The organism is Aeromonas sp. s5 (assembly GCF_040907865.1).
Classification (GTDB): domain Bacteria; phylum Pseudomonadota; class Gammaproteobacteria; order Enterobacterales; family Aeromonadaceae; genus Aeromonas; species Aeromonas dhakensis.
On the sequence record NZ_JBFOCO010000031.1, the window covers coordinates 1 to 110,445 of the forward strand.

General features: G+C 59.7%; 120 protein-coding genes, 1 other RNA gene and 1 riboswitch (1 of these 122 only partly in view). Of the genes, 84 read left to right on the forward strand and 37 right to left on the reverse strand.

Translation table 11 applies throughout. The features are described from left to right. The first annotated feature begins 344 nt into the window (after window positions 1-344). Both tmaR and AB5Y94_RS16770 read left to right on the forward strand, forming a co-directional pair. The gene (gene tmaR, locus AB5Y94_RS16765; RefSeq protein ID WP_005306016.1) at window positions 345-662 is read left to right on the forward strand and encodes a PTS system regulator TmaR; all 318 of its coding nucleotides are present in this window, start codon (window positions 345-347) and stop codon (window positions 660-662) included. 216 nt (window positions 663-878) lie between these two features. Beyond that, a complete protein-coding gene (locus AB5Y94_RS16770) occupies window positions 879-3,962 on the forward strand; it encodes a transglycosylase domain-containing protein (protein ID WP_095591562.1) in 3,084 nt (1,027 codons plus the stop codon). A gap of 85 nt (window positions 3,963-4,047) precedes the next feature. Here the strand turns inward: AB5Y94_RS16770 and yjgA are convergent, their stop codons facing one another. Continuing rightward, window positions 4,048-4,572 carry a ribosome biogenesis factor YjgA gene (yjgA, locus tag AB5Y94_RS16775; RefSeq protein ID WP_010635921.1) on the reverse strand — a complete coding sequence of 175 codons (525 nt, stop codon included), beginning with the start codon at window positions 4,570-4,572 and terminating at the stop codon, window positions 4,048-4,050. 113 nt (window positions 4,573-4,685) lie between these two features. On the opposite strand from yjgA, the gene pmbA reads away from it, so the two are divergent. Further along, window positions 4,686-6,029: a metalloprotease PmbA gene (gene pmbA / locus AB5Y94_RS16780; protein WP_017779766.1), complete on the forward strand. Its 1,344-nt coding sequence runs from the start codon at window positions 4,686-4,688 to the stop codon at window positions 6,027-6,029. Between the two features lie 88 nt (window positions 6,030-6,117). On the opposite strand, the gene murA is transcribed toward pmbA, so the two are convergent. Genes murA through mlaF form a run of 7 tightly spaced genes read right to left on the reverse strand, consistent with a single transcriptional unit; the run spans window position 6,118 to window position 10,638 of the window. Beyond that, entirely contained in the window at window positions 6,118-7,374 is a 1,257-nt protein-coding gene (gene murA / locus AB5Y94_RS16785; protein WP_368206200.1) for a UDP-N-acetylglucosamine 1-carboxyvinyltransferase, read from the reverse strand. A gap of 17 nt (window positions 7,375-7,391) precedes the next feature. Beyond that, on the reverse strand, window positions 7,392-7,649 hold the full coding sequence (gene ibaG, locus AB5Y94_RS16790; RefSeq protein ID WP_005306001.1) for a BolA family iron metabolism protein IbaG: 258 nt from the start codon (window positions 7,647-7,649) through the stop codon (window positions 7,392-7,394). After that, entirely contained in the window at window positions 7,649-7,921 is a 273-nt protein-coding gene (locus AB5Y94_RS16795; RefSeq protein ID WP_005305991.1) for a lipid asymmetry maintenance protein MlaB, read from the reverse strand. The genes ibaG and AB5Y94_RS16795 overlap by 1 nt, the downstream gene beginning before the upstream one ends. Next, the gene (gene mlaC, locus AB5Y94_RS16800; RefSeq protein ID WP_005305988.1) at window positions 7,918-8,550 is read right to left on the reverse strand and encodes a phospholipid-binding protein MlaC; all 633 of its coding nucleotides are present in this window, start codon (window positions 8,548-8,550) and stop codon (window positions 7,918-7,920) included. The genes AB5Y94_RS16795 and mlaC overlap by 4 nt, the downstream gene beginning before the upstream one ends. 9 nt (window positions 8,551-8,559) lie before the next feature. Next, the gene (gene mlaD / locus AB5Y94_RS16805) at window positions 8,560-9,051 is read right to left on the reverse strand and encodes an outer membrane lipid asymmetry maintenance protein MlaD (RefSeq protein ID WP_005305985.1); all 492 of its coding nucleotides are present in this window, start codon (window positions 9,049-9,051) and stop codon (window positions 8,560-8,562) included. A 7-nt stretch (window positions 9,052-9,058) separates the two neighbouring features. After that, window positions 9,059-9,838 (reverse strand): lipid asymmetry maintenance ABC transporter permease subunit MlaE, encoded by a 780-nt coding sequence (gene mlaE, locus AB5Y94_RS16810; RefSeq protein ID WP_005305981.1) that lies wholly within the window; start codon window positions 9,836-9,838, stop codon window positions 9,059-9,061. Continuing rightward, window positions 9,838-10,638 (reverse strand): phospholipid ABC transporter ATP-binding protein MlaF, encoded by an 801-nt coding sequence (gene mlaF / locus AB5Y94_RS16815; protein WP_005305979.1) that lies wholly within the window; start codon window positions 10,636-10,638, stop codon window positions 9,838-9,840. The genes mlaE and mlaF overlap by 1 nt, the downstream gene beginning before the upstream one ends. Window positions 10,639-10,845: 207 nt before the next feature. Here mlaF and AB5Y94_RS16820 point away from each other — a divergent pair, with 207 nt between their 5' ends. From AB5Y94_RS16820 to npr, 10 genes are all read left to right on the forward strand, one after another. Then, entirely contained in the window at window positions 10,846-11,841 is a 996-nt protein-coding gene (locus AB5Y94_RS16820) for a KpsF/GutQ family sugar-phosphate isomerase (RefSeq protein ID WP_139397670.1), read from the forward strand. Further along, window positions 11,841-12,395, forward strand: a complete 555-nt coding sequence (gene kdsC / locus AB5Y94_RS16825) for a 3-deoxy-manno-octulosonate-8-phosphatase KdsC (protein ID WP_017766397.1) — start codon at window positions 11,841-11,843, stop codon at window positions 12,393-12,395. The genes AB5Y94_RS16820 and kdsC overlap by 1 nt, the downstream gene beginning before the upstream one ends. Next, window positions 12,392-12,952, forward strand: coding sequence for an LPS export ABC transporter periplasmic protein LptC (gene lptC / locus AB5Y94_RS16830; protein ID WP_010635927.1), 561 nt, complete (start codon window positions 12,392-12,394; stop codon window positions 12,950-12,952). The genes kdsC and lptC overlap by 4 nt, the downstream gene beginning before the upstream one ends. Next, on the forward strand, window positions 12,939-13,466 hold the full coding sequence (gene lptA, locus AB5Y94_RS16835; RefSeq protein ID WP_099359776.1) for a lipopolysaccharide transport periplasmic protein LptA: 528 nt from the start codon (window positions 12,939-12,941) through the stop codon (window positions 13,464-13,466). The genes lptC and lptA overlap by 14 nt, the downstream gene beginning before the upstream one ends. Before the next feature lie 3 nt (window positions 13,467-13,469). Then, window positions 13,470-14,195: an LPS export ABC transporter ATP-binding protein gene (gene lptB, locus AB5Y94_RS16840; RefSeq protein ID WP_005305964.1), complete on the forward strand. Its 726-nt coding sequence runs from the start codon at window positions 13,470-13,472 to the stop codon at window positions 14,193-14,195. A 65-nt stretch (window positions 14,196-14,260) separates the two neighbouring features. Next, window positions 14,261-15,700 carry an RNA polymerase factor sigma-54 gene (locus tag AB5Y94_RS16845; RefSeq protein ID WP_094697654.1) on the forward strand — a complete coding sequence of 480 codons (1,440 nt, stop codon included), beginning with the start codon at window positions 14,261-14,263 and terminating at the stop codon, window positions 15,698-15,700. Between the two features lie 21 nt (window positions 15,701-15,721). Next, window positions 15,722-16,009, forward strand: a complete 288-nt coding sequence (gene hpf / locus AB5Y94_RS16850; protein WP_005305957.1) for a ribosome hibernation promoting factor — start codon at window positions 15,722-15,724, stop codon at window positions 16,007-16,009. Window positions 16,010-16,011: 2 nt separating this feature from the next. Next, window positions 16,012-16,458, forward strand: a complete 447-nt coding sequence (ptsN, locus tag AB5Y94_RS16855; RefSeq protein ID WP_005305951.1) for a PTS IIA-like nitrogen regulatory protein PtsN — start codon at window positions 16,012-16,014, stop codon at window positions 16,456-16,458. A 42-nt stretch (window positions 16,459-16,500) separates the two neighbouring features. After that, the gene (gene rapZ, locus AB5Y94_RS16860) at window positions 16,501-17,367 is read left to right on the forward strand and encodes an RNase adapter RapZ (protein ID WP_005305946.1); all 867 of its coding nucleotides are present in this window, start codon (window positions 16,501-16,503) and stop codon (window positions 17,365-17,367) included. 20 nt (window positions 17,368-17,387) lie between these two features. Further along, window positions 17,388-17,660 (forward strand): PTS phosphocarrier protein NPr, encoded by a 273-nt coding sequence (npr, locus tag AB5Y94_RS16865; RefSeq protein WP_005305943.1) that lies wholly within the window; start codon window positions 17,388-17,390, stop codon window positions 17,658-17,660. 15 nt (window positions 17,661-17,675) lie between these two features. Here the strand turns inward: npr and AB5Y94_RS16870 are convergent, their stop codons facing one another. From AB5Y94_RS16870 to AB5Y94_RS16925, 12 genes are all read right to left on the reverse strand, one after another. Continuing rightward, a complete protein-coding gene (locus AB5Y94_RS16870) occupies window positions 17,676-19,580 on the reverse strand; it encodes a transcription antiterminator (RefSeq protein ID WP_368206201.1) in 1,905 nt (634 codons plus the stop codon). Window positions 19,581-19,684: 104 nt separating this feature from the next. Continuing rightward, window positions 19,685-20,425 (reverse strand): KDGP aldolase family protein, encoded by a 741-nt coding sequence (locus AB5Y94_RS16875; protein ID WP_368206202.1) that lies wholly within the window; start codon window positions 20,423-20,425, stop codon window positions 19,685-19,687. Continuing rightward, entirely contained in the window at window positions 20,425-21,540 is a 1,116-nt protein-coding gene (locus AB5Y94_RS16880) for a DgaE family pyridoxal phosphate-dependent ammonia lyase (protein WP_368206203.1), read from the reverse strand. Before AB5Y94_RS16880 ends, AB5Y94_RS16875 begins: the two co-directional genes overlap by 1 nt. Continuing rightward, window positions 21,524-22,663 (reverse strand): amidohydrolase/deacetylase family metallohydrolase, encoded by a 1,140-nt coding sequence (locus tag AB5Y94_RS16885; RefSeq protein ID WP_368206204.1) that lies wholly within the window; start codon window positions 22,661-22,663, stop codon window positions 21,524-21,526. The genes AB5Y94_RS16880 and AB5Y94_RS16885 overlap by 17 nt, the downstream gene beginning before the upstream one ends. A gap of 42 nt (window positions 22,664-22,705) precedes the next feature. Then, a complete protein-coding gene (locus AB5Y94_RS16890; protein ID WP_368206205.1) occupies window positions 22,706-23,356 on the reverse strand; it encodes a DUF4310 family protein in 651 nt (216 codons plus the stop codon). An 11-nt stretch (window positions 23,357-23,367) separates the two neighbouring features. After that, on the reverse strand, window positions 23,368-24,144 hold the full coding sequence (locus AB5Y94_RS16895) for a DUF4311 domain-containing protein (protein WP_005305923.1): 777 nt from the start codon (window positions 24,142-24,144) through the stop codon (window positions 23,368-23,370). A gap of 40 nt (window positions 24,145-24,184) precedes the next feature. Further along, entirely contained in the window at window positions 24,185-24,481 is a 297-nt protein-coding gene (locus AB5Y94_RS16900; RefSeq protein ID WP_017784946.1) for a DUF4312 family protein, read from the reverse strand. Beyond that, entirely contained in the window at window positions 24,481-24,846 is a 366-nt protein-coding gene (locus AB5Y94_RS16905; protein WP_005305917.1) for an SFCGS family glycine-rich protein, read from the reverse strand. The genes AB5Y94_RS16900 and AB5Y94_RS16905 overlap by 1 nt, the downstream gene beginning before the upstream one ends. Beyond that, entirely contained in the window at window positions 24,847-25,209 is a 363-nt protein-coding gene (locus tag AB5Y94_RS16910) for a transcriptional regulator (protein ID WP_279485208.1), read from the reverse strand. Window positions 25,210-25,508: 299 nt separating this feature from the next. Continuing rightward, a complete protein-coding gene (gene degS / locus AB5Y94_RS16915; RefSeq protein ID WP_017788267.1) occupies window positions 25,509-26,630 on the reverse strand; it encodes an outer membrane-stress sensor serine endopeptidase DegS in 1,122 nt (373 codons plus the stop codon). 89 nt (window positions 26,631-26,719) lie between these two features. Beyond that, entirely contained in the window at window positions 26,720-28,081 is a 1,362-nt protein-coding gene (locus tag AB5Y94_RS16920; RefSeq protein ID WP_005305907.1) for a Do family serine endopeptidase, read from the reverse strand. Between the two features lie 81 nt (window positions 28,082-28,162). Then, the gene (locus tag AB5Y94_RS16925) at window positions 28,163-28,543 is read right to left on the reverse strand and encodes a YhcB family protein (protein WP_005305902.1); all 381 of its coding nucleotides are present in this window, start codon (window positions 28,541-28,543) and stop codon (window positions 28,163-28,165) included. Window positions 28,544-28,683: 140 nt separating this feature from the next. Between AB5Y94_RS16925 and zapE the strand changes: the two genes are divergently transcribed. From zapE to AB5Y94_RS16965, 8 genes are all read left to right on the forward strand, one after another. Beyond that, window positions 28,684-29,778 (forward strand): cell division protein ZapE, encoded by a 1,095-nt coding sequence (gene zapE, locus AB5Y94_RS16930; protein ID WP_005305898.1) that lies wholly within the window; start codon window positions 28,684-28,686, stop codon window positions 29,776-29,778. A gap of 266 nt (window positions 29,779-30,044) precedes the next feature. After that, window positions 30,045-30,473, forward strand: coding sequence for a 50S ribosomal protein L13 (rplM, locus tag AB5Y94_RS16935; protein WP_005305895.1), 429 nt, complete (start codon window positions 30,045-30,047; stop codon window positions 30,471-30,473). 15 nt (window positions 30,474-30,488) lie between these two features. After that, entirely contained in the window at window positions 30,489-30,881 is a 393-nt protein-coding gene (rpsI, locus tag AB5Y94_RS16940; RefSeq protein ID WP_005305893.1) for a 30S ribosomal protein S9, read from the forward strand. A gap of 295 nt (window positions 30,882-31,176) precedes the next feature. Then, complete coding sequence (gene petA, locus AB5Y94_RS16945) at window positions 31,177-31,767, forward strand: ubiquinol-cytochrome c reductase iron-sulfur subunit (protein WP_005305890.1); 591 nt, start codon at window positions 31,177-31,179, stop codon at window positions 31,765-31,767. 2 nt (window positions 31,768-31,769) lie between these two features. Beyond that, the gene (locus tag AB5Y94_RS16950) at window positions 31,770-32,987 is read left to right on the forward strand and encodes a cytochrome bc complex cytochrome b subunit (RefSeq protein WP_005305888.1); all 1,218 of its coding nucleotides are present in this window, start codon (window positions 31,770-31,772) and stop codon (window positions 32,985-32,987) included. Beyond that, the gene (locus AB5Y94_RS16955) at window positions 32,984-33,718 is read left to right on the forward strand and encodes a cytochrome c1 (protein WP_010635938.1); all 735 of its coding nucleotides are present in this window, start codon (window positions 32,984-32,986) and stop codon (window positions 33,716-33,718) included. Before AB5Y94_RS16950 ends, AB5Y94_RS16955 begins: the two co-directional genes overlap by 4 nt. An 87-nt stretch (window positions 33,719-33,805) precedes the next feature. Then, entirely contained in the window at window positions 33,806-34,435 is a 630-nt protein-coding gene (sspA, locus tag AB5Y94_RS16960) for a stringent starvation protein SspA (RefSeq protein ID WP_010635939.1), read from the forward strand. Further along, complete coding sequence (locus AB5Y94_RS16965) at window positions 34,432-34,857, forward strand: ClpXP protease specificity-enhancing factor (RefSeq protein WP_260751279.1); 426 nt, start codon at window positions 34,432-34,434, stop codon at window positions 34,855-34,857. Before sspA ends, AB5Y94_RS16965 begins: the two co-directional genes overlap by 4 nt. A 46-nt stretch (window positions 34,858-34,903) precedes the next feature. Here AB5Y94_RS16965 and dolP read toward each other — a convergent pair whose 3' ends face one another. Genes dolP through AB5Y94_RS16985 form a run of 4 tightly spaced genes read right to left on the reverse strand, consistent with a single transcriptional unit; the run spans window position 34,904 to window position 38,307 of the window. Next, on the reverse strand, window positions 34,904-35,482 hold the full coding sequence (gene dolP / locus AB5Y94_RS16970; RefSeq protein WP_010635941.1) for a division/outer membrane stress-associated lipid-binding lipoprotein: 579 nt from the start codon (window positions 35,480-35,482) through the stop codon (window positions 34,904-34,906). A gap of 4 nt (window positions 35,483-35,486) precedes the next feature. After that, window positions 35,487-36,077, reverse strand: a complete 591-nt coding sequence (locus AB5Y94_RS16975) for an SIS domain-containing protein (RefSeq protein ID WP_005305871.1) — start codon at window positions 36,075-36,077, stop codon at window positions 35,487-35,489. Window positions 36,078-36,086: 9 nt separating this feature from the next. After that, complete coding sequence (locus AB5Y94_RS16980; RefSeq protein WP_080629143.1) at window positions 36,087-36,479, reverse strand: YraN family protein; 393 nt, start codon at window positions 36,477-36,479, stop codon at window positions 36,087-36,089. Beyond that, window positions 36,400-38,307, reverse strand: coding sequence for a penicillin-binding protein activator (locus AB5Y94_RS16985; RefSeq protein WP_368206206.1), 1,908 nt, complete (start codon window positions 38,305-38,307; stop codon window positions 36,400-36,402). Before AB5Y94_RS16985 ends, AB5Y94_RS16980 begins: the two co-directional genes overlap by 80 nt. Before the next feature lie 79 nt (window positions 38,308-38,386). Here AB5Y94_RS16985 and rsmI point away from each other — a divergent pair, with 79 nt between their 5' ends. The 16 genes from rsmI (at window position 38,387) to lfiJ (ending at window position 53,520) form a co-directional block, all read left to right on the forward strand. After that, a complete protein-coding gene (rsmI, locus tag AB5Y94_RS16990; protein ID WP_017779751.1) occupies window positions 38,387-39,220 on the forward strand; it encodes a 16S rRNA (cytidine(1402)-2'-O)-methyltransferase in 834 nt (277 codons plus the stop codon). 62 nt (window positions 39,221-39,282) lie between these two features. Then, window positions 39,283-39,669: RNase P RNA component class A (gene rnpB, locus AB5Y94_RS16995), an RNA gene on the forward strand. A gap of 228 nt (window positions 39,670-39,897) precedes the next feature. Continuing rightward, a complete protein-coding gene (gene lfiM / locus AB5Y94_RS17000; protein WP_192897008.1) occupies window positions 39,898-40,773 on the forward strand; it encodes a lateral flagellar motor switch protein LfiM in 876 nt (291 codons plus the stop codon). 7 nt (window positions 40,774-40,780) lie between these two features. After that, a complete protein-coding gene (gene lfiN / locus AB5Y94_RS17005) occupies window positions 40,781-41,158 on the forward strand; it encodes a lateral flagellar motor switch protein LfiN (RefSeq protein ID WP_244364933.1) in 378 nt (125 codons plus the stop codon). Further along, window positions 41,158-41,892 carry a flagellar type III secretion system pore protein FliP gene (fliP, locus tag AB5Y94_RS17010; protein WP_005305852.1) on the forward strand — a complete coding sequence of 245 codons (735 nt, stop codon included), beginning with the start codon at window positions 41,158-41,160 and terminating at the stop codon, window positions 41,890-41,892. The genes lfiN and fliP overlap by 1 nt, the downstream gene beginning before the upstream one ends. A gap of 1 nt (window position 41,893) precedes the next feature. After that, a complete protein-coding gene (gene lfiQ, locus AB5Y94_RS17015; RefSeq protein ID WP_126880635.1) occupies window positions 41,894-42,163 on the forward strand; it encodes a lateral flagellar biosynthetic protein LfiQ in 270 nt (89 codons plus the stop codon). Further along, on the forward strand, window positions 42,160-42,942 hold the full coding sequence (gene lfiR, locus AB5Y94_RS17020; protein ID WP_005305847.1) for a lateral flagellar biosynthetic protein LfiR: 783 nt from the start codon (window positions 42,160-42,162) through the stop codon (window positions 42,940-42,942). The genes lfiQ and lfiR overlap by 4 nt, the downstream gene beginning before the upstream one ends. Then, complete coding sequence (gene flhB / locus AB5Y94_RS17025; protein ID WP_005305844.1) at window positions 42,939-44,075, forward strand: flagellar biosynthesis protein FlhB; 1,137 nt, start codon at window positions 42,939-42,941, stop codon at window positions 44,073-44,075. The genes lfiR and flhB overlap by 4 nt, the downstream gene beginning before the upstream one ends. 3 nt (window positions 44,076-44,078) lie before the next feature. Continuing rightward, a complete protein-coding gene (gene lfhA / locus AB5Y94_RS17030; RefSeq protein WP_244364935.1) occupies window positions 44,079-46,154 on the forward strand; it encodes a lateral flagellar biosynthesis protein LfhA in 2,076 nt (691 codons plus the stop codon). Window positions 46,155-46,349: 195 nt separating this feature from the next. Beyond that, a riboswitch (cyclic di-GMP riboswitch) is annotated at window positions 46,350-46,437 on the forward strand. Between the two features lie 137 nt (window positions 46,438-46,574). Further along, a complete protein-coding gene (gene lafK / locus AB5Y94_RS17035; RefSeq protein ID WP_244364936.1) occupies window positions 46,575-47,951 on the forward strand; it encodes a lateral flagellar response regulator transcription factor LafK in 1,377 nt (458 codons plus the stop codon). 12 nt (window positions 47,952-47,963) lie between these two features. Further along, on the forward strand, window positions 47,964-48,290 hold the full coding sequence (gene lfiE / locus AB5Y94_RS17040; RefSeq protein ID WP_017409393.1) for a lateral flagellar hook-basal body complex protein LfiE: 327 nt from the start codon (window positions 47,964-47,966) through the stop codon (window positions 48,288-48,290). A gap of 17 nt (window positions 48,291-48,307) precedes the next feature. Further along, on the forward strand, window positions 48,308-50,050 hold the full coding sequence (fliFL, locus tag AB5Y94_RS17045) for a lateral flagellar M-ring protein FliFL (RefSeq protein ID WP_139430702.1): 1,743 nt from the start codon (window positions 48,308-48,310) through the stop codon (window positions 50,048-50,050). Continuing rightward, a complete protein-coding gene (fliGL, locus tag AB5Y94_RS17050) occupies window positions 50,037-51,065 on the forward strand; it encodes a lateral flagellar motor switch protein FliGL (RefSeq protein ID WP_139430595.1) in 1,029 nt (342 codons plus the stop codon). Before fliFL ends, fliGL begins: the two co-directional genes overlap by 14 nt. 12 nt (window positions 51,066-51,077) lie before the next feature. Further along, window positions 51,078-51,770 (forward strand): lateral flagellar assembly protein FliH, encoded by a 693-nt coding sequence (gene lfiH / locus AB5Y94_RS17055; RefSeq protein ID WP_017788256.1) that lies wholly within the window; start codon window positions 51,078-51,080, stop codon window positions 51,768-51,770. Continuing rightward, on the forward strand, window positions 51,763-53,094 hold the full coding sequence (gene lfiI, locus AB5Y94_RS17060; RefSeq protein WP_005305819.1) for a lateral flagellar FliI-like assembly ATPase LfiI: 1,332 nt from the start codon (window positions 51,763-51,765) through the stop codon (window positions 53,092-53,094). Before lfiH ends, lfiI begins: the two co-directional genes overlap by 8 nt. A gap of 9 nt (window positions 53,095-53,103) precedes the next feature. After that, complete coding sequence (gene lfiJ / locus AB5Y94_RS17065; protein WP_029304689.1) at window positions 53,104-53,520, forward strand: lateral flagellar protein LfiJ; 417 nt, start codon at window positions 53,104-53,106, stop codon at window positions 53,518-53,520. Window positions 53,521-53,523: 3 nt separating this feature from the next. On the opposite strand, the gene lfgN is transcribed toward lfiJ, so the two are convergent. The 3 genes from lfgN to lfgA form a co-directional block, all read right to left on the reverse strand. Next, a complete protein-coding gene (gene lfgN, locus AB5Y94_RS17070; protein ID WP_368206207.1) occupies window positions 53,524-53,961 on the reverse strand; it encodes a lateral flagellar protein LfgN in 438 nt (145 codons plus the stop codon). A 2-nt stretch (window positions 53,962-53,963) separates the two neighbouring features. After that, the gene (gene flgM / locus AB5Y94_RS17075) at window positions 53,964-54,239 is read right to left on the reverse strand and encodes a flagellar biosynthesis anti-sigma factor FlgM (RefSeq protein ID WP_017788254.1); all 276 of its coding nucleotides are present in this window, start codon (window positions 54,237-54,239) and stop codon (window positions 53,964-53,966) included. A gap of 76 nt (window positions 54,240-54,315) precedes the next feature. After that, window positions 54,316-55,116, reverse strand: a complete 801-nt coding sequence (gene lfgA, locus AB5Y94_RS17080; RefSeq protein ID WP_368206208.1) for a lateral flagellar basal body P-ring formation protein LfgA — start codon at window positions 55,114-55,116, stop codon at window positions 54,316-54,318. 51 nt (window positions 55,117-55,167) lie between these two features. On the opposite strand from lfgA, the gene lfgB reads away from it, so the two are divergent. The 23 genes from lfgB to lafU all read left to right on the forward strand — a co-directional run bounded on the left by lfgB (window position 55,168) and on the right by lafU (window position 74,050). Beyond that, window positions 55,168-55,557, forward strand: coding sequence for a lateral flagellar basal body rod protein LfgB (gene lfgB, locus AB5Y94_RS17085; protein ID WP_336289832.1), 390 nt, complete (start codon window positions 55,168-55,170; stop codon window positions 55,555-55,557). Between the two features lie 2 nt (window positions 55,558-55,559). Beyond that, entirely contained in the window at window positions 55,560-55,985 is a 426-nt protein-coding gene (gene flgCL, locus AB5Y94_RS17090; RefSeq protein WP_017409402.1) for a lateral flagellar basal body rod protein FlgCL, read from the forward strand. Window positions 55,986-55,988: 3 nt separating this feature from the next. Then, window positions 55,989-56,684 (forward strand): flagellar hook assembly protein FlgD, encoded by a 696-nt coding sequence (locus tag AB5Y94_RS17095; protein ID WP_368206209.1) that lies wholly within the window; start codon window positions 55,989-55,991, stop codon window positions 56,682-56,684. Window positions 56,685-56,702: 18 nt separating this feature from the next. Continuing rightward, window positions 56,703-57,896, forward strand: a complete 1,194-nt coding sequence (gene flgEL, locus AB5Y94_RS17100) for a lateral flagellar hook protein FlgEL (protein ID WP_005305795.1) — start codon at window positions 56,703-56,705, stop codon at window positions 57,894-57,896. 10 nt (window positions 57,897-57,906) lie between these two features. Further along, a complete protein-coding gene (lfgF, locus tag AB5Y94_RS17105; protein WP_017409405.1) occupies window positions 57,907-58,641 on the forward strand; it encodes a lateral flagellar basal-body rod protein LfgF in 735 nt (244 codons plus the stop codon). Window positions 58,642-58,724: 83 nt separating this feature from the next. After that, window positions 58,725-59,510, forward strand: coding sequence for a lateral flagellar basal-body rod protein LfgG (gene lfgG, locus AB5Y94_RS17110; protein WP_005305789.1), 786 nt, complete (start codon window positions 58,725-58,727; stop codon window positions 59,508-59,510). After that, window positions 59,510-60,181: a flagellar basal body L-ring protein FlgH gene (gene flgH / locus AB5Y94_RS17115; protein WP_017788249.1), complete on the forward strand. Its 672-nt coding sequence runs from the start codon at window positions 59,510-59,512 to the stop codon at window positions 60,179-60,181. Before lfgG ends, flgH begins: the two co-directional genes overlap by 1 nt. A gap of 8 nt (window positions 60,182-60,189) precedes the next feature. Further along, on the forward strand, window positions 60,190-61,296 hold the full coding sequence (fgIL, locus tag AB5Y94_RS17120) for a lateral flagellar basal body P-ring FlgIL (protein WP_005305784.1): 1,107 nt from the start codon (window positions 60,190-60,192) through the stop codon (window positions 61,294-61,296). 8 nt (window positions 61,297-61,304) lie between these two features. Beyond that, window positions 61,305-61,703, forward strand: coding sequence for a rod-binding protein (locus AB5Y94_RS17125; protein WP_005305782.1), 399 nt, complete (start codon window positions 61,305-61,307; stop codon window positions 61,701-61,703). Next, the gene (gene lfgK, locus AB5Y94_RS17130) at window positions 61,703-63,022 is read left to right on the forward strand and encodes a lateral flagellar hook-associated protein LfgK (RefSeq protein ID WP_017409410.1); all 1,320 of its coding nucleotides are present in this window, start codon (window positions 61,703-61,705) and stop codon (window positions 63,020-63,022) included. The genes AB5Y94_RS17125 and lfgK overlap by 1 nt, the downstream gene beginning before the upstream one ends. 10 nt (window positions 63,023-63,032) lie before the next feature. Beyond that, entirely contained in the window at window positions 63,033-63,932 is a 900-nt protein-coding gene (lfgL, locus tag AB5Y94_RS17135; RefSeq protein WP_368206210.1) for a lateral flagellar hook-associated protein LfgL, read from the forward strand. Between the two features lie 21 nt (window positions 63,933-63,953). Next, the gene (locus AB5Y94_RS17140; RefSeq protein ID WP_368206211.1) at window positions 63,954-64,955 is read left to right on the forward strand and encodes a hypothetical protein; all 1,002 of its coding nucleotides are present in this window, start codon (window positions 63,954-63,956) and stop codon (window positions 64,953-64,955) included. 51 nt (window positions 64,956-65,006) lie between these two features. Then, complete coding sequence (locus AB5Y94_RS17145) at window positions 65,007-66,293, forward strand: motility associated factor glycosyltransferase family protein (RefSeq protein WP_368206212.1); 1,287 nt, start codon at window positions 65,007-65,009, stop codon at window positions 66,291-66,293. Next, entirely contained in the window at window positions 66,290-66,565 is a 276-nt protein-coding gene (locus AB5Y94_RS17150; RefSeq protein ID WP_244364949.1) for a hypothetical protein, read from the forward strand. The genes AB5Y94_RS17145 and AB5Y94_RS17150 overlap by 4 nt, the downstream gene beginning before the upstream one ends. A 187-nt stretch (window positions 66,566-66,752) precedes the next feature. Continuing rightward, the gene (gene lafA, locus AB5Y94_RS17155) at window positions 66,753-67,592 is read left to right on the forward strand and encodes a lateral flagellin LafA (protein WP_244364951.1); all 840 of its coding nucleotides are present in this window, start codon (window positions 66,753-66,755) and stop codon (window positions 67,590-67,592) included. A 118-nt stretch (window positions 67,593-67,710) separates the two neighbouring features. Further along, entirely contained in the window at window positions 67,711-68,994 is a 1,284-nt protein-coding gene (gene lafB, locus AB5Y94_RS17160) for a lateral flagellar capping protein LafB (protein WP_368206213.1), read from the forward strand. Window positions 68,995-69,048: 54 nt separating this feature from the next. After that, window positions 69,049-69,441, forward strand: coding sequence for a lateral flagellar export chaperone LafC (lafC, locus tag AB5Y94_RS17165; protein WP_026141638.1), 393 nt, complete (start codon window positions 69,049-69,051; stop codon window positions 69,439-69,441). 123 nt (window positions 69,442-69,564) lie between these two features. Then, window positions 69,565-69,903: a hypothetical protein gene (locus AB5Y94_RS17170; RefSeq protein WP_041203701.1), complete on the forward strand. Its 339-nt coding sequence runs from the start codon at window positions 69,565-69,567 to the stop codon at window positions 69,901-69,903. After that, on the forward strand, window positions 69,900-70,982 hold the full coding sequence (gene lafE / locus AB5Y94_RS17175) for a lateral flagellar hook-length control protein LafE (protein WP_368206214.1): 1,083 nt from the start codon (window positions 69,900-69,902) through the stop codon (window positions 70,980-70,982). The genes AB5Y94_RS17170 and lafE overlap by 4 nt, the downstream gene beginning before the upstream one ends. 36 nt (window positions 70,983-71,018) lie before the next feature. Continuing rightward, window positions 71,019-71,477 (forward strand): lateral flagellar basal body-associated protein LafF, encoded by a 459-nt coding sequence (gene lafF / locus AB5Y94_RS17180; RefSeq protein ID WP_368206215.1) that lies wholly within the window; start codon window positions 71,019-71,021, stop codon window positions 71,475-71,477. Between the two features lie 7 nt (window positions 71,478-71,484). Beyond that, window positions 71,485-72,198, forward strand: coding sequence for a lateral flagellar system RNA polymerase sigma factor LafS (lafS, locus tag AB5Y94_RS17185; RefSeq protein ID WP_005305744.1), 714 nt, complete (start codon window positions 71,485-71,487; stop codon window positions 72,196-72,198). A gap of 47 nt (window positions 72,199-72,245) precedes the next feature. Further along, a complete protein-coding gene (lafT, locus tag AB5Y94_RS17190) occupies window positions 72,246-73,103 on the forward strand; it encodes a lateral flagellar motor stator protein LafT (protein ID WP_005305741.1) in 858 nt (285 codons plus the stop codon). Further along, complete coding sequence (lafU, locus tag AB5Y94_RS17195) at window positions 73,103-74,050, forward strand: lateral flagellar motor protein LafU (RefSeq protein ID WP_368206216.1); 948 nt, start codon at window positions 73,103-73,105, stop codon at window positions 74,048-74,050. Before lafT ends, lafU begins: the two co-directional genes overlap by 1 nt. 380 nt (window positions 74,051-74,430) lie before the next feature. Here the strand turns inward: lafU and AB5Y94_RS17200 are convergent, their stop codons facing one another. Continuing rightward, window positions 74,431-75,285 (reverse strand): lytic transglycosylase domain-containing protein, encoded by an 855-nt coding sequence (locus tag AB5Y94_RS17200; RefSeq protein ID WP_042049848.1) that lies wholly within the window; start codon window positions 75,283-75,285, stop codon window positions 74,431-74,433. A 257-nt stretch (window positions 75,286-75,542) separates the two neighbouring features. On the opposite strand from AB5Y94_RS17200, the gene AB5Y94_RS17205 reads away from it, so the two are divergent. From AB5Y94_RS17205 to AB5Y94_RS17305, 21 genes are all read left to right on the forward strand, one after another. Further along, complete coding sequence (locus tag AB5Y94_RS17205; RefSeq protein ID WP_005305733.1) at window positions 75,543-75,839, forward strand: hypothetical protein; 297 nt, start codon at window positions 75,543-75,545, stop codon at window positions 75,837-75,839. Window positions 75,840-76,079: 240 nt separating this feature from the next. Continuing rightward, window positions 76,080-76,538: a division/cell wall cluster transcriptional repressor MraZ gene (mraZ, locus tag AB5Y94_RS17210; RefSeq protein WP_005305730.1), complete on the forward strand. Its 459-nt coding sequence runs from the start codon at window positions 76,080-76,082 to the stop codon at window positions 76,536-76,538. Continuing rightward, a complete protein-coding gene (gene rsmH, locus AB5Y94_RS17215) occupies window positions 76,539-77,477 on the forward strand; it encodes a 16S rRNA (cytosine(1402)-N(4))-methyltransferase RsmH (RefSeq protein WP_010635944.1) in 939 nt (312 codons plus the stop codon). 3 nt (window positions 77,478-77,480) lie between these two features. Further along, entirely contained in the window at window positions 77,481-77,795 is a 315-nt protein-coding gene (gene ftsL, locus AB5Y94_RS17220; protein WP_005305726.1) for a cell division protein FtsL, read from the forward strand. Continuing rightward, entirely contained in the window at window positions 77,792-79,546 is a 1,755-nt protein-coding gene (locus AB5Y94_RS17225) for a peptidoglycan glycosyltransferase FtsI (protein WP_005305719.1), read from the forward strand. Before ftsL ends, AB5Y94_RS17225 begins: the two co-directional genes overlap by 4 nt. Continuing rightward, on the forward strand, window positions 79,527-81,011 hold the full coding sequence (gene murE, locus AB5Y94_RS17230; protein ID WP_368206217.1) for a UDP-N-acetylmuramoyl-L-alanyl-D-glutamate--2,6-diaminopimelate ligase: 1,485 nt from the start codon (window positions 79,527-79,529) through the stop codon (window positions 81,009-81,011). The genes AB5Y94_RS17225 and murE overlap by 20 nt, the downstream gene beginning before the upstream one ends. After that, the gene (gene murF / locus AB5Y94_RS17235) at window positions 81,008-82,363 is read left to right on the forward strand and encodes a UDP-N-acetylmuramoyl-tripeptide--D-alanyl-D-alanine ligase (protein ID WP_211030445.1); all 1,356 of its coding nucleotides are present in this window, start codon (window positions 81,008-81,010) and stop codon (window positions 82,361-82,363) included. The genes murE and murF overlap by 4 nt, the downstream gene beginning before the upstream one ends. Then, on the forward strand, window positions 82,357-83,439 hold the full coding sequence (gene mraY / locus AB5Y94_RS17240) for a phospho-N-acetylmuramoyl-pentapeptide-transferase (protein ID WP_005305710.1): 1,083 nt from the start codon (window positions 82,357-82,359) through the stop codon (window positions 83,437-83,439). The genes murF and mraY overlap by 7 nt, the downstream gene beginning before the upstream one ends. 3 nt (window positions 83,440-83,442) lie before the next feature. Beyond that, window positions 83,443-84,726 carry a UDP-N-acetylmuramoyl-L-alanine--D-glutamate ligase gene (gene murD, locus AB5Y94_RS17245; protein WP_368206218.1) on the forward strand — a complete coding sequence of 428 codons (1,284 nt, stop codon included), beginning with the start codon at window positions 83,443-83,445 and terminating at the stop codon, window positions 84,724-84,726. Further along, a complete protein-coding gene (ftsW, locus tag AB5Y94_RS17250) occupies window positions 84,723-85,904 on the forward strand; it encodes a cell division protein FtsW (RefSeq protein WP_010635948.1) in 1,182 nt (393 codons plus the stop codon). Before murD ends, ftsW begins: the two co-directional genes overlap by 4 nt. Then, a complete protein-coding gene (murG, locus tag AB5Y94_RS17255; RefSeq protein WP_279485216.1) occupies window positions 85,904-86,983 on the forward strand; it encodes an undecaprenyldiphospho-muramoylpentapeptide beta-N-acetylglucosaminyltransferase in 1,080 nt (359 codons plus the stop codon). The genes ftsW and murG overlap by 1 nt, the downstream gene beginning before the upstream one ends. A 2-nt stretch (window positions 86,984-86,985) precedes the next feature. Beyond that, window positions 86,986-88,440 (forward strand): UDP-N-acetylmuramate--L-alanine ligase, encoded by a 1,455-nt coding sequence (murC, locus tag AB5Y94_RS17260; protein WP_099359803.1) that lies wholly within the window; start codon window positions 86,986-86,988, stop codon window positions 88,438-88,440. A gap of 97 nt (window positions 88,441-88,537) precedes the next feature. Further along, window positions 88,538-89,290 carry a cell division protein FtsQ/DivIB gene (locus AB5Y94_RS17265; protein WP_005305694.1) on the forward strand — a complete coding sequence of 251 codons (753 nt, stop codon included), beginning with the start codon at window positions 88,538-88,540 and terminating at the stop codon, window positions 89,288-89,290. After that, window positions 89,271-90,530, forward strand: coding sequence for a cell division protein FtsA (gene ftsA, locus AB5Y94_RS17270; protein ID WP_005305690.1), 1,260 nt, complete (start codon window positions 89,271-89,273; stop codon window positions 90,528-90,530). The genes AB5Y94_RS17265 and ftsA overlap by 20 nt, the downstream gene beginning before the upstream one ends. Before the next feature lie 40 nt (window positions 90,531-90,570). Continuing rightward, window positions 90,571-91,722 (forward strand): cell division protein FtsZ, encoded by a 1,152-nt coding sequence (ftsZ, locus tag AB5Y94_RS17275; RefSeq protein WP_005305686.1) that lies wholly within the window; start codon window positions 90,571-90,573, stop codon window positions 91,720-91,722. A gap of 101 nt (window positions 91,723-91,823) precedes the next feature. Then, the gene (gene lpxC / locus AB5Y94_RS17280) at window positions 91,824-92,747 is read left to right on the forward strand and encodes a UDP-3-O-acyl-N-acetylglucosamine deacetylase (protein ID WP_011707578.1); all 924 of its coding nucleotides are present in this window, start codon (window positions 91,824-91,826) and stop codon (window positions 92,745-92,747) included. A 140-nt stretch (window positions 92,748-92,887) separates the two neighbouring features. Beyond that, window positions 92,888-93,793 (forward strand): M23 family metallopeptidase, encoded by a 906-nt coding sequence (locus AB5Y94_RS17285; protein WP_005305673.1) that lies wholly within the window; start codon window positions 92,888-92,890, stop codon window positions 93,791-93,793. A 59-nt stretch (window positions 93,794-93,852) separates the two neighbouring features. After that, complete coding sequence (gene secA, locus AB5Y94_RS17290) at window positions 93,853-96,570, forward strand: preprotein translocase subunit SecA (RefSeq protein ID WP_010635954.1); 2,718 nt, start codon at window positions 93,853-93,855, stop codon at window positions 96,568-96,570. Window positions 96,571-96,638: 68 nt separating this feature from the next. After that, the gene (locus AB5Y94_RS17295) at window positions 96,639-97,817 is read left to right on the forward strand and encodes a tetratricopeptide repeat protein (RefSeq protein ID WP_010635955.1); all 1,179 of its coding nucleotides are present in this window, start codon (window positions 96,639-96,641) and stop codon (window positions 97,815-97,817) included. A gap of 8 nt (window positions 97,818-97,825) precedes the next feature. Beyond that, a complete protein-coding gene (gene mutT / locus AB5Y94_RS17300) occupies window positions 97,826-98,239 on the forward strand; it encodes an 8-oxo-dGTP diphosphatase MutT (protein WP_010635956.1) in 414 nt (137 codons plus the stop codon). Window positions 98,240-98,335: 96 nt separating this feature from the next. Continuing rightward, window positions 98,336-99,298, forward strand: a complete 963-nt coding sequence (locus AB5Y94_RS17305; RefSeq protein ID WP_043169796.1) for an IS1595 family transposase — start codon at window positions 98,336-98,338, stop codon at window positions 99,296-99,298. Window positions 99,299-99,339: 41 nt separating this feature from the next. Here the strand turns inward: AB5Y94_RS17305 and yacG are convergent, their stop codons facing one another. The 9 genes from yacG to AB5Y94_RS17350 form a co-directional block, all read right to left on the reverse strand. Next, complete coding sequence (gene yacG, locus AB5Y94_RS17310; protein WP_005305661.1) at window positions 99,340-99,534, reverse strand: DNA gyrase inhibitor YacG; 195 nt, start codon at window positions 99,532-99,534, stop codon at window positions 99,340-99,342. A gap of 9 nt (window positions 99,535-99,543) precedes the next feature. Then, a complete protein-coding gene (zapD, locus tag AB5Y94_RS17315; protein ID WP_005305658.1) occupies window positions 99,544-100,266 on the reverse strand; it encodes a cell division protein ZapD in 723 nt (240 codons plus the stop codon). Between the two features lie 37 nt (window positions 100,267-100,303). Further along, window positions 100,304-100,918, reverse strand: coding sequence for a dephospho-CoA kinase (coaE, locus tag AB5Y94_RS17320; protein WP_054543575.1), 615 nt, complete (start codon window positions 100,916-100,918; stop codon window positions 100,304-100,306). Window positions 100,919-100,937: 19 nt separating this feature from the next. Beyond that, entirely contained in the window at window positions 100,938-101,810 is an 873-nt protein-coding gene (locus AB5Y94_RS17325) for an A24 family peptidase (RefSeq protein ID WP_368206219.1), read from the reverse strand. A gap of 22 nt (window positions 101,811-101,832) precedes the next feature. Continuing rightward, window positions 101,833-103,074: a type II secretion system F family protein gene (locus AB5Y94_RS17330; protein WP_005305649.1), complete on the reverse strand. Its 1,242-nt coding sequence runs from the start codon at window positions 103,072-103,074 to the stop codon at window positions 101,833-101,835. Between the two features lie 115 nt (window positions 103,075-103,189). Then, window positions 103,190-104,896, reverse strand: a complete 1,707-nt coding sequence (tapB, locus tag AB5Y94_RS17335) for a PilB family type IVa pilus assembly ATPase TapB (protein ID WP_017766420.1) — start codon at window positions 104,894-104,896, stop codon at window positions 103,190-103,192. Between the two features lie 4 nt (window positions 104,897-104,900). After that, on the reverse strand, window positions 104,901-105,329 hold the full coding sequence (locus AB5Y94_RS17340; protein WP_268037597.1) for a prepilin-type N-terminal cleavage/methylation domain-containing protein: 429 nt from the start codon (window positions 105,327-105,329) through the stop codon (window positions 104,901-104,903). Window positions 105,330-105,650: 321 nt separating this feature from the next. Further along, a complete protein-coding gene (gene nadC / locus AB5Y94_RS17345; protein WP_368206220.1) occupies window positions 105,651-106,508 on the reverse strand; it encodes a carboxylating nicotinate-nucleotide diphosphorylase in 858 nt (285 codons plus the stop codon). A 4-nt stretch (window positions 106,509-106,512) separates the two neighbouring features. Beyond that, window positions 106,513-106,983 (reverse strand): TIGR02281 family clan AA aspartic protease, encoded by a 471-nt coding sequence (locus AB5Y94_RS17350; RefSeq protein WP_010635963.1) that lies wholly within the window; start codon window positions 106,981-106,983, stop codon window positions 106,513-106,515. Window positions 106,984-107,106: 123 nt separating this feature from the next. On the opposite strand from AB5Y94_RS17350, the gene ampD reads away from it, so the two are divergent. From ampD to aceE, 3 genes are all read left to right on the forward strand, one after another. Then, the gene (ampD, locus tag AB5Y94_RS17355; RefSeq protein WP_324054759.1) at window positions 107,107-107,679 is read left to right on the forward strand and encodes a 1,6-anhydro-N-acetylmuramyl-L-alanine amidase AmpD; all 573 of its coding nucleotides are present in this window, start codon (window positions 107,107-107,109) and stop codon (window positions 107,677-107,679) included. A gap of 275 nt (window positions 107,680-107,954) precedes the next feature. Next, on the forward strand, window positions 107,955-108,719 hold the full coding sequence (gene pdhR / locus AB5Y94_RS17360; RefSeq protein ID WP_005305630.1) for a pyruvate dehydrogenase complex transcriptional repressor PdhR: 765 nt from the start codon (window positions 107,955-107,957) through the stop codon (window positions 108,717-108,719). A gap of 79 nt (window positions 108,720-108,798) precedes the next feature. Continuing rightward, a protein-coding gene (gene aceE, locus AB5Y94_RS17365) for a pyruvate dehydrogenase (acetyl-transferring), homodimeric type (protein WP_005305627.1) crosses the window boundary here: on the forward strand, window positions 108,799-110,445 show its 5' portion. It continues 1,014 nt past the right edge of the window; only the first 1,647 of its 2,661 coding nucleotides appear in the window; the start codon lies at window positions 108,799-108,801; its stop codon lies beyond the right edge, outside the window.

Sequence of the window (110,445 nt, forward strand, 5' to 3'; positions counted from 1 at the left end):
AGCGCCGATGGTAGTGTGGCATTCGCCATGCGAGAGTAGGACACTGCCAGGCACCCAATTGAAGAAGCCCGCTCATCTGAGCGGGCTTTTTTATTGCCTGAAATTCAGCTTGATTCGTATTTGACAGCTGTTCTTCGATGCATGAGCAGTGCCTGCCTCACACCTTATTCCCCACTCGGCTCTCCTCTGCCGAAACCCGGCGCCAGAGCTGCAATTAGGGTTGTATCTGCTTCATAACTCGGTAGAGTAAAGGGCATCTTGGGTTGGCCCGTACTCTCATGCTCGTTTCTCTGTACGGATGCAACTTGGCCTGCTTTTATCAACCTTACGTCAGTGGTATCGATATGGAACAAGTAAACAAGTCCACCTTCAGCGATGTACTGGAATATGTGCGTATGTCTCGTCGTCAGAACAAGCTCAAGCGTGAAATTGCAGACAATGAGAAGAAGATCCGTGACAACCAGAAGCGGGTGTTGCTGCTCGACAACCTGAGCGATTACATCAAGCCGGGCATGAGCATCGATGAGGTTCAGGCCATTATCGCCAACATGCGTGCCGACTATGAAGAGCGGGTGGATGATCACATCATCAAAAACGCCGAGCTTTCCAAGGAGCGTAAAGACTTGAGCTCCAAGCTCAAGGCGATGAGCTCCAGCAAGTAAGCTCGCTCATTATTCTCCCAAAACACCGGCCCATGGCCGGTGTTTTGCTTTCTGTCATCAGCTCGGATCTCTCGCCGCTCTGCAACAATCGGCTCCCCTTTTCATGATCGCCCTGTTACCATCACTACAAAGCGGTCAATAGATTTCAAGCCATTGACTTGAAACGACTAAGCTTGAGTGAAACACAATAAATTGCGCAACCATGGTGGGGCTGATATGGGCGCATCAGAACAGACGGATTTGAACAAAGTGGCATATCAGGATTCATCTGTCCCAAGCGCGGACGGGAAGTACAAGCGCAAGCGTCGTCCCTGGTGGCGCTGGCTGTTCTGCTTTCTCTTTTTACTGTGCCTGGCCGCCGTGATTGCTCTGGTGGGCTATGAGATGCAGACATCGCGCCTGCAGTCGCAGGAGATCTCCCGCTATGCCGCCAAGCTGACCTATCAGGTCGAGCCCGGTCTTAGCAAGCAGATTGCCTTCCCCGAGGATGGCCCCTTCGACAAGCGGCTGGGTTATGTGCTGCTGCCCATGATGCAGGAGCGTCTGCTGCAGCGTGGCTATCAGGTCAGCGAGCAGGTGCATTTCTCCGATGCCTTGTATGACTACGCCAGCCGCGGCTTCTTCGTCCCCTATACCGAGAAGGTCCAGGCCGGTCTGACCCTGCATGATTGCCGGGCAGAGCCCTTCTATCAGTTCAAGTATCCGACCCACTATTATCCGGACTTTGCCTCCATCCCGCCGCTGGTGATCCAGTCGCTGCTGTTCATCGAGAACCGCGATCTGCTCAGCAATGAACATCCGCTGGCCAACCCGGCCGTGGACTGGCCCCGTTTTGCCAAGGCGGCCATGTCCCAGGTGGGCAAGGCGCTGGATATGCAGGATCAGTCGGCCGGCGGCAGTACCCTGGCGACCCAGGTCGAGAAGTACCGCCACTCGCCGGATGGCCTGACGCTCTCCCCCACCGAGAAGATCCGCCAAATGGCGTCCGCCAGCGTGCGGGCTTACCGGCTTGGGCCGGAGACCCTGGAGGCACGCAAGCTGGTTGCCTGGGCCTACCTCAACTCGGTGCCACTCTCGGCGGCCCCCGGTTATGGCGAGGTGCACGGTCTGGGTGATGGCCTCTGGGTCTGGTTCGGTGCAAATGTTGACGAGGTGAACCGGCTGCTGGATCCCGCTCGCAACCAGGATGCCTCGTTGGCGGAGCAGGGGCTGGCACTGCGTCAGGTGGTTTCATTGATGATTGCCCATCGCCGTCCCTCCTATTACCTGGCTCAGGGACGTGAGGCACTGGCCACACTGACCGACAGCTATCTGCGTTTGTTCGTGCAGGAAGGGATGATTACGCCCCCGCTGATGGAGGCTGCGCTGAAGGCCAAGATCACCTTCCGTGACTTCCTGCAGTCCCCGGCGGTGACCAAGGTCAACAACAACAAGGGGTTGCAGGTTGCCCGTACCCGTCTCAGCCGTCAGCTCGGGGTGCAGCTCTACGATCTGGACCGGCTCGATCTGACGGCCGACACCAGCCTCAACATGCCGCTGCAAAACGAGGTTTCCCATTACCTGCAACAGTTGGCTGATCCGACGTTTGCCGCTCAGGTCGGCCTGTTTGGTGAGCGCCTGCTCTCGCCGGAGAAGACGGGGGATGTGAAGTACAGCTTCACCCTGTTCGAGAAATCGCCGCAGGGCTTCAAGGTGCGGGTGCAGACCGACAACACGGATCAGCCGTTTGACATCAACGAGGGCAGCAAGCTGGAGCTGGGCTCTACCGCCAAGCTGCGGGTGCTGACCACCTATCTGGAGATCGTCTCCGAGCTGCACGACAGTTATGCCGGCATGTCGCCCGAGAGCTTGCGCAAGATTGAGGTGTCGGATCAGGACAACATCAGCCGCTGGGCCGTCTCTTACCTGATGACCGCCAAGGACAAGAGCCTGCCCCTGATGCTGGAGGCTGCGCTGGATCGCAAGTATTCCGCCAGCCCGAACGAAGGGTTCTTCACCGGTGGCGGCATGCACACCTTCAACAACTTCCGGCGCGAAGACAACGGCCGCATTCCGGCCATTCGCGATGCCCTGCGTGAGTCCATCAACCTGCCGTTCGTGCGCTTGATGCGCGATATCGTTCGCTACAGCCTCTATCGGGAGGGCAACCGCGCCCAGTTGCTCAAGGATGACAAGGATCCGCGCCGCACCGAATATCTGGCCAAGTTTGCAGACAAGGAGGGACAGACCTATCTGCTGCGCTTCTGGCGCAAATACCGTGGCAAGACTCCAGAGGAGCAGCTCGACACCTTCCTGGATGGCCTCAAACCCAGCGCGGTGCGCCTTGCCGCCGTACACCGCTACCTGATGCCGGATGCCTCGCAGGAGACCTTCGCGGCCTTCCTGGCCAAACGTCTGCCGCGGGAGAAGCTGAGTGAGCGGCGCATCGAACAGCTCTACACCAGCTATGGTCCCGGCAAGTATTCGCTGCCGGATCAGGGCTATATCGCCCGGGTACACCCGCTGGAGCTGTGGTTGCTCTCCTATCTCAAGGAGTTTGACAAGGCGACCTTTGCCGATGCCGTCGAGGCGAGCCGGGACGAGCGGCAGGAGGTCTACAGCTGGCTGTTCAAGACCCGTCACCGCAGCGCCCGGGACAGCCGGATCCGCACCATGCTGGAGGTCGAGGCCTTCCTCGATATCCATCAGCGCTGGGCCAGACTGGGCTATCCGTTCGATCACCTGGTGCCGTCGCTGGCGACCGCGCTGGGCAGCTCGGGCGACCGCCCTGCCGCGTTGGCCGAGCTGATGGGGATCATCCAGAATGGCGGCATCCGCGCGCCGACCCTGCGTATCGAGCACCTCTCGTTTGCCAAGGGCACGCCGTTCGAGACAGAGTTCACGCCGGCGCAGACCGAGGGGACCCGGGTATTGCCGGTCGAGGTGGCCACCGCCCTGCGCAACGCGTTGTCGAAGGTGGTAGAAGGGGGCACCGCCAGGCGCATCGCCGGTGCCTTCGCCCTGCCGGACGGCACAGTGTTGCAGATGGGGGGCAAGACGGGGACCGGTGACAACCGGATCGAGACGGTGGGCCGCTACGGCAACGTGACCAGCTCGCTGGCCCGCAACCGGACCGCGACCTTCGTCTTCTACATCGGGGATGATCACTTCGGCACCCTGACGGCCTATGTGCCCGGCAGCCAGTCCGACAAGTTCCGCTTCACCTCGGCCCTGCCGGTACAGGTGCTCAAGGGGATGGCGCCGCTGCTGATGCCCTATCTGCAACCGGAAACCCACACCCAGTGCGTAGCGAGTAACTGACGCGTCACGTCATGAAAAATGGGGCCGTATAGGCCCCGTTTCATTTTGTGTTGACCGCCGCCTGTCGGCGAACGTGAGTCATCACTTACAGCAAATCTTCTATCTCGCCGCGCAGATACTGGTACATCTCGCGATAGGCCACCGGCGGCTTGTTCAGCTCCCGCTCCTTGTTGGCGGTGCGGATCAGCTGGCGCAGCTTCTGGCGATCCAGCTCGTGGAACTGGGACATCAGCTCGTTGAGGGCGCTGTCGCCTTCGTTGATCAGCCGCTCGCGCCACTGCTCCAGCCGGTGCAGGCGGGCGTTGACGGTGGAGTGGCGATTCTTGATGATGGAGAGCGCCTCGACGATGGGCTCCACATCGCGGCTGCGCATCAACCGGCCGATGAACTGCAGGTGACGGCGGAAAGACTCGTCCTTCTTCGGCTTGAGCTTGCGGCCCAGTTCGACCGCTTCGGCCAGCTCCTCATCCAGCGGGATCTTCTCCAGTTCGCTGTGGCTGAGGGAGACGATCTCTTCCCCCATCTTCTGCAGCGCCTCGGCATCACGCTTGAGCTGGCTCTTGCTGGGGCCCCAGTCTTCCCACTCGTTGTCGTCTTGATATTGACTCATCGGTCTCTTGATTCCTGTCATTCACGTTTGGCGGATATGTTACCAGCTTCTCCCGCTGGGCGCAGGGGTCTGATATGCTTAGCCCCTTTCCTTCCTTCATACAGATGTGAGTTATGGATCAGCAAGACCAAATCCGCCAGGATCAAGCCCATCTCGAGGCCGTGGTTGCCGAGGCCCTGGATATCGCCAAGGGACTGGGCGCCTCGCTGGCCGAAGTCTCCATCAGCAAACAGACCGGGCTGTCGGTCAACACCCGCGGTTGTGAACTGGAAAGCATCGAATTCAACAAGGATGGCGCGCTCGGCATCGCCGTCTATCGCGATGGCTGCAAGGGATCCTCGTCCACCACGGATCTGAGCCCGTCAGCCATTCGCGCCGCCGTGGAAGCGGCCATGGAGATTGCTCGCCATACCTCCCCTGATGAGTGCGCCGGTCTGGCAGATGCAGATCTGCTGGCCTGGAACGCCCCGGATCTGCAGCTGTGCCACCCGGTCGCGCTGGACCCCCAATATGGCATCGAGCTGGCCACCGAGTGCGAGCGGTTGGCGCTGGGGCGCGATGCCCGCATCAAGCACTCCGATGGCGCTGGTTTCTCCAGTCACCTCGGCATCAAGGTCTATGGCAACAGCCACGGCTTCGTCAAAGGCTATGCCGCCTCGCGCAACTCCCTGAGCTGCGTGCTGATCGGCGAGCAGGACGGCGACATGCAGCGCGATTACGGCTACTCCTCCAGCCGTACCCTGGAGGGGCTCTGGAGCCCGCAGCGCATTGCCGATGAGGCGGTGGAGCGCACCGTCTCCCGCCTCGGTGCCCGCAAGATCGCCACCCGCCATGCACCCGTGCTGTTCCATCCCGATACGGCGGCCGGGCTCTGGGGTCATCTGGTGATGGCCATCAGCGGTGGCAATCTCTATCGCAAGTCGAGCTTCCTGCTGGACAAACTGGGCAAGCAGATCCTGCCCGAGTGGCTCACCATCCAGGAATTCCCCCACCTGCTGGGAGGGCTCGCCAGCACCCCGTTTGATGGGGAAGGGGTGCTTACCCGCGACATGGACATAGTGCGCAATGGCGAGCTAATGAGCTGGCTGCTTACCTCCTACTCGGCCCGCAAGCTGGGGCTGACCAGCACAGGCCACGCCGGTGGCATCCATAACTGGCAGGTCTCCAGCACAGGTCAGGACTTCAATGGTATGCTCAAGGAGATGGGCACCGGCCTGCTGGTGACCGAGCTGATGGGGCAGGGGGTCAACATCGTCAATGGCGACTACTCCCGCGGCGCCGCCGGTTTCTGGGTCGAGAATGGCGAGATAGCCTATCCGGTCGAGGAGATCACCATCGCCGGCAACCTGGCAGAGATGTTCAGCCACATAGTGGCGGTGGGCAGCGATGAGGATGAGCGCTCCAGCCTCAAGACAGGCTCTGTGCTGGTCGAGAACATGAAGCTGGCGGGACACTGACCCCGCCATCCCGCCGATCCGCGCTCATGAAAAAGGCCCCTCGCTGTGCGAGGGGCCTTTTTGTATCGGCTTTGCTCAGGGGCGGCAATCAGCCCTTGATGCGCTCGATGCGGCCGCCGAGGCCTTGCAGCTTGTGCTCGATGTCTTCGTAGCCACGGTCGATGTGGTAGATGCGATCGACTATGGTGGAACCTTCTGCGACGAAGCCGGCCAGCACCAGACTAGCGGAGGCGCGCAGGTCGGTTGCCATTACCTGGGCACCCTTGAGCTGCTCGGTGTCGCGGCAGATGGCCACGTTACCCTGCAACTCGATGTCGGCACCCATCCGTACCAGCTCGGGCACGTGCATGAAGCGGTTCTCGAAGATGGTCTCGGTGACCATGCCGGTGCCCTTGGCCACCGCGTTCAGCACGGTGAACTGGGCCTGCATGTCGGTCGGGAAGGCCGGGTAGGGGGCAGTCTTGATGGTGACCGGCTTGAGGGTGCGACCGGTCATGTCGAGGGTGATCCAGTCTTCACCCTTCTCAATCAGGGCTCCGGCCTCTTCCAGCTTGACCAGAACCGCTTCCAGCAGGGTCGGGTCGGTGTTGCGGCAGGTGATCTTGCCGCCGGTGACCGCGGCGCCCACCAGAAAGGTACCGGTTTCGATACGATCCGGTTGCACGCTGTAGTTGCCGCCGTGCAGACGCTCGACACCGTCGATGATCAGGGTGTCGGTGCCAGCGCCCTGGATCTTGGCGCCCAGCGCGTTGAGGAAGTAGGCCAGATCGACCACTTCCGGCTCGCGCGCGGCGTTTTCGATCACGGTGCGGCCGTCAGCCAGGGTGGCGGCCATCATCAGGTTTTCGGTACCGGTGACGGAGACCATGTCCATCAGGATGTGGGCACCCTTCAGGCGACCGTCGACGCGAGCCTTGATGTAACCCTCTTCGATGACGATCTTGGCGCCCATCAGCTCCAGACCGTGCACGTGCAGGTTGACCGGACGGGCACCGATGGCGCAGCCGCCGGGCAGGGAGACGTCAGCCGCGCCAAAACGGGCGGCCAGCGGGCCCAGCGCCAGGATGGAGGCGCGCATGGTCTTCACCAGCTCGTAAGGGGCTACGTGGTTGTTCACGGCGCCGGTCAGTACGGTCACGTTGCCGTTCACCTTGGTGGTGGCGCCCAGCATCTCCAGCAGCTTGATGGTGGTCCCTACGTCTTTCAGACGCGGCACGTTGGAGAGGTGGATCTCCTCGTCACACAGCAGGGTGGCGAACAGGATCGGCAGAGCGGCGTTCTTGGCGCCAGAGATGGTCACTTCGCCGTTGAGAGTACAACGACCATCGATCTTGAATTTGTCCATTTACGTTTGATACCAAATCAGGAGGGCAGTAGAAATTTACGTTCGCGTTTCCACTCGGCATCGGTAAAGGCCTTGATGGAGAGTGCGTGAATGGCGTTGCTGGCGATCTTGTCCATCAGCGGGGCATAGATGGCCTGCTGCTTCTTGACCCGGCTCATGCCGTCAAACATGTCACCGACGGCGATCACTTGGTAGTGACTGCCATCCCCTTTGACATGGACTTCGGACAATGGCAGAGCCTCGAGGAGTATCGCTTCAATTTCAGAGACTTGCATTATGCGTCCTCAGTTGTGAGCGGGGTTGATTGAAACAATCCGGCCACTCCGTAGAGGTTGGCCAGGGTATAGAAATCAGCGGAGGCGCCCACCAGTTGCGGTGTGGCGCCTCGTGCCAGAGCGGCTTTGGCCCATTTGACCAGCAGGGCCAGCCCGGCGGAATCCAGCGTGGTCACGTCGCCGAGCTCGAGCAGATCTTCCTGCCACCAGTCGGCCCGCCGTTGCCACAGCTCAATCACCTGAGCCGCCTGCAGCTCGCCGCTCAGTCTCATGACTTGAGCACCAGCGGCTTGGCATTGTGGGCGCGCAGCTGGGCGATCACCGCATCGATGCCGTTCTGGCGAATGAGGCCACCCAGCTCGTTCTGTTTGGCAGAGAGCAGGCTGATCCCCTCGGCGACCATGTCGAAGGCTTTCCATTCGCCGGTCTTGTTGTTCTTGCGCAGCTTGAACTCGAGGAAGATGTCCGGCTTGCCGGCCTCTTTCACGCTGACGTTGACGGCGGTGATGTTGCTGTCACCGGCGGCCTTGCCCGGCTCGACCTTGACGGTCTGCTTGTCGAAATGGGCCAGGGCGTCGGCGTAGGAGCTCACCATGTACTCGGTGAACACCTCAACGAAGGCGTCACGCTGGGCCGGGGTGGTCTGCTTGATCTGGTTGCCGAGCACCTTGTAGGCGGCGAAGCGGTTGTCCACGTAAGGCAGCAGCTCTTCGCGGATGATGACGCGCAGGTGGTCCGGGTTGCTCTTCACCTGGGCCTGATCGGATTTCAGGCGGGCGAAGGTCTGCTTGGCCGCCTGATCCACCAGGGCGTAGGGGTCGGTGGCGTCGGTGGCTTGCGCGGTCAGGGAAAACAGCATGCTGGTCATCAGGCCCAGCAACAGGGCGATCTTCTTGAACATGGTTACTCCTTACTTGCTGTCTGACTTGGTGTCGGAAGACTGGCTGTAGAGGAACTTGCCAATCAGGTCTTCCAGCACAATGGCGGATTTGGTGTCTTCAATCATGTCGCCATCCTTGAGCATGCTGGTGCCCATCTCCTCATCGGTAAAACCGGGTACCAGGCCGATGTACTGCTCACCCAGCAGGCCTGAGGTCAGGATGGAGAGAGTGCTGGTCTCGGAGAACTCGCCGGCGCTCTTCTGCATCTGCAGGGAGACGACCGGAACCTGGCTCTTGGCGTCCAGGCTGATGTCGCTGACCCGACCGACCACCACGCCGCCCACCTTGACCGGAGAGCGTACTTTCAGGCCGCCGATATTATCGAAATGGGCGCGCAGGGTATAGGTTTCTCCTTCCGGTTTGAAGCTCAAACCGGCCACTTGCAGTGCCAATGCCAGAATGGCACCGATGCCGGCCAGCATGAAGGTGCCAACCAGGAATTCTACTTTGCTGAACTTCATCTTTACCTTATCCAAACATGACTGCGGTGAGTATAAAATCCAGGCCGAGCACGGCCAGGGAGGAGTGGACCACGGTACGGGTCGTGGCCTGACTGATCCCGGCCGAAGTCGGCTTGGCATCATAACCGTTAAAGAGCGCAATCCAGGTGACCACCAGGGCGAAGATCAGGCTCTTGATGGCGCCCTGCATGATGTCATCCTGCCAGTCGACGGAAGCCTGCATGGCGGACCAGAAGCCCCCCTCATCGACCCCCAGCCAGTCCACCCCGACCAGCTTGCCGCCGAAGATGCCGATCAGGCTGAACATGAAGGCCAGCAGCGGCATGCTGATGACCCCGGCCCAGAAGCGCGGTGCCACCACCCGACGCAGCGGATCCACCGCCATCATCTCGAGGCTCGAAAGCTGCTCGGTGGCCTTCATCAGACCGATCTCGGCGGTGAGGGCGGAGCCCGCACGACCGGCAAACAGCAGGGCGGTCACCACCGGACCCAGCTCTCGCAGCAGGGAGAGGGAGACCAGCGGGCCCAGGCTCTGCTCGGCGCCAAAGTCCTTCAGGACGTTGTAGCCCTGCAGCGAGAGCACCATGCCGATGAACAGGCCCGACACCAGAATGATGGCGACCGACTGCACCCCGACCACATAGAGCTGCTGTACCAGCAGCGGAAAGTGCTTGCGCGGCGCGGGTTTGCCCGCCAACGCGTGAAACAACATGATAGTGGCGCGGCCGATGGCGCTGATGAACCGCACCCCGCTTCGCCCCAGTTTGCTTACCTGGCTTGTCAACATCAGAGATCCTGTAGCAGCTCGCCTGCCGGAAAATGAAACGGAACAGGACCGTCGGGCAGTCCCTTCAGGAACTGCTCGACCTCGGGATTGTGCTCCTCGCGCAGCTGGGCCGGCGTGCCGTGCGCCACCACCTTGCGGTTGGCGATGATATAGGCGTAGTCGGCGATGCTCAGCACCTCCTTCACGTCGTGGGTGACGATGACGGAGGTGATGCCGAGGGCATCGTTCATATCCTTGATGAGCTTCACCAGCACCGCCATGGTGATGGGATCCTGGCCGACGAACGGCTCGTCATACATGATGAGGTCCGGATCCAGCGCGATGGAACGGGCCAGCGCCGCGCGCCTGGCCATGCCGCCGGAGAGCTCGGAGGGCATCAGCTTTGCTGCGCCGCGCAGACCCACCGCCTGCAGCTTCATCATGACGATGGTGTGGATCAGCTCCTCGGGCAGGCCGGAGTGCTCGCGCAGCGGGAAGGCCACGTTGTCGTATACCGTCATGCCGGTAAACAGGGCGCCGCTCTGAAACAGCATGCTCATCCGCTTGCGCACTTCGTACAGGCGCGAGCGGGAGAGGGTGGGGATATCTTCCCCGTCAAACAGGATATGACCGGACTCGGGCTTGAGCTGGCCGCCGATCAACCGCAGCAAGGTGGTCTTGCCGATGCCGCTGGGGCCCATGACCGCAGTGACCTTGCCACGGGGAATGGTCAGGTTTATCCCGTCGTATAACAGCCGATCTCCGTGACTGAAGGTCAGGTCGGAGATGGTGATCAGGTCATCGTTCAAACAATTGTCCATCCGGTGTAAATGAAGAGCGAATTTTATGGGCTAGTCTAGGTCTAAGCAACAGCAAGGAACAACTATTGAACAGTCTGCCCATCCAGACGCGCGACAGTTTTTTGTAACCAATTGTCTCTCTTTTACGCCCAAGAAGTATCCGATTCGCTTATCTCGACAGACTTTTTTATAATCCCGCAGCAAATTTCAGCCCGGAGCTGTGCCTTTATGTCTGTAAAGTCTGAAAAAGTGTCTGAACTGTTCGATTTTCGTCGCAGCGCCCGTACCGTGCTGGACATCGAGAAACAAGCGATTGATGGACTCTACCAGTACCTGAACGATGCCTTCGATCAGGCGTGCGAGATGATACTGCGTTGCAGTGGCAAGATAGTGGTCACCGGCATGGGCAAGTCAGGTCATGTCGGAAGCAAGATAGCGGCGACCCTGGCCAGCACCGGCACCCCCGCCTTCTTCCTCCATCCGGGTGAAGCCAGCCACGGCGATCTGGGGATGATCTCCGGCGGCGATCTCATCATCGCCATCTCCAACTCCGGTGAGAGCGACGAGATCCTGGCCCTGCTGCCGGTACTCAAGCGCCGCGGTATTCCGCTCATCTGCATGACCGGCAACCCGGCCTCCACCATGGCAAAAGAAGCCAACGTACACCTGTGCATCAAGGTGGAGAAGGAAGCCTGCCCGCTGGGGCTGGCGCCGACCTCCAGCACCACCGCGACCCTGGTGATGGGCGATGCGCTGGCGGTGGCCCTGCTGGAAGCCCGCGGTTTTACCGCCGACGATTTCGCGCTCTCTCACCCGGGCGGGTCGCTCGGCAAGCGCTTGCTGCTGCGAGTCGGCGATCTGATGCACAGCGGCGAGCTGTTGCCCCAGGTGGGGATAGATGCCACCATCAGCCAGGCTCTGCTGGAAGTGAGCCGCAAGGGGCTCGGCATGACGGCGGTGGTTGATGGCAACGGCGTGCTGGCCGGCCTGTTTACCGATGGCGACCTGCGCCGCATTCTGGATCTGCAGGTGGATATCCATCACACCTCGATCAGCCGCGTCATGACGGTGAACTGTGTTACCGTGGGACCAGAGATGATGGCGGCCGAGGCCGTCAAGCTGATGGAAACCAGAAAGATCAACGGATTACTGGTCGTGGATGGCGACAAGCGCCCGCTGGGGGCCTTCAACATGCACGACCTGCTGAAAGCCGGAGTAATTTGATGCAAAACGTACCGACCCTCTATGGTCCGGTGACGCGCAGCCAGTTTGATCAGGCGGCGCAAATCCGCCTGCTGGTGTGCGATGTGGACGGGGTGCTCTCCAACGGCCTCATCTACATGGGAAATGATGGCGAAGAGCTGAAAACCTTCTGCACTCGCGACGGCGCCGGCATGCGTGCGCTGCTCAATGCCGGGATCGAGATTGCCATCATCACCGGGCGCAACTCCCGCATCGTCAGCGATCGGATGAAGAGCCTGGGGGTGCAGCACCTGGTGCAGGGGGCGGATCAGAAGCTGCCCCACTTCGAGGCGCTGCTGGCCAAGCTGGGGCTGGATGCATCGCAAGCAGCCTATATGGGAGATGACACCATCGATCTGCCGGTGATGCAGGCCTGCGGCCTCGGCATTGCCGTGGCCGACGCCCATCCGCTGGTGCTAGCGCGCGCCGACATGGTGACCCGGCTGGCCGGCGGTGTGGGGGCGGTGCGCGAGGTGTGCGATCTCATCCTGCAGGCCCAGGGGCTGGGTGATTATCAGCCAGAGGCCTCGGTATGAGCAGACAGACCCTGTTGTTCGCCCTGCTGTTTCTGGTGGCGCTGGCGGCCTGGCAGCTCGGCGATATCGAGCTGGCGCCGGAGCCGACCACCAAGGTGGAAAATTATCAGCCGGACTTCACCGCCAAGAATCTGGTGACGACCCGCTTCAATGCCGAGGGGCTGCGTACCGAGCGACTGGAGTCCCGCTATGCGGAGTATTACCAGATCCTGGAACAGGCCACCTTCGACAAGCCGGTGGTCTACATGTTCGACAAGCAGGGCGAAGCCGAGTGGAAGGTCAACGCCGAGACCGGGGTGCTCAACACTGATGACAACGTGATCCTGCGGGACAAGGTGCATCTGGACGGTCTGCTGCCCACCTCCTTCATCTCCACGCTGGATACCCCCTATCTGGAGCTGGATCTGGTGACCCAGAACGTGAGAAGCAATCAGCAGGTCAGCATAGTGGGTAAGGACTTCCAGACCGAGGGCGTTGGCCTGAAGGGTCATCTGGAACGCAAATATTTCGAATTACTGGATCAGGGCCATGCCATCTATTTCAATGAAAAACGCTAATCTGGCCCTCGCGGCCCTGCTGCTGTGCGGCACCGTGAGCGCCAAAGAGTCCGACTTTGCCGAGAAGGTCTATGTGGACGCGGTCAAGCAGGTGGCCGAGCTGCAGGATAACCGCATCACCTTCGAACAGGATGTGACCATCACCCAGGGTTCCATCAAGATCAAGGCTGACAAGGTGGTGGTGATCCGCTCCGGCGAGAAGGGGGCCGAGGTGATGACGGCTTATGGCAAGCCAGCCACCTTCTTCCAGATCCTGGACAACGGCAAGCCGGTCAATGCCCACGGCAACAGCATTCGCTATGAGCTCAAGAACCGGCTGGTGACCATCACCGGCGATGGCCAGCTCAAGCAGGAAGACAGCCAGGTCAATGGCGATCTCATTCGCTACGACATCGTCAAACAGAAGATGATTGCCGAGAGCAAAACCCCGAACCAGCGGGTCAAGACGGTGTTCCTGCCGGATCAGGTCGAGAGTTTCGACAAGCCGGCCGATCAGAAGAAGCAGGGAAAATAAACCATGGCAGTGTTGAAAGCAGCCGGCCTGCAGAAGAGCTACAAGCGTCGCATGGTGGTCAGCGATGTGAGCCTGGAAGTGGGCACCGGCCAGATCGTCGGCCTGCTCGGCCCGAACGGCGCCGGCAAGACCACCTCCTTCTACATGATCGTGGGACTGGTACAGAGCGATGCCGGTCTCATCACCATCGATGATCAGGACATCAGCCTGCAACCCATGCATATCCGCGCTCGTAACGGCATCGGCTATCTGCCGCAGGAGGCCTCCATCTTCCGGCGCCTGTCGGTGTTCGACAACCTGATGGGGGTCATGCAGACCCGCAAGGGATTGAGCCGTGAGGAGCGGGAGGACAAGGTTCAGCAACTGCTGGAAGAGTTCAACATCACCCATATCCGCGACAGCCTGGGGCAAAGCCTGTCGGGCGGTGAGCGACGCAGGGTCGAGATCGCCCGTGCGCTGGCGGCGGAGCCGCGTTTTATCCTGCTGGATGAACCTTTTGCCGGGGTAGACCCCATTTCTGTGATAGACATCAAGAAGATCATCCAGCACCTCAAAGATAGAGGCTTGGGCGTCTTGATCACCGACCATAACGTCAGAGAGACTCTGGACGTATGTGAGAAGGCCTATATCGTCAGCCACGGCAAGATGATTGCCGAAGGTGCACCGGCGGAAATACTCGCCGATGAGCAGGTCAAGCGCGTCTATTTGGGCGATCAATTCAGTCTATAGTAAGGGGGCATCTCTTCATTTCCTGTGACGACTGCCTCGCTGACCATAAGGATATCCCGACGTAGATGAAGCCGACATTACAGTTGCGTCTCGGTCAGTCCCTGACCATGACGCCGCAATTACAACAAGCGATTCGTCTGCTCCAGCTCTCCACTCTGGAACTCCAGCAGGAAATTCAGCAAGCGCTCGACAACAACCCCTTGCTGGAGCAAGAGGAAAACGACGTTCAGGAGACCAGCCCGGTCGACCAGGTGGACGTCAGCCAGCTCGACTCCAGCGATGCCATGGCCCAGGATCAGATGCCGGACGAACTGCCGGTGGATACCACCTGGGAAGAGGTTTATTCGGCCGGCACGGCCCAGAGCGCAGGCCCCATCCATGACGGGGAAGACAGCGTCTATCAGGGTGAAACCACCGAGAACCTGCAGGACTACCTGTTGTGGCAGATGCGCTTGACCCCGTTCAGCGACGTGGATGCCGCCATCGCCCTCGCCATCATAGATGCCATCGACGAATCCGGTTACCTGACGGTGTCGCTTGAGGATATTCAGGCGGCGGTGAGCAGCGAGGATGTCGAGGTGGAGCTCGATGAAGTGGAGGCCGTGCTCAAGCGGGTGCAACATTTCGATCCGGTCGGTATCGCCGCCCGCTCGGTGCAGGAGTGCCTGCTGATCCAGCTGGGCCAGTACTCACCTGATCTGCCCTGGCTCAACGAAGCCAGGGAGGTGATCCTTGAGCACATGGATCTGCTCGGCAACCGCGATTACCGCACCTTGGCCCGCAAGACCAAGCTGAAGGAGAACGACCTCAAGGAGGTGCTGGATCTCATCCAGCAGCTGGAGCCGCGGCCCGGCAACGGCGTCATCCAGAGCGAATCCCAGTACGTGATCCCGGATGTTTCCGTGGTCAAGAAGGGCAACAAGTGGGTGGTCGAGCTCAACCCTGACTCGGCCCCGCGCATCCGGGTCAACGAGACCTATGCCGCCATGGCCAGACAGGCTCGCACCAGTCAGGATACCCAGTTCATCCGCTCCCACCTGCAGGAAGCCAAGTGGTTCATCAAGAGTCTGGAGAGTCGCAACGACACCCTGCTCAAGGTGGCCAGCTGCATCGTCGAGCAGCAGCAGGGCTTCTTCGAATACGGTGAAGAGGCCATGAAACCCATGGTGCTCAACGACATCGCCGAAGCGGTGGAGATGCACGAGTCGACCATCTCGCGGGTGACTACCCAGAAGTACATGCACACGCCGCGCGGCATCTTCGAACTGAAGTTTTTTTTCTCCAGCCATGTAAACACCGAGGGAGGAGGAGAGTGCTCATCGACCGCAATTCGCGCGCTCATCAAGAAGCTGGTCACGGCGGAGAATCCCGCCAAGCCGCTAAGTGATAGCAAGATCGCGGATTTGCTGGCCGAACAGGGTATTATGGTGGCGAGACGCACGATCGCAAAGTACCGTGAATCCTTGTTGATCCCGCCATCCAATCAGCGCAAACGCCTGGTTTAGGCAAAACAAAAGGAAGACGTTATGCAAATCAACCTGACCGGACACCATGTCGAGATCACCGAAGCTCTGCGTGATTATGTGAACAACAAATTTGCCAAACTCGAGCGTCACTTTGACCACATCAACAATGTTCATGTGGTGTTGAGCGTAGAAAAACTGAACCAGATCGCCGAAGCCAAGCTGCATGTCAGCGGGGGTGAGGTGTTCGCCAACTCGCAGCATGCCGACATGTATGCGGCGATTGATACCCTGCTGGACAAGCTGGATCGGCAGATCATCAAGCACAAAGATAAGTTAAACCAAAAATAACCATGCAACTTGAACACATACTGAGTCGGGACTGCACCAAAAGTGCGGTCCCTTGTACCAGCAAGAAACGCGCCCTGGAGATCATCAGCGAGTTAGCCGCTGAGCGCCTGGGGACCTCTCGTCAGGTGCTCTTCGAGTGCCTGCTGGCGCGAGAAAAGATGGGCAGTACCGGGATCGGAGCCGGTATCGCCATTCCCCACGGCCGGATCGGCGACGAGTTTCCGCCGACCGCGATCCTGATGACCTTCGCAGAGCCTATCCCCTTCGATTCCATCGACAATCAACCGGTTGACCTGCTGTTTGCCCTGCTGGTGCCGGAAAGCGAGTGCAAGCAGCACCTCAAGACCCTTTCCCTGATGGCATCCAAACTGGGCGACAAGGCGGTATGCCGCCAGTTGCGCCAGGCAACCAGCGATGAAGAACTCTATCAGATCATGACATCGGCCTGAGATGCAGGCCCTTGCAATGACGCCAAGCGGTGAGGGAACAAGATGCAATTAATAGTGGTGAGTGGGCGCTCCGGCTCGGGCAAGACAGTTGCCCTGCGTGTGCTGGAGGATCTTGGTTATTACTGCGTGGATAACCTGCCGGTCAACCTGCTGCCCCAGTTGATCGTCTCGGTCGAGAGCCAGTATGACAAGCTGGCGGTCAGCATCGACGTGCGCAACCTGCCGGCGAGTTCCGACAAGCTGGAAACCCTGCTGGCTCAGGTACGCAACGAGGGGCGTGTGGAGTTCACGAGTTTCTTCTTCGATGCGGAAAACTCCACCCTGCTCAAGCGCTACGGCGAGAGCCGCCGGCTGCACCCCCTGTCGCGCAACAAGCTGTCGCTCGACGAGGCGATCCGGGAAGAGACCCACCTGCTGGCACCGCTCTCCTCGACGGCCGACCTGCGCATCGACACCACCAACCTCAGCATTCACGACCTGAGCGAGCTCATCAAGACCCGGGTGCTCGGCAAGAAGGAGAACGAGCTGGTGCTGGTGTTCGAGTCGTTCGGCTTCAAGTACGGTATCCCCAAGGATGCCGACTTCGTGTTCGACGCCCGCTTCCTGCCCAATCCGCACTGGATCCCCGAGCTCAAGCCGTTCACCGGCAAGGATGAGCCGGTGGCCCGCTACCTCTCCAGCCAGCCCGATGTGATGCAGTTCATCCTGCAGATCGAGAACATGCTGGCGACCTGGTTGCCCCACCTGGAGCGCAACAATCGCAGCTATGTGACTGTCGGCATTGGCTGTACCGGTGGTCAGCACAGATCGGTATTCATTGCCGAGCAGCTGGCCGGCGCCTTTCGCCTGCTGGGCAAGAACGTCCAGATCCGCCATCGCACCCTCGACAAGAGTGCGCCGCAATTTTGATGGACCAATAGGAAGATCAGATGACCGTCTCAGCCTCGGTGGAAGTGAAAAACAAACTGGGCATGCATGCCAGACCGGCCATGATGTTGTTCGAGCTGGTGCAGGGGTTCGATGCCCACGTGTTGCTGCGCAACGAAGAGGGGGTCGAGGCCGACGCGGACAGCGTGATCGGCCTGCTGATGCTGGACTCCGCCCAGGGCAAGCAGGTGGAGGTTCAGGTGGAGGGGCCCGAGGAAGTGGAGGCCCTGGCCGCCGTGGTGGCGCTGTTCACCTCGGGCTTCAACGAGGAGTAACGCGCCTCGGCATGCTCAAGGTGCGCTGCGTGCCAGCGCCTTGAAGGCGGCAAAATCCCGACAAGCCAGCAGGTTCCTGCTGGCTTTTTCGTTCATCAAGGCCAGGAACAGGTCGTAGAGCCCCATCGCTTCTTCGTAGTCGGCCTTGGCGATGGCCAGCACGAAGATGAGGGTGGCGCTCTCGCCGTTGCCCCAGTCAATCCCCTGCGGGGCCAGCACGGTATAGACCAGGGTACGGCGTGCCAGCAGACCGAGGGAGTGGGGCAGGGCGATGCCGTCTCCCAGCAGGGTGGAGACGATGCGCTCCCGCTCCTGCAAGGATCCCCGAAAGCCGCTCTCCACCAGATCCTCCGCCTCCAGCTGGCTGCAGATGCGATCAAACAGCGCTCCCTGGCTGAGCGGTTCGCTGACCACCATGAAGTGGTCGGCATCGAAGTACTTGTCGAGCAGGTAAGGGCGGGTGCGATCGATCAGCACCAGCTTGCCGAGCTGCTCCAGCTGGTACTGGGTCGGGAAGGGGGCGACCTGCACCACGGGCACGTTCTTGTCGCTCACCTTGACGGTACTGATGACGAAATCCTGCTCGACTCGCACCAGCCCTTCGTAATCCCGCACCGACTCCAGCGTGGTCAGCTGCAGCTGGGGATATTCCCGCTTGATGCGGGCCTCCAGCACCCGGAAGGTGGCGTTGCCCGCATCGCACAACAGCAGCGCCTGGGGACGGCGGGTGTAACCGATGTCGTAGTGACGCTCCAGTCCGACCCCGATATGGATCACCAGATAGCCTATCTCGTGGTGGGTCAGCCGGTAAGGGGTCTGCTTTATCCACTCCGAGATGGCCGCCAGCGTGATGTCGTAGGCGAGGGGGTAATACTGCTTGATGTGGTCTGCCAGCGGATTGTGGCTGCCAATCTGGTATTTGACCCGCAGCAGCATGGCACTGATATGGGTCTGCAGGTCGGCCCGCAGTTGCAGGTCGCCGCGCAGGTCATAGGGGTAGTGCTGGTGGATGTAGCCCAGCAGATGCTCCACCAGCTGTTCGCTATCGGCCGCCATGGCCGGGCTGAGCTGGGGGGAATCGGCGGTGAGGCGGGCCTGGATCTGGATGGCGAGGCAGGCTATCTCCTCTTCCCCCGGCGGGGTCAGGGTCGGCAGCTCGCCATAGATGTCGTGGGCGACCGCCAGCAGCGGCGCCGTGAGATCCTCGCCGGTGAATTGGCGCAGCTCGTGGCCCGCCGCCTGGCGCAGCAGGGCGACGGCGCAGTAGATGGCGAGCTGCTGCAGGCTCTCGTCGGCCAGGCGCAACTGGTGGCGGCCGAGTTGCTCGTGGATGTGATTGCCCACTACCTCCAGCGTCTTGCTGGGACAGAGGTTGGGCAGCAGGCTCTGCAGCGGGTTGCTGTGCAGCAGCTCCTGATAGAGCAGCTGGGTGAGACAGGCGCGAATGGCCGTCTCCCCCCCCTGGATCCGCATCCCCTGCCTGGGCTTGCTGTCGATGGCGAGCTCGAAGTGGGCGAGCCGCTCCCGCACCTCCGCCATGTCCCCCTGCAGTGCCGCCCGACTCAGATACCAGGTGTCCGCCAGCTCGTCGAGCTTGATGCCCTGCTCCGCCGTCAACAACAGGATCTGCAGGTGCAGCACCCGCTCGCGGCTGGTGCGAGGCAATCCGCTCTCCTGCTCCTGGGCCGCCAGCAGCGCCGCGAACAGCTCCTGATTGTAGATCTTGAGCTGATAGCCGCTGCCGCGCTGGTGGATCAGATGGGCTCCCCGAGTGGCGATGATCTCGTTGAGGGTCGCCACGTCGGTGCGTACTGTGCGGGTGGAGACGTTGAGGCGGCGGGCCAGCTCCTCCTGCGGCAGCGGTTCGGCGTGGAGCAGGGTGAGCAGTTGCTGGAGTCTGGGGTGGGGCAGCTTGGTCATGAGGGGGGATCGGACTCCTGTCGCAGAATAGAAAATCGATGTTAACAAGCGAGTCAATGACAAGCCAGGCACCGGCAAGTGATCGGACCGGTGCCTGAGGGCGATCAGGCCAGCAGCCGCTTCACCGTGGCCAGCAGGGTCCGCACGTCCTCGGGACGGGTCTGACCGCTTGCGCTGTCGATGATGGAGCTGTAGATGTGGGGGATCACCTTCTCGACGCCGGCATCCAGCGCAATTCGCACTATCTCCTCGAAGTTGTCGAGATCGATGCCGCCGGTGGGCTCCAGCCAGAAGCCGTGGCGGGAACAGGCCTCGGCCACCGCCTGATACTCGGCGCGGCAGGTCAGCCCGCCCATGGGGAAGAACTTGACCGAGCTGCCACCCATGTCCTTGAGCAGGGCGATGGCGGTATCGATGGGGACAATCCCGTCCGGCTGCCCGGCGCTGAGCGGGCCTGTGGAGATCTTCACCATGCCCGGCGTACCGGTAGGGGAGATCAGCCCATTCACCAGCGTTTGCGATTGGCCGAGCAGCGCCCGGCTGGCGCCGACCCCGGTGAACACCTGGTTGACGTGCTGGGGCTGCAGCTGGCGAGCCAGCTCGGCCACCATGGCTGACTGGCGCGGATCGCCGGCCCCCAGCCCGATGGAGAGGGCGTTGTCGATAAGCTTGGCGTAGGCCTGCATGTCAGCGACGGCGGAGGGCACATCCGGGTAGTTCTTGGAGAGCACACCGACCAGCACGTGGCCCTCGGCAGCCTCATAAATGTCGACGGCATTCTGTCGGGAGCCGGCCAGCACGTTGAGGCAGACCCGATCGTGGTAGTAATTGGGAGTAAGAGACATCAGTTGTTCTCCTGAACGAGGTGGGCAATGGCGGCATGGATCTGGTCGAGCTGGGGCTGGGTGACGCTGCGCACGTCGATCTCGATGTGCCCCTCGTTGGCCTTGTAGCCGCGGCAGTAGATGGCAGGCGTGCCCTGTTGCAGACGGGCGACGACCTGCACTGTGGTCATGCCGATCTGCTGGTGGTCGAAGACGATATCGGTGCGGGCGATGTCGCGCCCAGCGCTGTCCCACACCACCTTGGCGCTGACGCCGGGCAGCTGGTTGAGGCGCTCGATGAAGGGGGTCATCTTGGCGACCATGGCGGCGCCGCTCTCCTTCTCTTTGATAAGGTAGCGCTCGATGGCGTGGGTGAGGCCGAGGATCCCCTCCTTGCCCACCTTCATGGCACGGCCGATGCCGTTGGCCTGCTGCTTGACCCACTCCACGTACTGGCGCTTGCCGAGTACCAGCCCGCTGGTGGGCCCTTCGATGGCCTTGGCGCCGCTGTATATGACCAGATCCGCGCCCTGGTTGTAGTAGAGACGCAGATCCTCCTCGGCCGCCGCATCGACGATGAGCGGGAGCCCGTGGGCCTTGGCCACCTCGGCTGCCTCGGCCACCGACAGAATGCTCTTCTGCACGCAGTGGTGGGACTTGATGTAGAGGATGGCGGCGGTATTGGGATTGATGGCGGCGGCCAGCTGGGCGGCAGAGCACTCGTTGGCGTAGCCGGCCTCCACCACCTTGCCGCCCCCCAGGTTGACCATGGTGCCGACCGGGGCGCCGAAGTTGACGTTGTGTCCCTTGGGCAGCACGATTTCGCTCGGCACATGGTGGGCATGAGCATGCAACTGCTCGAGGCGGTAGGGGTCGCCGCGCACGATCACGGCGGCCACCGACTGGGCGATGCCGGCGCTGGCGCAGGAGACTACCACCGCATCTTCCACATCCAGCAAGTCGGCCAGGTAGGCGCCGGTCTTGTTGACCAGATCCTTTACCTCGAAGTAGTGGCCAAGGCCGAAGTTGACCGCGTCGACCACCTCCTGTTCGGGGGTGGAGACGCCGAGAATGGTCATGCGCCCGGAGGCGTTGATCACCGGTTTGAGCTGATATTTCTCATACACAGAAGGCATGGTGTGATTTCCCATAGTGAGTCAGAACCAGTTCACCACCGACCAGGGCGGCGAGGGGCAGCAACTGCCGATCGCCATTGCGGGCGCCGGCTTCGGTATCGGTAAAGAGGGTGGGGCCGCTCATCACCTCGAACAGGGTCAGATCGGCATCGGCGCCCACCTCGAGTCGCCCCTTGCCGGACAGGCGCAGGGCATCGGCGGCATGGTGGGTGACGCAGGCCAGTACCTGCTCCAGGGTCATGCCGATGGCGAGAAACTTCGACATCACGTGGGCCAGGCTGTAGACCGGCCCCTTGATGCGGTTCTTGCAGTAGATATCGGAGCTGATGGTGCGGGGCAGGATCCCCTGGGCAATGGCCAATTCCGCCACCTCGAAGCTGAAGCTGGCGCCGCCGTGGCCGATGTCGAGCAAGAGGCCCCGCTGCATCGCCTCACGCACCGCCTGGCGCAGTTCGCCGGCCGGGGTCAGGATGCGGTTGGGCTTGCCGTTGAAGCAGTGGGTCAGCAGATCGCCATCCCCCAGCAGGGCGACGATCTCGTCCAGATCCGGCGGCGTGTTGCCCACGTGTACCATCAGCGGCAGCCGGCCGTGGGCCTGTTGCAGTGCCTTGGCCATGCGCAGCGGCTGCAGGCCGTTCTCACCCACCACGCTGCCGCTCATCCGCGCCTTGATGCCGACGATGAAGCCGGGGTGGCGGGCAATGGCCGCCGAGGCGAGATCCATGTCGAGGTCCCGGCTGTCGGCCAGCTCGTTCTGGCGCAGCAGGCCGATACGGGAGATGTTGAGCAGGGCATGCACCCGGGTCTTGCAGCCGGCGGCGAGACGCTGGAAGTCGTCCACGTCGTCGGCCCCGGTGCTGCCGGCGTCGATGACGGTGGTGACGCCGGACTCCACGCCCACCTTGTCTGGCTCATCGTGATAGATGGGGGAGGCGGGGTAGCAGTGGGTGTGGCCGTCGATCCAGCCGGCGCTCACATGCACCCGGCCGCCGAGATCCAGGGTCTGCTGCGCCATGGCCGTTTCCGGCAGGGTGCCAAGGGCGGCGATTTTGCCCTCCCTGATGGCGATATCGACGAGCCGGCCATCTCCCTGGCGCCCCGCTCTGATGATGATGTCGTACATGCTGATGGCCTCTAGCGTGCCGCCCCGCAGGGCGGCGGATGGTTATGCAAGCGCAACCGGGAAGAAGGTACCCAGCAGCATGGCCCCCAGGATGGCGCCACCAGTGATTGGTTTGCCCCACATGTAGAACAGCAGCGCACCCAGCAGGGAGCCGATGCCGATGGGGATGGAGGCGCCCATGGCGGAGAGGATGATGAGGGGGCCGAGGAAACGGCCCGAGCTGTTGCCAGCCCCCATCATCACATCCGCCCCGTAGGTGGAGTTGCTCTGGTTGATGGTGAACTTGCGCGCCAGGATGATCACGTAGCCGATGGCCAGACCAATCACCATGCCGGTCACCAGCGAAGCGGGGAAGTTCTCCACCGGATAGATGATGCCGGCCCCCAGCAGCAGGGCGGGCACGCCGAGGCCCACCCCGGTCTGGATGGCACCGCCGATGTCCAGGATCCCCACCAGAGAGCCCTCGATGATGCGGGCAAACAGGAAGCTGGCGCCGAAGGCCGCTACCGCGCCGTAGGCACCGGTGTCCATGCCGGCCTTGAGCATGGCGACGAAGGCCACCTCGTTGAAGGCGCCGACCCCGTACAGGTAGAACATGTGGGTACCGGCAAAGACCCCGGCCGAGAGCAGGCCGACGAAGATGGGGAAGGACCAGTCGGCATACCAGAAGTTGTTTTTCAGTTTCTCATCCATGGCATGACCCCTTATTTGCCGCTCAGCAGGTTATGGACGTTTTCCAGCCACAGGGGAATGCCCAGATGGAAGGACTCGATGAGTTTCATGTCGAAGCCGCGGAAGAAGCCGCTCAGCACGAACAGCAGGACGATGGCGGCCATCATCACCTTGGTGACGTGGTTCCAGCCGCTCTCTTCCACCCCCTTGCCGATCAGGATGCCGAGCACCAGACCCGGTACCGCGTTGCCCATGATGAGCTGGGCCAGACCGCCGAAGATGGTGGCCCAGAAGCCGGACTTCTTGCCCGCCTCGATGGCGGCCAGCCAGAAGATCACCGGCATGACGGTGTTGACCAGCAGGTTGGCGGCCGGCACCAGTACCTTGACCGCGGTGACCTGCAGGGCGGCCGGCACGGCGGCGGCGGTGCTGTTGAGGAAGGCGACCACGATGGCACCTATGATGCCGCAGGCGATGGCCATCTTCTTCGGGTCATGCAGGGTGGTGGCGAGATCCCGATTCTTGATCATCAGGGCTGCCGCGCCCCAGTTCGGCAGGATGCGGTGATCCACGTCCTGGGTGAAGGCGCCGGCTGCGACCGTGGAGGCCCAGGCGTTGAAGAAGAAGCCCAGACCAAACGAGAAATGGGAGGCGGGATCCCCTTCGCAGGAGTTGAGCTCGCCCAGGGTTCGGAAGGCGCCCATCCCCTGCACGGTCGGGGCGTGGAACATCCGTGCCGCGCCGGCCCCCACCCCGACGCCAACCAGGCCGCCAATGATGAGTGACTTGATAAATATGATTAGAAACATCCCATGTATCCTTCTTGTGGCGGTGTTGCCGCGGGCGGCGTCACACCCGGGTAAAGGTCACCTTGTCGGTGTCCAGGCTGGTGACCCTGACCGTGATGGCGAGCCGAACCCGGTATTCGTGGCGTTGGCGCGGCAGGAAGAAGAACAGGAACTTCTCCACCCGGACCGACTCCTCGGCCTCGATCACCTCGACCTCGACCGGTTCGATGCGCAGCAGCACCCGCGGGTTGTCCTTGAGCAGCGTGGATTGCACCTGGCTGAGGGCGGCGGCGAACGCCTGCTGACGAGTCGCGCCCTTGCCGTTGACGGTGACCTGGGTGGTGAAGTCCTCTTTCATCATGCGCGTCCGTGTTTCTTGGCAAACGCCTCGACCAGCTTCTGGCCCAGTTCTTCCTTGTCCATGAAGCCGAAGCCGAGCACCACGCACCCCTCGTTGATGGCGGTCACGCCCTCCTCGATGGATCGCATGCCGTAACGGCACTTGTAGCCGTACTTGGTCTGGGCCGTGATGGCGCCGGCACCGCCGCTGCCGCAGAAGGAGATGCCGAGATCCGCCTGCTCCTTGTTCATCACGTCGCCGAGCTTCATGTCGGCGGCCATGCCGGGGATGACGGTCACGCTGGCACCGGCGGCTTCCGCGCCTGCACCCACTTTCTGGCCCTTGCCGAGGCGATCACCGATCACGAGTTTGATGGCTGTCATTTAGCATTCTCCTTTGACTGAACTGAGTTCGTTTTCTTTGGCTACTTCGAAATGGACGGACAAGAGATGCGCCTCTTCATAGGCGAGCCGCTCCAGCCAGCTGACGACTTGCTCGGCCAGACGCAGGGAGAGCGGGGAGATCTCCTCGAACAGGATGAGGTCGACCTCTGGCAGCGGTTCGCCACTGTGGGAGCGCCACACCATGGCTTTGACGTGAGAGGCCAGCATCTGCTGCTGTACCTCGTTGGGGCGAATGCCCTGTTCGGCCAGCAGGATATGGATGCGCGCCAGGATCTGGTCGGTTTGGCGCAGCAGGGCCGGGCTGTCCGGGGTCAGGGGCTGGTCATGGGTCTCTGTGTGCAATGTCTGCTCTCCAAGGCTGGCAGAAGGGATAGCGTTACCCTAAGCCGGTCATGTTCGGGAGAGGAGGCACCGTTTTTCCGATTCGAAGCGGAAATTCGCGCGTCAGCTGGCCAATTGAAGCCGCTTTTGCGGCATCAAGCGGAAAAGAGTGCTCATTGGCGCCTGTTTTGTGTGATCAGGGGCGCACTTGGCGTTGGATGAGGGGCTGCTGGCCCTTGGCTGAAACTGTGAGTCGCCTCACGGCCGGGAGGGGAAAAGGGGGGTAGAAGGGGCGACTCGTCGCCCCGACCGTGGGGATGTCAGCTGGCGGTGGCCGCACTCGCGCTGGCCCGGTTCTGGTAGCGCAGATCCTCTTCGATGATGACCTCCACCTCGAGCGGTTTGCCATCGCGGATCACCGAGATGGTGAGTTTAGTGCCGGGCCGGCTCTCGACGATCTTGTCCATGGCGGCCCGCACGCCACTGATGGCCTCGCCGTTGATCTTGAGCAGCACGTCGCCCCGCTTCAGCCCGCCCTTGGTGGCCGGCCCGTTGGGATCCAGGCTCTCCACCACCAGACCGCGCAGGTCACCCAGATTCATCATGCGGGCGACGATGGGATTGATCTCGACGCTGGAGATGCCGAGGTAGCCGCGGATCACCCGGCCGTTGGCGATCAGCTCGTCCATGATGCGCTTGGCCAGCTTGTAGGGAATGGCGAAGCTGATGCCGTAGCTCTCCTGATTGCCGTTGAGGTGGTAGGCGGCGGTGTTGATGCCCACCAGATCGCCGCGGGCATTGACCAGGGCGCCCCCCGAGTTGCCCTCGTTGATGGCGGCGTCGGTCTGCAGCAGATCCTGCCGGCCGTTGCTGTCCGGCCCCATGCTGGAGAGGCCGATGCGGCCGGTGGCGCTGATGATGCCCTGGGTGATGGTCTGGCCGACGTTGTAGGGGTTGCCGATGGCGAGCACCACGTCACCCACGTCGGGCAACCGCTCCGGATCCTGCGGGATCACCGGCAGGTTGTCCGATTCTATGTAGAGCACTGCCAGGTCGGTGAGCTGGTCGGTGCCGACCAGTTCGGCGCTGAACACCCGTCCGTCCTGCAGCGCGACTATGATCTGGTCCGCATCGGCGATGACGTGGTAGTTGGTCAGCACGTGGCCGCGCTGGTTCATGATGACGCCAGAGCCCAGCCCCTGGGGCCGGAGTTCGGTCTGGTTGCCCTGATTGCGGGCGAAGCTGCGTGTATAGATGTTGACGACGGCAGGGCCGGCGCGGTGCGCCGCGTAGGAGAAGCTCAGTTCACGGGCATTGGTGATGAGGCCGGGCAGTTGGGCCCCGCCCCGAAAATTGGGAAACAGCAGCAACAGTAGCGCCGCCACGGTGAGACCGAAGCCGACAGACTTGCCCAAGTAACTGACTATAGGGGGGATTTTCATGTCATTCTCATCCGTACATAGAGCGGGCAGAGAATAACACTATCGGTGGATAAAAATCACCCGCGGCAGGCGCCGCGGGTGAGAGGAGATTAACGAATTACCAGGTAGAGCGAAGAGTCGCCGCGCTGGATGTTGAGGGCCAGCACATCCGGCTTGTTCTTCAGTGCCTTGCTCAGCTCTTCCAGCGAGTTGATGCGCAGGCGGTTGACGCCGATGATGACGTCGCCCTTCTGCAGACCGGAGGCGGCGGCAGGGGAGCGCGGATCGATCTCGGAGACGGCCACGCCGCTCACCGGCTCGCTGGTGGTGCTCAGCTTGGCCCCTTCCAGTGCCGGGTGCAGCGCGCTGGCCAGGATTTCGCTGTCATCCGCCTTCTTCAAGGTGACCTTGACGGTCTGCTCCTTGCCATCGCGGATCAGGCCCAGTGCCACCTGCTTGTCGGCACCCATGGTGGCAATCTTGGCCCGCAGCTCGCCGAAGGAGCGAATGGCCTTGCCGTCGATGCTGACGATGATGTCGCCCGGCTTGATGCCGGCCTTGGCTGCCGCGGAGTCAGGCATGACTTGGTTGACGAAGGCACCGTCCTTCTTGTTGTAGCCGAAAGTCTTGGCCACTTCGGAGGTGAGCTCGGTCCCTATGATGCCCAGCTGGCCACGACGGACTTCACCGTATTTCACGATCTGTTCGGACAGGTCGCGCACCATGTTGGACGGAATGGCAAAGCCGATGCCGATGTTGCCGCCGTTGGGGCCCAGGATAGCGGTGTTGATGCCGATCAGCTCGCCACGCAGGTTGAGCAGGGCGCCACCCGAGTTGCCCGAGTTGATGGCCGCATCGGTCTGGATGAAGTTTTCCAGGTTCTCGATGTTGAGGCCGCTGCGACCAAGCGCACTGACGATGCCGGAGGTGACGGTCTGGCCGAGACCGAACGGGTTGCCGATGGCCAGCGCATAGTCACCGACCCGCAGCTCGTCAGAGTCGGCGAATTTGATTTGAACCAGATCCTCGGCCTTGATTTGCAGCAGGGCGATGTCGGACTGCTTGTCTTCGCCGATCTTCTTGGCGGCGTATTCACGGCCATCCTTCAGGTTGACCTTGATCTCGTCCGCCTCGTGCACCACGTGGGCGTTGGTGATCACGTAGCCCTTCTTGGCGTCGATGATGACGCCGGACCCGAGCGCCTGGAAGGGCTGCTCGCTCACCTGTTCGTCAGGCATGTTGGGGCCGAAGAAGAAGCGGAACTGTTCCGGCAGACGCTGGCGGGTGATCTTCTTGCCGGAGACGGAAATGTTGACCACGGCAGGGGTGACTTGTTCGAGTACCGGCGCCAGGCTCGGCATCTCCTGATTGTTCGCCAAAAGGGAGGGCAGTGCAGCCTGCACGGGGGCCGCAGACATGGCGATACCGACACTGAGGGCTAACACACTAAGCACAGAAAGAGGTTTACGCATATGAAAAACAGCTCCCAGAAAAAGTTGCAATGCAATCGTGAAGGTCTGACCACGATACAGCGCAATTAGTTCCGCGGGGAACTAACTGGACTGCTTGAGCAGACCGGAGGCCCCTGCATAGTCACGGGGCGGTACACCCGGTTCTTCATTGGCCGGGACATCGCTGCTCTCGTCGAGCAGGGTTTCACGGAACAGCGGCTCCTGGGCCTTGGCCAGGAATTTGCTCTGCTCCGCCATATGGCGATAAAGGGTCTGGTACTGCTCGGCCAACTGCTCCATCAGGGCGGCACTGTCGGCGAAGTGGGTATTGATCTGACCCTGGTAGCTTTCCAGTTCCTTGTGAGCCTTCTTCAGTTCTTGTTCCAGACGGCCGGCATCCCGGCTGCGCACTGTGAAGCGACCGATGATGATACCGATAATCAAGGCGGCGACAGCCAGCAGGATCCCGTTTAACAGACTCATAGATGCTCCTTGTTACAGCTAAACCAATGTATGTTAATGCGGCCTGAACGGCCGCTACGCCTTGATGGCACTATACCGTGCACCCCGAGGGCGTGATACCATTTTGTCCTTCATTCAGGGACTTGAAGGCAATCGACAGGATGACCCCGCAGCAAAAATACCAGCAGGATTTGCAGCGCCCCGGCTTCGTGGCCGACCCCGCTCAGGCGATGGCAGTGGCCCGTCTGGAGCGACTCTATCAGGATTTATGCCAAACCCCGACTCCGACCAGATCCCGCGGTCTGCTGGGCTGGCTGCAAAAGCCGAAGCCCCGTACGCCCATCCTGGGGCTATATATGTGGGGTGGCGTGGGCAGAGGCAAGACCTGGCTGATGGATACTTTCTTCGACAGTTTGCCAGGGGAGCGCAAACTGCGTATCCACTTCCACCGTTTCATGCACCGTGTGCACGATGAGCTCAAGGGGCTGACCGGCCAGGCCGATCCGCTCAAGCTGATCGCCCGCAAGCTGGCCGACGAGACCGACGTCATCTGCTTCGACGAATTTTTCGTCTCCGACATTACCGATGCCATGCTGCTGGGGACCCTGTTCCAGGAGCTGTTCGGCCATGGGGTCGTGCTGGTGGCGACCTCGAACATACCGCCGCAGGATTTGTATCGAAACGGCTTGCAACGTGCCCGTTTTCTACCGGCCATTGCCCTCATAGAGCGTCATTGCGAGATACTTAACGTGGATGGCGGTACCGATTATCGCCTGCGCACGCTGGAGCAGGCGGAGATTTATCACTTCCCGCTGGATCGGCAGGCAAAATCCAATCTCGAGCTCTATTTTCAACAATTAACCGGGCTTCAGCAGGCCCTGCCGGGCCAGGTCGAGATCAACCACCGTCAGCTGGCGTCGCTGGGGATGGGGGAAGGTGTGCTCTATATGGAGTTCGAGCAACTTTGCTGCACACCCCGTTCCCAGAGCGACTATATCGAACTGGCGCGGCTGTTTCACACCGTCCTGCTGGCCAATGTGCAGCCCATGGGGGCAGGCACGGATGACGCGGCGCGCCGCTTCATCGCCATGGTGGACGAGTTCTATGAGCGGCACGTCAAGCTCATCATGTCGGCGGCGGTGCCCATGCAGGAACTCTATGGTCACGGGCTGCTGGATTTCGAATTCCAACGTTGTCTTTCACGGCTTCAGGAAATGCAATCGCACGAATACCTTGCCAGAGTGCACCTTCCTTAGTCACAATACCGCGCCTGCCAGTCGGATGGGCATCTGCGGCAGGTAGGGCCGGGCGACATTTGCTAGCTTCATGGCAGTGAAATTAGCAGGTGATATTTAAGGCAACTTCACTTATAATCGCCCGGCCCACGTTACAGCTGTCGATAAGACAGCAACACTTTAAGCTTTACTTGTATTCGAAGGGGTACAGGTAGGCCATCGTTTGTTGTTTGTGGGAGAGCCCCCATAAGCAATTGGGTCTGTAACAGGTAATTGGGTTTAACTTAATGAAAACTTTCGTTGCCAAGCCAGAAACCGTAAAACGTGACTGGTACATTGTGGACGCAGAAGGTAAAACTCTGGGTCGTATCGCAACCGAGATCGCTGCTCGTCTGCGTGGTAAGCACAAAGCCGAGTACACTCCGCACGTTGACACCGGTGATTACATCATCGTTGTAAACGCCGAGAAGGTACACGTAACCGGTAAGAAATCTACCGACAAAATGTACCACGCTCACTCCGGTTTCCCGGGTGGTATCAAGTCCATCAGCTTCGACAAGCTGATTCAGCGTAAACCGGAAATGGTAATCGAAGCTGCCGTCAAAGGCATGCTGCCGAAGGGTCCGCTGGGCCGTGCCATGTTCCGTAAACTGAAAGTTTACGCAGGCGCCGAGCACGCTCATGCTGCTCAGCAACCTCAAGTACTGGATATCTAATCGGGAACTGGCAACATGGCAGAAAATCAATACTACGGTACTGGCCGTCGCAAAAGCTCCACTGCTCGCGTATTCATCAAAGCGGGTAGCGGTAAAATCGTAATCAACCAGCGCTCCCTGGAGCAGTACTTCGGCCGTCCGACTGCCCGCATGGTAGTTCGTCAGCCGCTGGAACTGGTTGAGATGACCGAGAAACTGGATCTGTTCATCACCGTTAACGGTGGCGGCATCTCCGGTCAAGCTGGTGCGATCCGTCACGGTATCACTCGTGCTCTGATGCAGTACGATGAAACCCTGCGTTCCGAACTGCGTAAAGCTGGCTTTGTTACTCGTGATGCCCGTAAGGTTGAGCGTAAGAAAGTCGGTCTGCACAAAGCTCGTAAGCGTCCGCAGTACTCCAAGCGTTAATTCGCTTTTTGTACGCACTCTCGCGAGTGTCAAAAAAGCCTGGCCACGTGCCAGGCTTTTTTTATTGGTAATATTACGAACGGTATTGCTAACACCACGTCACAAAAGACAAAAAATTGTGTATTTATTGTTTTTGACCTTCGCTTCTCTTTCTTGTCAAGTTGTTATCTTTTCTTTAAAATTCCCTCGGTTTTTCTGTGACAATTGTAACTCCGCTTCCGCCGCTGTTGTCACGGAAGAAAGGGGAACAGGGACACAATAAGAATGTGCGGAGTCCACATGGGAGAGTTTTTGGATGAGCAATGCGCCAGTTGATACCGGTCGCCGCAGATTTCTTACCTGGTCAACGGTCGCCGTTGGTGGGGTAGGAGCTGCTTTTACCGCAGTGCCGTTTATTAAGTCATGGAACCCGAGTGCCAAAGCCAAAGCGGCGGGTGCTCCGGTTGAAGTGGATATCAGTAAGTTGGAACCAGGCCAGCTCATCCGTGTTGAGTGGCGAGGCAAGCCGGTCTGGGTGGTGAAACGCACCAAACAGACGCTGGATGCCCTGGCCGCGCATGACGACAAGCTGCGCGACCCGGCTTCTGACGAGCCCCAACAACCCGACTATGCCCACAATGGCTACAGATCCATCAAGCCGGAGATCTTCGTGGCCGTCGGTATTTGTACCCACCTGGGCTGCTCTCCCTCCTACCTGCCGGACAACTTCGGCGAACAGGTGCAGGGGGTGACTTCCGGTTTCTTCTGCCCGTGCCATGGCTCCAAGTTCGACATGGCTGGTCGAGTGTTCCAGGGGGTGCCAGCACCCTTGAACCTGGTCATTCCGCCGTACCAATATCTTAGCGACACCACCATCCTGGTCGGTGCCGATGGCAAGGAGGCCTGACCATGTTTGCCAAACTGATGGGCTGGATTGACTATCGCTTTCCGCTCACCGCCATGTACAACGACCACATGGCCAAGTATCCGGCGCCCAAGAACCTGAACTTCTGGTACTTCTTCGGCTCGCTCGCCATGCTGGTGCTGGTCAACCAGATCATCACGGGCATCTGGCTGACCATGAACTACAACCCCTCCGCCGAAGGTGCCTTCGCCTCCGTGGAGTACATCATGCGGGATGTGGATTACGGCTGGCTGCTGCGCTACATGCACTCCACCGGCGCGTCCGCCTTCTTCATCGTGGTCTACCTGCACATGTTCCGCGGCATGATCTACGGCTCCTACCAGAAGCCGCGCGAGCTGCTGTGGATCTTCGGCATGCTGATCTTCCTCTGCCTGATGGCGGAAGCCTTCATGGGCTACCTGCTGCCGTGGGGCCAGATGTCCTTCTGGGGCGCGCAAGTCATCATCTCGCTGTTCGGTGCCATTCCGGTCATCGGCGACGATCTGACCCTGTGGATCCGGGGTGACTACGTCATCTCTGGCGCTACCCTCAACCGCTTCTTCGCGCTGCACGTCATCGCCCTGCCGCTGGTGCTGGTGATGCTGGTTGCCATGCACATCCTAGCGCTGCACGAAGTGGGGTCGAACAACCCGGACGGCATCGACATCAAGAAGCACAAGGATGAGAACGGCTGGCCGCTGGATGCGGTGGCATTCCACCCCTACTTCACCGTCAAGGACATGATTGGCGTAGCCGGTTTCCTGTTCTTCTTCTGCGCCATCATCTTCTTCAAGCCGGACATGTGGGGTTACTTCCTCGAGAAGCCGAACTTTGAAGTGGCCAACGGCCTGAAGACCCCGGCACACATCGCGCCTGTATGGTACTTCACCCCCTTCTACGCCATTTTGCGGGCGGTACCGGACAAGCTGCTGGGCGTCATCATGATGGGCCTCTCCATCGTGGTGCTGTTCCTGCTGCCCTGGCTGGATCGCTGCAAGGTGCGTTCGGTGCGCTATCGTAGCACCCTGCACAAGCTGAACATCGCCCAGTTCGTGGTCTGCTTCATCATTCTCGGGGTACTCGGCGTGCTGCCATCGACCCCGACCCTGACGCTGATCGCCCAGATCTGTACCCTGGGTTATTTCGGGTTCTTCGTCCTGTTGTTCTTCTACAGCAAGAATGAAAGCACCAAGCCGCTGCCGGAAAGGGTGACATTCAAATGAAAAAAATAATATTTGCAGTGCTGACCCTGCTGCCGTCACTGGTGTTTGCCAACACCGGGGCCGTGCATCTGGACAAGGCTCACTATGATCTGAACGACAAGGCGTCCCTGCAGCGTGGTGCCGCCACCTTCATGAACTACTGCTTTGGCTGTCACAGCACCCAGTACCAGCGTTACAACCGGGTGGCGGCAGACATCGGTATCCCGGAAGACCTGATGGCGGCCAACCTGATCGTCAATGGCGCCAAGATCGGTGATTTGATGGAAAACTCGGTGCCGGACAAGGATGCGGCCAAGTGGTTTGGTGCACCGCCCCCCGATCTGACGCTGGTCGCCCGGGTACGTGGCGCGGACTGGATCTACACCTATCTGCGTTCCTTCTACGTGGACGAGACCCGTCCATTCGGGGTGAACAACGCCGTGTTCCCGTCCGTGGGCATGCCTCACGTGCTGGAGCCGCTGCAGGGGACGCCCCGCGCCGAGTTTGCGACCCACCAGGTCGATGGTGTCGACGTTCAGCAGGTTGTCAGCATCAAATCTGACGGCAACGGTGAAATGAATAACGAAGAGTATGATCAGACGGTGCTGGATCTGGTAAACTTCTTGGTCTACTCGGCTGAACCGGTACAACAGGAGCGCGAACGCATGGGCTTCTGGGTGCTTGGTTTCATCGTGATCTTCTTCATCTTCACTGTGCTGTTGAAGAAGGAATTCTGGCGCGACGTTCACTAAGCGACCAGATCCGGGTAATATAATGCACGGCAATGAAGTCCAAGATACTTCATTGCCGTTTCTGCTTTTTAATGACGGGAGGGTTCAATGGCTGTAGCTGCCAATAAGCGTTCGGTAATGACGCTGTTTTCCGGTGCCAACGACATGTTCAGCCATCAGGTGCGCATTGTCCTGGCGGAGAAGGGTGTTAGCGTAGATATTTGCCAGGTAGACCCTGCCAACCTGCCGGATGAGCTGGCCGAGCTGAACCCGTACAACACTGTACCGACCCTGGTTGATCGGGAGCTGGCTCTCTATACCTCGCGCATCATCATGGAATATCTGGACGAGCGTTTCCCGCACCCGCCCCTGATGCCGGTATACCCGGTGGCGCGCGGCAACAGCCGTCTGATGATGCATCGCATCGAGCTGGACTGGTACTCCCTGGCCGACAAGATTATGGCGGGTACCGACGTGGATGCGGCGCGTGCCGAGCTGCGGGACAACCTGCTGGCCATCGCCCCCATCTTCGGTGAGATGCCCTATTTCATGAGTGAAGAGTTCGGTCTGGTCGACTGCTACATGGCCCCGCTGCTGTGGCGTCTGCCGAGTCTGGGCATCGACTTCACCGGTCGTGGCGCCAAAGAGCTGAAGGCCTACATGGTTCGTCTGTTCGAACGTGAATCCTTCCAGGCTTCCCTGACCGAAGCCGAGCGCGAGATCCGCGCTGGCGTATGAGCATGGAACCGACGATGACGCCCAGTCGCCCGTATCTGTTGCGGGCGTTCTTTGACTGGTTGCTGGACAATGAGCTGACCCCTCACCTGGTGGTCAACGTCAACATCCCCCATGTGATGGTGCCGATGCAGTTCGTCCAGGATGGGCAGATAGTGCTGAACATCGCACCTCGTGCGGTTGGGCAGTTCCACATGGACAATGATGCCATCAGCTTCAGCGCCCGTTTTGGTGGAGTTTCCCAGCAGGTCTACATCCCGATGGCGGCCGTGCTGGCCATTCATGCCCGGGAAAACGGCGTGGGCACCATGTTCCCGCCCGAGCCTGGCTATGATCTCTGGCTGGAGCAGGCCGAAGCGCCGGTGGAGCCTGAGCCGGAACCGCCGCGCCCGAGCGGCCGTCCGACCCTGAAGGTCATCAAATAAAAAAACGCAGCCAATTGGCTGCGTTTTTTTATGGTGATCAACAGGGTCAGTTCTGGGCAAACTCGAAGGCCTTGATCACGCGCTTCACGCCGCTGACGTGGCGGGCGATCTCGACGGCCTGATCCCCCTCCTGGCGGGTCACCAGGCCGATCAGGAACACCTCGCCATTCTCGGTGACCACCTTGACCTTGGCGCTGTCGAAGTTCTTGGCGCCCAGCATGTCAGCCCGCACCTTGGAGGTGATCCAGGTGTCGTTGCTGCGTACCCCTATGCTGACCGGCTGGCCGAGGCGCAGCTCGTTGTAGACGTGGCGCACCCCCTCGATACGGGCCACTATCTTGCCAGCCTCGAGCTTGTAAGCGTCAGAAGGTGTCTGACCGACCAGCAGTACCCGGCCGTTGTTGCTGTAGACGCTGATCTTGCTGGCCGCGCTCAGCGGCTTGTTGTCGGCCAGCAGGTTGGCCGCCTTCAGTTCGATGGCCTGATCGTCCCATTGGGCGCCCAGGGTGCGGCGATCGCCGGAAGCCTTGGCAGTACCGGCGGCACCACCGACCACCACGGCCGCACAACCTTGCAGCAGCAGGGCGCCGGCCAGCAGGCCGAGTAGGAGCGTTTGCTTCTTCATGGTTTCAATCTTCCTGTTGCGGGAAAAGAGTCTGGTCGATGAGATCACACAGGCAGTGCAGGGTCAACAGGTTCACTTCCAGAATGCGGGGGCGACGGGCAGATGGCACCCGGATCTCCACATCGTTGGGACCGAGCAGACCAGCGATCTCGCCGCCATCACCGCCACCCAGCACCACTATGGTCATATCGCGAGAGAGGGCGGCCTCGGCGGCTTTGATCAGGCTGCGGCTGTTACCCGTAGTGGTGATGACCACCAGGATGTCGCCGGGCTGACCGAGTGCACGGATCTGCTTGGCATACACCTCTTCAAAGCCGTGATCGGTGGCGATGGCACTGATGGTTGCCATGTCCGGGGTCAGCGCCATGCCGGGCAGGGAGGGGCGCTCGGTTTCGTAGCAGTTGACCAGTTCAGAGATGAACAGCTGGGCCAGTGCTGCGGAGGGACCATTGCCGCATGCCATCACCTTGTGGCCATTGAGCAGACAGATGGTCAGCATCTGGGCTGCAGTATGGATGGCATCCGGCAGCGCCTCGGCGGCGGCTATCTTGGTCTGGATGCTCTCGGTGTAGTTTTCTTTGATGCGGTCAGTCATGGGGTCCTCTTAAAATGCGTTCTGGATCCAGTCCGGCTGGTCGCCTTCGAACGCGATCACATCGAATCGGCAGGCCTGATTGGCCTCGTTGATGGCATGTTGCTTGAAATAGTGGCGTGCCGCCAGCACGATCTTGTGCTGTTTGCGTCGGGTGACGGAGCTGGCGGCGCCGCCGTGGCTGGCCTGGGCGCGATAACGGACTTCAACAAACACCAGGGTCTCCCCCTGGCGCATGATGAGATCGATCTCGCCGCCCCGGCAGCGATAGTTGCGGGTCACGGGTTGCAGGCCGCGGGCCTGCAACCAGCGCTCCGCTACCTGCTCAAAGTGCTGTCCCTTGCTCGTTGGTGACGGGAACAGGTTCTGTAACTGCCGGCGCATCCGTGCCAGAAGTACCTTCATGGGGGACTCCCTCGAGCTGGGGCATGGCGCTGTCACTGACCAGCTTGCCATTCTGGTAGGTGGCCCAGTCCAGTACCCGTACTATGTTGCCGCCGGCATCCACGCTCAGCTGACCGCTCATGCCGGGCTGCTGCATGGCGTTGACCTTGCGCATCTGCTGCAGGTTCTCTGCCAGGCTGACGGCGTCATAGCCCAGCGCAAATAGACGCAGCAGGTCGCCCTGGGTCTGCGGCCAGAGCAGGGCAATCTGCTCGCGCTGCTTCTCGTAACCGCCAAGCAGCAGCGGCATGTCGGAGATGTGCATGCCGTTGAGCTCGGAGGCCACCTCTGTGGTGGCGCTGTCGTAGCTGCGCGAGCTGCTGTAGATCGGCAGGCTGCCCATCGGATTGACCGAGATGTCGACGTAGGGCTTGATCATCCGGGTCTCCAGGCTGTTGGCGACCACATAGACCACGTCGATACTGCGCGGGGCGGCAGCGGAGAGCTGAACAACTTCGCCAGCCCGTGCGGTGGAGCGGCCGCTCAACGCATTCTTGACCATACCCTGAACTTCGTTGCGGGCACCGAAGGTGGCGACGACCGGTTTGTCCTGGCTTACGGTCGCCCAGGCCTGTTCAAACGCCTTGATGCTGCTGTAGCCGATCCGCCCCTGGGCGGCGATGAGCAGGGGTTTGCGATAACCCTGGCCATAGAGGTATTGGGCGGCCTGCGTTGCATCGGCGGCGGCTGAGAGGGAGAAGTAATAGGTGGTGTCGTTGACGATCGGCTTGTCCAGCTCGTTGAGCGCCAGTACCGGCACGGTCGGATTGGCCTTGAGCAGCTCCTCGACCCGGTCTTTGAGCAGCGGGCCGATGATCATGTTGGCCCCTTCCTGAATGGCCTGCTTGTAGAGATCCGCCGTCGACTTGGTCTGGGTATCGTAGAAGTTCAGGGTAAACTGGCTCTGATTTTCCTTGTAAGACATCAGCATGCCGTTGCGAATTGCCGCACCCTGCGGTTCCAGGTTGCCGGACAGCGGCAGGAAGACGGCGATCTGCTGCAGTGCATTGATGTTGCTGGTGGCAAGATCACCGAGTCCGGCCGGCATGTCTTTCTGGGCCGGGTGGTTCGGGAAGGCTTGTTTCCAGCCGGCCAGCTGGCGAGCCAGCTGATTGGGCTGGGCACCGAATTCATTTACCAGCGCCGCCAGCCGCAGCCAGCCGGTGGTGACATCGGGAGCCGGTGCCTCTTCCAGAGCCTGCAGGGTAGAAGGAGTCATGCTCTTGAGCAGGGACCAGATCTGCTGATGATTGGTGGCCAGCTCATTCTGGGCCAAGTAGGGCTCCAGCAGGATCAGCGACTTGGCGGCACCAAACTTGTTGTTGATGTCGAGCTGCAGTACCACGCGCTGGCGGTACCAGTCCTTCTGGGTATCAGCATCCAGCGCCACATCGGGCTTGCCTTCCAGCAGGATCAGCGCCTGGTTGGCATTGCCCTGAGCGAGCAGCAGGTGAGCCTGCAGCAGCTGCAGCTGGGCCTTCTGCTCGGTGCTCTGGGCCTGCTTCTGCAATTGCTGGAACAGGGCCGCGGCCGGCTTGGCCTGACCGAGCGCCAGATAGCTGCGCGCCGCCATCACTTGCCAGGTGAAGGCTTCGGCCGGTTTGGCCGGGTCCACCTGGGCCAGATACCACTGGGCATTCTTGGTGAGATCCGAGAAGGCCGACGGCATGCCGGACTGGCCAGCGGGTTGATTGGGCTCCGACGCACAGGCGGCGAGCAGGACTGCCGCGAGTAGGATGCCGAAGAGTCGTGATACACTTAGCTGCTTTATAACCCGGTTCAAGTTCATTCCCCGACCAGTGTTGAAATTCTCCATAGTGTAAACGGGCCAATATGGCGACACAATTGTCGGGACACTCGGAGCTCCCATGAGTGACATCCCAACCCTGTATATAGTCCCCACTCCGATCGGCAATCTGGCCGACATCACCCAGCGAGCACTGGATGTGCTGCGCAGCGTCGATCTGGTGGCCGCCGAGGATACCCGCCATACCGGCATCCTGCTCAGCCACTACCAGATCTCGGTGCCGACCTTTGCGCTGCATGATCACAACGAACAGCAGAAAGCCGACGTGCTGATCGGCCGTATCAAAGAAGGCAAGAGCGTGGCTCTGGTCTCCGACGCGGGCACGCCGCTCATCAGCGACCCTGGTTATCACCTGGTCACCCGTTGTCGCGAAGCCGGGGTAAAAGTAGTGCCGCTGCCCGGACCCTGCGCCGCCATCACGGCGCTCTCCGCCGCCGGGTTGCCCACCGACCGTTTTGCCTTCGAGGGTTTTCTGCCGGCCAAAGCCAAGGGGCGCGATGATCGCCTGCAGGCCGTGATTGAGGACACCCGCTCGCTGGTGTTCTACGAATCCCCGCGCCGGGTGCAGGAGACGGTGGAGGCGATTGCTCGCATCCTTGGCGAGCGCCAGGTGGTGGTCTGCCGCGAGCTGACCAAGACCTTCGAGTCGATCCACGGTCTGCCAGCCTCCGAGATGCTGACCTGGCTCGGCGAAGATGAAAATCGCTGCCGCGGCGAGATCGTGCTGGTGGTGGCCGGCGCCAGCAAGCTGGATGAAGAGCTGCCCGCTGAGGCTCTCCGCACCCTGGGGCTGCTGGTGGCCGAGCTGCCGCTGAAAAAAGCGGCGGCGCTGACCGCCGAGATCCACGGCGTGAAGAAGAATGCCCTCTACAAGTACGGCCTCGAGCACTATTAATTGCCGTAAACGGGAATTGCCGGTTTACCCCGCCGGCATCACGAGGCTATAATCCGCGCCTCGGAGTTGGCTGGGCAATCGCTGCTTCGTCGTTGTGTCCCTCGGGACAGACGGGCGGAGGGGAGGAAAGTCCGGGCTTCATAGGGCAGGGTGCCAGGTAACGCCTGGGGGGCGCGAGCCTACGACCAGTGCAACAGAGAGCAGACCGCCGATGGCCCGCAAGGGATCAGGTAAGGGTGAAAGGGTGCGGTAAGAGCGCACCGCGCGACTGGCAACAGTTCGTGGCACGGTAAACTCCACCCGAAGCAAGACCAAATAGGCCCCTATTGGCGCGGCCCGCGTTGGGGGCGGGTAGGTTGCTTGAGCCAGCGAGCGATTGCTGGCCTAGAGGAATGATTGCTACCCGGGGCAACCCGGTACAGAACCCGGCTTACAGGCCGACTCCGACCCAATTCAAGGTATGCAAATACCAACCAATCCCGGCACCTTCAGGTGCCGGGATTTTTATTATGGGGTTGCCAGACTGGCTCGTGGCGCCTTTTAGGGTTTTGTAATAAAGTTCTCGCCCATTCTGGTCGCTATAAGTCGGCTGGGTTATTTGTACCGATCACATGGCTGGCCTGATGGATGTCTCTGTGGCTGTAAGGCGAGATAAAAATGGCTAAGGTGGATTTTGAATGTCATCAAGCGGCGTAATGCTCACACCTTCCCGGTTGCTCTGTGCACAGCGGGGCAAAACTCTTCCTCATTATGACTTGCTTGGCGTCGAACGGGCTGACCAGGAGCGGCTCAAGCAGATCAACGCTCAGCTGGGTACCTTTTCTCTACAAGCGGCAGGCTGCATGGCGCAGTTATTCAATAGCGCCGACTGCGAGCTGAGTTATCAAGAGTTCACGACTGTGGCCTCGCCCGTGCAAGACGATGGTCTGCTGTGGGTGGAAGCGCGCAGTGTGCTCGACGTACAACGGGTCGCCTATTTCTCCATTTCTCCTGCCGTTATATATCGCCTGGCCGTGCTCTTTTTCGGTGGTGCCTTGCGCGACCAGAGCGAGGCTCCCTCCCATGGTAAAGGGCTGACCGATACCGAGCAGCGTCTGATGCTGCGTCTTTGTCAATACCAGGTCGATATCTGGTCCTCATGTCTCGGATTGGGTGATCTTGGCTGGCAGCTGACTCTCATTACCAGGGATGCATTGCCGCAATCACGGCTATGGATGTCTGAAGCCAGCCTCACGGTCGGCAGTTTTGCACATGGCTGGCAGCTCTGGCTGGTGCCGCCGACCGAGAACTCTGGCCTCTCGGCCGGACATGAGCTGCAGGATGGCGCGCTTGAGCAGGTGTTGACGCATGTTCCGGTGCGTCTGCGTGTGGTAATGGGGCAGATGTCCATGACCCTGGCGGATCTGGAGTGCCTCAAGGTGGGCGATGTGCTCTCGCTGGATCTGCCGGAAGTCGTTCCGGCCCTGATTGGTAATCGTCCCTGCTTTAGCGGACGAGTCGCTGAACATAAAGGCAGCCTGGTGTATCAGGTCGCGACTGTTGTAGAGGAATAATCACATCATGAACGAGCACAATATGAATGACCCGCTGGATCTGGATGGACTGGATCAATTGTTTAGTGACGATATCAGCATGCCCAGCGCAGCCGACTATATGGCTCCGACCAGTAGCAGCAAGCAGCGGGATCTCTCCTTCTTCCGCCAAATCCCGGTCAAGGTAACCCTCGAGGTAGCCAGTACCGAAGTGCCTCTGGGCGATCTGATGCGAGTGGAAGAGGGGGCTGTGATTGAGCTGGACAAACTGGCAGGCGAGCCGCTGGATGTTCGGGTCAACGGCCGGCTGCTGGCCAAAGGCGAAGTTGTCGTGGTCAATGGCAAATATGGCTTGCGCCTGGTGGATGTGATCGACACCAATCTGCTGTGTGGCATGGACGACTGATGCGCCGGTTGCTGCTTGTCCTGCTGTTGTTTTCGCTGCCCAGTTGGGGGGCGGATATGACGTTGTTCTCGGTGATGCCGGGGGCTGAAGGAGGAGAGGACTACAACATCAAGTTGCAGATCCTCTTCTTCATGACCCTGTTGGGGTTGTTGCCGACGCTGTTGTTGATGATGACCAGCTTTACCAGGATCATCATAGTGTTGGCGATCTTGCGGCAGGCGATGGGACTGCAGCAGAGTCCTCCCAATAGGGTTCTGATCGGCATCAGCCTGATCCTGACGCTGGTGATCATGCGCCCGGTATGGACCGACATGTATCAGAACGCGTTTGTTCCCTACGACCAGAATGAAATCACCTTGTCGGAAGGGCTGGCGCGCGCCGAAAAACCGTTGCGCCACTTTATGCTGGCTCAGACTCGGGAGCCGGATCTGGAGCAGATGCTGCGGATTTCCGGTGAGCCCACCACCCTCAGCAAAGCCGACGTCCCGTTTGGTGTATTGTTGCCGGCGTTTGTGCTGAGCGAGCTGAATACGGCATTTCAGATTGGCTTCATGTTGTTTATCCCTTTTCTGGTGATCGATCTGGTGGTGGCCAGCGTTCTGATGGCCATGGGGATGATGATGTTGTCCCCTCTGATCATTTCGTTGCCATTCAAACTGATGGTGTTCGTGCTGGTGGATGGCTGGTCGATGACTGTCGGTACGCTGGCTGCCAGCTTTGGTGGGGGAGGCTGACATGACGCCGGAACAGAGCGTTGCGCTGGTTGGCGGTGCCGTCAACATGGTCGTAGTGATGGTGTCGGTGCTGATTGTTCCGGGCCTCATCATCGGTCTCATTGTCAGTGTGTTCCAGGCCGCCACGCAGATCCAGGAGCAGACCCTCAGCTTTTTGCCCCGTTTTCTGGTGACTCTGATGACGCTCATTTTTACCGGAAACTGGCTGCTCTCCCAAATCACTACCCTGTTCCACGATCTGTTTTTGAAGATACCCGGACTAATCGGATGAATTCTCTGCTGTCCCTCAGCGCAGCCGACCTGACGGCCTGGTTGGGGCAGTGGTGGTGGCCGTTTATCCGGATCGCTACCGCCTTCTGGGTGATGCCTATCTTCGGTGATGGTCGGTTACCACCCCAGGTCCGTCTGCTTTTTGCCTTCATCATCAGCCTGCTGCTGGCACCCATGCTCAAGGGCATGCCAGTGGTCGACCCGTTCAGCACGGGCGCACTGGTGCTGACCATAGAGCAACTGCTGTTCGGGTTGCTGTTCGGACTTTGTGTCCAGATGCTGTTTATGATCATGACCATGGCCGGTCAGATCCTCTCCATGCAGATGGGTCTGGCGATGGCAGTGATGAATGATCCCAGCAATGGAGATACGGCCCCCATCGTTAGCCAGCTGATGCTTATCTTCTGCTCATTGCTGTTTCTCGGCCTGAACGGCCATCTGGTCACGCTGGATGTGCTGGTGCAGAGTCTGCGGAGCTGGCCGCCCGGCTCTTCGCTCGACCTGCTGGACATGAAAGGCGTCATCGGTCTGTTTGGCTGGAGTATCGGAGCAGCCCTGATCCTGACTCTGCCAGCCGTGGTTGCCATGTTGATGGTCAACCTTACCTTCGGGGTGATGAACAGAACCGCCCCTTCCCTGAATATCTTCTCGCTGGGCTTTCCCATGACGCTGCTGCTGGGCCTGCTGACCATGGCCATTTCCATCAGCGGCGTGCCGGCTCGTTACCTTGATCTGGTGACCTATGTACTGGAACAGCTCAAGGCATTGACACCCTCATGAGTCAGAACAGCGCTCAGGACAAGACCGAAGAGGCCTCCTCCCAGAAACTGCGCAAGGCACGGGAAGAGGGGCAAATTGCGCGCTCAAAGGAGCTGAGTTCGGCCGGACTGCTGTTGCTAGGGGGGCTCGCCATGCAATGGATGGTGCCAAGCTTCGGCAACTTCTTTGCCGAGTTGATGAAACGTCCCCAGCGTTTCGACTGGCAGGGGGCCCGGGAGCCTCAGATGATGATCCACTGGACAGCTGAATCCCTGCTCAGCATGTTGTGGGTACTGCTGCCCCTGTTCGGTTTTCTCGCCCTGCTGCTGGTGCTGCTCAGTATTGTACCGGGGGGCATGGTGCTGACTTGGAAGAAACTATTGCCCAGTGCGGAAAAAATCAATCCGCTCAAAGGGCTCAAACGGATGTTCTCGTCTCACAGCATGATGGAGCTGCTGAAGTCGGTACTCAAGATACTGCTGATTGGTTCGACGCTGGCCCTGATGTTGCAGCACCAGTGGCCCTTGCTGATGATGATGAACCGTATGCCTCCCCAGGCTGCGATGGAGCAGGCGCTGCGCATTCTTTCGCAGGCATTCATTTTGCTTGGTTCCGTGCAGATGCTGATAGCCGTGCTGGACGTACCCTATCAGCGCTGGTCGTTGAACAAGCAGCTGCGCATGACCAAGCAGGAGGTCAAGGATGAACACAAGAATAGTGAAGGCCGGCCCGAGATAAAGGCCAAGATCCGTCAGGTTCAGGGAATGCTAGCCAGGGCGCGGATTGAACAGCGTGTGCCGCAGGCGGATGTCATCATCGTCAACCCGACCCACTATGCGGTGGCCATCAAGTATGATCCGGCGCGTGCCAATGCCCCCTATGTGATTGCCAAAGGGGTCGACGGTATGGCGGAGCGGATCCGCCAGGTCGCAAAACAGCACGACAAGATGATCATGAGTCTGCCGGAGCTGACCCGGGCCATCTATTACTCTACACGGGTGGATCAGGAGGTCCCGGCGGGCCTTTATACCGCGGTCGCCTATGTGCTGAACCATGTATTGCAGTTGCGGGCCTATGCAGCAGGCAAGGGGAAGAAACCCACCCCCCTTGCTCCCCTGTATGTGCCGCCCGAGTTACGTCAACCTGAGAGGTAAGTTGTGAACTGGCGTGTATTGACCCAATCCTATACCGCGATACCCATGATGCTCCTGGCCATTCTGGCCATGATGATCCTGCCTCTGCCGGGTTGGCTGCTGGATACCCTGTTTACGTTCAACATTGTGTTGGCCGTGCTGGTTCTGCTGGTCTCCGTGTCGGCTCGTCGGCCACTCGATTTTTCCGTCTTCCCGACCGTCCTGCTGGTTGCGACCTTGATGCGATTGTCGCTCAACGTGGCCTCGACCCGGGTAGTGTTGCTGCATGGTCATGAGGGGCATGAGGCGGCGGGCAAGGTTATCCAGGCCTTCGGTGAGGTGGTGATCGGTGGCAACTATGTTGTCGGTCTGGTGGTGTTCGTGATCCTGATGATCATCAACTTCGTGGTGATCACCAAGGGGGGGGAGCGAATCTCCGAGGTATCGGCCCGTTTCACCCTGGATGCCATGCCGGGCAAACAAATGGCGATCGATGCCGATCTCAATGCCGGCACCATGGATCAGCATCAGGCAAGGGCAAGACGGGACGAAATCGCCAGGGAAGCCGACTTCTACGGCGCCATGGACGGTGCGTCCAAATTCGTACGCGGTGATGCCATCGCCGGTTTGCTGGTTCTCATCATCAATCTGGTGGGCGGTCTGGCCATCGGCATTTTCCAGCATTCTCTGCCGGTTTCGGAAGCGTTCCAGAGCTATGCACTGCTCACTATCGGTGATGGTCTTGTTGCCCAGATCCCTTCCCTGCTGATGTCCACGGCTGCGGCCATCATAGTGACCCGGGTCAGCGACGAAGGGGAGATGTCGGATCAGGTGGGCCAGCAGATCCTGGCATCGCCGCGGGTAATCTACACGGCGGCAGCCATCATGCTGATCCTGGGCCTGGTACCCGGTATGCCTATGGTGGCATTCCTCAGCTTTGCGGCCGTATTGGCCTGGGCAGGCTGGAGCGTGAGCAAGCGGCAGGTCAGTCAGCCCGACCTGGAGGCAGCACATGAGCTGACGCGTCAGATGGTGCAACCGGAGCCGCAGGGCCTTGAGTGGCAGGATCTGCCACCCGTGGATACCGTTGCCATCGAGCTTGGCTACCGATTGGTCCCTTTGGCTGAAGCAGACAAGGGGGCTGAGTTGTTGGCGCGGGTGCGGGGTATTCGCAAGACGCTTTCTGAGCAGTATGGCTTCCTGTTGCCGGAAATCCGGGTACGCGACAACCTGCAACTGCAGCCGGATCAATACCGGATCAAGCTGTCAGGTGTGGGGTTGGCGAGCGGCAATGTTGATTGCCAGAGACTGATGGCGATCAGCAGTGGTGAAACCTATGGGGCCCTGGATGGAGAATTGACCCAGGATCCAGCCTATGGGATGAGTGCTGTCTGGATTTCGCCGGAGAACAAGGCCAAGGCGCTGAATTTGGGCTACTCGGTGGTGGACTCGGCGACCGTTATCGCAACGCATGCCAGCAAGCTGCTGAGGGAGCAGCTGGATAACTTGTTTGGTCACGATGAAGTCGGCAAGTTGGGACAGTATCTGGCCAGCCAGTCTCCCCGTCTGTCGGAAGAGCTAAACCTGGCGTTGACCCAGATGCAGCAGTTGCGAGTTTTTCGTCAACTGCTCAAGGAGCAGGTCAGCCTGACCGATATCCGGACCATAGCCACCACCCTGCTGGATGCGAGCGAGCTGACCAAGGATCCTGTCTTGCTGGCATCGGATGTGCGCTGTGCGCTCAAGCGCCAGATTGTGAGGCAGGCGATCGGCAGTCGGGAAGTGCTGGCGACGTTTACACTGGATGACCGTCTGGAGCAAACCCTGCTGGCGGCCATGAACCAGTCACAGCAACAGGGGAAGATCCAGCTGGACAGCTTCCCTGTCGACCCTCAGCTTCTGGCCCAGTTGCAGCAAAACATGCCGCTGGTGAAGGAACAGCTGCAACAGCAGGGGCATGCCCCCGTGTTGGTGGTGATGCCGCAACTGCGTCCCCTGATGGCACGTTATGCCCGCTCATTTTCGAAAGGTCTCAAAGTGCTCTCTTATAATGAAATCCCGGAAGATTTACGGGTGGAAGTTATTGGTACATTAGGCTGAAGCAGAATTGCCATGTTAATGAAGTGACGGGAAGATGATATTCCGCATATCTACTTGAATTGTCATTAGAAGCCGCTATGATGTGACTGTTTTTGACGCAACGACGTTGAAGATTAATAACAAATATAACAATTCACATGTGCTATGCAGCTCTTCGTCAATAAGTTGAGCTGTCTTGTCCCAATACGGGCAGTCGCATGATAAAGGCAAACTGAACTGAAAAGTCAGGACGCAAAGCCTCCGGTCTAATAGCAGGAATGCTAATGATAGCGGGGTTACCAAGGCCATTGTTACCGCCTTGATACCATCAATAACCCACTTGAAGACGCTTTTTCGGCGCTTTTTGGGCGTGGTGCGCTTTTATTTTTGACACATCAGTTCTGTTGATTGGTTTGTCCACAATCACGGGTTCGGGTTCTTATGCTTTCGGATTTATCTAACAAGAAAAACTCAAGGCCAATCGGTATTGAGAGTGTCCCTCATTTGTTATTGATTGGCACTTCGTTATCAAATGGAAACGATATTGCGGAAATATTGTTAGCGCAAGGCTATAACATCTCCTGCGTTGACTCGATTAAAAAGTCAAAAGTAATTCTCGCGGATAATTCAGTTGATCTGATCCTGCTTGACATGGATGTCATGACCGAGGCCGGCCCGCAATTGGTGCATGACTTCAGTGGTATCGATTGCATGGTTCTGGTCAATGAACATCAGGCCTATCTTGCCGCAGAAGCCATGCGAGCGGGGGCCATCGACTACATCATCAAGCCTTTCGGTGGTCGGCAGATGGTGGATGCGGTAAAGGGGGCGCTGCGTCTGCGCCAGTCCATTCCGAATCTCATCGCGGTCTCTGCCATGAGCCTGCAAGTGCTGCAACTAGCACGTCGTGCAGCCAAGACATCCGCCACCATCCTCATCGGTGGGGAGTCCGGTACTGGCAAGGAACGACTGGCCCGCTACATCCACGACATGTCCAGCCGGGCTGGCCGACCATTCGTTGCCATCAACTGTGCAGCCATTCCTGAATCCATGCTCGAGTCCATCCTGTTTGGCCACAACAAGGGGGCGTTCACCGGCGCAACGGGAGCCCAGGCCGGCAAATTCGAGCAGGCTCAGGGGGGGACTCTGCTGCTCGACGAGATCTCTGAATTGCCGTTACCGCTGCAGGCCAAACTGCTGCGGGTCTTGCAAGAACGGGAGGTCGAACGGCTTGGCAGTCACCAGACCATCGCTTTGGATGTACGGATCATTGCCGCCAGCAACAAGGATCTGCGTACTCTCGTTGTCGCTGGTCAGTTCCGGGAAGATCTGTTCTACCGTCTGGATGTGCTGCCCATGAACTGGCCCGCGCTGCGGGAGCGTCCCGACGACATTCTGCCGTTGGCGGAGTACTTCATTGAACTGCATGCCTTTCAGCAGGGCTATCGCCTCAGTGAAAATGCCCGCAAGCAACTGCTGACATACGGTTGGCCCGGCAATGTCCGGGAGCTGGACAATGTCATACAACGTTCATTAATCATGGCTCGCGGATTGCATATTCAGGCCGTCGATTTGATGCTGCCCAGTTACACCATTGAATCCGACGATGTGTTGCCGGAAGTGCTTTCCGCCCCGGAAGGGCTGAGTGAGACCCGCCGCTACGCAGAATTTCAATTTGTACTAGAGACCTTGCGCCGCTTTCGCGGCCATCGGACCCGCACAGCTGAAGCCCTTGGGATGACGACCCGGGCACTGAGATACAAGCTGGCGGCCATGCGTGAGCAGGGCATAGACATTGAGCAGCAGCTTCAAAACTAAGGGATAAACCGAGTGAAGATTGAAATGATGTCATCACAGGTGACGCTCTTGCAGCAGATGCAGGAGATGCAGCGAGTCGCCAGCCAAACCCCTGTTATCGAATCGAATGATGTCTCGAACGTATCATTCGGTGATGCCATGCGCGACGTCGTTGGCCGGGTCAATGAGCAGCAAAATATCGCCTCACGGCTGATGACTGCCGTGGATGCGGGTCAAAGCGACGATCTGGTTGGTGCCATGGTCGCCAGCCAGAAAGCGGGACTCAGTTTTTCTGCCCTCATGCAGGTAAGGAACAAGCTGATGACCGGTTTCGACGACATTATGCGTATGCCACTCTGAGGTAAGTGATGACTGAACTGGTAACGTCCCCGCAAGGGGCTTCGGATTCCTTCAGAACACGCGTCCAGGAGGGCTTGCGCAACTGGCGCAGTCTGTCCCGCGACAACAAATCCATCCTGACCATAGCGTTGCTTGCCGCCATCGTGGCGGGAACCATCGTGGTGATCCTGTGGACTTCCAGCAAGAACTACGTGCCCTTGTACGGCAAGCAGGAGTTGTATGACACCGCCAACATCATGGAGATGTTGGAAAAAGAGCAGGTCCCATTCAGGCTGGAGAAGAGCTCCGGCCAGATCCTGGTGCCGGAAAATCAGCTGGCCCATGTGCGCATGGCGCTGGCGGCCAGAGGGGTGAGGGCCGCCATGCCCGCCGGTCTGGAAGGGCTGGACAATGTGACGGGCCTGGGGACCAGCGAGTTCATGGAGGGAGCCCGTTACCGGCATGCGCTGGAAGGGGAACTGGCGAGAACCATCATTTCACTGGATGCGGTGCGCAGTGCCCGGGTGCATCTGGCGATCCCCAAGCGGACGCTGTTCGTCGGACGAGATGAAGAGAAGCCCAGTGCGTCCGTCATGCTGGACCTGCAGCCTGGCCAGGCCATGGAGCCGGGGCAGGTTGAAGCGATCGCCAACCTGGTTGCTGGCAGCATATCCGGCATGAAGCCGGGGGCGGTAACCATAGTGGATCAGGCTGGTCAGTTGCTCAGCGCAGAGTTGGGGGACAAGGCTGGTTTTGGCAAGCAGAGCGTGCAGCAGATGGAGTATGTGCGAAAGCTTGAACAGTACATCCGCCAGCGTGCCAGCGACATGCTCTATCCCATGCTGGGCACGGGTAACTTCAGGGTACAGATTGCTGCCGACGTGAACTTCAATGCGGTAGAGGAGACCCAGCAACAGCTGGATCCACAGGGCGTGGTCACCAAGGAGTCCAGCAAGTCGGATAAAACCATCGATGCACTGGCATTGGGGATCCCCGGTGCCTTGTCCAATCGCCCGCCCGAAACGACCCCCAAGAGCGAGCAGCCGGCTCAGAATCAGGGTGCTGCCAGTGCAGAAGCCCAGAAGAACGATTCTCGCACCGAGCGCCAAGAGGTCAACAAGCAGTACGAAAACAGCCGCACCATAGTGCATACCCGTTACCAGCAGGGTCGTTTGGAGAAGATGAACGTCTCCATTTTGCTGAACCAGCAGAGTGCCCCCAAGGGCGGCTGGAATGAGCAGCAGTTGGAGCAGATCCGGCAGATGGTGGAACGTTCGGTGGGGTTTGACGATACCCGTGGCGATCAGATCAGCCTGCAGGTATTCGATTTTACCGGTGCCGTGCCGATTGCCCCGCCCGAGTCGAGCTGGTGGGAAACCCCGTACTGGCAGGACTCTCTGCGTTATCTGGTGGGCGGCCTGCTTGGCCTTACACTGGTGTTCTTCGGCATCAGACCGCTGGTCAAACATCTGGTGCGTACCCAGCAGTTGCCTGAGGAAACCGCGACCGAGGAGCAGGATGAGCAACAGGAACCGACAGTGGGTCTTTCCATGCGCCGGGATGATGATGCCGCTCTGACTGCTCCCGCGATGGGCAATGGTTTGATCCGCTCTGACAACCAGATGGAACCGCAGTTCTCCTCGCTGGATCTGGAGGCTTTGCCAGAGCCTGGCTCCGAACTAGAAGTACAGCTCAAACACCTGCAACTGCTGGTGGAAAAAGACACGGCGCGCGTCGCGGAAGTGGTCAGATCATGGGTGAGTGGCAATGAACAACGTTAATCTGAACCAAAACGCCGTCGATATCGACATCGACAACCTGGAGAAGGCCGCGATTTTGCTGCTGAGTATGGGGACCGAGGCCGCCGCCAAGGTGATGCAAAAGTTGTCCCGTGATGAGGTACAACGACTCATCTCCAAGATGGCTGGCCTGTCTGGGGTCAGTTCGATGGAGGCCAAGTGGACGCTGCAACAGTTCTTCAACCAGTACCGTGAGCAGAGCGGCATCGGTAGCGCCTCACGCGAGTATCTGGAACAGACGCTGGATCTGGCGCTGGGTCAGCGCCTCTCCCGCAGTCTGCTAGACAGCCTTTATGGCGACGTGATGAGCCAGGACATCCAGCGTTTGCAGTGGGTGCCCGCCGAGGTGCTTGCCCGTTTCTTCCGCAATGAACACCCACAGATGCAGGCCGTGTTGCTGGCCTTCCTGCCCCCGCAGACGGCATCCGCCGTGCTGGATGCTCTGCCGGGTTCGGTGCACGACGATCTGCTGGTTCGTGTCGCCAGTCTCAACAGTGTCAGCGAACACGTGCTGGGAGAACTGCGTCTGACCCTGGACCGTTGTCTGGCTTATGTTGCCGATCAGTCAGGAGCCAAGGTCAACGGGGTGCGCCAGGTGGCGGATATTCTGAACCGCTATCAGGGTGACAAGGAGCAAATGCTCTCTCTGCTGCGCGAACACGATGGCGACATGGCGCTGGAAATCGAGAAAAACATGTTCGATTTCATGTCGTTGCGCCGTCAGACCGACGAAACACTGCAGCGTCTTGTGCAGGAGCTGCCAAGCGATCTGCTGGCGCTGGCACTGAAAAATACCGAGGCCAGCTTCCGCAAGGTGGTGCTGGGCGCCATGCCGAAGCGGATGGCGCAGGCGCTGGAAGCCCAAATCCAGGGACAGGGCAGCGTCTCCTTGCGCAAGGTCGAACAGGCCCGCGAAGAGGTGATGCAGCTGGTTCGCGAATTGGTGGAGCAGGGCGAAGTCGAATTCCAGCTATTCGAAGAACCCACCGTCAATTAACAGGAGGCGTCCATGAACCACAGTGTGCGCAAGTTGGCGGCGGGAGCCACCCGTCTCTACCGTTTCCCGTCGTTGGGACAGAGTGGAGAAGAGGCACAGAGCCAGCAGGAACAATTCGAATTCGGTTATCAGCAGGGGCTGGAACAAGGTCACGACGAAGGCTATCAGTCTGGGTACCAGCAGGGCCTGACCAGCGGTCTGGTGGAGGGGGAAGCGAAGGGGCTGCAACAAGGGCAAACTCGCGGGTTTGCCCAGGGGCTGGCGGAAGGGCGAGCCTCTTTCGATCAGGCCATGGTGCCGTTTGCCAAATTGCAGGCGCAGTGGGAGTCCCTGACCCGCAGTCGAATGCAGGAACAGAAGGAACTGGTTGCCCAGCTGGTTGCCCAGGTGGCAAAGCGGGTGATCCAGGCCGAATTTACGCTCAATCCGCAACAGGTACTCAAACAGGTAGAACAGGCATTGGCGAGCCTGCCTGCCACCTCGGAAGAGCTGGTGATCTATCTCAGCGAAGGGGATCGGCAGCGACTGGCAGAGCAGGGGGTGACTCGCTGCGAGGGGTGGCCATTGCAGGTGGACCCGGCACTGGGCATAGGCGATGCACGCCTGGAGACCCGAGCGGCGGTCATAGAGGTCAACACGAGCGAGCGTCTTGCCGCCTGTATGGAGCAGCTCAACAGCACACTGGAACTGCCCCAGGATGCATGAAGCCCTGCAACAGGCGCTCACATCGGCGCTAGACAGCTTTGACGATGTCCCCGGCTTTCGCCGCTATGGTCGGCTGGTGAGGGTAACAGGGTTGACGCTGGAGGTAGTGGGCTGCCAGCTGGTGATGGGTCAGCGTTGCCGGGTCGATACTGCGACAGGCACGCCATTGCTGGCTGAAGTGGTGGGCTTCAACCGTGATGTCTCCTATCTGATGCCGTTGCAACCGATGGGTGGTCTCTATGCCGGTGCCCGGGTGCTGCCCATCGACGGGGAAGAGACGATTCGGGTCGGTGAGCACCTGCTGGGTCGAGTCGTAGATGGTCTGCTGCAGCCACTGGATGGCCGGCCGCTGCGTGATGAGGGGGAGCATGTGGCGCTGTTCTCTTCCCCTCCGAACCCCTTGCTGCGTACACCTGTTCGCGAGCCGCTGGATGTCGGTATCCGCGCCATCAATGGCCTGCTGACCGTCGGCAAGGGACAGCGGCTGGGCCTGTTTGCGGGCTCAGGGGTCGGCAAGAGTATGTTGCTCGGCATGATGACCCGTAATACCACCGCCCAGATAGTCGTCGTCGGCCTGATTGGTGAGCGGGGACGGGAGGTACGCGAGTTCATTGAGCACAGCCTGGGGGCGGAGGGGCTGGCTCGCGCCGTGGTGATAGCGGCGCCAGCAGACCAGTCACCGCTGATGCGGCTGCGGGCGGCTCAGCTGTGCCACCGTATCGCCGAGTACTTTCGTGAGCAGGGTCAGGATGTGTTGCTGTTGATGGACTCCCTGACCCGCTATGCCCAGGCCCAGCGTGAAATAGCCCTGGCAATAGGAGAACCGCCCGCGACTCGAGGTTATCCGCCCTCGGTATTCAGCATGCTAACCCAGTTGGTGGAGCGAGCCGGTAATGGTACGCACCCGGATGGCTCTCTGAGCGCCTTCTATACGGTGCTGGCGGAGGGGGATGATCAGCAGGATCCTGTGGTGGACTCGGCCCGCGCCATTCTGGATGGTCACATAGTGTTGACCCGCAGACTGGCGGAGGAAGGTCACTATCCTGCCATCGACATTGGTGCCTCGGTCAGCCGGGTAATGCCGCAAGTGGTGCCTGCCGAGTGGCAGCAACTGGCCGTCACGCTGCGCCAACTGTGGGGCCGTTATCAGCAGGTGCGTGAATTGCTGCCGCTAGGTGGTTATCAGCCGGGCGCCGATCCCCAGATGGATGAAGCCGTGCAGCGTTATCCAGCTATTGCCGCCTTCCTGCAGCAAGGCATCCACGAAGAGACTCCCCTCGCTCAGGTCACCGCCGGGCTCCGACAAGTGCTCGGAAGGCAATAAGGGGCTACCGTGCTGAAGTCTTATCTTGGTTTGCAGCAGGATGCGCTGGAAAACATGGGCAAGGAGCGCCAACGACTGCGGGAAGATGCCATGCGGGAAGAGCAGCGGGCATTGCGGTTGCAGGAGGTCATTGGCTCATTGCACTGTGGTTCGGCAACTTTTCACCCTCTGTTGTGGCAGAACAAGCATCAGATGGATGGTCAGCTGCGGCAACTGCTGGCCCATCAAATGCAGCAGTCTGCTCTGGCCAGACTCGATCTGGAGCGACACGAGGGAGAGGTGCTCAAACAGTTTGGTCGGGTCAAAGGGTTGGAACTGCTGTTGGATAAACGTGAACAGGCACAGCAGCGGCAACTGGAGTCGCGCGATCAGCGCCAGCTGGATGAGCTGGCCAGTCTGCGACATCGCATGATGAAAGGGGAGTAGGGATTAATCCGGAAAGCGTTCCTGCTGCCCATAAGCGGGTTCCTGACCCAGCAGCGTATTGATGGTTTCTATCTGGCCGGCCAGCAAGCGGCCGTTGAGCTCGTTCTGACGCAGACATTGCTGCAACAGCTGTTCCAGCTTCAGCCACTGTTTGGCAACCTTGTGCTGCAGGTTGGCGGGCAGTTTTTCGATGAGTGCCGCCATCCCTTTTTCATCAGGCTTCAATCCCAGCGCCAGCAGATGCTGACAGCGTTGTTGCGCCTGTTGCTGCACCTGCATCATCAGCTGTGTTTGTTGCTGATTATGTTCAGCCAGTGCGTCGACGTCGTGAGCGGCCAGCAGACTGTGCTGACGCAGCAGCAGTTGTTGCAGGGCGACATAGCGGGTGCCGTCTTGCTGAATGCCCAGGATCAGCTCTTTGACCCTCTGCTTGGCGTCCATGCTCATCGACGATGCATGTCCAGAATGGCCTGACCCAGTGCATCCATGTCGAGTTCGAGCTTGCCCTCGCTGATGGCCTGTCGGATCCGGTTGACCTTGTCCATGTCCACGTCGGAAGTCGTAGCCAGCTCGCCCCTCGCCTGATTCACGAACTGGGCCGTGGTGCTGATCTGGGCATCAGCCTGGCTGGCGCGTGGCTGCGATGGCGTGGATGGCGCTTCCTGCTTGCGTTGCAGCTGGGCCTGAACATAGAGCGGGTCGGTGCGTGTGATCTTCATAACGTCAATTCCTGATGGTCTATCTATGACAAGCGACCCAAGGTCGATGTAACTTAAATCAAACCCATGCTTTGAATTAAAAACGGGTTTCAACTTCCCCCTTGTCGATCACCCAGGCTTGGATTTCCTTGCCTGAACTCAGATTTTTCACTCGAATTCCGTCGCCGATGGCCCCGTTGGCCAGTGCCCGTCCCCGCGTTGTGGCGGAAAATCCATCCTGGCCAGCCCGGATCAACACACCTTCACCTTCCCGTATGGCCCAGGCTTTCTGCAAATCCAGCTCACTAATCAACTGACCCATCCGCAGGTTGCGGTTGCTCTTGCTGCCCACCAGAGACTCTGAGGTGGGCACAAAGCTACGTTGCAACCGGCTGACCTCAAGTGATTTTTCGATCAGATCGCCAGGTCTGATGACATGGCCTCTAGGCAGCTCCTGCGCCGTCACCCAGACCGGCAGCATCAGTGTCACCTCGACCCTGGCCCTGATCTGCCAGGCCGGGTCGACGCACTCTGCCAGATAGGGTCGCCGTCCCCAGGGCTGACGATACTGACCGCCGGCCTGCAGGCGGATAGGCTGCGAACAGTCCGGCAGATGGGTGACTGCAGGGGAGATCCAGACCTGATATTCCGCTTCGGACGCTGGCCAGCCCTGCTGCTGCAGATAGGCATGCAGGGCCTGGCTGGCATCCTCCTGCAACAGTGCTTCGAGCTGCCGGGTCAGGGCGGTCGGCTCGGCCAGCAGTGGCCATGACAGCAGCCACAGGGCCAGCAGGTTGCTTCGCTTCCATACGGGAAACAGTGCTTCCCCTTTTATCCGTGTTATCAGCCACTGTTGACGCTGTAACCAGCGGAAATAAAGGTTCTTCATGGTTGGCATGAGTCTTGATAAAGAGTGCACCGGTCTGACTGATTCATAGAAGGATGAAGCATGAGTATCTCATTTGACAGCGCGTTGGGTGTACACCCTTATGCCCTCGATGTGCGGGCGGATCGGGCGCGTATCCTGGCAGGCAACCTGGCCAATGTAGATACCCCAGGTTATCTGGCCCGGGATGTCGATTATAAGACGATTCTGGGGCGTGTCGCGCAGCAAGTTGCAGCGGGAGACGAGAGTGCCGCCATTGCACAGGGCAGCATGGCCAATGACATGGAGCACCCTCTCTATCGCATTCCCTATCAGGTATCAATGGATGGCAATACCGCCGAACTCAGCGTCGAGCAGAGCAAGTTTGCCAACAACGCCACTGATTTCCAGACCAGTCTCACCTTTCTGAATATGAAAATTACCGGGATCGCCAAGGCGATCGAGGGCCGCTGATCATGTCGTTCAATCGCATCTATGACATTGCCGGTAGTGCAATGCGAGCACAAACCGTTCGTCTGGACACAGTTGCCTCCAACCTGGCGAACGTGGACAGTGCCGCGGGCAGTGAAGAGGCTGCGTTCCGTGCCATCAAGCCGGTGTTTTCTACCCTCTATCAGCGGGTGCAGGATGCCGAGTCGCTGGGATCGGCCCAGGTGCAGATTGCCGGCATAGTGCAATCAGATCGTCAGGTCGAGAAGCGTCTTGAGCCCACCAACCCCCTGGCTGATCAGGACGGCTTTGTCTACTACTCCAACGTCAACGCGGTGGAGGAGATGGCCGACATGATGAGTGCCTCCCGTGGTTTTGAAACCTCCGTCGAGGTGATCAACCGTATCAACAGCATGCAGCAGGGTCTGTTGCGCCTGGGTCAGGGAGTGTAAGCCATGAGTCTGCCTCAGGTAAGCAGTCTGGATACGGCCCGCAGTACCAGCCAGCGCAACACGACACCGGAGATAGCCCCCAATAACACGGCTGCCGGCCAGAATTCCCAGAGCGGTATGCAGTTGCGTAACGAATTCCTGCAGATGATGGTTGCCCAGATCCAGAACCAGGATCCCACCAACCCCCTGGATGGTGCCCAGTATGTTACCCAGCTGGCACAGTTCAGCATGGTAGAAGGGGTGGAAAGCCTGAAGGTCTTGCAGCAGAAGTCCATCAACATGATGGATACCCAGCAGGTACTGCAGAGCACTGACCTGATCGACAAGGAAGTGATGGTTCCGAGCAAGACACTGACCAAGAGCGACGACAAAGCGATCCGGGGGCAGGTGGAGCTGGCCGGTGCCGCCGATCAGGTTGAACTCAAGGTGTATGACAAGCACGGCACCCTGGTTGCGACCAAAAACTGGGGTGAGAGCAAGGCCGGTGGCCTTGATTATGAACTGCCCCCTTTGCCTGCCGGTGAATACAGCTTCGAGGTCAAAGCCTCGCTCCAAGGTGTGGCGACCACGACCAAGAATTATGTGGCCAGCACCGTAGAGCGGGTCACCCTGCCTGGTACAGGCGAAATCATGTTACAGGTGGCCGGAGTGGGCGATGTGCCTCTCTTCAGTGCCATCCAGTTTGGCAAATCGGCGTAATCAGATAGGAGCGAAACTGTGTCTTTCAGTATCGGATTGAGCGGCCTGCGCGCCGTAAACCAGGAATTGAGTGTCATCAGCAACAACGTGGCCAACGCCAGCACGGCCGGCTTCAAGTCCAGCCGTGCCGAGTTTGCCGCCATTTATGGCGGTGGTCAGGCTGGTGGTGTAGAGATGAACAACGTTTCCCAGAATTTTGACCGCAATGGTGACGTGACCCGTACCGGCCGTGGGCTGGATCTGGCGATCTCGGGCAGCGGCTTCTTTGTGCTCAAGGACAGCAACGGCCAGACCTCTTATACCCGGGCAGGCATGTTTCAGCGGGATCCCAATAATTACCTGACCACTGCCAGCGGTACCCGGCTGCAAGGTTACACCACCAATGATGCGGGCGAACTGCAGTCCGGTGTGGTGGGGGACATTCAGGTCAAGGCCGGCAGCCTGCCTGCCAAACCGTCCGACAAGCTGGAGTTCGTTGCCAACCTCAAGGCCGATGCTGGTGTGATCGACCAGACGGCCCATCCGTTCGATCCTGACAAGTCGGCCAGCTTCAGCTATTCCCAGTCCAGCAAGGTGTATGACTCGCTGGGGGTTGAGCACACAGTCACCCAGTATTTCGTCAAGACGGCCGACAACACCTGGCAGGTCAACTATGCCTTCAATGGCACCAAGACAGGCACCCCGGTGACGCTGGAGTTCAACACCAACGGTACCCTGAAGTCTCCGACGACCTCCCCGGTTCTGGACCTGACCCCGCCCGGTGCTGAAAAGATCTCCCTGCAGGTCGATATCGCCCGTGTCAGCCAGTACGCCTCCGATTTCAACGCCACGCGCAACCAGTCAAATGGGTATACCGCCGGTGATCTGACCGGGGTGCGGGTGGATGCCGATGGTGGTGTCTATGCCACTTTTACCAACGGTCAGAGCCTGTTGCAGGGCCAGGTGGTGATGGCGAACTTCACCAACCCCAACGGTCTGCTGCAAACCAACAATACCACCTGGCAGCAATCGTTCAGCTCTGGCCAGCCGGTATTGGGCGCTCCTGGCACGGGGACCATGGGGTCATTGACCGCAGGGGCTTATGAGGGGTCCAACGTGGATCTGACCGGGGAGCTGGTGAGCCTGATGACTTCTCAGCGCAACTATCAGGCCAACGCCAAGACCATCAGCTCCGCTGACAAGATGACCCAGGTTCTCTTCAACTCCTTCTAAGGCTTGATGCGTGGAAAAGCTTATCTATACCGCCATGTCGGGGGCACAGCATACCCTGATGGCCCAGCAAATCCGGGCAAACAACCTGGCCAACGTCAACACTGCCGGCTTTCGGGCCGACTTCGAGCGCGTGTCGGCCTATGCCCTGGCCGGTGATGGCTACCCAAGCCGGGTGATGGCCCGCGAGGAGCTGGCTGGTACCGACTTCAAGGCGGGAGCCCTTATGCAGACGGGCCGCAAGCTGGATGTGGCGATCCGCGGTGAAGGCTTTATCACGGTCCAGACCGCCGATGGCAAAGAGGCCTATACCCGAGCTGGCAATCTGGAGAGCGATGCCGATGGTCTGCTCACGCTCAATGGTCGTCCGGTACTGGGGGAAGGCGGGGAAATGGTACTTCCTGCCTATCGGGATCTGAGTTTTGGCAAGGACGGTTCGCTCAGTATCACACCGCCCGGCGGCGGTGCCCGGTTGGATGTAGGGCGTCTCAAGCTGGTGAACCCGGACCCAGCCGAACTGGTCAAGGGGCCGGATGGTCTCTTCCGGTTACGCCAGGGTGGGGATGCCGAGGCCAGCGAGCAGGTGGTACTGGCGTCCGGCTTTCTGGAAGGGGCGAACGTGAATGCAGTCGACGAGCTGATCAGCAGCATGTCGCTGACCCGCAACTTCGAGCTGCAGGTCAAATTGATGAAAACGGCGGACGATCAGGCTCGGCAAGGTGCCCGGCTGATATCCGGCCAGGGTTGATGAATGGCGGGCTTGCCGCCCGCCACGGCCAATTCGTATTGCGGGGGCGTTGACGCCCCCATGAATCAGGTGGAGAGACGAAGATGCACGCGGCACTTTGGGTAAGTAAAACCGGTCTGTCGGCGCAAGATGCCAAGATGGCCAGCATTTCCAACAACTTGGCTAACGTCAACACGGTCGGGTTCAAGCGCGATCGAGTTGCTTTTGAAGATCTGTTCTATCAGGTGCAACGCCAGCCCGGGGCCCAGCAGGATCAACAGAACCTGTCTCCCATCGGCATCCAGATGGGTAACGGTGTTCGTGTGGTCGGTACCCAGAAAGTGTTCACTCCCGGTCAGTTCCAGAACACCAACCAGGAACTGGACATGGCAGTTGTGGGGGCCGGTTTCTTCGGGGTGGAACGCCCTGACGGCGAGACCGCCTATACCCGCAATGGTCAGTGGCATCGCAACGCCGAAGGCCTGCTGGTCAACTCCGATGGTTTGCCCATGCTGCCGCAGATCCAGATCCCGGACAATGCGACCAAGGTGTCCATCGGCACCGACGGAACCGTGAGTGCGACCTTACCGGGCCAGCAGGAAAATGTGGAGCTGGGCCGCATCACCCTGACCAACTTTGCCAACCCTGCCGGCCTGGAAGCGCTCGGTGGCAACCTCTATCGAGCGACCGGTGCTTCCGGTGAAGCGATTGAGGGAGTACCCGGTGAAGAGGCGATGGGGGCCATCAAGCAGTTCACCCTGGAGAGCTCCAACGTCAACGTGGTGGAAGAGATGGTCGACATGATCACCACCCAGCGGGCTTATGAGATGAATGCCAAGGTTGTCTCGTCGGCTGACCAGATGCTCAAGTTCGTCACTCAAGCGCTGTGATGATGAAGATGATGTGGCGTTATCTGTGGGTGGTTCTGCTGTTGGGCGGCTGCGCGACCTATGAGCTCAAGGCTCCCGAACCGGGTGATGAGAAATGGGCGCCTTCACGCCCCATGCTATCGGCCTCGGGCAAGGGGGAGGATGGCAGTCTTTATCGCGGTGAGTACATGATGACCCTGTTTCAGGATCGCAGAGCTTACCGTATCGGCGACATCCTCACCGTTGTATTGGAAGAGCGTACCCAGTCGAGCAAAAAAGCCAACACCAGCATGAGCAAGAACAGCAGCATGAACGTGCCGGCCCCGAGTATCGGCGGCAAGGTGCGCTCTGACTGGGGGGCTTCTCTCAGCGCAGATCGGGACTTTGATGGCGGGGCGACGTCCAGCCAGCAGAATACCCTGGCCGGCTCGATCACGGTGACGGTGGCCGAGGTAATGCCGAACGGGGTGCTGGGGATCCGCGGCGAGAAGTGGATCCGCCTCAACCAGGGCGATGAGTACATCCGGTTGGGCGGCATGGTGCGGGTTGAGGATATCGATCAGAGCAACCGAATCTCGTCCCAGCGCATTGCCGATGCCCGCATTACCTACGCCGGGCGTGGTGCTCTGGCTGACAGCAACCAGATGGGATGGCTGAGCCGTTTCTTCAGTTCCGCCTTCGCTCCCTTTTGAGGTTTCACATGAACAGATGGTTTATCGCCCTGCTTTGCCTCTGCCTGCCCTGGTGGGCCAATGCCGCGGCACCGGCCAAGCGGGCCTTGCTGGATATTGCCGATGTACAGGGCATGCGGGCCAACCAGCTGGTTGGCTACGGACTGGTGGTGGGCTTGTCCGGCACGGGTGACAAGAGCCAGGTCAAGTTCACTGGCCAGTCGATGGCCAACATGCTCAAGCAATTCGGGGTTCAGCTGCCAGATGACATCGACCCAAAACTCAAGAACGTTGCTGCAGTCTCGGTTCAAGCAAACCTGCCTGCTTTGGCTGGCAAGGGACAGATGGTGGATGTGACTGTCACCTCGATCGGGGATGCCAAGAGCCTGCGCGGCGGTTCGCTGTTGTTGACGCCACTGCGCGGCATCGATGGTGAGGTGTATGCTGTCGCTCAGGGGAATCTGGTGGTTGCCGGGGTCAAGGCCGAGGGGCAGTCGGGCTCTTCTGTCACCATCAACGTGCCGACCGCAGGGATCATTCCCAACGGCGCCATCATAGAACGCGAAGTGGCCAGCAACTTTGCAGAAAAGCCTGAAGTGACGCTCAATCTGCACCAGCCCAATTTCAAGACCGCCCGCAATGTGGAGCGGGAGATCAACCGTCAGCTGGGGCCGGTGGCCAGAGCGGTCAGTGCGGGACGGATCCAGGTTGCCGCTCCGAAGGACGAGAGCCAACGGATCTCGTTCATGGCGCTGCTGCAGGACATTCAGGTCGACATGGGCAAGGAGCGGCCTCGAGTCGTCTTCAACAGCCGGACCGGAACCGTGGTCATGGGGCAGGGGGTCAAGGTTCACAAAGCGGCGGTCAGCCATGGTAGTCTGACGGTGACCATTGGCGAGAGTCAGACGGTCAGTCAGCCCAATGCCTTCTCCAATGGGCAGACCACCACGACCCCCAACTCGAAAATCCAGGTGGATCGGGAACGAAACAACATGTTTGTCTGGCCGGATGGCACCTCACTGGAGGTGATCGTCAAGGCAGTCAACTCGCTCGGGGCAACCCCCGATGATGTCATGGCCATCCTACAAGCACTCGATGAGGCTGGAGCCCTCGAGGGAGAGCTGGTGGTCATCTAAGGATCTCTATGACCAGAATAACCACGGAACCTGGGTTTTATCAGGATCTCAACGAACTGCAGCAGATAAAGAGCAACCCGGATCAGCGTGCCGCACTGGATGCGGCCGCCGGCCAATTTGAGGTGAGCTTTCTGCAAACCGTGCTCAAGCACATGCGTTCAGCCTCCGATGCGATGCAGGATGAGGATGACAAGCTCATCAAGGGCCAGGAGCTCTATCGCGACATGTATGACAGCCAGCTGGCGATGAGCATGGTCAAGCGTGGCGGCATTGGGTTGAAAGAGCAGATGGTCAGCCAATTGGCGCCGACATTAAAGAATGCCGAGTCGGTGGTCGCTTCAGAACAGCAGACCCTGGCTGCATTCAGTCAGCCTCTGAATTCGGCAAAAATGAGGAAAGTTGACTGATGTCGCTGCTCAATATCGGTTTTAGCGGACTTAACTCGGCCCAGATCGCGTTAAATATCACCGCCCAGAATATCGCCAACGTCAATACCATCGGCTATAGCCGCCAGGAAGCCATGATGGGCAGCCTGTCCGGTTTTGGCCGGCTGGATAATGGCCAGGGGGTTGAGGTAACCGGTGTTCGCAGGATCACGGATGACTATCTGGTCTCCCAACATTGGCGCAGCCGCTCTGCAACTGGCGCCTCTTACTCTTTCCATCAATACATCAATACCACCGAGCAACTGCTGGGCAGCGAGTCAATGAACATCGCCAAGGGGCTGGACAGCTTCTTCGCCTCCCTGAGTGCGGCGCTCGACAGCCCGGAAACACCGGCACAGCGCAGTCAGATCGTCAGCTCGGCGGGGGCACTGGCCAACCGTTTTGGCCAATTGAATGAAAGCATGCTGACCCAGGAGAAGCAGATCGATGATCAGCTCAACAGTACCGTATCTCAGGTCAACAGCTATCTGAAACAGGTTGCCGAGCTGAACACCCAGATCAGCGAGCAGGCGTCCAAGGGCGTCAATACCTCGGTGCTGGAAGACAGTCGCGAGCAGATCGTACGTGAGCTGTCGACCTTCATGGAAGTGCGGGTCAACCGGCAAAGTGACGGTTCGTTCTCACTGAGCCTGCCCCAGGGTCAGCCTCTGGTGCTGGCAGGCAGTAGCAGCACACTCTCGCTGGCGGGCGACAAGCTCAGTTTGAGCTTCGGTCCGCAATCGTTCGATATTCCCAAGTTGCATGGCGGTAGCCTGGCGGGGGTTATGGAATATCGGACGACAGTTCTGCGTCCGCTGCGCGACGAGCTCAACCAGATCGCGAAAAAACTGGCGGATGATTTCAATGCCAAGCAGGGTGGCGGTGTCGACTTGCATGGCAATCCGGGCAAGCCGCTCTTCACCTACGATCCTCTCAACCCGTCCGGCACGCTGAAGATTGCCGATGGCTTCACTGGCGATGACCTCGCCTTTGCCAAGGCTGGCGGCGGCAGTGGTGACAACCGCAATCTGCAGGAGCTGTTGACCATCAAGGATGATCAATATGATGCCTACAGCGCCTTGCTGGGCCGGATGGCGGTACAAAGTGGCCAGGCCAAGGCCACCATGACGGCCGATGCCAATATGGAGAAACAGCTGGCCACCAAGCTGAGCAGCGTCAGCGGGGTCAACACGGATGAGGAAGGGGTCAAGATTATGGCCTACACCAAAGCGTATCAGGCCAACGCCAAGGTGATCAGCACTTCAGAGCAACTTTTTACCTCCATCCTGAACATGTTCTAACGGAGCGATCATGCGCATCAGTACCAACCAGATTCAACTCAGCATGCTCGACAACCTGCAGCATGGTTTTGGTGAATATGCTCGCCTCGATCGTCAGATCTCCACCAACAAGCGCATTCTGCAACCTTCGGATGACCCGGTGGGGAGTGTGCGTCTGCTCGGATTGAAGAAAGAGCAGGTGGCCATGGAGCAGTATCAGAAGAATATTGCCAATGCCAAGAGCCAGCTCTCCCAAGGAGAACAGCAGCTGGAAACCATGACCAACATGCTGATGCGGTTGCGCGAGCTGACTCAGACCGCTGCCACGGGCTCATTGTCAGAAGATGATCGCCGGGCGGTCGCCAGTGAGACGGCCGTTATCAAAGATGGGTTGCTCGATCTGGCAAACGCCAGAAATGAGAGTGGTTCCAGCCTCTTTGCGGGCAGCCAGGTTGGCAAGACTGCCATCGTCAAAACCCCGACCGGTGACTACCAGTATCAGGGGGATGCCTTGATCCGCGAGGTCAGCATCGCCAAGGGGGTGACCGTTGGGCTCAATCAGACGGCGGATCAGCTGTTCATCCAGAATGGTGACTTCTTCAAGCAACTCGATGCCGTGGTGGATGCCCTGGAAAATGGTGCGCCGGATGCAGCCGAGCAAGCCCGTGACATGCTGGGCCGGAGCAAGACACTGCAGGATGATATCAGCCAGATGGTCAGTACCATTGGTGCCCGCATCAATCTGCTCGATCAGGTGGATGAAGGGCATGCCGAGAAGGGGACCTATAGCAAGGAAGTGAGTAATCAGATAGAGTCCCTCGACTATGCCAGTGCCGTCACCCAGCAGGCCCATGTGCTGATGGCTCTGCAAGTTCAGCAGCAGGCCTTTGCCAAGGTCAATGGGCTGAGCCTGTTCAATTACATGCCATAAGTTCAGCTGCAGGGAGCCATGATGCAGATTCAACAAACCCGTTTGGGCGGCGTGGCCGAAACGCCAGCCCAACCCAGACTGCGCGGGCGTGTGACTGCTCAGAGTGCGTCCCAGCCAACCAGCAAAACGGAACGTCATCCCAATATTGTCCGGCTGGACCGCTGGGCCCTGATCGGTACGGCGCAGCAGCGGATCGCCCACGCACAGGGGGGAGAACAAGCGCTGAGTCAGGTCTGGGGTGAATTGAAACGTCTCGAACAGCAGCTTGGCCAAAATCGTGCCGCGAGCGGCGATCTGGTATCACGCCTCAAGTTGCTGGAAGAGAAGCTGACCCAGCCCAAGGCACCGCTGACCACAGAGTTGAAGCCCCGCTTGCTGGCGTCAGCAGGGGAGAGCCGGGTAAGTTATGGCTCGGAGCGACTAGACCTGCTGAGCCCCAAAGCGAGTGCCGAGCGCCTGATCTTTTCCTTCCCACAGACCAGCAGTGCCGTCGAGGTTATACTGCCTGCTGGCGCCAATGAGGCGGAGGTGGTTACCCGGCTGGATCGGGCTCTGCGCAAAGAGCACATCCAGGCTCGCTTGAACGAACTGGGCAAGCTGGAACTGACCGTCCCCGAGCTGCATCGACGCAAACTGGATGAACCGGTTCTGCTCAGCGGCGAGGGGATCCGTATTCCGGCCGGCAATCCTGTTCCGGTGCAGTTCAAACCCAAACCTGGGCAGTTGACCCTGCTGAGGGAGGGCATCGACAAGGGGGAGCTCAAGCAGGAACAGCAGCGTCTGAAACGCCTGTTGGGTGAGATTGAGCAATCCGTCCGTGAGTTGAAACAGTTTCGCCAACGCATGGTCAAGCAGCTTGACCGGGTCAAGGCGCGCAGCCAGAACCTCAAGCAGGAAGAGCTTGAACAGTTGCAGGGTAAGCTCAGCCAGCAACTCAAGGAGGGGGGCTTCATGGGCACCATGGCCGGCCTGCTGGCACAGGCAAATGTCTCCCGCCAGAGCGTGGTCGCGTTGCTGACCTGAATACCTTCTTCTCTTTTTTTTCATTCCTCTTCTGCAAGTGACATTACCTACATGATCGACTACTTCCCTCAGCATGCAGAGCTCATTGCCCGTCGCTGGCCTGCCGTTTTGGCGTGCCTGCAAGCACAGGACGTCAACAGTGTGCCTGCCAAACTGGTAGAAGGGCTCAGCTCCACCCTGGCCATCAACGGTATTCAACTGACCAGTCGTCATGACAGGATGCAGGAGGCGGAACGGATTGTGGCCATGTCTTCGGTAAAGGCTCCGGAGCTGACCCTCTATGGGACCGGCCTTGGCGACGTACCGCGGGTACTACTGAGGCGTAAGCGTCTGCGCCGGCTGAATGTGAAGATCATGAATGCCTCGATCTTTGCTCTGGTCTTGCATTTGACGGAACAGTTGGACTGGCTTTCTGACCCCAGGGTGAACCTGTTGCTTGCTCAAGAAAATGAGCTGGTCATGTCCCCTTTCCTTTTCCTCAGTTCGGAATTGGAATTGGCGGATGAATCTGCCGCCAAGATCAGGGATAGAGTCCTTATCCAGAGTCGGCTTGAGGCAATCAATGAACAATTCGGGCAGGACTGGGTATCGGAGCGCCTGGCTGGCAATCTGGACCTATTGCGCAAAGATGCCGATGTGGCGCAGTTATTTGGCACAGCCAAAGGGCGGGATGCTTATGTAGTGGCTACAGGACCGACGCTGGCTCATCATCTGAGTGCATTGAAAGCGGTTTATGAGCGACCTGAGCGTCCTCTTTTCATCTGTGTCGACACGGCTCTACGCCCTCTGATGGCCCAAGGAATCAAACCCGATATTGTAGTGACCATAGATCGGCATATTCACCTTGGTATCCTGGATCCCCAGCACTCTTCCCATATTGCTCTTGTCTATATTCCCATGGTGGACAACAAGGTGGTGTCACAATGGCAAGGCCCACGTTATGGCGCTTATGAGATGTTGGACACCTATGCCGGCCTGCAGAAGAAATTGCGGCGGGCATCCCTCTTTACCGGGGGTAGCGTTATTCACCCTGCCACAGACCTGGCGGTCAGGATGGGGGCCCACAACATTACGCTGTTTGGGGCCGATTTCTCCTTTCCTGAAGGCCGGACTCACACCGGATGGCAGGATGGTGAACTGGGTAGTGATGCCCGCTATGGTCGCAGAACAGTACCCAATGGGCATGGTCAACCGGTGAAAACTCTACTCAGCTTCTGCATCTATCTGAATGGCTTGGAAGTTTATATTCAACGCCATCCCGAGGTGAATTTCATGAATAGTAGCCGAGATGGGGCCCGTATTCTGGGTACCAGTTACCATGAGGAGTTTGCGGGATGATCGATGTGGCCAGTTTCAAGGTTGGGACAGATGCACTGGCAGCCTTGTTGCGTGAGGGGAAGGATGAAGAGGCCTGCTTCGAATGTGGACGGATGCTGCAATTGCTGACGCCGCTGATGACTAATCTACCGGTTGAGCTGCAATCATCGTTGCTGCTTCTGGCAAGGCAGTTGCTGCAATGTCAGGAACGTCATGATTGGGTTGGACTGTCTGACTACCTGGAGTTCGAACTTCCGGTCTTGCTGGATGATATTGATCGTGCCTTGCGCTGATCGTCACTGCGATTATTCCTACGGGGCTGGCACTTTGTCAGCCCGATGTTTTTCCTCTGAGCATGCCCTTCTTAGGCATAAAAAGAAAAATCCCTCTCTTTTGTTCAATTTTTTCCAACCCGTGGTCGTCCTTCTATTTTGTCTACCTAACAAGCTGCAGTGCAGCGCCTAAATCGAGGAAATAACCATGGGCTTGTCCATTCATACCAACTTTGCTTCCATGACCACCCAGAACCAGCTGAACTCCACCAACAAGATGCTGGGTACCGCCATGCAGCGTCTGGGTACCGGTCTGCGTATCAACTCCGCTGCCGACGATGCTGCCGGTCTGCAAATCGCCACCCGTCTGCAGGCTCAGTCCAACGGTCAAAAAGTGGGTATGCGCAACGCTCAGGATGCCATCTCCATGATCCAGACCGCTGAAGGCGCCATGGACGAGATGACCAACATCACCCAGCGTATGAAAGATCTGGCTACCCAGGCAGCCAACGGTACCAACAGCGACAAAGACATCGCCGCCATGGACGCCGAATTCAAGGAGCTGGGTAAAGAGCTGGGCAACATCCGTGACAACACCACTTTCGGCGGCACTGCCTTGCTGAAATCCTCTGGTAAATTCGAGACCGGTGCGGTTTCCTTCCAGATTGGTGCCAGCGCTACCGAGAAGCTGGACTTGAATGCATCCACCCAAGTGAAAGCGGTCAACACTGCCATCACCAGCGCCGCCGCCGTGACTCTGAGCTCCACCAATGCGACTGCCCAGATCACTGCTATGGACGGCATGCTGGAGAAGATCGGTGAAGCTCGCTCCACTTTCGGTGCCAACATCAACCGTCTGGAGCACACCGTCAACAACCTTTCCAACATGAAAGAGAACACCGACATGGCGAACGGCCGTATCATGGATGCCGACTTCGCTCAGGAAAGCACCAACATGACCAAGAACCAGATGTTGATGCAGGCCGGCATGTCCGTTCTGTCCAACTCCAACCAGATGACCGGCATGGTAACTGGTCTGCTGCGTTAATGGATTGCATGGCCGCTCCTGTGGGGCGGCCTTTGTCTGACAAGGGGTGTCGGTTGGAAAGAATCGAGGCGTTTTTTCCAACAGGCATGCCAGTTGAGTGAAATGAAGAGGGATTAAGATGCAAATAGATCCGGCCGCTACGGCGATGCAGCTAGTCGCTATTGAGCGAAAAAATATGGACGCGTTGCTGAAGAAGCAGATGGATGGCATCAAGGGTCAGCAGAGTGCGCTCAGCACTCTCAATACCAAGCTATCGACCTTCCAGACCATGCTCAAGGATCTCAACAAGGCGTCCAATTTACAGGCACAGAAGGCAACCATGTCCCAGGACGGGGTCATGACGGTGACGAGCAACGGCAAGGCCAGCTCGGGACAATACAACTTCTTTGTGGAGCAGCTGGCCCAGTCCCATCAGGTTGGTTTCAGTCTGGATAGTGAAACGTCCCCCCTGCCTGCGGATGGAGTCTTCTCGCTCACCGTCAAAGGAAAGACTATCGACATCGATCTGGCCACCTTGCCAGCAGGGTCAACCGTCAAGGACCTGGTCTCCAAAATCAACGATGCCAAGGACAATCCCGGCGTCAAGGCGACGTTGGTCCGCACCGACGGCAAAGTCAACATGGTGCTGACCAGCAAGGACAGCGGGCTGGAGAATGCCATCTCTGTCAACTACAGCGGAGATGCGACCAATTCGCTTGGGGCCGCGATAAGCGGCAAAACGGACATTACCAAAGCCCAGGATGCCAGGTTGCGGATGGGGGGGGACAACCCGTTGACCATCACCTCCGCCAGCAACAAGATCGAAAACGTGGTCGATGGTCTGACACTGCAGCTGACCAAGGCCCAAAAGAGCGGTGATGCCCCCTTGCTGGTCAACATTGAGCAAGACAAGGAGGCAGTGACCGGCTCGCTCAAAAAGTTTGTTGAGAGTTATAACGAGTTGGTCGATGAGCTGGCCAAGATGACGTCCAGTGATCCCAAGGCTCCCGGTGCTCTCTCTTCCGACAGCGGGGTACGCAGCCTCAAGAGCATGCTCTCCAATAGTGTGCGCGACCTGCCCAATGGCCTGAGCCTCAGCAGTCTCGGTATCAAGACTGACAAGGCCGGCAAGCTCTCCTTCAGCGAGACCGATTTCAACAAGGCATTGGACAAGGACCCAGAGCTGCTTGGCAAGGCGTTGCTGGGGGATGATGGCCTGCTCAAGCGCATGAGTGATTCACTCGATCCTTATACCAAGCGTGATGGCGCACTCAAGGGGCGCAAGACGGGTCTTGAGGCGAGCGAGAAACGCATCAAAGAACGTATGGATGCGCTGGATCGCCGTATGGACTCCGCGTATAAGCGCTATCTCAATCAATTCAGCACCATGAATCAAATGTTGCAGACCATGGGTGCTCTCTAAACCGGCACGCTTCCTGCTGTCTGCTGCATCTTATCCAGAACAAGCGAGTTGTACATGTTTGAAGATCAAGACGGCTACGATGCCTACCAATTCGCCGCTACCCAGGCCAAGGCGGCGAGTGCGGACCCACATCAGCTGGTGCTGATGTTGATGGATGGGCTGCTCGATGAAATGGCCCGCGCGGAAGGGCATATTCTGGCCAAGCAGTTTGAGCGCAAAGGGCAAGCGATCAACAAATGCCTGCAGATCCTGGGTGGACTGGACAGTGCGTTGGACATGGAGAAGGGCGGGGAGCTTGCTGTCAACCTGCATCGTCTCTACGACTACTGTGGTCAGCGCCTGTTTGAAATCAGTGTGTCAAACGATGTGGCTGGGTTCGCCGAAGTGCGTCGTATCCTGCTGGAACTGAAGGAAGGTTGGGAAGCAATGGCGCGTCATCCTCGCTGATGCGGAAGTGATGCTTCCTTCTTTTCCCGGCCTGATCCCTGGCCATCCTCATGAATTCCTGAATTTCTCAGCTGGCCTGCTCCTTGCTTGCTGGCAAGGTCATTTTAATTGGGGGCCATCACCATGTCGGTAACCGGAACTAAGCAACTTACTGCAGAGCATGAGACCCGCCAGCGCCAGCTGCTGGGGTTGGGACGCCTGATATTGCAGCAGGCCCGCGCCGGCCAGTGGGATGCCGTTCGTTTGGCTGATAGTCGATTGTCCCAGTTCATCCAGCACATGCTGGGGCAGCCAGAATTATGGGCCGCCATGCAACCTGCCAGGGATCAGGTGCGATCCTGGCAGCAGGAGGCTCTGTTGCTCTGTCAGCAAGAAACGGCCTTGCGTAAACGGGAATGGCAGGAGCTGTCCCAGAAGCGGGAAGGGTTGCAAGCTTATGGCGAGGTACAGGAATGGGCATGATTCAATTCCCCGGCCTTGATGGCGTGGCTGCGCTTGATTCCGCAGGATTCAGTCGTCTTTCCCGGCAGCCTGATGGCCAAGGTGACACATACCAACCGCTGGACCTGCCATTCATGGAAGAGCTGGTGGCAATGCCTTTACCAGCTGAAACTATCGATGAAAAAGATCCGAGTGTGACTGATGAGCCGCGAGATGATGCTGCCGAACAGTTGGATTCTTTTAACAACCTGCTCCCCGTTTTCCTTTTGTCGGATGATGCTTCGCGACTGTCGATGCTACGCCAGGCCCAGCCGGTAGTCGTGACGACTGATGACAGGGAGGGGGCGGTCCGACAAGACGGCTCATCAGCCGCCTCGGCAGTATTGCGAGCCCTGTCAACCTATGGTCGTTCTGACTACAACCGAGTAGTTGGGGAGGCAGTAGGTTCTCAGCATGAAAATAGAATACCTGTATCCAGTACGGATGTTTCCAACCGTATGGGCGCTCAGATTGCTACAGCGGTAATGGAGCCTGTGCTGCGCGACAAGGTTATGGCCAGCGTGCAGCTCCAGCTTGCGGTTGACGGTGTCGGTGAACCTGAATCCACCGTTGCAGACTTGAAAGGAGTATTCAGCAATCTGGCGACTACGGTGGCACCCAAACCGGCAGAATATCAATGGACCCCCGTCAAGTTGGCCGATAACCCCGTTCAATGGGGACAGCAACTGCTCGATGTGTTGAAAGACAAGGTTGAGCTGCAGGTCAATCAGCAGGTCAAGCAGGCCCATATCCGGCTTGATCCCCCCGAACTGGGTCGGCTCGAATTGACCGTGCGTCTGGAGGGGGATCGTCTCAATGTCCAGCTCAACGCAACCAATCCTGCGGTGCGTGAAGCACTTATCCAGTCGATGGAGCGCCTGCGGATGAGCCTGTCTCCCCATCATGCGGGGGGAGTCGAAGTCAACGTGGGCCAGGGTGGTGAGAGAGAGCAGCAGGATAAATGGCAACAGCAGCAGATCATGGCTGGACGACGGCAGTGGCAGGAAGAGTTCGAGCCAAGCGATGGCAATGGACGAGACTGGCTGAATACCCTGGTTTGATTTTTTATCCGGCAATAACGAGAGTGATTTCATATTATGCGGCGAGTCGTTAAGTGGTTGATGATAGGCGTGATGGCACTGTGCCTGTTGGCTGTGCTGGCTTATGGGGCCTATCTGAAGCGAGATCTGGTTGCCGTGTGGCTGGGATTGGCTGAGCCAAAACCCGAGCTCAGTACTACCCCGCTGTTCAAACCGATGGAGCGCTTTGTCATTAGTCTGGAAGGTGGTGTGGAATCCCATTATCTCGTGCTTGAACTGGCACTGGTGACCCACAATCCGGCTCAGCTCAACTCGCTCAATGAACTGACACCACTGATCCGCAATGCGATGGTGCAATATTTCAGTCACCGTACCCACGATGATGTGAAGAAAGAGCTGCAGAACATCACTGCATTGCAAAGCTCTTTGCTGGGCAAGCTGGTCACCACGCTGCAAAGCTATGGCTACAAGACCTATCTGGATGAGGTGTTGATTACCAAGGTCCTGGTTCAGTAGCGACGTCATGATGGATATCGACTGGGATAGCCCGCAAGAATTTGTTTCCTCTCCCCCCCGCACGGGCGAACAGGCCATTCTGACCCGTTATCTGCCACTGGTTAAACGGGCTGCCAGCCATTTGCGCAGTCAGGTTTCCGCCTGCTTCGACCAGGAAGACATGGAACAGGTGGGCATGATGGGTCTGCTGGAAGCCTGGCGTCGTTACGACAGTGAGCCGGATGCCCAGTTCGAAAGCTACGCCTTCAAGCGGATCCGTGGGGCCATGCTGGATGAACTGCGTCGCCTGGATTGGCGCCCCCGTCAGTTGCGTCAGCAGGTGCATAGCCACAATCAGACCCAGAGAGAGCTACACAATCGGCTTGGACGTCCTCCGTCGGAGCTGGAACTGGCCACCGCATTGGAGTGCACCATTGAAGAAGTGCGCCAACTGGCTTATGCCAGCCAGGCCGAGGCTCTTCAGAGCCTAGAAGAGTGGCTGGAAAATGGTGGCAAGGCTCCGACCACGGAATCCGATGATGTCGACATGGCGATGACCATCAGCAAGGTGCTGACCTCGCTGGACAAGCGCGAGCAGCTGCTGCTCTCCCTCTACTATCAGCAAGAACTGAACATGAAAGAGATTGCCCTAGTGCTGGGGCTGACGGAATCTCGGGTTTGTCAGTTGCACAAGCAGTGTGTTCTACAGCTCAAGCAACGTTTGGTCGACTCCATATACTAACGCCTCACCACTAGTGGTGAGGCTCATTGAATTCTGCGGGAGCATTCATGCAAAAACAGATAGGCCTCGGCGTCATTTTCATTTGTGTGCTGGGCGGTTTCATGATGGCGGGCGGCAACCCCGTTGCTTTGTGGCAACCAGCCGAGTTGATCATCATCATTGGGGCCGCGGCAGGCTCCATGTTCCTGGGTAATTCGAAGGAGGTGATGCACGAGATGTGGCGGCAGATGAAACAATGCTTCAAATCCAACAAGGAGGAGAAGGAGGTTTATCGCGAGTTGCTGACACTTATGCATCAATTGCTGGAAGAGACCCGCAACAAGGGTATGAAGGCACTGGACGAGCATATCGAGAACCCGCAGCAGAGTTCGGTCTTCCTGATGTATCCACAGATTTCGGAAGATCCGCAGTTACTGGGTTTCATCATCGACAACTTGCGTTTGCTGGGCATGGGCAAGATCACCCCGCATGAACTGGATACCGTGCTGGAGCAGGAGATCATGGCGATCGAGGAAGACATGCTCAAGCCGGCACATGCTTTGCACAAGACCGGAGAAGCCTGCCCCGGGTTTGGTATCCTGGCGGCCGTGATGGGGATCATCATCACCATGCAGCAGTTGGATGGCCCTCTGAGCAATATCGGAGTGCATGTTGCTGCCGCACTGGTCGGCACCTTTATCGGTATCTTCCTCTGTTACTGCCTGCTGGAGCCCATCAGCAATGCCATGGAAGAGATGGTCAAGCGCCGGATCGGGCTGCTGATGTGCATCAAATCCATCCTGATTGCCCAGCTACGTGGCAAGACGCCGCTGATTTCCGTCGATTCAGGTCGCAAGATGCTGGAGCCTGACGTGAAGCCCAGTTTCCTTGAACTGGAAGACTGGGTAACGAACAGGGCCATGTAATGCGTAATCACGAGCAGATCATCATCAAGCGCCAGCAGCGGCGCAGCAGCGGCCCCAAAGGAGGAGGGGCCTGGAAAGTCGCCTTTGCCGATTTTACTTTGGCGATGATGGCATTTTTCATGGTGCTATGGATCCTGGCTGTCTCCAGCCAGGAGGAGCGAGAAGTCGTCGCCAGCCGCTTGCGTGATTACAGCATCATGGACAGTGAGGCCAACCCGTTCGACATCAGCAATAGTCCTTATCCGGTAGATCTGGGTGGCAACCCTTCTGTACTGGAGGAGCTAAGCCCTAAATTTGTGGAGCAGGGGCAGCGCATGCCGAGACATATGCAGCGAGATCGCAGCATCTTTTCTGGTGGCGTCAGTGGTGGGTATGAGAGCCTGCTGGCCGGCAAGATTGAAGGGGAAGCCCAGATGAAGCAGCTGGCCGGCTTCATTGGTTCTCTGGCCGAGCAGATGCAGGCCAAAAATAATCTGGAGTTGCAGCTGGTACCGCAGGGCTTGCGGATCCTGATCCGTGATGATGACGATCGGGAGATGTACAGCCGGGGTAGTGCCCGTATCAGCCCTTTCTTCCGGCACATGCTGATGGCATTGGCACCGATTTTTCAACGGGTTGAAAACCGCATCATGATCTCGGGCCATACCGACAGCACCCCCTTTGCCGGGGACAACTACAGCAACTGGGAGCTCTCCTCGGATCGAGCCATGATGGCTAGACGTGTCTTGCTGGCGGGTGGCATGCCTCCGGAACGAGTGGGACAGGTGGTGGCCATGTCGGATACCATGCTGGAAAACACCGCCGATCCTCGGGGCAGCCAGAACCGTCGAATCGAGCTGTTGATCATGACCAGTCAGGCAGAAAAAAATCTGGAACAGTTGTTCAGTGCACAAACGCAAGCGGCCGTGAAACAGGCCAAGGATGAAACGTCTCATGAACAACCTTGAAGCAGGGCCATCAATATCGACCGAATTCAATGATCCCCGGCGCAAGCTACCCCGCTGGTATCTACATGATGGCACTACGCCCCTGGAGTCACAGAGCTGTGGTATTGCAGCAAGGTTGCTGGTATCGGGTTTGTTGTTTGACAAGAGTATCGGCAGAGCCGTGATCAAGGACATTGGTCCCGGTGGGGTAGGTTTTCTTGCGCCGGCCCGTTTTGTCTTGCCCGAAATAGTTGCCTTATCGCTCTCGCCACGAATTGTGCTTGATTGCCACATCACCCATCGTCGCCCCATCGGACAGTATCTGAGTTTTTATGGTGCCCGCTGGTCGGAGCCCGAGTCAGTCGATTTATCACCGGTATTGAGTCACTGGCGACACTGTTTCATGGTACCAGAGGCGGGCGTTTCGTCTCCAATCCCAGTGGATCCTGCAACGCCTCCAGCCTGACCGAACCCTTGCTCATATCCAGCCCTCTTGCTGCCTGCAGCAGCAGAGGGTCGTGCAAACCTTCCAGCGACACTGCCTTGTAAAACACCTGCTTGCTGTTTTGGTGTGTCGGTGCAGGAGAACCTCCCCGGCTGTAGACGATGGGACAGTTGGTGACCCCGGGGGCATCGGGAAGCTGCCATGCCGGATTCCAGCGGCTTGCTTCATTCATCGTGACCCCCTTTGCCATGGCCCATTGCAACAGGGAACAACTGCCAGGGTGTATGGCAACCTGAATATTTTCCCCTGCTTGCCAGGAGGGTAGGGTGATCTGGTGCTGTTCCGACCGGTCAAGCAACTGTGCCAAGGCAATAAAGCGCGCCACATACAGGCGTGTTTCCATAGGCAGTTGCAGCTCCCATATATTTCGGGTGCCTGCATCGAGTACCGCTTTCAAGACTCTCCCTTCTCCTGCGTTATAGGCTGCCAGTGCCAGCAGCCAGTCCTGGCCGAAAAACTGATGAAGCCAGCCGAGATAGGAGAGAGCCGCATCGGTAGCAAGCGGTAGCGAATAGCGCCCATCAAAGCCCGGTTGCATAGGAATGGAAAAGCGTGCAGCTGTATCGGGCATCAGTTGCCAAGGGCCAGCAGCGCCTGCTGCCGATATCACATCTAGCCGATAACTGCTCTCTATCAGTGGTAAAAAGGCCAGCATACGGGGCAACTTGCGAGCGCTGACCTGATCTGCAACCCAGCGGATCATGGGCTGGGACTGTGTCAGTCGTCTTTGCAGGTGATCGCGTTGCTTCAACAGAAACTGTGTTTGCTGAGTGACCAGTTCGGCTCCTTTTCCCTGAATTGGGGTAGGAAAACCAGCCTGCCAGTGATAGTTATGATAAGAATAACAATAGGGAGAGGTCAGTAATAGAACGCTAACTAGCCAACCGAGAGAGCGACTCATGATATGAGGGGGAGGCAAATAGCATTAGAGAATAAAAACATGATGTATCTCAACAGTTTTCGATAATTTTTGTCGACTGTTCATGTGGAATCCAGGACGTGATAAGCATGATAGCACGAGTAAAAAAGACCCCAAAAGCGGGCAAGGCACTCCAGAAGTTTCTACTGTATTTGATTCTCGCCAATTTTGTATTGATGGGGCTTTATGTCATGCATGCCGGGGAACTGGCATTTGGCGTCAATATCCTGCTGACCTTCCTGCTGATTATCTACAATCTTCTGCTTTGCCAGTTGGTATGCCTGCGAGCTCGCCGGGCTGGTGACGGTTATATCATCTACCCCGTGGTTGGGGTCAGCATCATCCTGTGTACCGTGGTACTCTATCGCTTCATTATTTCCCCCTGATTAGAGCGGTCTTCATACTGGCCGTTAATTAATCAACAGTGCCTTCTCGTAAATAAGTTGTGGAAAATCAACTCATTTAATCCTCGCTGCGAAAATGCTGCGTCAATATGTTCCCCATGCCCGAGATCCTCGCTTGAAAAGCCCTCTGCACGTCCTTAAACTTCAAGGTGGGGAAAAGTGGATCAAAGTGGTTTTTATCGGGCGGTTTGCCCCCTTTAACTCATTTTCAGGGACTGCAATTTGTTGCGTGGTGCGCATGCCATCAGCCTGGACAGCAAGGGGCGATTGGCGATTCCGACCAAGTACCGTGATTGGCTGCGCGACGAGAGCGAGGGCCAGCTGGTCTGCACCATCGATATTGCTCACCCCTGTCTGCTGCTTTACCCCCTGAACGAATGGGAAGAGATCGAGCGCAAGCTCAAGACCCTCTCCAGCATGAATCCCCTTGAACGCCGCCTGCAGCGGTTGTTGCTCGGGCATGCGACCGAATGCGAGCTGGACGGCAATGGCCGTCTGCTGCTCAGCCAGCCACTGCGCAGCCACGCGGGGCTGGACAAGAAAATCATGCTGGTGGGCCAGCTCAACAAATTTGAGCTGTGGGATGAAGCCCGCTGGCAACAACAGGTCAATGACGACATTCAGGGCCTGCCCGAGGATGACTGGGCAAGCTCGCCACGACTACAGGATTTCTCTTTATAAATGACCCAAGCCGCTGAACACATCACAGTGCTGCTGCACGAAGCCGTCGAAGGGCTGGCCATCAAGCCGGACGGCATCTACGTCGACGGTACGTTTGGCCGGGGCGGTCACTCGCGCCTTATCCTGCAGCAGCTGGGCCCCAATGGCCGTCTGATCGCCATCGATCGGGATCCCCAGGCCATCGCCGAAGCGGCCAAGATCCAGGATCCGCGTTTCGAGATCGTGCACGGCCCCTTCTCCGGCATCACCACCTACCTGAGTGAGCGCGGCCTGCTGGGCAAGGTCGACGGCTTCCTGCTGGATCTGGGGGTTTCTTCCCCCCAGCTGGACGATGCCGAGCGCGGTTTCAGCTTCATGAAGGACGGCCCGCTCGACATGCGGATGGATCCCACTTCCGGTCAGAGCGCCGCCGAATGGCTGGCCAGGGCCGACGTGGACGACATCGCCTGGGTACTGAAGACCTTCGGCGAGGAGCGCTTTGCCAAGAAGATTGCCCGCGCCATCGTGCATGATCGGGTCACCGAGCCCTATGTCCGCACCCGCCAGCTGGCGGAGATGATCGCCCGGGTCAATCCGAGCAAGGAAAAGGGCAAGCACGCGGCGACCCGCAGCTTCCAGGCCATCCGCATCTACATCAACAGCGAACTGGACGAGATCGAAACCGCGCTCAACGGCGCGCTGCAGGTGCTGGCGCCGGAAGGGCGTCTCTCCGTCATCAGCTTCCACTCGCTGGAAGACCGGCTGGTGAAGCACTTCATCCGCAAACACGAGAAAGGCCCGGAAGTGCCGCACGGCATTCCGCTGACCGAGGCCCAGCTGGCCGGCGGTCGCAAACTGAAATCGGTCGGCAAGGCGCTCAAGCCTTCCGAGCATGAAGTCAACGAAAACAGCCGGTCACGCAGCTCGGTGCTGCGGGTGGCCCAGCGGCTGGCGGAGTAAGCCATGAGCGAGGTGCGTGTTCATCTGGCCAGGGAGATCCTCGGCGATCTCTGGCGGCACAAGCTGCAGGTGGTGCTGGCCATCGCCGTGCTGATCACCGCCTTTGCCGTGATCCTGGTGACCAACATGACCCGCGGCCTCACCGCCAAACAGAATGACCTGATGGCGGAGGAGGACAGGCTCAACATCGAGTGGCGCCACCTGCTGCTGGAGCAGGGCACGCTGGCAGAGCACTCCCGGGTCGCGAGTCTGGCCATGGACAAGTTGCAGATGGCTCGCCCGCTGGTGACCACCGAGAAGGTAATTACACAACCATGAAACGCAAGGCATCCGCCAAGGCCCAACCCAAGGTCAAAGCCCCGTCACTCTATCCGTGGCGCTTTCGCACGCTGGTGTTTTTCATCGGCATTGCGTTTGCAGGCTTGATCCTGCGGCTGGCCTGGATCCAGGTGATCGACCCGGACAGGCTGCGTCAGGAGGGGGACATGCGCTCGCTGCGCACTACCTCCACCCAGGCGGTGCGTGGCATGATCACCGATCGCAATGGCGAACAGCTGGCGGTGTCGGTACCGGTCGAAGCGGTGTGGGCCGATCCCAAGACGGTGCACGAGTCTGGTGCCATCCACAACGAACGTGCCTGGATGGCGCTCTCCGCCGTGCTCAAGCTCGACATCAACACCCTCAAGCACCGTATCTCCAACCCGAGCAAGCGCTTCGTCTACCTGCAGCGACAGGTGACGCCGGCGGTGTCCGAGTACATCAAGGGGCTCAAGCTGGGCGGCATCTACCTGCGTCCGGAGTCGCGCCGTTTCTATCCGACCGGCGAGATCAGCGCCCATCTGGTAGGGGTGACCAACATCGATGGGCATGGCATCGAGGGGATCGAGCGCAGCTATGACGAATGGCTGACCGCGACCCCGGGCGAGATGCGGGTGCGCAAGGACCGGCAGGGTCGGGTCATCGAGCGGCTCGGGCTGGTGAAAGAGGGCAAGAACGCCAACGATCTGCAGCTGAGCATCGATCAGCGGGTACAGGCGCTGGCCTACCGGGCACTCAAGCGGGCCACCGACGAGAACAAGGCGACCTCCGGCTCCATGGTGATGCTGGACGTGAAGACCGGCGAGGTGCTCGCCATGGTCAACACCCCCTCCTACAACCCCAACAATCGCGGTCAGTACCAGAGTTTCCGGGTGCGCAACCGGGTGGTGACCGACACCTATGAACCGGGTTCGACCGTCAAACCCCTGATCCTGCTGAGTGCCCTGCAGGCCGGCGTCACCAGCTGGAAGGACACCATCCAGGGCGGCCCCCTGTTCATCGGGGCCAAGCAGATCCGCGACGTGAGTATTCACAAGGCGACCAACCTGTACGACATCCTGCGCTACTCCTCCAACATCGGCATGTCGCGTATCGCACTGCGGATGCCGGCCCAGGAGATGATCAACACCCTCAGCATGGTGGGCTTCGGGATGGATACCGGCAGCGGCCTGATGGGCGAGAGCAGCGGCATGCTGCCCCAGCGCCGGCGCTGGTCCGATATCGAACGGGCCACTCTGTCGTTCGGCTATGGCCTGCGGGTGACCCCGCTGCAGCTGGCCTCCGCCTATGCCACCCTGGCCAACAAGGGCAAGCGGGTGCCCATCTCCATCGTCAAGGTGAGCGAGCCGCCCAAGGGTGAGCAGGTCATCGACCACAACAACGCCACCGCCATGCTGCAGGCGCTGGAGTATGTGGTCGACAATGCCATTCCGAAAGCCAAGATCCCGGGCTACCGGGTCGGTGGCAAGAGTGGTACCGCCAAGGTCGCCGTGGCCGGCGGCTACGGCAAGGATTACATGGCCTGGTTCGCCGGCTTCGCCCCGGCCAGCAACCCGCGCTTCGTCATGGTGGTGGTGATCAACGAGCCCAAGGGTGATGCCTACTACGGTGGCGCCGTGGCGACCCCGCCGTTTGCCGAAGCCATGGGCGGGGTGCTGCAACTCTTCAATATTCGTCCCGACGCGGTGCCGCCAGCGGTACCCACCAAACTTGCCCGTACGGAGGCTTCCAATGTTGTCCCGCGCACTTGATCAGCTGATGCGCCCCTTTGGCATTACTGCCCCGGCGCTCGCACTCACCGACATCCAGCTGGACAGTCGGCGCGTCGGGCCCGGTTGTCTCTTCGTGGCGATTCGCGGGCATCAGGTGGATGGCAGACGGTTTATCGAACAGGCGGTGGCTCAGGGAGCGACCGCCGTACTGTTTGAAGAGGACGGGGAATTCGTGGCACCAACGCTGGCCGTGCCCTGCATCGGCGTGCCCAACCTGCCGGCCCGCCTCTCCGAGCTGGCCGGCTATTTCTACGACCAGCCGGCCAGCAAGCTGGAGCTGGTGGGCATCACTGGCACCAATGGCAAGAGCACCACGGCACTGCTGGTCGCCAACTGGCGCACCCTGCTGGGGGGCAAGGCCGGGGTGATGGGCACGATCGGCAACGGCCTGTTCGGCGATCTCATCGAAGCTGAAAACACCACCGGCAGCGCGCTGCAGGTACAAGCCAATCTGGCCGCCCTGCAGGCGCAGGGGGCGGATCTGGTGGCGATGGAGGTTTCCAGCCACGGTCTGGTGCAGCATCGCGTGGCTGCCCTGCCGTTTGCCGCTGCCGTGTTCACCAACCTGAGCCGGGATCACCTGGACTATCACGGCACCATGGAGGCTTATGGCGCCGCCAAGGAAGAGCTGCTGAAACTGGTGGCAGAACCTCGCGCCGTGCTCAATGCCGATGACCGCCTGGGTCGCCAGTGGCTGGCCGCTTATCCGGCCGCGGTGGCATTCAGCGTGCACGGCCCGGTGGCCAATCACCCGGGGCGACAGCTGACGGCGCAAGACCCCCATTTCCACCAGCAAGGTTTTCGCACGCAGATTAACTCCAGTTGGGGGAATGGTGTATTATCCGCCCCCTTGCTCGGGCGCTTCAACGTCAGCAATGTGCTGGCCGCGATGGGCGCCATGCTGGTGCTCGGCTATGACTTCGACGAGTTGCTGGCCAGCGCACCGCAACTGCAGCCGGTGACCGGTCGCATGGAATGTTTCGGTGGCGGCAAGGCGCCGCTCGCCGTGGTCGATTATGCCCACACGCCGGATGCGCTGGAGAAGGCGCTGCAGGCCCTGCGGGTGCACTGTGAAGGACGGCTCTGGTGCCTGGTGGGATGTGGCGGCGACAGGGATCGCGGCAAGCGCCCCATGATGGCCGCCATGGCCGAGCTGCATGCGGATCGCGTGATCCTGACCGACGACAACCCCCGTACCGAGGAGCCGGCCCGGATCATGGCCGACATGGTGGCGGGTCTTCGCGATCCTGGCGCCGTGCAGATCGAGCACGACAGGGTCAAGGCGATCCATCTGGCGCTGAGCCAGGCAAACAAACAGGACATCATCCTGGTGGCCGGTAAAGGCCACGAGGATTATCAGATCATTGGAACCGACAAGCGGCACTACAGCGACCGGGAAACCGTCGCGGCCGCCTTGCACACATTATTGGAGTCATTCGCATGATGACCCTCAGGCTTGCCGAGCTGGCGCAGGTACTCGATGCCCGTCTGATTGGTGAAGACGAAGCGATCACGGCTGTCAGCACCGACACCCGTACCCTGGGTGCCGGCGCGCTGTTCGTGGCGCTGCGCGGCGAGCGCTTCGATGCCCACGATTTCTGCGACCAGGCCGTGGCCGCCGGCGCCTCCGCCCTGCTGGTGGAGCGTGAACTGCCGCTGGCGATCCCCCAGCTGGTGGTGGCCGATACCCTCAAGGGGCTGGGTCGCCTCGGTCGGCTGGTGCGCGAGCGCATCAACCCGAAAGTACTGGCCATCACCGGCAGCTGCGGCAAGACCACGGTGAAGGAGATGGCGACTGCCATTCTGCGCCAGGAAGGGGAAGTGCTGGCCACAGCCGGCAACTTCAACAACGAGGTGGGGGTACCGCTCACCCTGCTGCGCCTCGAGCCACAACACCGGTTCGCGGTGATGGAGCTGGGGGCCAACCACCCGGGCGAGATCGCCTGGACCACCTCGCTGGCCAAACCCGATGCCGCCATTATCAACAACGTGGCGGCCGCCCATCTGGAGGGCTTCGGCTCGCTGGAAGGGGTGTTCCACGCCAAGAGCGAGATTTTTGAGGGCCTGGGTGAAGGTGGCACAGCCATCGTCAACGCCGACAACGAGTTCTGGCCGAAGTGGCAGGCGCGCGGGATCCACTGCGCCTTCTCCATCGAGGATCAGCGTCAGCCGTTCCACGCCAGAAACGTTGTGATCAATCAGCAGGGTTGTGCCGAGTTCGTCATGGTGACCCCGCAGGGTGAGGTGAGCCTGACCCTGGCCATTCCGGGCCGCCACAATGTGGCGAACGCCCTGGCCGCCGCCGCCGGCACGCTGGCGCTCGGCGCCTCGCTCGCCTCGGTCAAGGCCGGGCTCGAGCAGATGGCGCCGGTCAAGGGCCGCTTCTGCGTCCAGCGCTGGGGTGGCCTCACCCTGGTGGACGACACCTACAACGCCAGCGTGGAGTCCGTGCTGGCGGGCATCGATGCCCTGACCGCCATGAGCGGCTACAAGGTGCTGGTGTTCGGTGACATGAAGGAGTTGGGTGAGGAGTCCGCCGAGCAGCACGCCCGGGTCGGACGCCATGCCAGCGAGCGCGGCCTCGATGCCGTGCTGACCGTAGGGGAACAGAGTCGCCACACCGCAGATGCCGCGGCTGGCCGACATTTCGATAACAAGGCGTCGTTGTTTGAAGTGCTTGCGCAAATGATAAAAACACATCAAGAAATTTCGATTCTGGTCAAAGGTGCCCGCGGCTCCCGCATGGAAGATATCGTCGAGATGGTCAAAGACCGTCAGGAGTCAGCCACATGCTAGTCTGGCTGGCGGAACTGCTCACCCCGCACTTCACCTTCTTTAACGTCTTCTCCTACCTGACGTTTCGCGCCATCCTGTCGATCATCACCGGCCTGGTGGTGGCGCTCTGGATGGGGCCGCGCCTCATCCGCCGCTTGCAGATCCTCAAATTCGGCCAGGTGATCCGCAATGACGGCCCCGAGTCACACTTGAGCAAGAAAGGCACCCCGACCATGGGCGGCCTGATGATCATCGCCGCCATCTTCATCTCTGTGCTGCTCTGGTGCCGTCTCGACAACCCTTATGTGTGGCTGGTGCTGTTCGTGCTTGGTGCCTACGGCGCCATCGGCTTCGCCGATGACTACCTCAAGGTGGTGCGCAAGAACACCGACGGCCTGATTGCCCGCTGGAAGTACTTCTGGCAATCCGCCGTTGCACTGGGGGTGGCGGTATTCCTCTACGCCACCGCCACCCACGACGGTCAGACCCAGCTGGTGGTGCCCTTCCTCAAGGACGTGATGCCGCAGCTCGGTCTGATGTTCATCGTACTGACCTACTTCGTCATCGTCGGCACCTCCAACGCGGTTAACCTGACCGACGGCCTCGACGGTCTGGCCATCATGCCGACCGTGATGGTGGCGGGGGGCTTCGCCTTCATCGCCTGGGCGACCGGCAACGTCAATTTTGCCAGCTACCTGCACATTCCCTACGTGCCCTATACCTCCGAGCTGGTTATTGTCTGTACCGCCATCGTCGGCGCCGGTCTGGGGTTCCTCTGGTTCAACACCTATCCGGCCCAGGTCTTCATGGGGGACGTGGGCTCCCTGGCGCTGGGCGGCGCGCTCGGCACCATCGCCGTGCTGGTACGTCAGGAGTTCCTGCTGGTGATCATGGGCGGGGTCTTCGTGATGGAGACCGTCTCGGTGATCCTGCAGGTGGGGTCCTACAAGCTGCGCGGCGTGCGCATCTTCCGCATGGCGCCGATCCATCACCACTATGAGAAGAAGGGCTGGCCGGAGCCGCGCGTCATCGTGCGCTTCTGGATCATCACCCTCATGCTGGTGCTGCTCGGCCTTGCCACCCTGAAGGTGAGGTAAGCCATGGTCATCATCATCGGACTCGGCAAAACCGGACTCTCCTGCGTCGACTACTTCCTCGGCCGTGGCGTCACGCCGCTGGTGATGGACACCCGCGCCAACCCGCCCGGCAAGGATCAGCTGCCACCCGAGGTGGAGCTCATTCACGGGCTGGATGGCGAGCTGCTCAAGCAGGCACACATGATAGTGGCGAGCCCGGGCATAGCGCTGGCCACCCCCGAACTGAAAGCCGCCGCCGAGTGCGGGGTGCAGATCGTCGGTGACATCGAACTGTTCGTGCGCGACACCGAAGTGCCGGTCATCGCCATCACCGGCTCCAACGGCAAGAGCACTGTCACTACCCTGGTGGGCGAGATGATCGCCGAAGCCGGCCTCAAGGTCGGGGTGGGTGGCAACATAGGCACGCCGGCGCTTGAGCTGCTCAAGCAGCCGATGGATCTCTGCGTGTTGGAGCTCTCCAGCTTCCAGCTGGAGACCACCCACAGCCTGCGCGCTGCCGCTTCCGTGGTATTGAACCTCAGTGAAGATCATATGGATCGCTATCAGGGCATGGCCGACTACCGCGCCGCCAAGATGGAGATCCATCAGCACTCCCAGCACATTCTGGTCAATCGTGACGATGCCCAGACCCTGCCCGACGTGGGTCAGGTGTGGCAGAGCTTCGGCCTCGATTGCAACGGTTACGGCCGCTGTGAATTGGAGGGGCGCCAGTGGCTGACCCTGCACGGCGAGCCGTTGCTGGCGGTGGACGAGATGAAGATCGTCGGTGCCCACAACCAGGCCAACGCCCTGGCCGCCATGGCCCTGTGCGATGCGGTGGGCATTCCGCGTGAGCCCCAGCTCGCCGTGCTGCGCCGCTTCGAGGGGTTGCCGCACCGCGCCCGCTTCGTGCGCGAGGTGAACGGGGTGCGCTGGGTCAACGACTCCAAGGCCACCAACGTGGGGGCGACCCTAGCCGCCGTGGCCGGGGTGCGTGAATCGGTGAAAGGCCGTCTGCTGCTGCTGGCCGGCGGCCAGGGCAAGGGCCAGGATTTCGGCCCGGTGCAAGCCCTGCTCGGCAGCCAGATCGATCACATGTACTGCTTCGGCCAGGATGCCGAGGTGCTGCTGGCACTGGGTGAGCAGACCGAGCGGGTTGCCGATCTCGATGCCGCGGTCGTCAAGGCGGCTGCCGATGCCAGGCCCGGCGACTGGGTGCTGCTGGCGCCCGCCTGCGCTAGCCTGGACCAGTTCAAGTCTTTCGAAGCGCGCGGTGATCGTTTCACCGAGCTGGTGATGGCCTTATGAACGCCCTGCGCACAGTAGCGGGCTTCCTGCAGCGCTGGCTGTTGCCGGCACGCCCTGCCGGTCTCTACGACCGGCAACTGGTGGTGCTGGCGCTGGCGCTGATGGCGGTGGGTCTGGTGATAGTTGCGTCCGCCTCCATCCCGGAGGGGATCGCCATCAACAACGATCCCTTCATGTTCGTGAAGCGCCATGGCCTGTTCTTGCTGATGGCGCTCGGGGTCTCCTGGTTCGTACTGCAGGTGCCCATGGCCCGCTGGCAACACTACAACGGCCCCATGCTGCTGCTGGCCATCGTCATGCTGGTGCTGGTGCTGCTGGTGGGGCGCAGCGTCAACGGCTCGGTGCGCTGGTTGCCGCTCGGCCCCTTCAACCTGCAGCCTGCCGAGTTTGGCAAGCTGGCACTGTTTGTCTATCTGGCCGGCTACCTGGTACGCCGCCAGAGCGAGGTGCGCGAGCGCTTCATCGGCTTCATGAAGCCGATGGCTGTGCTGTTCGTGGTGGCCATCCTGCTGCTGGCACAGCCTGACCTGGGTTCTGTGGTGGTGATGTTCGTGACGTCGCTGGGCATGCTGTTCCTGGCTGGCGCCCGCCTGGTGCAGTTCATCGGCCTCATCCTGGTGGGGGTGAGCGCGGTAGTGACCCTGATCATCGCCGAGCCCTACCGGATGCGGCGGGTCACCTCCTTCCTCGACCCCTGGGCCGATCCGTTCGGCAGCGGCTACCAGCTGACCCAGTCGCTGATGGCCTTCGGTCGTGGCAGCTGGTTTGGCGAGGGGCTGGGCAACTCCATCCAGAAGATGGAGTACCTGCCGGAGGCGCACACCGACTTCGTGTTTGCGATCTTGGGTGAAGAGCTGGGGTATGTGGGCGTGCTGGGCGCGCTCTTCCTCATCTTCGCGCTCTCGGTCAAGGCGCTCAAGCTGGGCCATCAGGCGCTGGTGGCGGAGCGGCTGTATGAAGGCTATCTGGCCATCGGCATCGGCATCTGGTTCAGCTTCCAGACCTTCGTCAACGTCGGCGCCGCCAGCGGCATGATGCCGACCAAGGGGCTGACCCTGCCGCTGGTCAGTTATGGTGGTTCGAGCCTCATCATCATGATGGTGGCGGTGAGCATGTTGATTCGTATCGATTTCGAGTTGCGTCAGGCCAGTGCCCAGGCGCGCGTGCGGGAGGTTTAGTGAGCAAGACGCTGTTGGTGATGGCAGGCGGTACCGGGGGCCACGTGTTCCCCGGTCTGGCCGTGGCCGATCGCCTCAAGGCCCAGGGCTGGACCATTCACTGGCTCGGCACCGCCGACCGGATGGAGGCGGAGCTGGTGCCTGCCCATGGTTATCCCATCTCCTTCATTGATATCCAGGGGGTGCGTGGCAATGGCATCAAGCGGCTGCTGGCGGCCCCCTATCGCATCGTCAAATCCGTGCTGCAGGCGCGCCGGGTGCTCAAGACCATTCGCCCCGACGTGGTGCTCGGCATGGGTGGCTTTGCCTCCGGTCCGGGTGGCGTGGCCGCCTGGCTGTCCGGCATCCCGTTGCTGCTCCATGAGCAGAATGCTGCGGCCGGCATGACCAACAAGCTGCTGGCTCGCCTCGCCAAGCGGGTGCTGATGGCCTTCCCGGGCGCCTTTGCGCCGAGTCGTCGCACCGCCGTGGTGGGCAACCCGGTGCGTCCCGAGGTGGTGGCTCTGCCGGATCCGCAACTGCGCAGCAGTGCAGAGCCGCTGCGGCTGCTGATCGTCGGTGGCAGCCTGGGGGCCCGGGTGCTCAACGAGCAGGTGCCGCCAGCGGTGGCGGCGGCCGGGGTACCCATCGAGGTGCGTCACCAGTGCGGCAAGGGCAATCGTGATGCAGTGGCCGAGGCCTACGCCAAGCAGGGCGTGGTGGCCGAGGTGAGTGAATTTATCAAGGACATGGCCGGTGCCTATGCCTGGGCAGACCTGGTGGTGTGCCGGGCCGGGGCGCTGACCGTCTCCGAAGTCGCCGCCGCCGGGGTTGCCGCCATCTTTGTGCCGCTGCCCCACGCGGTGGATGATCACCAGACCCGCAATGCCCTGACTCTGGTCGACGGCGGTGCGGCTGAATTCCTGCCCCAATCCGAGCTGACCACGGCCTCGCTGGCCGCGCGTCTCTCCTGGCTTGCCGGGCGCAGGGAAACCCTATTGAACATGGCCCAGGCCGCCCGTCGCGTCGCCATCATCGATGCCGCCGAGCGGGTCGCCGATGAGTGCAAACGCCTGGCGACCGGGCAGAGCGAGAGATGATTATGACCAAGGTTGAACTGGCAAAACTGCGTACCGTTATCCCTGAAATGCGCCGCGTGCGTCGCATTCACTTCATCGGCATCGGTGGGGCCGGGATGGGCGGTATCGCTGAAGTCCTTGCCAACGAAGGCTATCAGGTGACTGGCTCCGATCTGGCCCGCAATGCGGTGACCGAACGGCTCGAGTCCCTCGGTGCCCACATCTTCGTGGGCCACAGTGCCGAGCACGTGAACGAGGCGAGCGTGGTGGTGGTCTCTACCGCCATCAAGCAGGACAACCCCGAGCTGCTGGCTGCCCGCGAGCTGCGCATTCCTGTGGTGCGCCGCGCCGAGATGCTGGCCGAGCTGATGCGTTTCCGCCATGGCATCGCCATCGCCGGCACCCACGGCAAGACCACCACCACCAGTCTGGTGGCGAGCATCTATGCCGAAGCGGACCGGGATCCGACCTTCGTCATCGGTGGCCTGCTCAATAGCGCCGGCACCAATGCCCGCCTGGGCAGCAGCCGCTATCTGATTGCCGAAGCGGACGAGAGCGACGCCTCCTTCCTGCATCTACAGCCGATGGTTTCCATCGTGACCAACATTGAAGCGGATCACATGGACACCTATGGTGGCGACTTCTCCAAGCTGAAGGCCACCTTCATCGACTTTTTGCACAATCTGCCGTTCTACGGGCTGGCCGTGGTGTGCGTGGATGACCCGGTGATCCGCGGCATGCTGCCGGAGATCGCGCGTCCCACCCTCACCTATGGCCTGAGTGATGATGCCGACGTACAGGTGCTGGACTTCGTGCAGACCAGCAACCGCAGCCGTTTCCGGGTCCGTCGCAAGGATGCCGGCGAGCTGGAGGTGACCCTCAATCTGCCGGGCATCCACAACGCCCTCAATGCCGCCGCGGCGATTGCGGTCGCCACCGAGGACGGGATCGGCGATGATGCCATCATCCGGGCGCTGGCCAAGTTTGAAGGGGTGGGTCGCCGCTTCCAGCAATATGGCGAGTTCGAGACCGGCCGCGGCAAGGCCATGCTGGTGGACGACTACGGTCACCACCCGAGCGAGGTCAAGGTCACCATCAACGCCGCTCGCGCCGGCTGGCCCGAGAAGCGACTGGTGATGGTGTTCCAGCCGCACCGCTACACCCGTACCCGTGATCTCTATGAAGATTTCGCTGACGTGCTCTCCAAGGTGGACGTGCTGGTGATGCTGGAGGTCTATGCCGCCGGTGAAGAGCCTATTCCGGGTGCCGATGGCCGCGCCCTGTGCCGCTCCATCCGCTCCCGCGGCAGTCTGGAACCCATCTTTGTCGCGACGCCGGACGATGTGCCGGCGGTACTGGCCGGGCTGGTCGGCGAGGGCGATCTGGTGCTGACCCAGGGGGCAGGGAACGTCGGGGCGCTGGCACGGCGTCTCGGCGAGATGAAATTGAGCATCGAGAGCATGAAATCCGGCGCCTGAGGGCCCAATGAGTATTTTGACCGCCAAGCCGGGGCCTATATAATGGCGAACCGGCCTGCAAAGGGCCGGCATGGCGCGTTAAACGGGGATCGATCGGGTGGAGGCAAGGGCACAAGGGCGCACCAAGGGAGGCTTCATCGCCGGGGTGGGATTTTTCCTCCTGGTCATGTGGGGCCTCTACCAGACCGCGCTGGATGTTAAAGATTGGCTGACGGATGCCAATCGGTTGCCCATGAGCGAGCTGTTGCTGCAGGGGCAACACCAGTATTTGCAAACCGATGAACTGCGCAGCGCCGTGCTGGATGGCGCCGAACTGCGCAACTTCTTCGAGTTGGACGTGAACGAATTGCAGGCGCGGTTGAACGCCTTGCCTTGGGTGGCCCAGGTCTCGGTACGCAAGAAGTGGCCCAACAAGATCAAGGTCTACCTCACCGAACAGGCGGTAGCGGCACGCTGGAACGGCAACCGCTTCGTCAACACCAAGGGTGAGGTGTTCAGTGCGCCGGACAGGGTGAAGACCCCTCTGATGCAGCTGTCCGGGCCGGAAGATCAGGCCGTCAAGGTGCTGGAGGCCAGCCGTCAGTACGAGGCGCAGCTGGCGGCCAGAGGATACAAGCTGCTGGGGGTGAATCTGACCCCTCGCCATGCCTGGGAACTGACCCTGGATGGCAACATTCAGCTGTTTTTGGGGCGCTCGGATATCGCGCTTCGACTGCAGCGGTTTATCGATGCCTTTCCGGTCATCGAACCCCGTGAGCGGGTTGCTTACGTGGATCTTCGATACGACACCGGGATGGCAGTTGGCTGGAAGAAGAACGAAGAGAAAGTGAATGACCAAAACCGCAGATAGAAATCTGATTGTCGGACTGGATATCGGCACAACCAAGGTGGCGGTTCTGGTTGGCGAAGTGCTGCCAGACGGTGAGCTCAATGTCATCGGCATGGGCAGTCACGCCTCTCGTGGTATGGACAAGGGCGGGGTCAACGATCTCGATTCCGTGGTCAAGTCCCTGCGCCGTGCGGTGGAAGAGGCCGAGATGATGGCCGACTGCCAGATCAGCTCCGTCTATCTGGGGTTGTCCGGCAAGCACATCGACTGCCGCAACGAAACCGGCATGGTGCCCATCTCAGATGAAGAGGTGACCCAGGAAGACGTGGACAACGTCATCCACACCGCCAAGTCGGTTCGGTTGTCCGATGAGCTGCGGGTGCTGCACGTGCTGCCCCAGGAGTTCGCCATCGACTACCAGGAAGGGATCAAGAACCCGGTTGGTCTGTCCGGCGTGCGGATGGCCGCCAAGGTGCACCTGATCACTTGCCACAACGACATGGCTCGCAACATCGAGAAGTGCGTCGAGAAGGTGGGTCTGCGGGTGGATCAGTTGATCTTCTCCGCGCTGGCGTCCAGCTACGCCGTGCTGACCGAAGACGAGAAAGAGCTGGGTGTCTGCGTGGTGGACATCGGTGGCGGCACCATGGACATGTCGCTGTTTACAGGCGGTGCCCTGCGTCACACCAAGGTGATCCCGTACGCCGGCAGCACGGTGACCAGCGACATCGCCTACGCCTTCGGCACTCCGCCGCTGGATGCGGAGGCGATCAAGGTGCGCTACGGCTGCGCTCTGGGCCGGCTGGTCAGCAAGGAAGACAATATTGAAGTACCCAGTGTCGGCGGTCGTCCGGCGCGCAGCCTGCAGCGGCAGACACTGGCCGAAGTGATCGAGCCCCGTTACACCGAGTTGCTCTCCATGGTGAATGATGAGCTGGTGCGGGTACAAAGCGAATTGAAAGCGCAGGGGGTCAAGCATCAGCTTGCAGCCGGTGTGGTCTTGACCGGCGGCGCTGCCCAGATCGAAGGCATTGTGGAGTGCGCAGAGCAGATCTTCCAGAGCCAGGTCAGGGTAGGGGAGCCCATGAATATCCGGGGATTGAGTGATTACGTGCAGGCGCCTGTGTACTCGACCGCGGTCGGGTTGCTGCAGTATGGCCGCACCCATCAATCCACCGGCAGTAGCAAGGAATATGCCGCCAAGGCAAGCGTAGGTGGGCTGGTCAAACGGGTCAGCAACTGGTTGCGTGGCGAGTTCTAAAAGATTTTGCTGAGTCAGGCAAATAAAGCGGAGAGACAACATGTTTGAATTTATGGATAGCCACACTGACGAAGCCGTCATCAAAGTGATTGGTGTGGGTGGCGGCGGCGGCAACGCGGTCGAACACATGGTTCGTCAAAACATCGAAGGTGTCGAGTTCATTACCGTCAACACCGACGCCCAGGCGCTGCGCAACTCCAGCGCCAACACAACCCTGCAGATCGGCGGTGGCATCACCAAGGGTCTGGGTGCCGGGGCCAACCCGGAAGTGGGTCGTGACGCGGCCATGGAAGATCGGGAAGCGCTGCGCGAGCTGCTGACCGGCTCCGACATGGTGTTCATCGCCGCCGGCATGGGCGGTGGTACCGGTACCGGTGCTGCCCCGATCGTGGCCGAAGTGGCCCGCGAGATGGGTATCCTGACAGTTGCTGTCGTAACCAAGCCGTTCTCCTTCGAGGGGAAAAAACGGATGGGCTTTGCCGCTCACGGTATCGAAGAGCTGTCCAAGAACGTCGACTCCCTGATCACCATCCCCAACGACAAGTTGCTGAAGGTGCTGGGTCGTGGCATCTCCCTGCTGGACGCCTTCAAGGCGGCCAACGATGTGCTGCTGGGTGCGGTACAGGGCATTGCCGAGCTGATCACCCGTCCGGGTCTGATCAACGTCGACTTCGCGGACGTGCGTACCGTGATGCGCGAGATGGGTACCGCCATGATGGGTACCGGTTCCGCCTCCGGTGATGACCGTGCCGAAGAAGCGGCCGAGAAGGCCATCTCCAGCCCGCTGCTGGAAGACGTGGATCTGGCCGGCGCCCGCGGCATCCTGGTCAACATCACTGCCGGCATGGACATGACCATCGAAGAGTTCGAAACCGTGGGTAACGCGGTCAAGGCTTTCGCTTCCGAGAACGCCACCGTGGTGGTGGGTACCGTAATCGACCCGGAAATGCACGATGAACTGCGGGTGACCGTGGTTGCCACCGGTATCGGTGCCGAGCGCAAGCCCGACATCACCCTGGTGAAGAACAACATGGTGCAGGAACGTCCGGCCCGTCAGCCCCTGATCAGCGAAGCCCTGCAGTCTCGCGTGATGGAAGAGGCGCCGGCCAAGGTGGTGAACGCCGAGCCGCAAGCTCGTCGCGAACCGGATTATCTCGATATTCCTGCGTTCCTGCGCAAGCAAGCTGACTAAGCCTCTAATGACGCTGGTTTGTTTGTTGCTTAAGGAATGTGCTAAGATGGCCTGCCCACGACCATCTGGTCAGGAATTTGAGCTGTTAAGCGGATACGCCCATGATTAGACAAAGAACCTTGAAAACGAGTGTCCAGGCCACCGGTGTCGGCCTGCATTCGGGCCGGAAAGTCACAATGACGTTCCGTCCGGCGCCTGTTAACACAGGGATCGTTTACTTGCGTACCGATCTGAATCCTGTGGTAGAGCTGCCAGCCAATGCCGATCAGGTGCGTGATACCGTGCTTTGTACCGCTCTGGTGAACGAAGCCGGTGTCCGTGTCTCTACCATTGAGCACCTCTCTGCCGCACTGGCCGGGATGGGCATCGACAATCTCTATGTCGAGGTTGATGCGCCCGAGATCCCGGTGATGGACGGCAGTGCGCACCCCTTTATCTACCTGCTGCAAGAAGTCGGTATCCGTGAACAGAATGCGCCCAAGCAGTTTGTGCGGATCAAGCAGAGCATCCGGGTTGAAGACGGCGACAAGTGGGCGGAATTCCACCCCTATCGCAACGGCTTCAAAATGGATCTCGAGATCGACTTCCAGCATCCGGTATTTGAAGGTCGCAATCAGCGTTGCGTGCTGGACTTCTCCGGTGCCTCTTTCGTGAAAGAGATCAGCCGTGCCCGTACCTTCGGCTTCATGCGTGACATCGAGTACCTGCGTTCCCAGAACCTGGCGCTGGGCGGCAGCCTGGAAAACGCCGTGGTGCTGGATGACTACCGGGTACTGAACGAAGATGGTCTGCGCTACGAAGACGAATTCGTCAAACACAAGATGCTGGATGCGATTGGCGATCTGTACATGTGCAATCGCAGCATCATTGGCGAATTTCGTGCCTACAAGACCGGCCATGCCCTGAACAACAAACTGCTGCGTGCCTTGCTGGCCAAGCAGGAGGCCTGGGAACTGGTGACCTTCGAGGGTGAGGGCGACAAAGCGCCTATCGCTTACTACGATAACGGTCTGGTTCTGGCCTGATAGCCGTGCAACGGAACGTCGGTCCTCTCTCCGCACCGACGTTCCGTCATTTGTTTACTCCATTCTGTAATACCGATTATCTCCCGGTTTTATTTTCCGTGTCGGCCCATGGCCACACCTGACCGAGCAGACTGATTTCTATGAGCATTACCCTGATCCTCCACGGTAAGCAGCGACGCAGGTTGCACTTGCCCAAACAACGTCTGGCTTGGGTCGGCGGTATCCTCTTCACTGTATTGGCCCTGGGGGGCGGCTGGCTCTGGCAGAGCTGGCAGCAAAAGATGGACGCGCTGGAAGTGGCGCTGGCCATGGCCGAACAGCAAAAATCCACGCAAGGGGCTGACGAAGCCCGCGAACAGCTTGCCATGCTGGCCGCCCAGGTGGGCACCATGCAGGGGCAGCTGGGTCGACTCAATGCACTCGGAGAGCGGCTGACCGAAAAAGCCGACCTCGACCCCGAGGAGTTCAATTTCAAGGAGCTGCCCCCCATGGGCGGTCCCTCCTATGATGCGGATCTGGAAGTCAGCCTCAACGAGCTGCAGGACTCCATGAAGCATCTCAGCCAACAGCTCAGCAGTCGTGAAGAGCAGCTGTCGGTACTTGAATCTTTCATCATGAATCACCATATAACCGATGCCGGTTTCATCTCCGGGACACCGGTCAAGCAGGAGCGAGTTTGGGTCTCCTCTGGCTTCGGTGGCCGGGTCGATCCGTTCAATGGTCGTGCCAAGATGCACAAAGGGGTGGATTTCCGTGGCAAGCCCGGCACCCCCATCCTGGCAACGGGCCCAGGCGTTGTAAGCTGGGCGGGCCGTCATCCGGAATTTGGGAACATGGTGGAGATCAACCACGGCAATGGTCTGGTGACCCGTTATGCCCACAACTCCAAGTTGCTGGTCGAAGTGGGCACCCTGGTCGATGAGGGCCAGAAAATTGCCTTGATGGGACGCACCGGTCGCGCGACCGGGGTCCATTTGCATTACGAAGTATTGAAAGATGGTCGTCAGGTGGACCCCGCTCGTTTTCTCAATGCCAGACGGGGTTAGGTTTTTTTCTCCAGGTTCCAGTGACGGAACGCTTATATAACCAGAAATAGTTGGTACCCATGATTAGCACACTGCTTACCAAGATTATCGGCAGCCGGAACGACAGAACGCTCAAGGCTTTGCGTAAAATTGTAAAACAGATCAACGCGATGGAGCCGCAGTTCGAAGCTCTGTCCGATGCACAGCTGCAGGCCAAGACGGCCGAGTATCGTCAGCGTCTGGAGCAGGGTGAGACGCTGGAGCAGCTGCTGCCGGAGGCCTTTGCCACCGTGCGTGAAGCCTCCCGTCGGGTGTTCGGCATGCGTCATTTCGACGTGCAGCTGATCGGCGGCATGGTGCTGAACTCCAACCGCATCGCCGAAATGAAAACGGGTGAAGGTAAAACCCTCACCGCCACCCTGCCGGCCTACCTGAATGCCCTGAGCGGCCGCGGTGTGCACGTGGTGACGGTGAACGACTATCTGGCCAAGCGTGACGCCGAGGCGAACCGCCCGCTGTTTGCCTTCCTCGGCATGACGGTCGACTGCAACGTGCCTGGCATGGATGCGTCCCAGAAGCGCGACGCCTACGCTGCCGACATCACCTACGGTACCAACAACGAATTCGGTTTCGACTACCTGCGCGACAACATGGCGTTCTCGCCCGAGCAGCGCGTGCAGCGTCCGCTCAACTACGCGCTGGTGGATGAGGTGGACTCGGTGCTCATCGATGAAGCCCGTACCCCGCTCATCATCTCCGGCCCGGCCGAAGACAGCTCCGAGCTCTATATCCGCGTCAACAAGCTGATCCCGCTGCTGGTGAAGCAGGACAAAGAAGACTCTGAAGAGTACACCGGCGACGGCCACTACACGGTGGACGAGAAGAACCGTCAGGCGCTGCTGACCGAAAACGGCCAGATCTTCGTGGAAGAGCTGCTCAAGAAAGAGGGGCTGCTGGCCGAAGACGACTCCCTGTTCTCCGCCACCAACATCAGCCTGCTGCACCACGTCAACGCCGGCCTGCGTGCGCACACCCTGTTTGAACGCAACGTCGACTACATAGTCCAGAAGGACGAGATCGTCATCGTCGACGAGCACACCGGCCGTACCATGCCGGGTCGTCGCTGGTCCGACGGTCTGCACCAGGCGGTCGAGGCGAAGGAAGGGGTCAAGATCCAGAACGAGAACCAGACGCTGGCCTCCATCACCTTCCAGAACTACTTCCGTCTGTACGACAAGCTGGCGGGCATGACGGGTACTGCCGATACCGAAGCCTTTGAATTCCAGCAGATTTATGGCCTGGATACCGTGGTTATCCCGACCAACAAGCCGATGGTGCGCAAGGACATGGGCGATCTGGTCTACCTGACCGCCAACGAGAAGTATGCCGCCATCATCGAAGACATCCGTGGTTGCGTCGAACGCGGCCAGCCGGTGCTGGTCGGTACCGTCTCCATCGAGAACTCCGAGCTGCTCTCCGGCATCCTGACCAAGGAGAAGATCCCGCACAAGGTGTTGAACGCCAAGTTCCACGCCATGGAGGCGGAGATCGTTGCCCAGGCTGGCCAGACCGGTGCCGTCACCATCGCCACCAACATGGCCGGTCGTGGTACCGACATAGTGCTGGGTGGCAACTGGCAAGCGGAAATCGCCCAGCTGGAGAACCCGAGCGAGGAGCAGATCGCCGAGCTGAAGGCCGCCTGGCAGGTGCGTCACGATGCGGTGCTGGCCGCCGGTGGTCTGCACATTATCGGTACCGAGCGTCACGAGTCCCGTCGTATCGACAACCAGCTGCGCGGCCGTTCCGGTCGTCAGGGTGACCCGGGCTCCTCCCGCTTCTACCTCTCCATGGAAGATACCCTGATGCGGATCTTCGCCTCCGATCGCGTGACCGGCATGATGAAGAAGCTGGGCATGGAAGAGGGCGAAGCCATCGAGCACCCCTGGGTGACCAAGGCCATCGAGAACGCCCAGCGCAAGGTGGAAGGTCGCAACTTCGACATCCGCAAGAGCCTGCTGGAGTTTGACGACGTGGCCAACGACCAGCGCAAGGTGGTTTACGAGCAGCGCAACGAGCTGCTGGACACCAGCGACATCTCCGAGACCATCCACGTCATCCGTGACGACGTCTACGGCGCCATCATCGACGAGTACATCCCGCCCCAGTCTCTGGAAGAGATGTGGGACGTGCCGGGTCTGGAAGCCCGCCTGAAGTCTGATTTCGCCCTCGATCTGCCGCTGCAGCAGTGGCTGGCGGAAGACGACAAGCTGTATGAAGAGAAGCTGCGCGAGCGCATCCTGGATGAAGCCACCAAGCTCTATGCCCACAAGGAAGAGCTGGTTGGTAAAGAGGTGCTGCGCAACTTCGAGAAGGCGGTCATGCTGCAGACCCTGGACGGCCTGTGGAAAGAGCATCTGGCGGCCATGGATCACCTGCGTCAGGGCATCCATCTGCGCGGTTACGCCCAGAAGAACCCCAAGCAGGAGTACAAGCGCGAATCCTTCGATCTGTTCACCCAGATGCTGGAGACCCTCAAACGCGACGTGGTCAGCATCCTGAGCCGGGTACAGGTACAGGAGCGCGACGTGGAGGCGATGGAAGAGCAGCAGCGCCAGCAGGCCGAGGCCGCTCCCCGTACCTACACCCACGCGACGGCCGACAACCAGCTGGCCGATGAAGAGCAGGCCGAAGCGGGCCCGGTCACCTTCGTGCGGGACGAGCAGAAGGTGGGGCGCAACGATCCCTGCCCTTGTGGCTCCGGCAAGAAATACAAGCACTGCCACGGTCAGTTGACCTGATAGCGCCATGAGCATGATGCACCGCCTCCGGGCGGTGCATTCATTTCTGGCAAGGGAGGAGAAGCGTCATGAGCAAGATGCCGACGGGCTGGGATGCCGCGGCCCACACCAGCTGGCTGGCCGGTCAACGTCAGGTTGCCATCCAGCAACTGCTGGCGAGACTCAATGCCAACGCGGTCAAGCCGGTGGCTCTGCAACTGCAGTTTGCCTATTACCTCTTTTTGTGCGGTGACCCGGCGTCGGCGGCCCAGGTACTGGAGATGGCTCACAAGGCCGAACCTGGCAACGACGAGGTGCTGCGCAACCTCTGCTCTTGTCTGTCACGATCCGGTCAATACGAACAGGCGGTGGCGCGGCTGCAGACCCTGTTGCAGCGTCTCCCCGACGACTTCCATGCGCTGGATGCTCTCTGCGCCTCGCTGGCCAAGCTGGAGCGCCACGCCGAGGCTGCCGTGGCGGGAACCCGCTCGCTGGAGCTAAAGGCTCGGGTGAGCGACAAGGCGCCGTCAGACTGGACTCTGCCGGCAGTCGCACCGTCGGCCTGGCTGGCGGCAGACAAACCGGATGTCATCGCCTTCTCGCTGTGGGGCAGTGCCCCTCGTTACCTGCGGGGCGCCATCGACAATGTGCTGGCGGCCGCCTATCTCTATCCGGGTTGGCGGGTGCGTTTCTACGTGGATGAGAGCGTGCCTGCCGAGCTGCTCGCTGCGCTGCGCGAACTGGGGGCCGAGCTGTTGCTGCAACCCGCCGGTCAATCTTTGCGTCGGCGCCTCTGCTGGCGCTTTCAGGTAGCCAACGATCCGCGGGTGGGGCGCTTTCTGGTGCGGGATGTGGATTCGGTACCGGGTGTGCGCGAGCGGCTGGCGGTACAGGAGTGGCTTGCATCGACGCGCTGGTTTCATATCATGCGCGACTGGTGGAGTCATACCGATCTGGTGCTGGCGGGCATGTGGGGTGGGGTGGCCGGTGTGCTGCCGCCACTGGCGCCCCTGCTCGAAGCCTATCAGCCGGACGTCATGGAGACGCCGAATATCGACCAGTGGTTTTTGCGCGACCGGCTCTGGGGTTATCTCTCGCAGAGCTGTCTGGTGCATGACCGCTGCTTCACGCCGTCTGGCGCCACCCCCTGGCCGCTGCCCGCCCCGGACGGGAGCGAGCATGTGGGGCAGGATATCTTTACGGCACAAGGGGAAACACAGGCCCGCCGGCTGGCGCCCTGGATTGCCCGTTTGCCATGTTTACGCTGAGGACAATGATGGAACAGAAGAAACGGATCTGGGTGGCGGTCGGCGTCATCGAGAACGAACGGGGCGATATCTTCATCGCCAGACGCTCCGCCGATCGTCATCAGGGGGATCGCTGGGAATTCCCCGGCGGCAAGGTGGAAGCCGGAGAGGATCTGCTCACCGCGCTGGACAGGGAGCTGTGGGAAGAGATCGGGATCCGGGTGCAGGATTGCGCTCCCTTCATGGAGCTGCATCACGACTACCCGGACAAGCAGGTACTGCTGGATATCTGGAAGGTGACCCGCTTCAGCGGCGAGCCGTTTGGCAAGGAGGGGCAGGAGTGTCGCTGGGTGCCGCTGGTCTCGCTGCACGAGTACCACTTCCCCGACGCCAATGGCCCGATCGTGACGCGCCTGCAGGCATCGCTGGCCGCACAGGGCTGATATGAGCCGCAGTGCATACCCAAATAAAAGGCGCTGTCCCAATTATGTGTTGGAAGGCTAATCTGGAAGTAGGTCATCACCATGAGGACCTCCATCATGGATACCCCAGCCTTCCAACACCTGTTGTCCCTCTTTCCATTACTTACTCTGCGTCAGCGCCGTGTCGCTCAGCATGAGCTCGCCGCTCCACACCCGATTACGTCCCTCCATGCCCAGTTACCCACATGCTGCGGCTGTCCCCACTGTCAGGCGGATGCCACCCAGCTAGCCCCCTGGGGCTGGAGCCGTGGGCTGCGTCGTTACCGTTGCAAACAGTGTCGGCGAACCAGCTCCCTCCTCACCAAGACGCCTTTGGCCAGATTACGTAAGGCTGAGCATTGGGAGGACTACGCCCAGGCCCTCATTGAGGGGCTCACTGTCCGCCAGGCCGCCGTCCGATGCGGTGTTTGCAAGAACACCGCCTTCTTGTGGCGTCACCGCTTCCTGAAGGCGATGGCAAACCACCAGGCAACACGGGAAGAAGGCATCGTGGAAGTGGATGAAACCTTCTTCCTCGAATCGTTCAAGGGGCAGCGAGGGTTGCCTCGCCCGGCAAGACATCGTGGCGGGAAAGGGCGCACCCGGGGGACCGGGCGGGATTACATCCCGGTGATGGTGGTGCAGGACAGGGCGGGCCATCAAGCCGACTTTCAGCTGGAAAGGCTGGATGCGCAGACGGTGAAAGCGGTGTTGCAGCCACTCATCGCGCCCGATGCAGTGCTCTGCAGTGATGGTGCAGGGGTGTATGCCAGTTTCAGCCAAGCGCGGGGCATAACACATCAGGTGGTGCACAACCGTCGAGGTGAGCGAGTCATTGGGGCATACCACATCCAGCATGTGAACGGATATCACCGGCGGTTGAAGGGGTGGATGGAGCGATTCCATGGCGTGGCGACCCATTACCTGAGGAATTATCTGGGCTGGCGCAGGATGCTGGAACGTTACGGCAGGGAGGTAAATACCAAGATGTGTTTGCATGAGGCGCTAGGGCACCCCATACAACACGTAATTGGGACATAGCCAAATAAAAAGGGCCGTATCGGCCCTTTTTGCTTGCTGGCTTACTGCCACTGCTCCCCCTCTTCGGGGTAGGGCAGCAGCTCCGGGTCTATTTCCCCCGGGATCCGCTTCTCCTCGTCGGCCCACTCGCCGAGATCGATCAGCTGGCAGCGCTTGCTGCAGAACGGGCGAAACGGGCTCTGCGGGCCCCATTCCAGCTCGGTCTGGCAGGTCGGGCACTTTACCTTGGTCACCATGGATACTCCTTAGCAGCAGGCCAGCTGGAAGGACACGTCACCGATCTGCTGCTCCGCAGTGGGCAAAAAGCGCAGGGCAAACCGGTTCTTGTGGCCGCTCAGGGTCGGGTAGCACTGCTGGGTGCCGCTCAGGCGAATGCGGATCAGCTCGGCACTCTCGGCGGTATCCTGGAAGAAGCCGTTGACGGCCACCTGTTCGCTGAAGTTGCCGGATTCACGCCACAGGCGCAGCAGCAGGGAGATGGCGTTCATCAACAGGTTGATGTCGCTCAGCCACAGCTGCATCTGCTGATGGCGCGTGATGGCCGGGGTGGCCAGCCAGTGGTGCAGTTGCGGCACGTCGAAGGCACAGAGCCCGCCCGGGATGGAGAAGCGCTGGCGGATGGAGCCAAGCAGCCGGTCCTCTTTCAGGCGGGCACCGGGACGCGGTGCACTCAGCAGGTTGCGGGAGAGCTGGGTGCTCTCCTGCTGCATCAGGTTGATCTGCTCCAGGTCGACGTCTGGCAGACTGGCCCAGTGGCTCAGGCGCTGGCTGAGGCGCTCCAGATCCTTGATGAGATCGGCGCGCAGGTCACCGCGCTCCAGCAACTCCTGCAGGTCGAACAGGCCCTTGAAAAAGGCGATGTGTGCCCAGGGCTGGTCGCTCTCCAGATTGTCGCGGATCTGGGAAAACAGGGACTCCAGACGAAGATAGGTCCGGCTTTTTTCATTGAGGGGAAAATCGTAAATCATGCCTAATCCTGGCCAGCCATAAACCGGCCTAGTGTACTCACAGTTGGCGGGCTTGTTGAGAGGCAAATGCCAGATATGTCTCGTGCAGCGCGAAAATTCGGCTCTTTATTGCCTCGGGCGTGCCGTTCTGGTTGTCCAGCACATCGTCGGCTGCCGCCAGCCGCTCGGTCCGGCTCGCCTGGGCGGCCAGGATGGCCTCAGCCTGCTCCCGGCTCACGCCGTCCCGGCGACAGGTGCGCTCAATCTGGGTCACTTCGTCCACGTCGATCACCAGTACCCGGTTGGCCAGTGCGGTGAGCCGGTTTTCCACCAGCAGGGGCACCACCAGCAGGCAATAGGGGGAGCGCGCGGCCGCGCACTGGCGCTGCATCTCGCTGCGAATGAGGGGATGGAGCAGGGCGTTGAGCCAGCCCTTGGCCTGCGGGTCAGTGAAGACCCGCTCACGCAGCTGGCGGCGATCGAGCCGGCCATCCGGGGCGATGACGTCAGCGCCAAAATGGGCGGCGATGGCGGCCAGGGCCGGGGTACCGGGTTCCACTACCTCGCGGGCGATGATGTCCGCATCCACCACCTCGATGCCCAGCTCGGCAAACTGATTGGCAACCGTGGTCTTGCCGCTGCCAATCCCGCCAGTAATTGCGACTACATACATGGGTCAGTGCTGCCTTTGATCAGAGAAACGTCGTGAGATACCAGCGGGTGATGGTATCGCCCCACAGCAGCGCGATCCAGCCGGCGATGGCCAGGTAGGGGCCGAAGGGGATGGGGTTGTTCTGATGGTGGTTGCGCAGCAGGATGAGACTTATCCCTATGATGGCGCCGACCAGGGAGGAGAGCAGCAACACGATGGGCAGGGCCTGCCAGCCGAGCCAGGCCCCCAGCGCCGCCAGCAGCTTGAAGTCGCCGTAGCCCATCCCTTCCTTGCCGGTCAGCAGCTTGAAGGCCCAGTAGAGGCTCCAGAGCACCAGATAGCCGGCTATGGCACCGATCACCGCATCGGCCAGCGGAACGAATCCCCCTGCCAGATTGAACAGCAGGCCACCCCACAGCAATGGCAGGGTCAGCTGATCCGGCAGCAGCATCTTGTCCAGATCGATGAAAGTGAGCGCCACCAGCACCCAGGTGAGCAGCAGGGCGGCCAGCAAGCCCCAGCTCGGTGGAAATGTTGCGGCGACAACCAGCGAGAGCAGGGCTGTCAGCAGCTCCACCAGCGGATAACGGGCCGAGATGGGGGCCTGACATTCACGGCAGCGACCCTTGAGCCAGAGCCAGCTGAGCAGGGGGATATTCTCCATGGCCGTGATGGCGTGGCCGCAATGGGGGCAGGCAGAACGCGGCACCATCAGGTTGTAGCGTTCTTCCTGCTGCAGTTGTGTCTCTGGGTTGAAATAGCTGAGGTATTCGGCCTGCCACTCCCGTTCCAGCATGATGGGCAGGCGATGGATCACCACGTTGAGAAAACTGCCGATCATCAGGGAGAAGAGGAATACCAGCGAAGAATAGAGCCAGGGCAGGCTGTGAAAAACGTCAGTGATCAGCAACATCGGGTTCCGGATTGGTTGGGGGTCAGTGGATGACCGACCCCAGTTTGAAGATGGGCAGGTACATGGCGACCACCATGCCGCCGACCAGTACCCCCAGCACCACCATGATGAGAGGTTCCAGCAGGCTGGTGAGGCCGTCGACCAGATCGTCCACCTCCTGTTCGAAGATGGTGGCGACCTTGGAGAGCATATCATCGATGGCGCCTGACTCCTCGCCAATCATCACCATCTGGATCACCATGTCGGGGAAGAGATCGACGGTGCGCATGGCCACGTTGATCTGCATGCCAGCCACCACCTCGTTACGAATGGCCATGACGGCGGTGCGATAGACATAGTTGCCGGAGGCACCAGCGGCGGAGATCAGGGCATCCACCAGCGGGATACCGGCTGAAAAGGTGGTGGAGAGGGTACGGGCGAAGCGGGCCATGGCGGCCTTGTGCAATATCATGCCGACCACCGGGATGGTCAGAATGAACTTGTCGGTGTTGTCTCTGACTTTCTGCGAGGCACGCCAGGCTCGCACGTAGAGGAAGATGGCGAGTGCAACCCCGCCAAAGATCATATACCACCAGTTCTGCATGAAGCGGGAGATGCCGATGACGAACTGGGTAAAGGCGGGCAGTTCGGCGCCGAAGCTCTTGAAGATGTCCTCAAACTGCGGAATGACGAACAGCAGCAGAATGGAGGTGACGACAATGGCGACCAGGATGACCATGGTGGGGTAGAACATGGCCTTCTTGATCTTGGATTTGAGCGCTTCGGACTTTTCGCGATAAGTCGCGATGCGGTCGTAGATGGTCTCCAGGGCGCCGGACTGCTCGCCCGCCTCGACCAGGTCGCAATAGAGATCGTCGAAGTGGCGGGGATGGCGGCGCAGCGCCTCGGACATGGGGGTACCGGTCTCCACATCGGCGGCTATCTGGCCCATCAGCTCGCGCATGGCCGCCTTCTCGTGGCTGCGGGCGATGATCTGCAGGCTCTGGACCAGAGGTACGCCGGCCGACAGCATGGTGGTGATCTGGCGGGAGACGACGGCAATGTCCATCGGCTTTATCTTGGCGCCGCCCTTGGAGAAGAGCCCCTGGCTCTTCTTGCTCACCTTGGTGACGTTGACGCCCTGCTTGCGCAGCTCGGCCTTGACCGTGTTGATGCTGTCGGCCTGCAGCTCGCCGGAGACCTTCTGGCCCTTGCGGTTCACCCCGCTCCAGCGAAAGGCGAAGACTTTCTTGGGGGCATTCTGTTTCTGGGTTAGCGTTGCCATCACTGCGTCCTGCAATGGGGCCCGGCTTGCTTGTCGCTAAGACAAGCAGCCTCGGCCTGATGGAAATCGCCAGGGCCGGCGGCACCTGGATGAATCGGCTGAGCGATAGACTCTGTCAGTTGGTTGTTACCCGGTTTATCTCGGCCAGGCTGGTCACCCCCAGTCGGGCCTTCTCAAGACCGGAGGTACGCAAGGTCCGCATGCCCTCCTTCTGGGCAATGGCAGCAATCTGCATGGAGTTGGCTCCCTGCATGATCAATTTTGCAATATTTTCTGACATCAACAGGATCTCGTAGATGCCGACCCGCCCCTTGTAGCCGCCCGAACACTCCTTGCAACCAACCGGCTTGAACAGCCGCAAGCCTGCGGCCAGCTGCTGTTGGGTGAACCCCAACTCCAGCAGTTCAGCTTCCGGCACCACTTCGGGGGCTTTGCAGTGGTCACACAGCTTGCGTGCCAATCGCTGGGCCATGATCAGGGTAACCGAGGAGGCGATGTTGAAGGCTGGCACCCCCATGTTCATCATCCGGGTCAGTGTTTCGGCCGCCGAGTTGGTGTGCAATGTGGAGAGCACCAGGTGGCCGGTTTGTGCCGCCTTGATGGCGATCTCGGCGGTTTCTAGATCCCGTATTTCCCCGACCATCACTACGTCGGGATCCTGGCGCAGGAAGGAGCGCAGGGCACTGGCGAAGGTCAGCCCAGCCTTGGGGTTAACCTGTACCTGATTGACCCCAGGCAGGTTGATCTCCACCGGGTCTTCGGCGGTCGAAATATTCACTTCTGTGGTGTTGAGAATGTTCAGGCCGGTGTAGAGCGACACCGTCTTGCCCGAACCGGTCGGGCCGGTCACCAGGATCATGCCCTGAGGCTTCGAGAGCGCGCGCAGATATTGCGCCTTCTGTCGATCGTCGAAGCCGAGCTGCTCGATATTGAGGCGCGCAGCGGAAGAGTCGAGCAGACGGATAACGATCTTCTCGCCCCACATGGTGGGCAGGGTGTTGACCCGCATGTCCATCGACTTGTTGCGCGACATCTTCAATTTGATGCGGCCATCCTGGGGCAGCCGCCGTTCGGCGATGTCTAGGCGCGCCATCACCTTGAGGCGGGCCGAGAAGCGGTTGGCCAGATTGACCGGCGGCGTTGCTACCTCATGCAGGATCCCGTCTATCCGAAAGCGAATACGGTACTTGGTCTCATAGGGCTCGAAGTGGAGGTCGGATGCACCGCGTTTGATGGCATCCATCATGATTTTGTTGATGTATTTGACGATGGGGGCGTCATCGTCCGCCGTGTTGACGCTCTCGTCGAGTCGTGACCCCTCGTCAGACACCTCCAGCTCGGAGATCTCGGATTCGTCGATGTCCTCCATGCCGAGGGCGTCCTGATCGTTCTCCATCAGCTTGCTGATGGCGGCGGTCAGCTTGTTCTCTTCGACCAGCAGGGCCTCGGTGTGCAGCCCGAAACTGAAGCCAAAATCCTCCAGTGCTGACACATTGGTCGGGTCGGACATGGCGATATAGAGGGTGTGGCCCTGGGTGTAGATGGGCAGCACATGGTGTTTCTCAATCAGCTTCTGATTGAGGTACTTCTGCGGGATCTCGGCCAGGTCGAAGGCGGCAAGATCCAGCAGAGGTACCCCATATTCCAGCTCGCAGAAGTCGGCCAGCGCCTTGCTGTCGAGGATCTCGTTCTCAATCAGAAAGGTCACAAAGGGCTTGCGCTGCGCCTTGGCCTGGCTCAGATAGCGCTGTGAGTCGGACTCACTGAGCAGGGAAGAGGCGGCCAGGCTTAACGCCAGGCCGCTATTGGGGCTAGAGGTCATCGACTTAGCAAAAACCTGCCGCGGTACAAGTTGAGCCTGATGCAGGTGCTGTCCAGATAATCTGACCATTAGAGCCTGCAGCTGTCATAATATAAGTGTTTGATGTGGCTCCAAATGTGGTCGAATCTCCCACTGCTGTTATGGTTGCAGCGGATGCCGTATTACCTGAAATCGTTACTGATGTTACATACCCTGAGGCACCAGCCGCTGGCGGGACACCGTTGTTACCATTTGTACAGTTGGTTAGAGCTCCAAGGCTCTGGTAGCAGACTTCTAAAGCTGTTTTAAAGGCTCCAGAAGCGGATACCACTTCTGTAAATTTTGCCTTTTTGGTGTAGGTCTGATACGCCGGCAGCGCAATGGCGGCCAGGATGGCGACGATCGCGACCACGATCATCAATTCGATAAGGGTAAAGCCTGATTGTTTCTTCATTTCAAATATCCTTTTTGTCCTTGGTTCCTGGGAAGTGCCGGTGGAAAACTATCCACACGTCAGTATCTTATCCGAGCTGTCCGACTTGGCAACAGAGGTCGGGGTCTTTGTTAACAATCTTTCTGTCATTTGCGAAAAATTTGATATAAATCATGGATGAAGAGCCCCTATCGACTCTTTTTAGCTGGCGGGGATGGGTCCATCTCACACTCCTTTGCCGAGGGATCCTGCCTTAAAGAAAAGGCGCCTATGGCGCCTTTTGCAAGTCCTTCATCTTGTTATATGTCACCGGCCCGACGGGGCATGGTGAACGCCCTTCGGCTAGATAAAACGCATCGAGAGATCAAGGGCCCGCACATGTTTGGTCAGGGCACCGACCGAAATGAAGTCGACACCGGTAGCCGCATATTCGGCCAGGGTGTCCAGCGTGACGTTGCCGGACACTTCCAGCTTGGCCCGCCCCTGATTGAGTGCAACGGCCTCGCGCATCATGGGCACGTCGAAGTTGTCCAGCATTACTATGTCTGCCTGGGCTGCCAGCGCCTGTGCCAGCTCGGCCAGGGATTCGACCTCGACTTCCACCGGTTTGCCCGGATTGAGCCGGCGAGCCTCGGCAATGGCCTGCGCTATGCCACCACAGGCGAGAATATGGTTCTCCTTGATGAGATAGGCGTCATAGAGGCCGATGCGGTGGTTCTTGCCGCCGCCGCAGGTGACCGCATACTTCTGGGCGCTGCGAAGGCCGGGCAGGGTCTTGCGGGTGTCAAGCAGACGGCAATCTGTGCCAGCCAGCTCGGCCACGTAGCGGGCAGTGAGGGTGGCGACGCCGGAGAGGGTCTGCACGAAGTTCAGCGCATTGCGCTCGCCGGTCAGCAGGGTGCGAGCCGGGCCGTGCAGACGGAAGAGCTCCTGATTGGGGGTGAGCACTTCACCATCCTGCACCAGCCACTCCACCTGCACATCGCCACCAAGCTGGGTGAATACCTCGTCTACCCAGGGTTGGCCGCAGAAGACACCGGCTTCGCGGGTGATGACTCGGGCCATCGAGATGCGATCCGCCGGGATCAGCTGGGCCGTGATATCGGCGCTGGCATCCGGTTGGTCCAGCGCGGTGAGGGCGTCGCCCAAGTCTTCGAGTAATGCGGCGCGCACGGCGCGACGGATGTCCTGTTGTAGCATGCCTTTATTCCTGCAAAGGTCTGAGCAGCAATTGCCGCTCCTTTTGAACCAGCTCCAGCCGGCCGAGGGCATTCATGCCTACCAGCACCTCGTCGCCAGCCGCCGCCGGGTTGATAAAGATGGCCAGATCGTACAAGGTCAATGGTCCCATCGCCAGCGTTTCGATGGTGCCGTTGCCGACCCGGATAAAGCCGGCTGCCGTATTCACCTGGCTGCTGCCGTGAGCGGTCAGGCCGAGCCGCTCGGCGACCCGTTGTGGCACTGTGATGCGTGTTGCGCCGGTATCGAGCAGCAGTTGCACCGGCTGGCCGTTGATGGCACCCTCCAGTCGATAGTGGCCGCTCTGGTCGGCCCTCAGCAGGAGTTCGCCGCTGGCGGTGACGCTCGGTTGGGTGCGGGAGTGGAAGTAGAGGGTCAGCAGGCCCATCAAAGATAGCCAGGCCAGTAGCCAGAACCAGCGCGCCGTTTGCTGCATACCTCATCCATATCGAGCCAAAGATGACCCAGCCTAACACACAATTTTCCACTGATTCAGCGGCTTGGTGACAAGATGCCGGCCCGGATCGCGCTTTTCCCCTCAACTCGTATCGAGTAGCCGATGACCCATCCTGACCCCATGTTTTCCATCGACGCCGCCGGCTGGTGCCGGGAGGCTCGCCGGGTGCCCTCTCCCCACCACAACGAGCGGGCCAGCCCGAGCGACATCTCTCTGCTGGTGGTGCATGGCATCAGCCTGCCGCCAGGCGAGTTCGGCGGACCCTTCATCGATGACCTTTTTCTGGGGCGGCTCAATCCCGTGGCTCACCCCTACTTTGCCGACATCCATCAGCTGCGGGTCTCGGCCCACTGTTTGATCCGGCGCGATGGTGAACTGGTGCAGTATGTGCCGTTTGGTGCCAGAGCCTGGCATGCCGGGGTATCTAGCTGGCAGGGGCGGGAGGCGTGCAACGACTTCTCCATCGGAATCGAGCTGGAAGGGACCGACGAACTGCCCTACACGGACGCACAGTATGAGGTATTGGTTGGGCTCAGCCGAACCTTGTCGAGTCATTATCCCGCCATCACGGCGGATCGCATCGTCGGCCATTGCGACATAGCGCCGGGGCGCAAGACGGATCCGGGTGAGAGTTTCGAATGGCAGCGATATCGCCAGGCACTCAACTTTAAGTAAATATTCTAAAAATAAGTTTGTGTTTTTAAAACAATGGCTTGCCTATATGGCAGGCCATTTTTATTCGCTGTTGATCAAATGTTGCCTGTGAGCCATGTCAAAAATATTGGTCTGACCAATTTCTATGAGGCAAATCATAAATCCCTCTATTTACCCCTTAAGTGGCAAGGTTGATTCTTGATTCAGATCATCTTTTGGGTGGACTTTTCCCATGCCCTCTGCTAATTTTCGCCCCATTCATGAAATTGGTAATACCAATTTAACAAAGCAGCCTCATGCCCTATCTCAAGATTACTCAACCCAAGTTGGCCGACGCCATTGTCGCCGAGCTGGAACAGATGATTCTGGAAGGCAGTTTGCAGCCGGGCCAGAAGTTGCCGCCCGAGCGGGAACTGGCCATCCAGTTTCAGGTTTCGCGCCCTTCGCTGCGCGAAGCCATCCAGCGCCTCGAGGCAAGAGGACTCTTGTATCGTCGTCAGGGCGGCGGCACTTACGTACAGAATGCCTTGAGCAAAGGGATCGCCGATCCCCTGTTCGAGCTGCTCAGCACCCACCCGGAAGCCCAGTACGACCTGCTGGAGTTTCGCCACGCGCTGGAAGGCATCTGTGCCTACTATGCTGCATTGCGGGGAACGGAAGCCGATTTCGAGCGGATCCGTCAGGTGCAGTCCGCCATCGAGGAGGCTGGCCAGCAAGGCTCGCTGGTAGCCGAATCCGCTGCCGTCACCCAGTTCTATCTGGCGGTGGCCGAGGCGTCCCACAACGTGGTGCTGCTGCATCTGCTGCGGGCCATGGGCCCCATGCTTGAGCAGAACATTTTACGCAATAACGAAATTCTGAATCGCCGTCCGGGAGTGGTCGCCAAGATCCGTCGCCATCGCGCGCATCTGATCGAGGCTATCCTGTCGGGGGCTCCGGAGCGGGCCAGGGCAGCTTGTCATGAGCACCTGGCCTTTATCGAGGACACCTTGTTGGATATGCAGAGGGAAGACAGCCGGATCCAGCGATCCATGCGTCGGATCCGTCAGCAGGAAAACTAATCCCACAAGGCTTTATTGTCGAATGCTTGCGCCCTTCGCCGTGCAATGCCGTGCAATCACAACATAATAGGAACCAGCCATGTCTGATATCCTGAAGAACGATGTGGACCCGATAGAAACGCTGGAGTGGCTTGCCTCTCTGGAATCCCTGCTGCGTGAAGAGGGTCCGCAACGCGCTCAGTTCATCCTTGAACAGTTGGCCGAGAAAGCCCGCGCAAGCGGTGTGGACGTGGCTGCCAAGGCAAATCGCGACTACATCAACACCATCCCGTCCAGCGACGAGCCGGCTTACCCGGGCGACCTGGAGATGGAGCGTCGCATTCGCGCCATCATCCGCTGGAACGCCATGATGATCGTGCTGCGCGCCTCCAAGAAAGACCTGGACCTGGGCGGTCACATGTCTTCCTTCGCCTCTTCCGCGACCATCTACGAAGTCTGCTACAACCACTTCTTCCGTGCCCGCAACGAGAAGGACGGTGGCGACCTGGTTTACTTCCAGGGGCACATCTCCCCGGGCATCTACGCCCGTGCATTTGCCGAAGGTCGCCTGACCGAAGAGCAGCTGGACAACTTCCGTCAGGAAGTGGATGGCAAAGGTATCCCTTCCTACCCGCACCCGAAACTGATGCCGGAATTCTGGCAGTTCCCGACCGTCTCCATGGGTCTGGGCCCCATCGCCGCCATCTATCAGGCCCGCTTCCTGAAGTACCTGACCGACCGTGGCATCAAGGATTGCTCCGAGCAGACCGTTTACGCCTTCCTGGGTGACGGCGAGATGGACGAGCCGGAAGCCAAGGGCGCCCTGACCGTTGCCGTGCGTGAAAAGCTCGACAACCTGGTGTTCGTGGTCAACTGCAACCTGCAGCGTCTGGATGGCCCGGTTGTCGGCAACGGCAAGGTCATCAACGAGCTGGAAGGCCTGTTCGCTGGCGCCGGCTGGGACGTCACCAAGGTTATCTGGGGTCGCAAGTGGGATGAGCTGCTGAAGAAGGACACTTCCGGCAAGCTGATCCAGCTGATGAACGAGACCGTGGATGGTGACTACCAGACCATGAAGTCCCGCGATGGCGGCTACGTGCGCGAGCACTTCTTCAACCGTTACCCGGAAACCGCCGCGCTGGTCAAAGACATGACTGACGAGGAGATCTTCGCCCTGAACCGCGGTGGTCACGATCCTCGCAAACTGTTTGCCGCCTTCTCCAAGGCTGCACAGACCAAGGGCAAGCCGACCGTGATCCTGGCCAAGACCATCAAGGGCTATGGCATGGGCGAAGCAGCCGAAGGCAAGAACATCGCTCACCAGGTCAAGAAGATGGATCTGGGCTCAGTGCGTCACCTGCGCGATCGTTTCAACCTGCCGGTGACCGACGAGCAGCTGGAAAACCTGCCGTACCTGAAGATCGAAGAGGGTACCGAAGAGCACAAGTACCTGCACGCCCGTCGTGCCGCGCTGAAGGGTTATGTTCCGACCCGTCTGCGCGAGAGCACCACCAAGCTGGAAATTCCGGCACTGGATGCCTTTGGTCCGCTGCTGGGTGAACAGGCGCGTGAAATCTCCACCACCATGGCGTTCGTGCGTTCCCTGAACGTGATGCTGAAAGACAAGTCCATCGGCAAGCGCATCGTGCCGATCCTGGCTGACGAAGCTCGTACCTTCGGTATGGAAGGCCTGTTCCGCCAGATCGGTATCTACAGCCCGCACGGTCAGCAGTACACCCCGCAAGAC

Bases quoted from the DNA above. Each gene is read 5' to 3' on its own strand.
- tmaR (WP_005306016.1), top strand. From the start codon at position 345: ATGGAACAAGTAAACAAGTCCACCTTCAGCGATGTACTGGAATATGTG.
- AB5Y94_RS16770 (WP_095591562.1), top strand. From the start codon at position 879: ATGGGCGCATCAGAACAGACGGATTTGAACAAAGTGGCATATCAGGAT.
- yjgA (WP_010635921.1), bottom strand. From the start codon at position 4,572: ATGAGTCAATATCAAGACGACAACGAGTGGGAAGACTGGGGCCCCAGC.
- pmbA (WP_017779766.1), top strand. From the start codon at position 4,686: ATGGATCAGCAAGACCAAATCCGCCAGGATCAAGCCCATCTCGAGGCC.
- murA (WP_368206200.1), bottom strand. From the start codon at position 7,374: ATGGACAAATTCAAGATCGATGGTCGTTGTACTCTCAACGGCGAAGTG.
- ibaG (WP_005306001.1), bottom strand. From the start codon at position 7,649: ATGCAAGTCTCTGAAATTGAAGCGATACTCCTCGAGGCTCTGCCATTG.
- AB5Y94_RS16795 (WP_005305991.1), bottom strand. From the start codon at position 7,921: ATGAGACTGAGCGGCGAGCTGCAGGCGGCTCAGGTGATTGAGCTGTGG.
- mlaC (WP_005305988.1), bottom strand. From the start codon at position 8,550: ATGTTCAAGAAGATCGCCCTGTTGCTGGGCCTGATGACCAGCATGCTG.
- mlaD (WP_005305985.1), bottom strand. From the start codon at position 9,051: ATGAAGTTCAGCAAAGTAGAATTCCTGGTTGGCACCTTCATGCTGGCC.
- mlaE (WP_005305981.1), bottom strand. From the start codon at position 9,838: ATGTTGACAAGCCAGGTAAGCAAACTGGGGCGAAGCGGGGTGCGGTTC.
- mlaF (WP_005305979.1), bottom strand. From the start codon at position 10,638: ATGGACAATTGTTTGAACGATGACCTGATCACCATCTCCGACCTGACC.
- AB5Y94_RS16820 (WP_139397670.1), top strand. From the start codon at position 10,846: ATGTCTGTAAAGTCTGAAAAAGTGTCTGAACTGTTCGATTTTCGTCGC.
- kdsC (WP_017766397.1), top strand. From the start codon at position 11,841: ATGCAAAACGTACCGACCCTCTATGGTCCGGTGACGCGCAGCCAGTTT.
- lptC (WP_010635927.1), top strand. From the start codon at position 12,392: ATGAGCAGACAGACCCTGTTGTTCGCCCTGCTGTTTCTGGTGGCGCTG.
- lptA (WP_099359776.1), top strand. From the start codon at position 12,939: ATGAAAAACGCTAATCTGGCCCTCGCGGCCCTGCTGCTGTGCGGCACC.
- lptB (WP_005305964.1), top strand. From the start codon at position 13,470: ATGGCAGTGTTGAAAGCAGCCGGCCTGCAGAAGAGCTACAAGCGTCGC.
- AB5Y94_RS16845 (WP_094697654.1), top strand. From the start codon at position 14,261: ATGAAGCCGACATTACAGTTGCGTCTCGGTCAGTCCCTGACCATGACG.
- hpf (WP_005305957.1), top strand. From the start codon at position 15,722: ATGCAAATCAACCTGACCGGACACCATGTCGAGATCACCGAAGCTCTG.
- ptsN (WP_005305951.1), top strand. From the start codon at position 16,012: ATGCAACTTGAACACATACTGAGTCGGGACTGCACCAAAAGTGCGGTC.
- rapZ (WP_005305946.1), top strand. From the start codon at position 16,501: ATGCAATTAATAGTGGTGAGTGGGCGCTCCGGCTCGGGCAAGACAGTT.
- npr (WP_005305943.1), top strand. From the start codon at position 17,388: ATGACCGTCTCAGCCTCGGTGGAAGTGAAAAACAAACTGGGCATGCAT.
- AB5Y94_RS16870 (WP_368206201.1), bottom strand. From the start codon at position 19,580: ATGACCAAGCTGCCCCACCCCAGACTCCAGCAACTGCTCACCCTGCTC.
- AB5Y94_RS16875 (WP_368206202.1), bottom strand. From the start codon at position 20,425: ATGTCTCTTACTCCCAATTACTACCACGATCGGGTCTGCCTCAACGTG.
- AB5Y94_RS16880 (WP_368206203.1), bottom strand. From the start codon at position 21,540: ATGCCTTCTGTGTATGAGAAATATCAGCTCAAACCGGTGATCAACGCC.
- AB5Y94_RS16885 (WP_368206204.1), bottom strand. From the start codon at position 22,663: ATGTACGACATCATCATCAGAGCGGGGCGCCAGGGAGATGGCCGGCTC.
- AB5Y94_RS16890 (WP_368206205.1), bottom strand. From the start codon at position 23,356: ATGGATGAGAAACTGAAAAACAACTTCTGGTATGCCGACTGGTCCTTC.
- AB5Y94_RS16895 (WP_005305923.1), bottom strand. From the start codon at position 24,144: ATGTTTCTAATCATATTTATCAAGTCACTCATCATTGGCGGCCTGGTT.
- AB5Y94_RS16900 (WP_017784946.1), bottom strand. From the start codon at position 24,481: ATGAAAGAGGACTTCACCACCCAGGTCACCGTCAACGGCAAGGGCGCG.
- AB5Y94_RS16905 (WP_005305917.1), bottom strand. From the start codon at position 24,846: ATGACAGCCATCAAACTCGTGATCGGTGATCGCCTCGGCAAGGGCCAG.
- degS (WP_017788267.1), bottom strand. From the start codon at position 26,630: ATGAAAATCCCCCCTATAGTCAGTTACTTGGGCAAGTCTGTCGGCTTC.
- AB5Y94_RS16920 (WP_005305907.1), bottom strand. From the start codon at position 28,081: ATGCGTAAACCTCTTTCTGTGCTTAGTGTGTTAGCCCTCAGTGTCGGT.
- AB5Y94_RS16925 (WP_005305902.1), bottom strand. From the start codon at position 28,543: ATGAGTCTGTTAAACGGGATCCTGCTGGCTGTCGCCGCCTTGATTATC.
- zapE (WP_005305898.1), top strand. From the start codon at position 28,684: ATGACCCCGCAGCAAAAATACCAGCAGGATTTGCAGCGCCCCGGCTTC.
- rplM (WP_005305895.1), top strand. From the start codon at position 30,045: ATGAAAACTTTCGTTGCCAAGCCAGAAACCGTAAAACGTGACTGGTAC.
- rpsI (WP_005305893.1), top strand. From the start codon at position 30,489: ATGGCAGAAAATCAATACTACGGTACTGGCCGTCGCAAAAGCTCCACT.
- petA (WP_005305890.1), top strand. From the start codon at position 31,177: ATGAGCAATGCGCCAGTTGATACCGGTCGCCGCAGATTTCTTACCTGG.
- AB5Y94_RS16950 (WP_005305888.1), top strand. From the start codon at position 31,770: ATGTTTGCCAAACTGATGGGCTGGATTGACTATCGCTTTCCGCTCACC.
- AB5Y94_RS16955 (WP_010635938.1), top strand. From the start codon at position 32,984: ATGAAAAAAATAATATTTGCAGTGCTGACCCTGCTGCCGTCACTGGTG.
- sspA (WP_010635939.1), top strand. From the start codon at position 33,806: ATGGCTGTAGCTGCCAATAAGCGTTCGGTAATGACGCTGTTTTCCGGT.
- AB5Y94_RS16965 (WP_260751279.1), top strand. From the start codon at position 34,432: ATGAGCATGGAACCGACGATGACGCCCAGTCGCCCGTATCTGTTGCGG.
- dolP (WP_010635941.1), bottom strand. From the start codon at position 35,482: ATGAAGAAGCAAACGCTCCTACTCGGCCTGCTGGCCGGCGCCCTGCTG.
- AB5Y94_RS16975 (WP_005305871.1), bottom strand. From the start codon at position 36,077: ATGACTGACCGCATCAAAGAAAACTACACCGAGAGCATCCAGACCAAG.
- AB5Y94_RS16980 (WP_080629143.1), bottom strand. From the start codon at position 36,479: ATGAAGGTACTTCTGGCACGGATGCGCCGGCAGTTACAGAACCTGTTC.
- AB5Y94_RS16985 (WP_368206206.1), bottom strand. From the start codon at position 38,307: ATGAACTTGAACCGGGTTATAAAGCAGCTAAGTGTATCACGACTCTTC.
- rsmI (WP_017779751.1), top strand. From the start codon at position 38,387: ATGAGTGACATCCCAACCCTGTATATAGTCCCCACTCCGATCGGCAAT.
- lfiM (WP_192897008.1), top strand. From the start codon at position 39,898: ATGTCATCAAGCGGCGTAATGCTCACACCTTCCCGGTTGCTCTGTGCA.
- lfiN (WP_244364933.1), top strand. From the start codon at position 40,781: ATGAACGAGCACAATATGAATGACCCGCTGGATCTGGATGGACTGGAT.
- fliP (WP_005305852.1), top strand. From the start codon at position 41,158: ATGCGCCGGTTGCTGCTTGTCCTGCTGTTGTTTTCGCTGCCCAGTTGG.
- lfiQ (WP_126880635.1), top strand. From the start codon at position 41,894: ATGACGCCGGAACAGAGCGTTGCGCTGGTTGGCGGTGCCGTCAACATG.
- lfiR (WP_005305847.1), top strand. From the start codon at position 42,160: ATGAATTCTCTGCTGTCCCTCAGCGCAGCCGACCTGACGGCCTGGTTG.
- flhB (WP_005305844.1), top strand. From the start codon at position 42,939: ATGAGTCAGAACAGCGCTCAGGACAAGACCGAAGAGGCCTCCTCCCAG.
- lafK (WP_244364936.1), top strand. From the start codon at position 46,575: ATGCTTTCGGATTTATCTAACAAGAAAAACTCAAGGCCAATCGGTATT.
- fliGL (WP_139430595.1), top strand. From the start codon at position 50,037: ATGAACAACGTTAATCTGAACCAAAACGCCGTCGATATCGACATCGAC.
- lfiH (WP_017788256.1), top strand. From the start codon at position 51,078: ATGAACCACAGTGTGCGCAAGTTGGCGGCGGGAGCCACCCGTCTCTAC.
- lfiI (WP_005305819.1), top strand. From the start codon at position 51,763: ATGCATGAAGCCCTGCAACAGGCGCTCACATCGGCGCTAGACAGCTTT.
- lfgN (WP_368206207.1), bottom strand. From the start codon at position 53,961: ATGGACGCCAAGCAGAGGGTCAAAGAGCTGATCCTGGGCATTCAGCAA.
- flgM (WP_017788254.1), bottom strand. From the start codon at position 54,239: ATGAAGATCACACGCACCGACCCGCTCTATGTTCAGGCCCAGCTGCAA.
- lfgA (WP_368206208.1), bottom strand. From the start codon at position 55,116: ATGCCAACCATGAAGAACCTTTATTTCCGCTGGTTACAGCGTCAACAG.
- lfgB (WP_336289832.1), top strand. From the start codon at position 55,168: ATGAGTATCTCATTTGACAGCGCGTTGGGTGTACACCCTTATGCCCTC.
- flgCL (WP_017409402.1), top strand. From the start codon at position 55,560: ATGTCGTTCAATCGCATCTATGACATTGCCGGTAGTGCAATGCGAGCA.
- AB5Y94_RS17095 (WP_368206209.1), top strand. From the start codon at position 55,989: ATGAGTCTGCCTCAGGTAAGCAGTCTGGATACGGCCCGCAGTACCAGC.
- lfgG (WP_005305789.1), top strand. From the start codon at position 58,725: ATGCACGCGGCACTTTGGGTAAGTAAAACCGGTCTGTCGGCGCAAGAT.
- flgH (WP_017788249.1), top strand. From the start codon at position 59,510: ATGATGAAGATGATGTGGCGTTATCTGTGGGTGGTTCTGCTGTTGGGC.
- fgIL (WP_005305784.1), top strand. From the start codon at position 60,190: ATGAACAGATGGTTTATCGCCCTGCTTTGCCTCTGCCTGCCCTGGTGG.
- AB5Y94_RS17125 (WP_005305782.1), top strand. From the start codon at position 61,305: ATGACCAGAATAACCACGGAACCTGGGTTTTATCAGGATCTCAACGAA.
- lfgK (WP_017409410.1), top strand. From the start codon at position 61,703: ATGTCGCTGCTCAATATCGGTTTTAGCGGACTTAACTCGGCCCAGATC.
- lfgL (WP_368206210.1), top strand. From the start codon at position 63,033: ATGCGCATCAGTACCAACCAGATTCAACTCAGCATGCTCGACAACCTG.
- AB5Y94_RS17140 (WP_368206211.1), top strand. From the start codon at position 63,954: ATGCAGATTCAACAAACCCGTTTGGGCGGCGTGGCCGAAACGCCAGCC.
- AB5Y94_RS17145 (WP_368206212.1), top strand. From the start codon at position 65,007: ATGATCGACTACTTCCCTCAGCATGCAGAGCTCATTGCCCGTCGCTGG.
- AB5Y94_RS17150 (WP_244364949.1), top strand. From the start codon at position 66,290: ATGATCGATGTGGCCAGTTTCAAGGTTGGGACAGATGCACTGGCAGCC.
- lafA (WP_244364951.1), top strand. From the start codon at position 66,753: ATGGGCTTGTCCATTCATACCAACTTTGCTTCCATGACCACCCAGAAC.
- lafB (WP_368206213.1), top strand. From the start codon at position 67,711: ATGCAAATAGATCCGGCCGCTACGGCGATGCAGCTAGTCGCTATTGAG.
- lafC (WP_026141638.1), top strand. From the start codon at position 69,049: ATGTTTGAAGATCAAGACGGCTACGATGCCTACCAATTCGCCGCTACC.
- AB5Y94_RS17170 (WP_041203701.1), top strand. From the start codon at position 69,565: ATGTCGGTAACCGGAACTAAGCAACTTACTGCAGAGCATGAGACCCGC.
- lafE (WP_368206214.1), top strand. From the start codon at position 69,900: ATGATTCAATTCCCCGGCCTTGATGGCGTGGCTGCGCTTGATTCCGCA.
- lafF (WP_368206215.1), top strand. From the start codon at position 71,019: ATGCGGCGAGTCGTTAAGTGGTTGATGATAGGCGTGATGGCACTGTGC.
- lafS (WP_005305744.1), top strand. From the start codon at position 71,485: ATGATGGATATCGACTGGGATAGCCCGCAAGAATTTGTTTCCTCTCCC.
- lafT (WP_005305741.1), top strand. From the start codon at position 72,246: ATGCAAAAACAGATAGGCCTCGGCGTCATTTTCATTTGTGTGCTGGGC.
- lafU (WP_368206216.1), top strand. From the start codon at position 73,103: ATGCGTAATCACGAGCAGATCATCATCAAGCGCCAGCAGCGGCGCAGC.
- AB5Y94_RS17205 (WP_005305733.1), top strand. From the start codon at position 75,543: ATGATAGCACGAGTAAAAAAGACCCCAAAAGCGGGCAAGGCACTCCAG.
- rsmH (WP_010635944.1), top strand. From the start codon at position 76,539: ATGACCCAAGCCGCTGAACACATCACAGTGCTGCTGCACGAAGCCGTC.
- ftsL (WP_005305726.1), top strand. From the start codon at position 77,481: ATGAGCGAGGTGCGTGTTCATCTGGCCAGGGAGATCCTCGGCGATCTC.
- AB5Y94_RS17225 (WP_005305719.1), top strand. From the start codon at position 77,792: ATGAAACGCAAGGCATCCGCCAAGGCCCAACCCAAGGTCAAAGCCCCG.
- murE (WP_368206217.1), top strand. From the start codon at position 79,527: ATGTTGTCCCGCGCACTTGATCAGCTGATGCGCCCCTTTGGCATTACT.
- murF (WP_211030445.1), top strand. From the start codon at position 81,008: ATGATGACCCTCAGGCTTGCCGAGCTGGCGCAGGTACTCGATGCCCGT.
- mraY (WP_005305710.1), top strand. From the start codon at position 82,357: ATGCTAGTCTGGCTGGCGGAACTGCTCACCCCGCACTTCACCTTCTTT.
- murD (WP_368206218.1), top strand. From the start codon at position 83,443: ATGGTCATCATCATCGGACTCGGCAAAACCGGACTCTCCTGCGTCGAC.
- ftsW (WP_010635948.1), top strand. From the start codon at position 84,723: ATGAACGCCCTGCGCACAGTAGCGGGCTTCCTGCAGCGCTGGCTGTTG.
- murC (WP_099359803.1), top strand. From the start codon at position 86,986: ATGACCAAGGTTGAACTGGCAAAACTGCGTACCGTTATCCCTGAAATG.
- ftsA (WP_005305690.1), top strand. From the start codon at position 89,271: ATGACCAAAACCGCAGATAGAAATCTGATTGTCGGACTGGATATCGGC.
- ftsZ (WP_005305686.1), top strand. From the start codon at position 90,571: ATGTTTGAATTTATGGATAGCCACACTGACGAAGCCGTCATCAAAGTG.
- lpxC (WP_011707578.1), top strand. From the start codon at position 91,824: ATGATTAGACAAAGAACCTTGAAAACGAGTGTCCAGGCCACCGGTGTC.
- AB5Y94_RS17285 (WP_005305673.1), top strand. From the start codon at position 92,888: ATGAGCATTACCCTGATCCTCCACGGTAAGCAGCGACGCAGGTTGCAC.
- secA (WP_010635954.1), top strand. From the start codon at position 93,853: ATGATTAGCACACTGCTTACCAAGATTATCGGCAGCCGGAACGACAGA.
- AB5Y94_RS17295 (WP_010635955.1), top strand. From the start codon at position 96,639: ATGAGCAAGATGCCGACGGGCTGGGATGCCGCGGCCCACACCAGCTGG.
- mutT (WP_010635956.1), top strand. From the start codon at position 97,826: ATGGAACAGAAGAAACGGATCTGGGTGGCGGTCGGCGTCATCGAGAAC.
- AB5Y94_RS17305 (WP_043169796.1), top strand. From the start codon at position 98,336: ATGGATACCCCAGCCTTCCAACACCTGTTGTCCCTCTTTCCATTACTT.
- yacG (WP_005305661.1), bottom strand. From the start codon at position 99,534: ATGGTGACCAAGGTAAAGTGCCCGACCTGCCAGACCGAGCTGGAATGG.
- zapD (WP_005305658.1), bottom strand. From the start codon at position 100,266: ATGATTTACGATTTTCCCCTCAATGAAAAAAGCCGGACCTATCTTCGT.
- coaE (WP_054543575.1), bottom strand. From the start codon at position 100,918: ATGTATGTAGTCGCAATTACTGGCGGGATTGGCAGCGGCAAGACCACG.
- AB5Y94_RS17325 (WP_368206219.1), bottom strand. From the start codon at position 101,810: ATGTTGCTGATCACTGACGTTTTTCACAGCCTGCCCTGGCTCTATTCT.
- AB5Y94_RS17330 (WP_005305649.1), bottom strand. From the start codon at position 103,074: ATGGCAACGCTAACCCAGAAACAGAATGCCCCCAAGAAAGTCTTCGCC.
- tapB (WP_017766420.1), bottom strand. From the start codon at position 104,896: ATGACCTCTAGCCCCAATAGCGGCCTGGCGTTAAGCCTGGCCGCCTCT.
- AB5Y94_RS17340 (WP_268037597.1), bottom strand. From the start codon at position 105,329: ATGAAGAAACAATCAGGCTTTACCCTTATCGAATTGATGATCGTGGTC.
- nadC (WP_368206220.1), bottom strand. From the start codon at position 106,508: ATGCTACAACAGGACATCCGTCGCGCCGTGCGCGCCGCATTACTCGAA.
- AB5Y94_RS17350 (WP_010635963.1), bottom strand. From the start codon at position 106,983: ATGCAGCAAACGGCGCGCTGGTTCTGGCTACTGGCCTGGCTATCTTTG.
- ampD (WP_324054759.1), top strand. From the start codon at position 107,107: ATGACCCATCCTGACCCCATGTTTTCCATCGACGCCGCCGGCTGGTGC.
- pdhR (WP_005305630.1), top strand. From the start codon at position 107,955: ATGCCCTATCTCAAGATTACTCAACCCAAGTTGGCCGACGCCATTGTC.